A 109,892-nucleotide genomic window follows, 5' to 3' on the forward strand; every position below is an offset into this window, starting at 1 on the left:
TACCGGGCGGGGGGGGTTCGGCGGGGCGGGGGGGGGGGGGGCGGGGCCCCCCCCCCCCCCCGCGGGGGGGCGCCCCCCCCCCCCCCGCCCCGCGTGCCGCTAGGCCGACGCCGGCGGGTACAGCGACCTCGGCAGCTGCGCGGCCGCCGCGGAGTCCAGCAGCCACAGGGTGCGTGACCTGCCGTACGCGCCCGCCGCCGGAGCCTGGATCTCGCCGGCCCCGGACAGGGCGATGGCCACCGCCTGCGCCTTGTCCTCGCCCGCCGCCAGCAGCCACACCTCGCGCGCGGACCGGATCGCCGGGAGCGTGAGCGTGGTCCGGGTGGGCGGCGGCTTCGGCGCGCCGTGCACCCCGACCACCGTCCGCTCGGTCTCCCGCACCGCGGGCAGCTCCGGGAAGAGCGAGGCCACATGGGTGTCGGGGCCGACGCCCAGCATCAGGACGTCGAAGGCGGGCACCGAGCCGTGGTTCTCTGGCCCGGCGGCCCGGGCCAGCTCCGCCGCGTACGCCTCGGCCGCCGCCTCGGCGTCCGCCCCGTGCGGGCCGTCCGACGCGGGCATGGGGTGCACGCGCTTCGGGTCCAGCGGCACCGCGTCGAGCAGTGCCTCGCGGGCCTGGGTGTGGTTGCGCTCCGGGTCGCCCTCGGGCAGGAAGCGCTCGTCGCCCCACCACAGGTCGATACGGCCCCAGTCGACCGCGTCCCGGGCGGGCGCGGCGGCCAGCGCGGCCAGCAGGCCGTTGCCGTTGCGCCCGCCGGTCAGGACCACCGACGCGGAGCCGCGCGAGGCCTGGGCGTCCACGACCTTGGTGATCAGCCGGGCCGCCGCGGCCTGGGCCATGAGCTCCTTGTCGCGGTGCACGACGAGCTGCGGTGTGCTCACTTCGCGGCCGCCTTCTTCGCCGGGGCCTTCTTGGCCGCCTTGGCGCCCGGCGCGCCCGCCCTGGCCCCGGGCGCACCCGCCGTGCGTGCGGCGGCCCGCGACGTTCCGGCCGTGTCCTGCCCCGGGTCCTCGCCGTCCGCGGCCGCCGTGACGACGACCAGCCGCTCGACACCGAAGCGCAGGGCGGAGGCGTAGGTGTCGTCCGGGTCGAGCCGGCGCAGCTCCTCCGCGATCAGCTCGGAGGTCTCCCGGCGCTTGAGCGCCACCGCGCGGTCGGGCTGTCCCTCGATCGAGAGCGTGGCGAGCGAGCCGTCCGCCCGGTCCAGGCTGATCGGGCCGCCGCTGGTGTCCATCCGGACGGCGGTCAGACCGGGCCCCGGCGACGTGGTGCGCTTGACGGGGACGTCCAGCCGGTCCGCGAGCCACATCGCCAGCAGCTCACAGCTCGGGTTGAACTCCTCGCCCTCCACCTCGACGCCCTTGACCTCGCAGGTGACCTGGTCGAGGGCCGCGGCCAGCATGGAACGCCAGGGGGTGATGCGGGTCCAGGACAGGTCGGTGTCGCCGGGCGCGTAGGCGCGGGCGCGGGCACCGAGATCGCGCACCGGTTCCTCGGCCATGGAGGAGTCCGTGACCCGGCGCTGGGCGAGCGCGCCCAGGGGGTCGCTCGCCGGGTCGAGCGGCGCGTCCACCGGCCACCAGACGACGACGGGGGCGTCCGGCAGCAGCAGCGGCAGCACCACCGACTGGGCGTGGTCGACCACCTCGCCGTACAGCCGCAGCACCACCGTCTCGCCGGTGCCCGCCTCCGCGCCCACCCGTACCTCGGCGTCCAGCCGCGAGGTGGTGCGGTCGCGCGGGGAACGCGAGACGCGCTTGATGACGACGAGCGTGCGCGAGGGGTGCTCGCGCGAGGCCTCGCTCGCGGCCTTCAGGGCGTCGTAGGCGTTCTCCTCGTCGGTGACGATGACGAGGGTGAGGACCACGCCGACCGCGGGGGTGCCGATGGCGCGGCGGGCCTCCACCAACGCCTTGTTGATCTTGCTGGCCGTGGTGTCCGTGAGGTCCCTCTTCATGGCCTGCGCCAGCTCCGTCCGTCTCGTTCGAGCATCTCGTCCGCCTCGACGGGACCCCAGGTTCCGGCCGGGTACTGCGCGGGCTTGCCGTGCTTGTCCCAGTGCGCCTCGATCGGGTCGAGGATCTCCCAGGAGCGCTCGACCTCCTCGGTGCGCGGGAAGAGGTTGGAGTCGCCCAGCAGGACGTCCAGGATCAGCCGTTCGTAGGCCTCGGGGCTGGACTCGGTGAAGGACTCGCCGTAGGCGAAGTCCATGGACACGTCCCGGATCTCCATGGAGGTGCCCGGCACCTTGGAGCCGAAGCGGACCGTGACGCCCTCGTCGGGCTGGACGCGGATGACGACCGCGTTCTGGCCCAGTTCCTCGGTGGCGGTGGTGTCGAAGGGGGAGTGCGGGGCGCGTTGGAAGACCACCGCGATCTCGGTGACCCGGCGTCCCAGCCGCTTGCCGGTGCGCAGATAGAAGGGGACGCCCGCCCAGCGGCGGTTGTCGATCTCCACCTTGATCGCCGCGTAGGTGTCGGTCTTCGACTTGGGGTCGATGCCCTCCTCCTGGAGGTAGCCGACCGCCTTCTCGCCGCCCTGCCAGCCCGCCGAGTACTGGGCGAACACGGTGTCCCGGCCGAGGTCCCGGGGGATCCGCACGGCCCCGAGCACCTTGGTCTTCTCGGCGGCGAGCGCGTCCGCGTCGAAGGACGCCGGCTCCTCCATGGCGGTGAGGGCCAGCAGCTGCAGGAGGTGGTTCTGGATGACGTCGCGGGCGGCGCCGATGCCGTCGTAGTATCCGGCGCGGCCGCCGATGCCGATGTCCTCGGCCATGGTGATCTGGACGTGGTCCACGAAGGACCGGTTCCAGATCGGCTCGAACATCGTGTTGGCGAACCGCAGCGCCAGGATGTTCTGGACGGTCTCCTTGCCCAGGTAGTGGTCGATCCGGAAGACCTGGTCCGGGCCGAAGACCTCGTGCACGATCGAGTTGAGCTCCTCGGCCGACTTCAGGTCGTGGCCGAACGGCTTCTCGATGACCGCGCGCCGCCAGGAGCCGCGCGCCTGGTCGGCCAGGCCGTGCTTCCTCAGCTGCTGGATGACGACGGGGAACGACTTGGGCGGCACCGAGAGGTAGAAGGCGAAGTTGCCGCCCGTGCCCTGCGCCTTGTCCAGCTCCTCGATCGTGGAGCGCAGCCGCTCGAACGCGTCGTCGTCGTCGAAGGTGCCCTGGACGAAGCGCATCCCCTGGATGAGCTGCTGCCAGACCTCCTCGCGGAACGGCGTACGGGCGTGCTCCTTGACCGCGTCGTGGACCTCCTTGGCGAAGTCCTCGTCCTGCCACTCGCGACGGGCGAAGCCGACGAGCGAGAAGCCCGGTGGCAGCAGACCGCGGTTGGCCAGGTCGTAGACAGCAGGCATCAGCTTTTTACGTGACAAATCGCCCGTAACGCCAAAGATGACCAGGCCCGACGGCCCCGCGATACGCGGGAGCCGTCGGTCCGCGGCGTCACGAAGCGGGTTCGCTCCGTGTACGGATGTCAAGGTTTCAGCCCTCCGAGGGGGCGAGGCGCTTGAGCTCCGCCTCGGTCGACTTGAGCAGGTCGTTCCAGGACGCCTCGAACTTCTCGACGCCCTCGTCCTCCAGGAGCTGGACCACGTCGTCGTACGAGATGCCGAGCCGCTCGACCGCGTCGATGACCGACCGGGCCTGCTCGTAGGTGCCGGTGACGGTGTCGCCGGTGACCTCGCCGTGGTCCTCGGTGGCCGCCAGGGTGGCCTCCGGCATGGTGTTCACCGTGTTCGGCGCCACCAGGTCGACCACGTACATGGTGTCCTTGTAGTCCGGGTCCTTGACACCCGTGGACGCCCACAACGGGCGCTGCTTGTTGGCCTGCGCCCGGTCCAGGGCGGCCCAGCGGTCCCCGCTGAAGACCTCCTCGTACGCCTGGTAGGCCAGCCGCGCGTTGGCGACCGCCGCCTGGCCGCGCAGCGCGTGGGCCTCGTCGGTGCCGAGCTTCGTCAGCCGCTTGTCGATCTCGGTGTCCACCCGGGACACGAAGAAGGACGCCACCGAGTGGATCTTCGACAGGTCCAGGCCGCGCCCCCTGGCCTTCTCCAGGCCGGCCAGGTAGGCGTCCATGACCTCGCGGTAGCGCTCCAGCGAGAAGATCAGCGTGACGTTGACGCTGATCCCGTTGCCGATCGTCTCCGTGATGGCCGGGAGGCCCGCCCGGGTGGCCGGGATCTTGATGAGCGTGTTGGGGCGGTCGACCAGCCAGGCGAGCTGCTTGGCCTCGGCGACGGTGGCCCGGGTGTTGTGCGCGAGGCGCGGGTCGACCTCGATGGACACCCGGCCGTCCTGCCCCTGCGTGGCGTCGAACACCGGGCGCAGGATGTCGGCGGCGTCACGGACGTCCGCCGTCGTGATCATGCGGATGGCCTCTTCGACGGTGACCTTGCGGGCGGCGAGGTCGGCGAGCTGCTGCTCGTAGCCGTCGCCCGACGAGATCGCCTTCTGGAAGATCGTCGGGTTGGTGGTGACGCCCACGACGTGCTGCTGGTCGATCAGTTCGGCGAGGTTGCCGGACGTGATCCGCTTGCGCGACAGGTCGTCCAGCCAGATCGCGACGCCTTCCTCGGAGAGGCGCTTGAGTGCGTCTGTCATGGAAAATGCATCTCCTACGTGTCGTATGTCAGCGTCAGCGCTGGGCTGCGGCGATCGATTCCCGGGCGGCGGAGGCGACGTTCTCGGCGGTGAAGCCGAACTCACGGAAGAGGACCTTGCCGTCCGCGGACGCGCCGAAGTGCTCCAGGGAGACGACACGCCCCGCGTCGCCGACGAAGCGGTACCAGGTCAGACCGATACCGGCCTCGACCGCGACCCGTGCCTTCACCGACGGCGGCAGGACGCCGTCCCGGTACCCCTGGTCCTGCTGGTCGAACCACTCCACGCACGGCATCGACACGACACGCGTCGGCACACCCTCGGCCTGGAGCCGCTCGCGGGCCTCCACGGCGATGTGCACCTCGGAACCGGTGGCGATCAGGATCACCTCCGGCGCACCGCCCTCGGCCTCGAACAGGACGTAACCACCGCGGGCGGTGTTCTCGTCGGCCTCGTACGTCGGAACGCCCTGGCGGGTCAGCGCCAGACCGTGCGGGGCGCCCTTGCCGTACTCCTTCGTCCAGCGCCTGAGGATCTCGCGCCAGGCGATGACGGTCTCGTTGGCGTCCGCGGGACGGACCACGTTCAGCCCCGGGATCGCGCGCAGCGACGCCAGGTGCTCGACGGGCTGGTGGGTCGGGCCGTCCTCACCGAGGCCGATCGAGTCGTGCGTCCACACGTACGTCACCGGCAGGTGCATCAGCGCCGACAGCCGCACGGAGTTGCGCATGTAGTCGGAGAACACCAGGAAGGTGCCGCCGTAGACGCGCGTGTTGCCGTGCAGGGTGATGCCGTTCATCTCCGCGGCCATGGAGTGCTCGCGGATGCCGAAGTGGACCGTGCGCCCGTAGGGGTCCGCCTCGGGGAGCGGGTTGTCCGCCGGCAGGAACGAGCTGTTCTTGTCGATGGTCGTGTTGTTCGAGCCGGCCAGGTCGGCGGAGCCGCCCCACAGCTCGGGGATGACCGGTCCGAGCGCCTGGAGCACCTTGCCGGAGGCGGCACGCGTGGCGACGCCCTTGCCCGTCTCGAAGACCGGGAGCTTCTCCTCCCAGCCGGCGGGCAGCTCGCCCTTGCTGATGCGGTCGAACTCGGCGGCGCGCCCGGCGTTGTCGCCGCGCCACTCCTGGAAGGACTTCTCCCACTCGTCCCGCGCCGCACGGCCCCGCTCCAGGGCCCTGCGGGTGTGGTCCAGGACCTCGGCGGCGACGTCGAAGCTCTTGTCCGGGTCGAAGCCGAGGACGCGCTTGGTGGCCGCGACCTCGTCGTCGCCCAGCGCCGAGCCGTGCGCGGCCTCGGTGTTCTGCGCGTTCGGGGCGGGCCAGGCGATGATCGAGCGCATCGCGATGAAGGACGGCCGGTCGGTGACCTTCTTGGCGGCCTCGATCGCGTCGTAGATCGCGTGCGGGTCCAGGTCGCCGTCGGGCTTCGGCGCGACACGCTGCACGTGCCACCCGTAGGCCTCGTAGCGCTTGACCGTGTCCTCGGAGACCGCCGTCTCGGTGTCGCCCTCGATCGAGATGTGGTTGTCGTCCCACAGCAGGATCAGGTTGCCGAGCCTCTGGTGGCCCGCGAGCGAGGACGCCTCCGAGGAGATGCCCTCCTGCAGGCAGCCGTCACCGGCGATGCAGTAGATGAAGTGGTCGAACGGGGAGGCGCCCTGGGGCGCGTCCGGGTCGAACAGGCCGCGCTCGTACCGGGAGGCCATGGCCATGCCCACGGCGTTCGCGACACCCTGGCCCAGCGGGCCGGTGGTGGTCTCGACGCCCTTGGTGTGCCCGTACTCGGGGTGGCCCGGGGTCTTCGAGCCCCACGTCCTGAACGCTTCGAGGTCCGCCAGCTCCAGGCCGAAACCGGCCAGGTAGAGCTGGGTGTAGAGGGTCAGGGACGAGTGGCCCGCCGACAGCACGAAGCGGTCGCGGCCCACCCACTGGGGATCGGCCGGGTCGTGGCGCATCACCTTCTGGAAGAGGGTGTAGGCGGCCGGGGCCAGGCTCATCGCCGTACCGGGATGGCCGTTACCGACCTTCTGTACGGCATCGGCGGCCAGGACGCGGGCGGTGTCGACGGCCCGCTGGTCCAACTCGGTCCACTCGAGGTCTTGTGTGGTCGGCTTGGTGCTCACCCTGGGTCAGGGCTCCTCTCCACATTCCACAGTCGAATGCCGGTGCACTGGACGCCCACCGGCCGTTGCTGAGCCTACCCCCGTCAGTACGTGCGTCTTTTCGAGTCATTCCAGACTGCCGGGAGTCGCTGCGATCCGCCTGTCGACAGGTCGTTCACCCGGTCGGGAGCGAATACGCAACCGGGTGCCGACCTGCTCAATCGAGCGTCGTCAAGCGTCCGCGGACCCGCTCGTTCGAGCGCCCTCGGACGATGCCGGACCCGCTCGTCCGAGCGCCCCTCGCGCCGCCCCGCCGAGGCGTCGTCGACGCCTTCGTCGACGGCCTCGTCGGGCGTCGCGGCGGATGCTCCGTCAGACGTTCCGCCGGGCGTCCTACCGGGTGCCCGCCGGGCGCCCCGCCACACTCCCGCCCCCTCGCCCCGCGGCCCTCCCACCCGTGCGCGCGCCGCCGCCGCCCCCGGCGTGTCCAACACGACCCACCCCCGCGAGGGAGCGGACTGCGGGCAACGTCTAAAGTTGCGTGAGTACGCGCGAGCCTTTACCGGGAGTTCACGGCCGGGGCTCGCTGGGATGTCTCTGTCAGGGGTGTACGTGACGGCCGTCGATTCCCGTCCGCCGGCTGGGGGCACCACCCATGCCGTCAAGGCCATGGGGGAGCCCGGGACGAGCAGCAGCCGGGGCCAGCGACCGTTCGGGGCCCGTGTCAAGGCGTTCGTGGCGCTGACCAAGCCGCGGATCATCGAGCTGCTGCTGATCACCACGGTTCCGGTGATGTTCCTCGCCCAGCAGGGCGTGCCGAGCCTGAGGCTCGTGCTGCTCACCTGCCTGGGCGGTTACCTCTCCGCGGGCGGTGCCAACGCGCTCAACATGTACATCGACCGGGACATCGACGCGCTCATGGAGCGCACCGCGCAGCGTCCCCTGGTCACCGGGATGGTCAGCCCTCCCGAGTGCCTCGCCTTCGGCATCACGCTGGCGGTCGTCTCGACGCTGCTGTTCGGGTTCACGGTCAACTGGCTGTCCGCCTGGCTCTCGCTCGGCGCGCTCCTCTTCTACGTCGTCGTCTACACGATGATCCTCAAACGGCGTACGTCGCAGAACATCGTGTGGGGCGGCATCGCGGGCTGCCTCCCGGTGCTCATCGGCTGGTCGTCCGTCACGGACTCCCTGTCGTGGGCGCCGGTCATCCTCTTCCTCGTCATGTTCTTCTGGACGCCGCCGCACTACTGGCCGCTGTCCATGAAGGTCAAGGAGGACTACGCGCGCGTGGGTGTCCCGATGCTCCCGGTCATCGCCTCGAACAAGGTGGTCGCCCGGCAGATCGTCATCTACAGCTGGGTGATGGTCCTGGTGTCGCTGCTGCTCACCCCCCTCGGCTACACCGGCTGGTTCTACACCGCGGTCGCCCTGGCCGCGGGCGGCTGGTGGCTGTGGGAGGCGCACGCGCTCCAGAACCGCGCGAAGTCGGAGTCGACGGGCACCAAGCTCAAGGAGATGCGCCTGTTCCACTGGAGCATCACCTATGTCTCGCTGCTGTTCGTCGCCGTGGCGGTGGACCCGTTCCTGCGCTGAGCCTCCCCGGCGTCACGTGGTCCAGGCCACGTGACGCCGCCGTCGCTCTTTGATCTACTCGCCGGTAGCATCCTGGGCATGGCAGACAGCAAGCAGGTTGACGAGGCCGCGGACGCGGGGAACGCGGCGAAGGCCGAGCGCAGGGCCGCCCGGCTCGCCAAGGAGATCGGCGCCTTCGCCAAGGCGCACGGCGGTGCCGAGGGCCAGGTCGCGTACATCGGCGAGCGCGGCGCCCGCATCGTGCTCGTCGGTGAGGACGGCGGCTGGGGCGACCTGGTCGCACCCTCGTACGACATCGCCGAGAAGGCCGTCCAGAAGGCCGGGATCACCGTCCACGAGGCGTTCGACGGCGAGTTCGCGGCCAAGGTGAAGACCGGCTCGTACGAGTGGAAGCGCATGGCGGGCATCCAGATCGGCGGCCGCCAGGGCGCCTGAGCGCCCCCGGCCCGCCCGCCGCCCCGCCCCTCTTCCCGCCGCGGCCGTGACCTCCGGCCTTGCGCAGGGGGGTGGAAAAGCAACACCTCGCGCCCCGTTCACCCGTTAGGACCTGTGCAGGCTCGGTCCAGTCGCGGGGAGTCGGGGAGTCCGGATGATCGAAACGCCGTCCCTGGTGGACCAGTACTGCCATGGCGTGCTCCGCACCGAGCTGGGCCTCGGCACCTTCGAGGCACACCTCGCCCGCACCGAGGGCCCGCCGGCGGCCGGTACGACGCTGTTCGACACCCAGACGGGCTTCGCGGTACGGCGCTGGTGCCCGCCCCTGCTCGGTCTGGAGCCGCACTGCCCGCCCGCCCGCTATCTGGCCCGGCGCCGCGAACTGGGCGTCCTGGAGGCGGGGCGCAGACTGCTGCGGGGCAGCGGCATCACCACCTACCTCGTGGACACCGGGCTGCCCGGCGACCTGACCGGGCCCACCGAGATGGCCTCCTCCGGGGCGGCCGAGGCGCATGAGATCGTCCGGCTCGAACTGCTCGCGGAACAGGTCGCGGACACCTCCGGCACGGTGGAGTCGTTCCTCGCCAATCTCGCCGAGTCCATCCACGGCGCGGCGGCGCACGCGGTGGCGTTCACCTCCGTGGCGAGCGTGCGCCACGGTCTCGCGCTGGCCCCCGAGGCGCCGGGACCGGGGGAGGTGCGGGGAGCGGCGGGGCGCTGGCTGGCCGGCCGCCCGGTGGGCGGGGCGCTGTCGGACCCCGTGCTGCTGCGCCATCTGCTGTGGAGCGCGGTCGCCTCGGGGCGGCCGCTGCAACTGCACGCGGGCCTCGGCGAACCGGGCCTGCGCATCGACCGCACCGACCCGGTCCTGCTCACCGACTTCGTGCGCGCCACCGCCGGTCTCGGCACGGATCTGGTGCTGCTGCACGGCTACCCGTACCACCGGCACGCGGCGCACCTGGCGGGTGTGTTCCCGCATGTCTACGCGGACCTGGGTGCCGCCCTGGCCCGGACCGGCGCCCGGGCCGGCGCGGTGCTCGCCGAGATCCTGGAACTGGCCCCCTTCGGCAAGATCCTGTTCTCCAGCGGCGCCCACGGCCTTCCCGAACTGCATGTGGTGGGCGCCCGCCTGTTCCGTGAGGCGCTGTCACGGCTGCTGGGCGGCTGGGTCACGGAGGGCGCGTGGTCGCTGCGGGACGCCCAGCGGGTGGCCCAGATGGTCGCGGCGGGCAACGCGCGGCGGGTGTACGGGCTGGCCTGACCCGGTCCGATGGGCTGACGGTCCGGTGGGCTGACCCGGTCCGGTGGGGTCAGGCGGTGGTGAGGGCCGACTCGGCCGCCGTGCCCGCCGGCTCCGCCGTCTCCTCCTCGGGCCGCTCCCGCAGCGACAGCAGCACGCGCAGCGTCCAGATCCACATGACGGTGGAACCGAGCATGTGCAGGCCGACCAGGGCCTCGGGCAGGTGGGTGAAGTACTGGACGTAGCCGATGACGCCCTGGCCCAGGAGGATCAGGAACAGCTCCCGCGTGCGCCGCAGCGGCCCCGCGGGCGCGTCCACGGCCCTGAGCACGAACCACAGCGCGAACGTCAGCGTCACCACGATCCACGCCAGGACCGCGTGCAGCTTGGCGACGGTCTCCCAGTCGATCGGGATCCGCTCGACGTCCCGGGAGTCACCCGCGTGCGGGCCCGCCCCGGTGACCACCGTGCCGACGCCGATCAGCAGCACCGAGGCGACGACCAGGAACCACACCAGCTGCCCCACGGCCTTGCCGACCAGGGGACGCGGCGCGGCGTCGCCCTCCCGGGTGCGCTGCCACATGAGCGCGGCGACCGTGATCAGCGCGGTGGACAGCAGGAAGTGCGCGGCGACCGTGTACGGGTTGAGGCCGACGAGGACCACGACGCCGCCGAGGATCGCGTTGCTCATCACGATCCAGAACTGCGCCCAGCCGAGCCGGGTCAGGCCGCGCCGGAACGGCTTCTGCGAGCGCGCCGCGACGATCGCCCAGCCGACGGCCGCGCACAGCACGTAGGTCAGCATGCGGTTGCCGAACTCGATGGCCCCGTGCACGCCCATGGCGCTGGTGGTGGTCAGCGAGTGGTCGGTGCACTGCGGCCAGGTCGGGCAGCCGAGCCCGGAGCCGGTGAGGCGCACGGCACCGCCGGTGACGACGATCACCACGGACATGACGAGCGCGGCGAGCGCGGCGCGCTGGACCGTACGGGGCCCCGGGGTCCAGCGGGCGGCGATGAAGTCGAGCGGGTTGCGCGCGGCGGCTACGGCATCGGCACGGGTCACGTTTGGCACGCCCTCATCGTAGGGGGCCGCTTGTGCACCGTTTCACGAGGGGGTGGCCCCCGGGCGTCCGCGAGGGAGCCCCGGGCTCACTCCCAGCGGAAGAGCCGGCCCGCCGCCGTCAGCCCCACCACGGCCCACACCGCCAGGATCCCGAGGTCGCCCCAGGGCGTTCCGGCGCCGTGCGCCAGGACGTCCCTGAGGCCGTCGGAGAGGGCGGAGATCGGGAGCAGGGCGAGGACGTCCTGCACACCGGAGGGGAACTTGTCGAGCGGCACGATCACGCCGCCGCCGACGAGCAGCAGCAGGAAGACCAGGTTGGCGGCGGCCAGGGTCGCCTCCGCCTTCAGCGTCCCGGCCATGAGCAGGCCCAGCCCGGAGAACGCGGCGGTGCCGAGGACGAGCAGGAGCAGCACGGACAGCGGGTCGCCGTGCGGGGACCAGCCCAGGGCGTAGGCGATCGCCGTCAGCAGGACCACCTGGAGCACCTCGGTGACCAGGACGGCCGCCGTCTTGGCGGTCATCAGCCCCCAGCGGGGCAGGGGCGAGGAGGCGAGCCGCTTCAGGACGCCGTAGCGGCGTTCGAAGCCGGTCGCGATGGCCTGCCCGGTGAACGCGGTGGACATCACGGCGAGCGCCAGGACGCCGGGGGTGAGGAAGTCGACGGCCTTGCCCGCGCCGGTGTCCACGATGTCGACGGAGCTGAACAGCACCAGCAGCAGGGTCGGGATGACCACCGTCAGGAGCAGCTGTTCGCCGTTGCGCAGCAGCATCCGCGCCTCCAGCGCCGCCTGCGCCGCGATCATGCGCGGGAGCGGGGCGGCACCGGGGCGGGGCGTGTAGGTGCCCGTAGCGGTGTCGGTCGTGGTGGCCGTCATGAGCGCAGCTCCTTGCCGGTCAGCTCCAGAAAGACGTCTTCGAGGGTGTGCCGCTCCACCGAGATCCGCTCCGGCATCACCCCGTGCTGGGCGCACCAGGAGGTGACCGTGGCCAGCAGTTGCGGGTCGACCTTGCCGGTGACGCGGTACTGGCCGGGCGTCAGCTCGGCCGCGGTGGAGTCCGCCGGCAGCGCCTTGAGCAGGGAGCCCACGTCGAGACCGGGGCGGCCCGTGAAGCGCAGGGTGTTCTCGGCGCCGCCGCGGCACAGGTCCTCCGGGGAGCCCTGGGCGACGACCCGGCCCCCGTCGATGATCGCCACGTCGTCGGCGAGCTGCTCTGCCTCGTCCATGTGGTGCGTGGTGAGGATCACGGACACGCCGTCGCCGCGCAGGTCGCGCACCAGGTCCCAGGTCGCCCGGCGGGCCTGCGGGTCCAGGCCTGCGGTCGGCTCGTCCAGGAACACCAGCTCCGGGCGGCCCACGACCGCCATGGCCAGAGCGAGCCGCTGCTGCTGCCCGCCGGACAGGCGGCGGTAGGAGGTCCGGCCGCAGCTGCCCAGACCCAGCCGCTCGATCAGCGCGTCGACGTCGAGGGGGTGGGCGTGCAGTCTGGCCACATGGCGCAGCATCTCCTCGGCGCGGGCGCCGGAGTAGACGCCGCCGGACTGGAGCATGACACCTATGCGGGGGCGCAGGGCGGAGGCCTGGCGGACCGGGTCGAGGCCCAGGACGCGTACCGTGCCGGAGTCCGGCTTCCGGTAGCCCTCGCAGGTCTCGACCGTGGTCGTCTTGCCCGCCCCGTTGGGGCCGAGGACGGCGGTGATGCCCGCCGCGGCCACGAGGTCGAGGCCGTCCACCGCGGTCTTCGCGCCGTACCGCTTCACCAGGGACTGGACCTGGACGACCGGCTCACTGTGCATGGGTCCAGAGTCTAGGTAGCCGCGCCGGGTGCCCGGCGCGGGGGTCCGGAATTGGTGCCGGGGCCGGGTGCGCGGGCTACTCCGCGCCCGGCCGGTGCAGGGCCAGCCAGCGCTGCGCGTACGCCACGGCGTCCGCGACGGGGAACAGCCGTGCGTCGGCCGCGCCCACCCGCCCCCGCGCCACCGGGCGGTCCCGTTCGAAGTCGTGGCCCAGCTCCCCGAAGCGCTCCGAGGAGATCGCCACCTCGACCGCCTCCTCCCAGCCGTCCGGGCCGGGCCGCCCCAGGCGCACCCGTTGGCCGGGGATCCGGTACTCGGCCAGGTGGAAGCTGGTGCAGGTGTCGTAGCCGGTCCCGAGCAGCAGCGCGCGGGCGCCGAGGGCCTCGAGCCGCGCCAGCGGGCTCCGCTCGCCGAGCCGGCACCCTGGGTCGTGCCCCGCGGTGATCTCCGCGGCCCGGGGGCCGAGTGCCGCGAAGGACGTCTGGGGGTGGGCGCTGCGCAGGGCACCCGGCCAGGTGCGGACGGTCTCCGCTATCACTCCCATGCCTCGCGAGCGGGTGGTCCGCGGATCGTAGGCGGGCATGGTGGCCCGGATCGTCTCCCACCACTCCTCAGGCACGGGCGGGCTCGCCCACTGCGCCGGGTCCGAGAGGTCGCCCGTCTGGGTGGGGACCACCAGGGTGCCGTCGGGGCCGAGTGCGTCCAGGAGCCCCTGGACGACCGCGACGGCTCCGCCGCACACCCAGCCCAGCGCGCTGAGGGAGGAGTGCGCGAGGAGCGTCCCGCCCGGCCCGACGCCGAGCGCGCGCAGCCCGGCGGCGACGCTGTCGCGGGTGACGAGTGGGCCGGTGGGAAGGGGTGCGGGCATGGTCCGGAAGTCTGCCGCGCCCCCCTGCCGGGTGCCACCGGTTTTGTCGGCGGGTGATCGTTTGCGCAGGTCAGCTTAGGTTTACCTAAGTGATGCAGCGCACCGCACTGCCGAGGGGGCGGCGCTTGTCAGGGTTCGAGGAATTACGCAACAATGGCGTTGTGAAAAACGTCGGCGAGGCTCAGGAGGCTCCCTCGGGGGCTCCTCAGGACGAGCTCGCGACCGGTGAGCGCTCCACCCGCAACCGCGTCGCGCGGTCCATCCTGGACCACGGCCCGTCGACCGTCGCGGAGCTCGCCGGACGGCTGGGACTCACCCAGGCGGCCGTACGCAGGCATCTGGACGCGCTCGTCGCCGACGACGTCGTCGCGCCCCGCGAGCAGCGCGTGTACGGGGCGCGTACGCGCGGCCGGCCCGCCAAGGCCTTCGCGCTCACCGACTGCGGCCGGGACGCCTTCGACCAGTCGTACGACAAGCTCGCCGCGGACGCCCTGCGCTGGATCCAGCGCACGTACGGCGGTGACGCGGCCGTGATCGCCTTCGCCCGCGCCCGGCTCGCCGAGCAGGCCACCGCCTACCGCGAGGCCGTCGAATCCGTCGACCCCGACCGGCGCACCGAAGCCCTGGCCAAGGCCTTGAGCAAGGACGGGTACGCTGCTACGGCGCGCAGCGCACCGGTCGGCGAGCAGCTCTGCCAGCACCACTGTCCGGTCGCCCACGTCGCGGAGCAGTTCCCGCAGCTGTGCGAGGTCGAGACGGAGATCTTCTCGCAGCTGCTCGGCACGCACGTCCAGCGACTGGCCACGATCGCGCACGGCGACGGCGTCTGCACGACGTTCATCCCCAAGGCGCCCCAGCCGCCCCCCTCGCCGAAGGCCCCACGGGCGGCTTCGGCGAAGGGCGCCCCGGACGGGGCCCCGACGATTTCCCAGACCACCCACAACGCATCCGCCAGCACGGCCGGGAGGAACCCCGCATGACTCTCCCCACGGAGACTGCCCACCCCGAACTCGAGGGCCTGGGCACCTACGAATACGGCTGGGCCGACTCCGACGAGGCCGGTGCCGCGGCGAAGCGCGGTCTGAACGAGGATGTCGTCCTCGACATCTCCGGCAAGAAGTCCGAGCCGGAGTGGATGACCAAGCTGCGCTTGAAGGGCCTGAAGCTCTTCGAGAAGAAGCCCATGCCGAACTGGGGCTCGGACCTGTCGGGCATCGACTTCGACAACATCAAGTACTTCGTGCGCTCCACGGAGAAGCAGGCGGAGTCCTGGGAGGACCTGCCCGAGGACATCAAGAACACCTACGACAAGCTCGGCATCCCGGAGGCGGAGAAGCAGCGCCTCGTGGCCGGTGTCGCGGCGCAGTACGAGTCGGAGGTCGTCTACCACCAGATCCGCGAGGACCTGGAGGAGCAGGGTGTCGTCTTCCTGGACACCGACACCGCGCTCAAGGAGCACCCCGAGCTCTTCAAGGAGTACTTCGGCACCGTCATCCCCGCGGGTGACAACAAGTTCGCGGCGCTGAACACCGCCGTGTGGTCCGGAGGCTCCTTCATCTACGTGCCGCCGGGCGTGCACGTCGAGATCCCGCTCCAGGCCTACTTCCGCATCAACACGGAGAACATGGGCCAGTTCGAGCGGACCCTGATCATCGTGGACGAGGGTGCCTACGTGCACTACGTCGAGGGCTGCACGGCGCCGATCTACAAGAGCGACTCCCTGCACTCCGCGGTGGTCGAGATCATCGTCAAGAAGAACGCCCGCTGCCGCTACACGACCATCCAGAACTGGTCGAACAACGTCTACAACCTGGTCACCAAGCGCGCCGTCGCCTACGAGGGCGCGACCATGGAGTGGATCGACGGCAACATCGGCTCCAAGGTGACGATGAAGTACCCCGCCGTCTACCTGATGGGCGAGCACGCCAAGGGCGAGACCCTCTCCATCGCCTTCGCGGGCGAGGGCCAGCACCAGGACGCGGGCGCCAAGATGGTCCACATGGCCCCGAACACCTCCTCGAACATCGTCTCCAAGTCGGTGGCGCGAGGCGGCGGCCGCACCTCCTACCGCGGCCTCATCGAGATCGGCGAGGGCGCCCCGGGCGCCAAGTCGAACGTGCTGTGCGACGCGCTGCTGGTCGACACCATCTCCCGCTCGGACACCTACCCGTACGTCGACGTCCGCGAGGACGACGTCTCCATGGGCCACGAGGCCACCGTCTCCAAGGTCTCCGAGGACCAGCTCTTCTACCTGATGAGCCGCGGTATGACCGAGTTCGAGGCGATGGCGATGATCGTGCGCGGCTTCGTCGAGCCGATCGCCAAGGAACTGCCGATGGAGTACGCGCTGGAGCTCAACCGGCTGATCGAGCTGCAGATGGAAGGCTCGGTCGGCTGAGGCCGAGGCCCCCGGACCGAGCCCCCCGTCGCCCGCAGACGACTTACGCAGAAAGAGAGCAGTACGACAGCCATGGCTGAGGCCCAGACCCCCCCGGTGGGATCGACCACCGCCGGATCCATCGCGGTGGCCGCCGAGTCCACCGTCGCCACGCGCATGAGCGCGCCGCCGTCCTTCGACGTCGCGGACTTCCCCGTTCCGCACGGCCGCGAGGAGGAGTGGCGGTTCACGCCGCTGGAGCGGCTGCGCGGGCTGCACGACGGCACCGCCGTCGCGAACGGCTCGGGCGTGAAGGTCACCGTCGAGGCCCCCGAGGGCGTCGTCGTCGAGTCCGTCGGCCGCGACGACGCGCGCCTTCGCCGCGCGGGCACCCCCGTGGACCGTGTCGCCGCCCAGGCCTACTCGGCGTTCGAGCAGGCCGGTGTCGTCACCGTCCCCAAGGAGACCCGGCTCACCGAGCCGGTCCGCATCGCCGTGCACGGCGAGGGCGGCACCGCCTACGGCCACCAGGTGATCGAGCTCGGCGCCTTCGCCGAGGCCGTCGTCATCATCGACCACACCGGTGACGCGGTGCTCGCCGCGAACGTGGACTACATCCTCGGCGACGGCGCCAAGCTCACCGTCGTCTCGGTCCAGGACTGGGACGACAAGGCCGTCCACGTGGCCCAGCACAACGCGCTGATCGGCCGGGACGCCTCCTTCAAGTCGGTCGTCGTGACCTTCGGCGGCGACGTCGTCCGCCTGCACCCGCGCGTGAACTACGCGGGCACCGGCGGCGAGGCCGAGCTGTTCGGGCTCTACTTCACCGACAAGGGCCAGCACCAGGAGCACCGGCTCTTCGTGGACCACAACACCCCGCACTGCAAGTCGAACGTCGTCTACAAGGGCGCGCTCCAGGGCGACGAGGCGCACGCGGTGTGGATCGGTGACGTGCTGATCGAGGCCAAGGCCGAGGGCACGGACACCTACGAGATGAACCGCAACCTCGTCCTGACGGACGGCGCCCGCGTCGACTCGGTCCCCAACCTGGAGATCGAGACCGGCGAGATCGTCGGCGCCGGCCACGCCTCGGCCACCGGCCGCTTCGACGACGAGCAGCTCTTCTACCTGATGGCCCGCGGCATCCCGGAGCACGACGCCCGCCGCCTGGTGGTGCGCGGCTTCTTCGCCGAGCTGGTCCAGCAGATCGGTGTGAAGGACATCGAGGAGCGCCTGCTCGCCAAGATCGAAGAGGAGCTGGAGGCGTCGGTCGCATGACCACCTTCGTACGCGCCTGCGGCCTCGCCGAGCTGGAGGAGGACACCCCGAAGCGGGTGGAACTCGACGGCACGCCGGTCTCGGTCGTCAAGACCGAGGGGGAGGTGTTCGCGATCCACGACATCTGCTCCCACGCGAACGTCTCGCTCTCCGAGGGCGAGGTGGAGGGCTGCCAGATCGAGTGCTGGCTGCACGGCTCCAGCTTCGACCTGCGCACCGGCAAGCCGTCCGGCCTCCCCGCGACGCGCCCCGTCCCCGTATACCCCGTAAAGATCGAAGGGGACGACGTGCTCGTCTCCCTCACCCAGGAGTCCTGAGGCACCCATGGCAACGCTTGAAATCCGAGACCTGCACGTCACCGTCGAGGCCGACAACGCCACGAAGGAGATCCTCAAGGGCGTCGACCTCACCGTGAAGCAGGGCGAGACGCACGCCATCATGGGCCCCAACGGCTCCGGCAAGTCGACGCTCGCCTACTCCCTCGCGGGTCACCCGAAGTACACGATCACCAGCGGCACCGTCACCCTGGACGGCGAGGACGTCCTGGAGATGTCCGTGGACGAGCGGGCCCGCGCCGGCCTGTTCCTCGCGATGCAGTACCCGGTCGAGGTCCCCGGCGTCTCGGTCTCCAACTTCCTGCGCACCTCCGCCACCGCCGTGCGCGGCGAGGCGCCCAAGCTGCGCACCTGGGTCAAGGAGGTCAAGGAGGCCATGGAGCGTCTCCACATGGACTCCTCCTTCGCCGAGCGCAACGTGAACGAGGGCTTCTCCGGCGGCGAGAAGAAGCGCCACGAGATCCTCCAGCTGGAGCTGCTCAAGCCGAAGGTCGCGATCCTCGACGAGACGGACTCCGGCCTCGACGTCGACGCGCTGCGCATCGTGTCCGAGGGCGTCAACCGCGTCCGCGAGACCGGCGAGGTCGGCACCCTGCTGATCACGCACTACACGCGCATCCTGCGCTACATCAAGCCCGACCAGGTCCACGTGTTCTCCGGTGGCCGCATCGTCGAGTCCGGCGGCCCCGAGCTCGCGGACAAGCTGGAGAACGAGGGCTACGAGGCATACGTGAAGGGTGGCGCATCCGCGTGACACAGCTGCCGGGCCTCCTCGACACCGAGGCACTCCGCAAGGACTTCCCCATCCTGGACCGCACGGTCCACGACGGCAGGAAGCTCGTGTACCTGGACAACGCGGCCACCTCGCAGACGCCGCGCCAGGTGATCGACGTGCTCTCCGAGTACTACGAGCAGCACAACGCCAACGTCCACCGCGGTGTGCATGTCCTCGCCGAGGAGGCCACGGAGCTGTACGAAGGCGCGCGCGACAAGGTCGCCGAGTTCATCAACGCGCCCAGCCGTGACGAGGTGATCTTCACCAAGAACGCCTCCGAGTCGCTCAACCTCGTGGCGAACATGCTGGGCTGGGCCGACGAGCCCTACCGCGTGGACTCCGAGACCGAGATCGTCATCACGGAGATGGAGCACCACTCCAACATCGTGCCGTGGCAGCTGCTCGCGCAGCGCACCGGCGCGAAGCTGAAGTGGTTCGGGCTGACCGACGACGGCCGCCTCGACCTGTCCAACATCGAGGAGGTCATCACGGAGAAGACGAAGATCGTCTCCTTCGTGCTGGTGTCCAACATCCTGGGCACGCTCAACCCGGTCGAGGCCATCGTGCGCCGCGCCCAGGAGGTCGGCGCCCTGGTGTGCGTCGACGCCTCCCAGGCCGCGCCGCACATGCCGCTGGACGTCCAGGCCCTCCAGGCCGACTTCGTCGCCTTCACCGGTCACAAGATGTGCGGCCCGACGGGCATCGGTGTGCTGTGGGGCCGCCAGGAGCTGCTGGAGGACCTGCCTCCGTTCCTCGGCGGCGGCGAGATGATCGAGACGGTGACGATGAACTCGTCCACCTACGCTCCCGCCCCGCACAAGTTCGAGGCGGGTACGCCGCCGATCGCCCAGGCAGTCGGTCTCGGCGCGGCCATCGACTACCTGAACTCGATCGGCATGGACAAGATCCTCGCCCACGAGCACGCGCTCACCGAGTACGCGGTCGGCAAGCTGCGCGAGGTCCCCGACCTGCGGATCATCGGCCCGACGACGGCCGAGGACCGGGGTGCGGCGATCTCCTTCACGCTCGGCGACATCCACCCGCACGACGTGGGCCAGGTGCTGGACGAACAGGGCATCGCGGTGCGCGTCGGCCACCACTGCGCGCGGCCCGTCTGCCTGCGCTACGGAATTCCTGCGACCACGCGAGCGTCGTTCTATCTGTACTCCACACCAGCCGAGATCGACGCACTGGTCGAGGGGCTGGAGCACGTACGGAACTTCTTCGGCTGACGGGACGAGCGATCGCATGAAGCTGGATTCGATGTACCAGGAAGTCATCCTGGACCACTACAAGAACCCGCACGGGCGTGGTCTGAGGGATGGCGACGCCGAGGTGCACCACGTCAATCCGACCTGCGGCGACGAGATCACGCTGCGAGTGAAGTACGACGGCACGACGATCAAGGACGTCTCGTACGAGGGCCAGGGCTGCTCCATCAGCCAGGCGTCGGCCTCCGTGCTGAACGAGCTCCTGGTCGGCAAGGACCTGTCGGACGCGCAGAAGGTCCAGGAGACCTTTCTGGAGCTGATGCAGTCCAAGGGCCGGATCGAGCCCGACGACGCGATGGAGGACATCCTGGAGGACGCGGTCGCGTTCGCCGGTGTGTCCAAGTACCCGGCGCGGGTGAAGTGCGCCCTCCTGAGCTGGATGGCGTGGAAGGACGCGACGGCCCAGGCTCTTGAGGCCGGAGCCGAAAGGAAGACGGCATGAGCGAGACCGTGGAGATGAAGCCGGCCTCCGAGGAGGAACTCCGCGAGGCCCTGATGGACGTGGTCGACCCCGAACTGGGCATCGACGTGGTCAACCTCGGCCTCATCTACGGCATCCATGTCGACGACGCGAACATCGCCACCATCGACATGACCCTGACCTCCGCGGCCTGTCCGCTGACGGACGTCATCGAGGACCAGGCCAAGTCCGCCACGGACGGGCTGGTCAACGAGTTGCGGATCAACTGGGTCTGGATGCCGCCGTGGGGCCCCGACAAGATCACTGACGACGGGCGCGAGCAGCTTCGAGCGCTCGGCTTCAACGTCTGAGCGGCTGGGAGAAGGGCGGTACCCCTCGGGTGCCGCCCTTTTTCACGCCTTCACGCCGCTGATGTGTACGCACGTACACATCGATGCGTACACTCGTACACATGGGATACGCGTTCCTCTCCGGGGCCATCGCGGCCGAGGTCCTCGCCACGACCTCCCTGAAGTACAGCGAGGGTTTCAGCAGGTTCGGCCCCTCGCTGGTGACCGTCCTCGGATACGTGGTGTCCTTCGCGCTGCTCGCACAGGCCCTGAAGACGCTGTCGGTCGGCACGGCGTACGCGATCTGGTCCGGGGTGGGCACCGCGGCCGTCGCCGCCGTCGGACTCGCGCTGTTCGGGGAGGGACTGGGCCTGATGAAGATCGCCGGCATCGTGCTGATAGTCGGCGGAGTGGTGGTGCTCAGCCTGGGCGGCGCCCACTGATGCCCCGCAGACACGACCCCGAGCGGCGGCAGCGGATCATCGACGCGGCGATCCGGGTCGTCGGGGCCAAGGGCATCGCCGGACTGAGCCATCGCTCCGTGGCCGCCGAGGCGGACGTGCCGCTCGGCTCGACGACGTATCACTTCGCCACGCTCGACGACCTGATGGTCGCCGCCCTGCGCCGGACGAACGAGGGCTTCGGCAAGGTCCTCGCGGGCAGCGGTCTGCTGCTCCGCGCGGACGGCGACCTGGCCGCGGACCTGGCCCGCGCGCTCGGCGCCTGGCTGGGCGGCGACCGGACGGGCGTGGAGCTGGAGTACGAGCTGTACCTCGCGGCCCTGCGCCGCCCCGCCCTGCGGCCGGTGGCCGCCGAGTGGACGGAGGAGACCGCGCACCTCCTGTCCGGCCGCACCGACCCGGTGACCGCGCGCACCCTCCTCGCCCTGATGGACGGGATCTGCCTCCAGGTGCTCCTCGGCGGCGGCACCTACGACGAGGACTTCGCGCGCGAGGCGCTGGCCCGGGTGATCCCCGACCGGCACCCGTCCTGAACCGGGGACGGGCCGGTGCCGGTTCGCCCGGGCAGGGCCCGTCACGTTAGGTTTCCCCTATGACCGACACGACTGCTCCCCGTACCACCGGTGCCGTGGCCGCCGGGCTCGCCACGCTCGCCGCCGACGGCACCGTTCTCGACACCTGGTTCCCCGCGCCCGAGCTGTCGGGGGCGCCCGGCCCGTCCGGCACCGAGCGGCTGTCCGCCGAGCGCGCCGTGGAACTGCTCGGTGAGGGCGCCGCCCGGGCGATCGGCCCGGACGCCCGCCGGGGCGTCGAGGTGGTCGCGGTCCGCACGGTCATCGCCTCCCTGGACGACAAGCCGATCGACGCGCACGACACCTATCTGCGCCTGCACCTGCTCTCGCACCGCCTGGTGAAGCCGCACGGCCAGAGCCTGGACGGCATCTTCGGCTTCCTCGCCAACGTGGCCTGGACCTCGCTCGGCCCGGTCGCCGTCGAGGACATCGAGAAGGTGCGCCTGAACGCCCGCGCCGAGGGCCTGCACCTCCAGGTGACCTCCGTCGACAAGTTCCCGCGCATGACGGACTACGTCGCCCCCAAGGGCGTCCGCATCGCCGACGCCGACCGGGTGCGCCTGGGCGCGCACCTCGCCGAGGGCACCACGGTCATGCACGAGGGCTTCGTGAACTTCAACGCCGGCACCCTCGGCACCTCCATGGTCGAGGGCCGGATCTCCGCCGGCGTCGTCGTGGGCGACGGCTCGGACATCGGCGGCGGCGCCTCCACGATGGGCACGCTCTCCGGCGGCGGCAACGTCCGCATCACCATCGGCGAGCGCTGCCTGGTCGGTGCCGAGGCGGGCGTGGGCATCGCGCTCGGCGACGAGTGCGTGGTCGAGGCGGGCCTGTACGTCACCGCGGGCACCCGGGTCACCATGCCCGACGGGCAGATCGTCAAGGCCCGCGAACTCTCCGGCGCCTCCCACATCCTCTTCCGCCGCAACTCGGTCACCGGCGCGGTCGAGGCCCGCCCCAACAACGCGGTCTGGGGCGGCCTGAACGAGGTTCTGCACAGCCACAACTGACCCGCGGCCGAGCCGGTCCGGTCGTTCCGCGACTCCGAGCGCCCTTCCACCGCCTCCTCGGCGGACCGGGAGGGCGCTCGCGCGTCACCGGTCCGAGACCGACTCCGCGAACCTGGCCAGCACCGCGAAGTCGGTCCGGCGCAGGCCCACCCGCGGATCGACGTGGTACAGCAGGGCAGGCCCGGGGTGGCGGGCGGTGACGTACGACTCGTCCGCCGTGCTCTGCTCGTCGTCCACCCACGCGAAGGGGCGGTCGGCCGCGTACGCCAGGATCGCCTCGGTCTTCCAGTGCACCCCGTCGGGACGCTGCGCGAACAGGTCGCCGCCGAAGTCGACGTACGGGAGGTCGGGGAGCCCGATGACGGGGGCGATCCAGCGGTTCGCCTCCCGCATCCACGTCGTCGCCCAGCACAGCTCGTAGCCCAGGGCCAGCAGCGCCTCACCGTGGCCGGGGTGCAGCCAGACGCGCAGGACACGGCCGGGCTGCGGCACCCGGATCGTCGTGTACCCGTCGGGACGGCGCTCGGGCTGGGCGGCGTAGGGGTTGAGGGGGCCGTCGACGTCGAGGAAGAGCAGGGGTCGGCTCACCCCGTCAACGTACGGCAGTCCGGGTCCCGACGCCGGGCCGACGGCTGAACTCCGCGGCGGACACGAGGTGTTCGTAGATCCTCAGCAGCTCCTCCGCGTTCTCCCGGCCCGCCGCTCGCAGCGGTGGGCGCACCGGTCCGGCCGGCAGGCTCAGGGCGTTCAGCAGCGCCTTCGCCGTGACCGTGCCGGGCAGGTCCGCCGCCATCATCGCCTCGATCAGCGGCATCGCGGCCAGCTGGAGGCGGGCCGCCTGTGCCGTCGCGCCCGCGTCGAACGCGTCCAGGATCGACCGGATCCGCTCCGGCACCACGTTCGCGACGGTGCTGACACAGCCCGCGCCTCCGATCGCGTACCACGCGAGCACCTGCTCGTCGCAGCCCGTGTAGTACGCCAGGTCCGTGCGGGCCAGCACCTTCTGGGTGCCCAGCAGGTCGTACGCGCAGTCCTTGACCGCCACGATCCGGGGGTGCGCCGCGAGCCGGATCATGGTCTCCGGCTCGATCCGGGTCCCGGTGCGGCCCGGGATGTCGTACAGCATGAGCGGCAGGCCCGAGGCGTCGGCGATCTCGGTGAAGTGGGCACGGACCGCGTCCTGCGGGGGCCGGCTGTAGTAGGGCGTCACCACCAGCAGGCCGTCGGCGCCCGCCCTCTCGGCCTCCCGTGCCAGTTCCGCGCTGTGCGCGGTGTCCGAGGTGCCCACTCCGGCCACGATCGCCGCCCGGGTGCCGACCGCCTCCCGCACCGCCCGCACCAGGGCGGCCTTCTCGGTGTCGCTCGTGGTCGGCGACTCGCCCGTGGTGCCGGACAGCACCAGGCCGTCACAGCCGCGGTCCACCAGCCGCTCGGCCAGCCGCCGCGCCCCGTCGAGATCGAGGGCGCCCTCGGCGGTGAAGGGCGTGACCATCGCGCACAGGGCGCGACCGAAGGGGGCCGGAGCGTGTGAGAGGGGCATGGGAGGAGTCTCGGCCCGGCGATGGTGAAGGTCCACTTAGTTCTTCTGCTCGGTACTGTTCAGATGTGCTTACCTGGCGACGCGCGGGCCCCGCACGGCCCCGACTCTTGGACAACAAAAGTTTCCGGTGAGAGTCTGAAGCCATGTTGGACGTCACCGTGATCGAGGACCCCGAGGCCGCGGCCGTCTCGCTGGACCCCATACGCGCCCGGCTGCTCGCCGAGCTGGCGGCGGGCCCCGCGTCGGCGACCATGCTGGCCGGCAAGGTCGACCTGCCCCGGCAGAAGGTGAACTACCACCTGAAGGCCCTCGAACGGCACGGCCTGGTGGAGCTGGCGGGCGAACGCCGCAAGGGCAATGTCACCGAGCGCCTGATGCGGGCCACCGCGGCGTCGTACGTGATCAGCCCGCTCGCTCTGGCCGCCGTGCAGCCCGACCCGGACCGCTTCCGCGACCAGCTCTCCGCGCGCTGGCTGCTGGCGCTCGGCGCCCGGCTGGTCCGGGACATCGGCTCGCTGATCACCGGCGCGGCCAGGGCCCGCAAGCGACTCGCGACCTTCGCCCTCGACGGCGAGGTGCGCTTCGCCTCCGCCGCCGACCGCGCCGCGTTCGTCCAGGAACTGACGGCGGGGGTCGGCGCCCTCATCCGCAAGTACGACGCCCCGGACGCCGCGTCCGGCCGCGACCACCGGATCGTCCTGGCCGTCCACCCCGCGGTGCGGCCCGAGGCCGCCCCGGACATCACCGACTGACATCACGCGTCGACGCAGGAGCCGCCATGCCCGAGGGAAAGCCGTTCGAGATCGCCCGTGAGTTCGACGTCGAGGCCTCGCCCGAGGAGGTGTGGCAGGCCGTCACCACCGGCACGGGCGGCTGGCTGTGGCCGATGGAGGCGCCCGAGCCGCGCGAGGGCGGCCGGGGCCCCTTCGGGTCGACGGTCACCGCCTGGGATCCGCCCCACCGCTACACCAACCGCGTCGCCGACGTCGACGGCATCGCCGAGCAGACCCTCAACCAGCTCGACTACACCATCGAACCGCGCGAGGGCGGCCGTCACGCCCGGGTCCGCTACGTGCACAGCGGGATCTTCGTCGACGACTGGGACAACCAGTACGACGGCGCCGACAGGCACACCGGCTTCTATCTGCACACCCTGCGCGAGTACCTGACCCACTTCGCGCCCCGCCCCCTCGCCTTCGCGACCCTGAACGGCCCCGAGACGTCCACGGCACCGGACGCCCTGACCACGGTGGCCCACTCACTGCGCCTTGAGGACAAGGCCCGTCAGGGCGCGACCGTCGAGCTGCGCGGGCCCGGGAACCGCCTCTTCCAGGCCGTGGTCGACTACCGTGACCCCTACTTCGTCGGGCTGCGCACCGACGACGCCCTCATCCGCTTCTTCGGCCGCAACCACTGGGGCGCGCCCGTCGGGATCAGCATCCACGACTTCGCGCCGGGCGCGGACGCGGCGGCGAACGAAACCGCCTGGCGGGCCTGGCTGGACGAGACGTTCGCCTGACCCGGCGGACGGACGCGCGCACGGGACGAGCCCGGCCCCACCGGACGGAGGGGACCGGGCTCGTCGGCACCGCGGGGTCGACCGCTACCGGCGACTACGGGTGGAACCGCAGCACCTGCGGGTCGTGGTCGCTGATCTGGTCGTGGAACTCCGAGTTGATGTGCACGCTGTCGTAGTCGAGACCGCAGTCGCGACGGATCGACGGGCTGACCAGGATCTGGTCGAGCACCTGGCTGTTGCCCTGGTAGTCGTACGTGTACCGCTCGCTCTTCGGCAGCGACTTGATCGCCGACCACAGCTCGCCGTCACCCTCGAGGATCTTCGCGGTGTCGGAGAACTGGAAGTCGTTCATGTCGCCGAGCGCGATGACGTCCGCGTTCTTCTGGGTGTCGAGGATGCTCTTCACGAAGGTGTGCACCTCGGTCGCCTGAAGGTGGCGCTGGGTCTCCGAGCTGCGCACCGGCGGCTGGTACTGGGCCGTCAGACCCTGGTCGCCGCCCTTGGAGTTGAGGTGGTTGGCGATCACGAAGACCGTCTTGCCGCGGAAGACGAACTCGCCGGCGAGCGGCTTGCGGCTGGACTTCCAGGCGTCGCTGGCGGGGTCGATCCGGCCGGGGGAGGCCGTCAGCTGCGCCTTGCCGTGCACCTTGGTGACGCCCACGGCGGTGGTGGAGTCGCCGCCCGCGCGGTCGGTGAAGGAGACGCGCTCCGGGTTGAAGAGGAAGACCTGGCGGATGTTGCCGCCCGGCTCGCCGCCGTCCTGGTCGTTGACCGGGTCGATGGAGCGCCACTGGTACTTCGGGCCGCCCGCCGCGACGATCGCGTCGATCAGCTTGTTCACCGTCTGGCTCGCGTCGACCGTGCCGTCGTCCTTGGCACCGTTGTTGTCCTGGATCTCCTCCAGGGACACGATGTCGGGCGACTGCAGGTTGTGCACGATCGCGGCGGCGTGCGCGTCGAACGTCGCGTCGCCCGGGTCCAGGTTCTCCACGTTGTACGTCGCCACGGCCAGCTCGCCGCGCGACTGCTTGCGCGTGGTCTCCCGCTTCAGGCCGCCGCTCTTGAGCGTGCCCATCTGGCCCGCGACGAGCGTGTAGCCGCCGAACTGGTTGAAGTCCATCGGGCCGGTGGTGGTGCCGGTGAGCGTGTCGCCGACGTCGGCCGCCGGGAAGTCGGCGGTCGCGCCGAGCGACTGGATCTGGAGCCGGCCGGTGTTCTGCGACGCGTAGGACCCGTAGAGGCTGCCGCCGCGGCGGGTGTCGTGCTCGTGCGGCTTCACCGTGACCCACAGCTCGCTGTAGGGGTCGGTGGCGGTGATCACGCGGACGTCGGAGACCTGGACGTTCATGCCCTCCAGGGACTCGTAGTAGTCCAGGGCGTACTTCTTCGGGTCCAGTGCGAGGGCGTTGATCGAGCCGCTCGCCGCCGTGTCACCCGAGGGGGCGTAACGCGACGGCACCGAACGGGCGTTGACGACGACCGGCGCGGGCACGGCGTTGCCGCTGGAGACCACCGTCACCGTCGGCTTGCCGATCTCGGTCACCGACTGGTTGCCGGAGGTCGTGCCGCCCGGGACGTACTCCGAGACGGTGCCGGTGACGCTCACCGCGTCGCCGACGGCGACCTTCGGGGTGGAGCTGGTGAAGACGAACACGCCCTCACTGGTGGCCGGGTTGTCGTCCGGGGTGGGGTCCTGCATCCAGAAGCCCTTGGACGAGCCGTAGGTCCGTACGCCGGTGACGATTCCGGTCACGTCCGAGACCTTCTGGCCCGCGAGCGGGGATATGCGGGTGGTGCCCTGGATATCGTGGATGCGCACGGTGTCCGCGTGGGCGGGTGTGGTCAGCACCACCCCGGTCACCGTGGAGCAAACGGCGGCGACGGTCAGTGCCGCGAGACGCGTGGATGACTTGCTCGGCAAGAGGATTCCTCCAGGGACATACGGGGGCGCCGGGACGAGGGTTTTGCGTGGCGCCACTGCGCCGCGACCGGCGGTGCCGTCGCGGCCTGCGCAGAAGTGGACGGCGGGAACTCAACCGGACCCCGGCCAACCCCGACGTGACGCCGGTGACCCTGGGTGAACAAGTGTCCGCCGATTTCTACGCGCGTCAATGTCCTGTGTGAGTGGGGTAGTTGTCAAGGTTCTGGCCATGTACCGGGGACGGCGGGGACGTGAACCGGGCGGCATGGGTGGAAATCCGTCTAGGCTGATCCCGTGATCCGGGGCGCTCCCTGGATCGCTCCGTACGCCTCAAGGAGACCCGGTCGATGTCAGACAGCTCCCCCCTGCCGCCGGTCCGGCTGCGCCCCGAAGCGGAGCTCGCGCGGGACGCGCTCGCCACACCTCTGCTCTCGCGTGCCGCACGGCTCGCTCGCTGGGCGGGGCCGGACACGCGGGTGGATGCCGGGGGTGAGCTGGTCGAGGAGCAACTGCCCGCCGCCGCGGAGGTTCTCGGCCTGAGCGGTGAGGACGCCGGCGCCTACGCGAGCGAGGCCTGGGGCCTGGCCGTGGACGCCGGGCTCGTCGAGGTCACCGACGAGGAGGAGGGGACCGTCGCCCCGGGCGCCGACCTCGCGCTGCTCACCTCGGGGAGCCCCGCCGACGTCCTGGCGATCTGGCTCACGGCGCTGGGCACCGTGCTCGCCGACGCGAGCGTGCCCGACCTGGAGGACGTCGCCGGCGCCGTGGACGAGAACGGCGAGGTCGACCTCTCCTCGCTCGACTGGGACCTGGACGCGGAGGCCGAGTTCCTCGACGGGGCGCTCGCCGGCCTCTACCTGCTGACGGTGGGCGCGGTGGGCCCCAGCGACGAGGCGGTGCCGCTGCCCGTGCTGGCCGCGTCGATGATCGTGCCCGATGACGTGGTCGAACCCAGCGACGACCTGCTGGAGATGGTGTCGGACGCGATGATGCGGCTCGACGACCAGTTCCGGATCCTCGAACCGATCGGGCTGGTCGAGTTCCGGCCCGTCGACGAGGCGCTGATGGCCGACGCCGACGAGGAGCCCCTGCCGCCCGAGGACGACACGGACATCGGCCGCTACGGCATGGTGCGGCTGACCCCTCTGGGCCTGTACGGGGTGCGCTCGGTGCTGATGGACGCGGGGATGGTCGCACCGCTGATCGGTGAACTCGCCGACAAGGGAGCCGATGTGCTGCTCCACGGCACGTCAGCGTTCCCGCCCGCCGCGGCCCAGGCCGAGACGGAGCAGTGGCTCGCCCGGCGCGCGCCGCTCGCCGCGGCACGGGAGCTGCTCGGCGCGGCGCGCGGCTCGGACGCCGCCGCGCCGCTGCGCCGGCTGCACTGCCAGCAGGCGCTGTCCCTGATCGGGGCGGAGGCGGAACCGGCACTGCGCGAGGTGCTGGACGACGCCGAACTCGGCGGTCTCGCGCGGGTCTGGCTCACCGAGCACGGCGCGGCCGATGTGCCGGTGCCCACGGAGGCGATGGTCTTCTGGCTGACCATCGACACGGTCGCCGCCCAGCTGGCGGCCGAGGGCAACTCCACGGAGCTCCAGGCGCTGGTGGAGGGGCTGGCGGCGCAGCACAGCGGCTTCTTCGACGCGGCGTGGCGGGTGGACCACCCCGCCACCCCCGAGGTGCTGGAGGCGATGGGGCGTCTGCATCCGGACAAGAAGGTCGCCAAGGAGGCCCGGAAGGCGGCGTTCAAGGCGCGGTCGCAGCACGGCGGATGAGCGGACCGCCCGGGTCCTGACGGACCCGGACCTGGGCGGGAGACGAGCCGGGAGCCGCCGTGCCCGCCGTCTCGTCCACGTCACCGGCGGCACCTTCCCGCCCGACGGCAGGACCATGTCCGCCGACGACCACCGGCCGGGCGTCACGCCGGCCGCCACCTGCCCCCGGGAGCGGCAGGGGTGCCGCTGATCCGGGCCACCGCGTACCCGGGGGCCCGGGGCTCCCGCCGACGCCGGAGACCGCGGGCGCCCCGGCCGCCTACAGCGCCTCTGCCGCCGGTTTCACCATGTTGCGTACGGTGCGGGCGTTGACGAAGGTGCCCATGGCGGTCATGTCCCACTCCCCGGAGAACTGCCGGACGAGCTTGGCCATCAGCACGCCCGTCTGCGGGTCGGCCTGGGTGAGGTCGAAGCGGACCAGCTCCTCGTCGGTCGCCGCGTCCACGAGGCGGCAGTACGCCTTGGCGATGTCGGTGAACTTCTGCCCGGAGAAGGAGTTCACGGTGAAGACCAGGCCGGTCACCTCCTGGGGGAGGCGCCCGAGGTCGACCGTGATGACCTCGTCGTCGCCCCCGCCCTCGCCCGTGAGGTTGTCGCCGGAGTGCGTGACCGCGCCGTTCAGGATGGTCAGCTTGCCGAAGTAGCAGCTGTCGACGTGGTCGCGCTGCGGGCCGTAGGCGATCACGGACGCGTCCAGGTCGATGTCGCCGCCGCGGAAGGCGGGCTCCCAGCCGAGCCCCATCCGGACCTGGGAGAGCAGCGGACTGCCGCTCTTGACCAGGGACACCGTCTCGTTCTTCCGCAGGCTGACCCGTCCCTTGTCGAGGTTGACCTTGCCGGCGCCGGGGGCCGGGACGGCCGGCGCGGCCGGCGCGGCCGGGGGCGCGGGGGGCGGCGGGGGAACGGCGAGCGACGGCGCCGGTGCGGCGGGCGGCGCGGTGGGCCGCGGAGGTGCCGCCGGCGCCGCGGCGGCCGGTTCCTCGACCGTGACGCCGAAGTCGGTGGCGATGCCCGCCAGTCCGTTCGCGTACCCCTGGCCCACCGCGCGCGCCTTCCACGCGCCGCCCCGCAGATAGACCTCCACGACCACCAGCGCCGTCTCGGCGCCGAGGCGCGGAGGGGTGAACGTGCCCAGCACGCTGTTGTCGTCCGCGTCGCGGATCGTGGCCGTGGGTTCGATGCCCTGGAAGGTCTGGCCCGCGGCGTCGGGGCTCGCGGTGACCACGATCTTCTCGATGCCCGGGGGGACGGAGACGGTGTCCACCGTGATCGAGTCGGGGCTCGTGCCGCCGCCGGAGCGGTGGGTGACGCCCGGGCCCGAGGGCTGGTTGTAGAAGATGAAATCGTCGTCGGAGCGCACCTTGCCGTCGGCGGTGAGCAGCAGTGCCGACACGTCGAGCCGCACCGGGGCGGCGACGTCGACGGTCACACGGGAGGCTCCGAGCGGGATGTTCGAGCCAGGGGTCATAGCTGTCATGCCCGTCCAACGATCAGGACCACTTTGCCGTTCCCTTACCCGATCCGGAGCCTGTCCGACCCCGGTCCTCCCGGCGAACCCCCTACGGCCACAGGGGCGGGTCGGTGACGAAGTGGCCGCCGAGGCGGGCATGGGCGGGGTCGTCCGGCCGCAGCGGGCCCTGCTCGGCGAGGAGCTCGGCGGCGTACCGCTCGGAGTCGTCGCGCGGCTCGTAGCCCAGCGCCCTGGCGCTGGTCAGGTCCCACCACAGGCGGGTGTTCGCCGACGAGCCGTGGACCACGGTGTGCCCGACGCCGTCGGCGCTCAACGCGGCGTGGAAGAGGCGAGCCGCGTCCTCGGGGCTCAGCCACAGGGAGAGGCTGCGCACGCTCCTCGGTTCGGGGAAGCAGGAGCCGATCCGCACCGAGACCGTCTCCAGGCCGTGCTTGTCCCAGTAGAACTGGGCGAGGTCCTCGCCGAAGGACTTGGACAGCCCGTAGAAGGTGTCCGGGCGGCGCGGGGTGTCGACCGGGATCAGCGGGTCGTCGCCCTGGGGGCGCGGGGTGTAGCCGACCGCGTGGTTGGACGAGGCGAACACGATCCGGCGTACGCCCTCCTCGCGCGCAGCCTCGTACAGATGGTAGGTCCCCTCGATGTTCGCCCTGAGGATCTTCTCGAAGGTGGACTCCACGGAGATGCCCGCGAGATGGACGACGGCGTCGGCGCCCCGCACGGCCTCCCGCAGCGCCTCCCGGTCCGCGAGGTCCGCGACGACGGCGTCCGGCTCGCCCTCGATCGGACGCACGTCCAGAAGCCGCAGCTCGTAGCCGTAGCGCGGCAGCAACCCCCGCATCATGGAGCCGAGTTGGCCGGCGGCGCCGGTGAGCAGAACGGTACGGGGAGCGGGCATCCTCGGCCTCCTGGTCCTGAGATCGCGCGGCCACGCCCCTGACCGGCGTGACCGGACCAGTGTGCCGGGCGGCACGGGCGGCACGTGCGGGCCGGGCGGGACGTCCGCCGGAGCGCCCCGGGAGCCCCGACTCCCCACATCGCCGCCCAAAGCGCCCTGATCGCGGAAAGCGGTGAACAGTCCGGAACAGGGGGCGCAACCGGGCAGGGGTCCGTACGCTCCCCACCATGCCCCTGAGCCTCACCGTCCTCGGCACGGCCTCCCCGTCCCCGGGCCCCGACCGCCCCTGCTCCGGCTATCTGCTGCGCGGCGGGGGCGCCGAGATATGGGTCGACGCCGGGCCGGGTACTTTCGCGGAGTTGCAGCGGCACACGGACCCGACCCGGCTCACGGCCATCTGGATCTCCCATCTGCACGCCGACCACAGCGCCGACCTGCTCGCCGCCGCCTACTCCTACGCGTTCGGCGGGCGCACCCTGCCCGCCCCGGTGCCGGTGTACGCGCCCGAGGACTGCGCGCAGCGCCTCGCGGGCTTCTTCGGACGGCACGACCCGCGGTTCCTCGGCTCCGTCTTCGACTTCCGGCCCCTGTACGACGGCCACGCGGTCCGCCACTGGAACCTGCGCCTGGTCACGCGCGCCGTCGACCACGACACCGAGGCGTACGGCCTGCGGGCCGACTGCCAGGGGAGCATCGTGGCGTTCTCCGGGGACAGCGGCCCCTGCGACGTGCTCGCGGAACTCTCCCTCGGGGCCGATGTGTTCCTCTGCGAGGCCGATGCCGACCGGCATCGCGAGGGCGAACGGCGGGTGCATCTCACCCCCGAGGACGCCGGCGCCTATGCCAAGGGCGCGCGGGAGCTCCTCCTCACCCACATCGGGCCCGCGCTCACCCCGGAGGCGGCGGTGGGACGCGCCGCGGCGGTCTTCGGCGGGCCGACGGCAGCCGCCCGCACCGGGCAGACGAAGACCGTCTGACGCCCAGCCGACGACGCTCCGACGGGCGGGCGAACACCGTCAGAACGCCGCCGTCCGGAGGCACATGGGCCCTCGAACCGCCTAATCCCGAATTGTGTATCGATCGCGCAACGAACCTCGCGTTACCGACGATGACGCGCGTAGAAATCGTGTCATGCATAAGTCACTTCGCATCACGGCCGTCGCCGCCGCGTGCGCCATCGCCGGTGGCGCCCTCTACGGCGCCGGCGCGGCCACCGCCGGCCAGTCGACGGCGAACTCCACCCACGAGCCCTACAACATCGGGCTCCTGGTCAAGGACATCGACACCTACTACGGCGCCGCGCTCGACGCCAACGGCACCTACCAGGCGTCCCCGACCAGCCCGTACGCCAAGGACCTGGCGCGCATGGAGTCGGCCGCCAAGCTCTACATCGACCGGGCGGCCCGCAAGGCGCACCGTCACCACGAGAAGCCCGCGGTCGTCTTCGACATCGACGACACGCTGCTGCTCAGCCTCGACTACGAGAAGAAGACGAACTACACGTACAACTCGACCACGTGGGCCGACTACGTGGCCAAGGCCGACCGCCCGGCCGTCCCCGGCACCCCGGACCTGGTGCGCTACGCCAAGGCCCACGGTGTCGAGGTCTTCTACAACTCGGGCCTCAAGGAGTCGCAGCGCTCCGCCGCGGTCGAGAACCTGAAGAAGGTCGGCGCCGACATCAACCTCGACGCCGACCACATGTTCCTCAAGAACGCGGACACCCCGCCGCCCTACCTGAGCGACTGCGCCACCCCGGGCACCTGGACCTGCACCACCGTCCAGTACAAGTCCGGCACCCGTGAGCACATCGAGGACCTCGGCTACGAGATCATCGCCAACTTCGGCGACCAGTACTCGGACCTCGACGGCGGCTACGCCGACCGCACCTACAAGCTCCCGAACCCGACGTACTTCGTCAGCTGAGAGCCCGCTCGACCCGCCGTGCGCCGCGCCCCCGCCAGGGGCGCGGCGCACCGCGCGGCGGACGGGAGCCCCGGGCTCAGCCCCCGAGGGCGGCCCGCATCGTCGCCTTGGCCACCGGTGCCGCCAGGCCGTTGCCGCTGACCTCCGAGCGTGCCGCGTCCGACTGCTCGACCATCACCGCGACGGCCACCTCCTTGCCCGTCGTGTCGGACTTCGCGTACGACGTGAACCACGCGTAGGGCGTCTTGCTGTTGTTCTCGCCGTGCTGGGCCGTACCCGTCTTGCCGCCCACCGTCGCACCCGGTATCTGAGCGTTCGTGCCGGTGCCCTGCGACACCACCGTCTCCATCGCCGACTGCAGCTGCCGGGCCGTCGACGCGCTCACGATCCGCTTGGACCCGGCCTCGTCGAACTTCTCCAGCGCGTCGCCGCCGCCGTCGGTGACCTGCGCCACCATGTGCGGCGAGACCAGCTCACCGCCGTTGGCTATCGCCGCCGACACCATGGCCATCTGCAGCGGCGTCGCCGTGACGTCGAACTGGCCGATGCCCGACAGCGCCGTCTGCGCCTTGTCCATGCCCGACGGGTACACGCTCGGGTACGCGCGCACCGGCACGTCCTGCTTGGCGTCGTTGAAGCCGAACTTCTCGGCCATCGCCCTGACCTTGTCCTGCCCGAGGTCGACGGCCATCTTGCCGAACACGTTGTTGCACGAGTAGCGCAGGGCCACGCGTATCGGCGCGTTCTCGCAGGGGGCGCTCGCGTTCTCGTTCGTCAGCGGCCGGGTCGAGCCGGGCAGCATGTACGGGTTCGGGCTGCGCGTGTCCTGGTCGACCGAGGAGTACAGCCCGTCCTCCAGCGCGGCGGCGGCCACGACCAGCTTGAACGTCGATCCCGGTGGCAGCGGCTGCCGCAGCGCGCGGTTGGTCAGCGGCTTGTCCGGGTCGGTGGTCAGCCGCTGCCAGGCGGTCCCGGCGGTGTTGGCGTCGGTCAGCGACGACGGGTCGTACGACGGCGTGGACACGGCGGCGAGGATGCGGCCGGTCTTCGGGTCGATCGCGACGGCGGAGCCCTTCTTGTCGCCGAGCGCCTTGTACGCGGCCTTCTGCACGGCGGGGTCGATCGTCGTCACCACGTCGCCCGGGTCCGCGCGCTTGCCGGTGACCGTGTCCATGATGCTCTTCAGCCGGGTGTCCGTGCCGTTGAGCACGTCCTCGTAGATCCCCTCCAACTGCGTCGGCGCATAGCTCTGGGAGGCGTAGCCCGTCACGGCCGCGTACAGCTTGCCGTCCGTGTAGGTCCGCTTGTAGGCGAGGTCGCCGTGCGCCGTCCTGGCCGAGCCGGTGACCGCGTGTCCGCCCACGATGATGTTCCCGAGCGGCGCCGCGTAGGTCGCGATGGCGTTCCGCCGGTTGTTCTTGTCGTCCGCGAGCGCCTTGCCGTCGTAGAACTGCACCCAGGTCGCCCTGATCAGCAGAGCGAACACGAGGAGCAGAGCGAAGACGGCGGCGCGTCTGATCGTCTTGTTCATCCCGTGTGAGGACGAGCGGGATCAGGGGATAGTTCCCTTCCGTCCGGTATTCTTATCGGACTTTAAGGCGCTTCGGCATGAGGCTCAGGGTTCCAGGCCTTCGGTTCTTCGGGCCTTCAGGCCTTCAGAACGAGGACGACCTCCTCGATCTCCTGCCCGCGTGCCTGCGCGAAGCCCCTGGCCCGCGCCGTCTGGGCGAACCCGCACTTCTCCAGGACCCGCCGCGAGCCCGCGTTGTCGGCCGCGGCCCTGGCGTACAGGGGCCGCTCCGCGATCTCCGCCAGCAGCGCCCGCAGCGCCGCCGTCGCGACGCCCCGACCCCAGTGGGTGCGGTCGACCCAGTAGGTGACCTCCCGCTCACCCGGCTCGCCGTACACCGCCGCGGTGCCCACCACGTCGCCGTCCACCAGCACCGTGCGCGCGTCGGCCCCGGGCGCGGCGCGCAGCCGCTCCCAGTGCGCGTCGAAGGCGGTCCGGTCGGCCGGGTCCTCGGGGGTGAAGGCAGCCATCCACAGGGCCACGGGGTCGTTGAGCTGGCGGAAGAAGACCGGCAGATCACTGTCGCGCACCTCGCGCAGTGCGACCTCCATGGCTACGCCCCTTCCGCGCGACGGGCCGCACGGCCCGTCGCGGCACGTCTCTCGTCCGTCGTCATCCGTCCCGCGCCACCCGCCGTCCACCGGCGGAGGCAGTGATCAGGGTAGAGAACCGGGGCCGCGGCGGTCACCCGGGTCGCGCGCCAGGGGCGCCGGGAACCGGCGGGCTTGGGACACTCTCCCCATGGACGAAGAACTTCCCGAACTCCCCTTCCAGCTGAGGACCTACGGCCCCGACGGCCACTGGTCCCACGAGGACGGGGTGCTCACCGGCTGGGCCGGTGCCCGGCAGGACCGCTTCGTGCCGCCCACCGGTGAGGCACTGGACCCGGCCACCGACGCGCCCCGGCTCCTCGGCGCCCCCGAGGGCGACTTCCAGCTGATCGCCAGGGTCACGGTCGGCTTCGGCGCCTCCTTCGACGCGGGCGCTCTGTACGTCCAGACCGGTGAGCGGGAGTGGGCCAAGCTGTGCCTGGAGAACTCGCCCGACGTGCCCACCGTGTGCACGGTGGTCACCCGCGGCCACTCCGATGACGCGAACTCCTTCACCGTGGAGGGAAGTTCGGTCTGGCTTCGGGTCAGCCGCACGGCCCGGGCGTTCGCCTTCCACGCCTCCCGGGACGGCGAGCGGTGGACGTTCGTCCGGCTGTTCACGCTCGCCGACGAGGAGCGCAGCGCGGCGGCGCTGGTGGGCTTCATGGCGCAGTCCCCGGTGGGGGAGGGGTGCGTGGTCACCTTCGACCACGTGGAGTACCGGGACTCCTGGCCGCAGGGCCTGCGGGACGGATCGTAGGGACCGTGGTGGGCTGTGTTGAGCCGTGGGGAATGACACCATCCGTTTGAACGTTCACGTATCAGCGGAGGCAGGCTCCGTGCCCGTACGAACTGGAGAGAAGCCGAAGACATGCGCGTGGAGATCTGGAGCGACATCGCCTGCCCCTGGTGCTACGTGGGCAAGGCCCGCTTCGAGAAGGCGCTGCGTGCCTTCCCCCACCGGGACGAGGTCGAGGTGGTGCACCGCTCCTTCGAGCTTGACCCGGACCGCGCCAGGGGCGACGTCCAGCCGGTGCTCACGATGCTGACGCGGAAGTACGGGATGAGCACGGCCCAGGCGCAGGCCGGTGAGGACGACCTGGGGGCGCAGGCCGCCGCCGAGGGCCTGGAGTACCGGACCACGGGCCGTGACCACGGCAACACCTTCGACATGCACCGCCTGCTCCACCTCGCGGGGGAGCGGGGCCGGCAGGACGAGCTGATCCAGCTCCTGTACCGGGCGAACTTCGCCGAGGAGCGGTCCGTCTTCACCGAGGGCGAGGCCCGGCTGGTGGAGCTGGCCGAGGAGGCCGGGCTGGACGCCGAGGAGGCCCGCCGGGTGCTCGCGGACCCCGCCGCGTACGCCGACGCCGTGCGGGCCGACGAGCGGGAGGCCGCCGAGCTGGGCGCGAACGGCGTGCCCTTCTTCGTCCTGGACCGGACGTACGGTGTCTCCGGCGCCCAGCCCGCGGAGGTCTTCACCCAGGCGCTGACCCAGGCCTGGGGCGAGCGGCCGGCGCTGAAGCTGGTCGAGGAGGAGGAAGCGGGCGCCTGCGGCCCGGACGGGTGCGCGGTGCCGCCGCGGCCCTGAGGGGCGGCAGGGGCGGGCTTGTGATCTTCTTCGCGACACCCGTCGCGATCCCGTCGTGGACTATGACCGGTCCAGGCCGCACAGTGGTCCCATGGAGACCTTCGAGACCCTCGTCCGTGCCGAGTTCGCCCCGAAGAACACCTACCTGAACACCGCCAGCACCGGCCTGCTGCCTGCCCGCACCGTGCGGGCCCTGGGCAGGGCCGTGGAGACGGCCGCCGCCGGGCAGCTCACCGACCTGTTCGAGGACGTGGACGCGGCCCGCGCCTCGTTCGCCCGGCTGGCCGGGGTCCCCGCACACCGGGTGGCGGCCGGTACCTCGGTCGCCGTGTTCACCGGCATGATCGCCGCCTCACTGCCCGAGGGAGCCGAAGTCCTCACCGCACAGGGCGACTTCAGCTCCCTCGTCAACCCGTTCCACATGCGCCCCGGCCTGAAGGTGCGCGCGGTCCCGCTGGAGGGCATCGCCGAGGCCGTACGCCCCGGCACGGCGCTGGTCGTGGTCAGCGCCGCCCAGTCGGCCGACGGCCGGATCGCGGACCTGCCCGCACTCCGCGCGGCGGCCCGCGCGCACGGCGCCCGCACCTATGTGGACGTGTCGCAGGCCGCCGGCTGGCTGCCGGTCGACGCCGAGGCGTACGACTACGTCGCGGCCGTCGCCCACAAGTGGCTGCTGTGCCCGTGGGGAGTGGCGTTCCTGACGGTCCCGGAGGACCTCGGCGGGCTCACCCCCGTCTTCGCGGGCTGGGTCTCGGGCGAGGAGCCCTGGGACAGCTGCTACGGGCCGGTGCCGGAACTCGCCCGCTCCGCCCGCAGGTTCGACGCGAGCCCGACCCTGCTCTCCTACGCGGGCGCCCGCGGCTCCCTGCGACTGGTCGAGGAACTGGGCGTGGAGCGGGTACGGCAGCACGACCTCGCCCTCGCCGACCGCTTCCGCGCCGGACTGAGCTCCCTCGGCACGGAACCGCTGCCCTCGCCGGGCTCCGCGATCGTCTCCGTGCCGGGTCTCGGCGCGCGCCGCCCCGAGCTGAGCCGGGCCGGCGTCGAGGTCGCCGACCGCGCGGGAAACCTGCGGGTCGCCTTCCACCTCTACAACACGTCCGCGGACGTGGACCGCGCGCTGGACGTCCTTGCGGGCTGACGCCCCCCACACGCGAACGGGCCGCTCCCGTCCGGCCAGGACGGGAACGGCCCACGCGGCGACGCGGTTCAGCTCACCGCGGTGAAGTCCCGCGCCCCGATGAACTCGGGCCGCCGGACGGGAGCCGAGAACGGCTCCACCGCCGTGTTCTCCACGCTGTTGAACACGATGAACACGTTGCTGCGCGGGAACGGGGTGATGTTGTCCCCGCTGCCGTGCATGCAGTTGCAGTCGAACCAGGTCGCCGAGCCGGCCTTGCCGGTGAACAGCTTGATGCCGTACTCACCCGCCATCGCCGTCAGCGCCTCGTCGGACGGTGTGCCCGCGTCCTGCATCTGGAGGGACTTCTTGTAGTTGTCCTTCGGCGTGGCCCCGGCACAGCCCAGGAACGTGCGGTGCGACCCCGGCATGATCATGAGGCCGCCGTTGGTGTCGTGGTTCTCGGTCAGGGCGATCGAGACGGACACCGTCCGCATGTTCGGCAGGCCGTCCTCGGCGTGCCAGGTCTCGAAGTCGGAGTGCCAGTAGAAGCCGCTGGCCCCGAAGCCGGGCTTGACGTTGATCCGCGACTGGTGGACGTACACGTCCGAGCCGAGGATCTGCCGAGCCCGGCCCACGACGCGCTCGTCGCGGACCAGCTTCGCGAACACCTCGCTGATCCTGTGGACCTCGAAGACGGTCCGGATCTCCTTGGACTGCGGCTCCACGATCGAGCGTTCGTCGGCGCGGATCGCCGGGTCGGTGACCAGCCGCTCCAACTCCCGCTGGTACACGGCGACCTCGTCGGGGCCGATCAGCTCGTCGACGGCGAGGAAGCCGTCGCGCTCGAACCTCGCCAGGCCCTCCACGGAGAAGGGGCCCGGAGTGCCGGGCGCGCCCCAGACCACCGGGTCCTGGCGGGGCACGGACACCTCGGTGGTGCCGCGGCTCGGGTACAGATCGGTGACCGTGGCGGTCATCTGTCTCACACCTCCTCGGTGAGCAGGGGGTAGACGCCGTTCTCGTCGTGGTCCTCGCGGCCGGTCACGGGCGGGTTGAAGACGCACAGGCAGCGGAAGTCCGCTTTGACCTTCAGCGTGTGCCGCTCGTGCCCGTCGAGGAGGTACATGGTCCCCGGCGTGATCGTGTACGTCTTCCCGGTCTCGCGGTCGGTCAGCTCCGCCTCGCCCTCCACGCACACGACGGCCTCGATGTGGTTCGCGTACCACATCGACGTCTCCGTGCCCGCGTACAGGACGGTCTCGTGGAGGGAGAAGCCGACCTTCTCCTTGGCGAGGACGATGCGTTTGCTCTCCCAGGTACCGGACGCCGCCTTGACGTGCCGGTCGGTGCCTTCGATGTCCTTGAACGAACGGACGATCACGGGGGGTGCGCCTCCTTCTCGACGGTCTGTGCCGTGCTGCGGGTGTGCTGTGCTGTGCTGTGTTGGTCTTGCGCCTTCCGACCCAGGGGGTCAGACGGTCTCGCGGACCGCGCGGGCGAGGATGCTCATGCCCTCGTCCAGCTCGTCGGCGGTCATGGTGAGGGCGGGCAGCATCTTGACCACCTCGCTCTCGGGTCCCGACGTCTCCACGAGCAGCCCGAGGTCGAACGCGCGGCGCGCGATCCGCCCCGCGCGGCCCTTGTCGTGGAACTCCAGGCCCCACACCAGGCCGCGTCCGCGGTACTCCTTGACGTCGGCGAGGTTCTCCTCGGTGATCGAGATCAGCCCCTGTTCGAGCTGCTCCCCGCGTGTCCGGGTCTGCTTCTCCATCGCGGCGCCGTCGGTCCAGTACGTCTCCAGCGCGGCGGTGGCCGTGACGAACGCCGGGTTGTTGCCCCGGAACGTGCCGTTGTGCTCGCCGGGCTCCCAGACGTCCAGCTCGGGCTTGAACAGGCACAGCGACATGGGCAGGCCGTAGCCGCTGATGGACTTGGACACGGTGACGATGTCCGGCACGATCCCGGCCTCCTCGAAGGAGAAGAACGCGCCGGTACGGCCGCAGCCCATCTGGATGTCGTCCACGATCAGCAGCATGTCGCGGCGTGCGCACAGATCGGCGAGGGCGCGCAGCCACTCGGCCCGGGCGACGTTGATGCCGCCCTCGCCCTGCACGGTCTCCACGATGACGGCCGCGGGCTGGTTGAGGCCGGAACCCTGGTCCTCCAGGAGCCGCTCGAACCACAGGAAGTCCTCGACCTTGCCGTCCAGGTAGTGGTCGAAGGGCATCGGCGTCCCGTGCACCAGCGGAATGCCGGCGCCGGCCCGCTTGAAGGCGTTGCCGGTGACGGCGAGGGAGCCCAGCGACATGCCGTGGAAGGCGTTGGTGAAGGACACGATGGACTCGCGGCCCTTCACCTTGCGGGCCAGCTTCAGCGCGGACTCGACGGCGTTGGTGCCGGTGGGGCCGGGGAACATGACCTTGTAGGGCAGGTCGCGGGGCCGCAGGACGTGGTCCTGGAAGGCCTGGAGGAAGGACCGCTTGGCCGTGGTGGACATGTCCAGGCCGTGCGTGATCCCGTCCCGCTCCAGGTAGTCGATCAACGCCCGTTTGAGCACGGGGTTGTTGTGGCCGTAGTTCAGCGACCCGGCGCCGGCGAAGAAGTCGAGGTACTCGTGGCCGTCCTCGTCGTACAGGCGGCTGCCGTGTGCGCGGTCGAAGACGGTGGGCCAGCCGCGGCAGTAGCTGCGCACCTCCGACTCCAGGGTCTCGAAGACGCTGAGGTCGGGCTGGGTGATGGTCACGGCGAAATCGCTCCTCGGTGGTGGGGGAGGGAGGATGTGGGTGGAGGTCGGGAAGTTCAGGGAGATCAGGCGGCCAGGGGGCCGATGCGGTACAGGACCTCGGGGTCGTGCGGCCCGTCGGGGAACTGGCCCGTCTCGAAGAGGACCTCGCGGTCCACGGTCGCGCCATGACGTCGGGCGTACGACAGGAACAGGCGCTCGGAGGCGGTGTTGCCAGGAGTGATGGTCGTCTCGATCCCGTTCACCCCGTGCTGCCGCACGACCCGTTCCGTGAGCCCGTCGAGCAGCCGGGCCGCGAGCCCCTGCCCGCGGTAGGCGGAGTCCACGGCCACCTGCCACACCAGCAGGGTGCGGGGGCGGTCGGGCCGCAGGTACGCGGTGACGAACCCGACGGGGCGTCCGTCGGAGTCGTCGCGCACCACGACCGTGGTGTCCGCGAAGTCGCGGCACCACAGCAGGTAGCTGTAGGACGAGTTCAGGTCGAGGGTTCGGGAGTCCTTGGCAATGCGCCAGAGCGCGGCACCGTCCGCCACGTCCGGACGGTCGATCCGCAGCCCCTCCGGCATTTCCAGGAATTCCGGTTGCAGGTCTGCTTGTGCGGCGGTCATGCGAATTGAATTTACCCAGAGAAATCCGAAAACGCATCGCCCTGAGGGGTTACGCATGGGCGGTCGATGTGTTATCACGCGGGCGCGTGCGCCCCCATGAGAAGGCAGGGATTGGTGCCTGTATGACCGAAAAATCCACCACAAAAGGACGCCGCTGTGGAGTCGATCACAATCACGAAAGTCCCACGGACCTGTCCGAATCGCGCCGTTTGGCGTTCGCGGAATCCTCGCGTTTAGGTCCAGGGAAAGCGGGCAGAAGAATATGGGAAGCTACCCTTCGGGTGAATTCCATAATTGCATGGAAGGGGCTCGCCGGTAAATGCCGATTTCCGATGTCGTCGGCCGTTTCCCGGGGACTCTCCCGCGGGCCCGTGCCGGGGCACTAATGTGCGGGGCATGAGCGAGCGTGCGGTGTTGCATGTGAAGGGGCGGGTGCTTGTCGGGGCCGAGGAGGTGCGGGACGAGCTGTGGGTGGTCGACGGGCGGATCTCGTACGACCGCCCGGCCGGTGCCCGTGACGTCCGTACCGTCGAGGGCTGGGTGCTCCCCGGGCTCGTGGACGCGCACTGCCATGTCGGCCTCGACGCGCACGGGCCGGTGTCCGGCGACGTCTCCGAGAAGCAGGCACTGGCCGACCGCGACGCCGGCACCCTCCTGATCCGGGACGCGGGCTCCCCGTCGGACACCCGCTGGATCGACGACCGCGACGACCTGCCCAAGATCATCCGAGCCGGCCGGCACATCGCGCGCACCCGCCGCTACATCCGCAACTACGCCTGGGAGGTCGAGCCGGAGGACCTCGTCGCCCACGTCGCCCAGGAAGCCCGGCGCGGCGACGGCTGGGTCAAGCTGGTCGGCGACTGGATCGACCGGGAGGTGGGGGACCTGTCCGCCTGCTGGCCGCGTGACGCGGTGCGGGCGGCGATCGCCGAGGCGCACCGCCTGGGCACCCGCGTCACCGCGCACTGCTTCGCCGAGGACTCGCTGCGCGACCTGGTGGAGGCGGGCATCGACTGCGTCGAGCACGCCACGGGGCTGACCGAGGAGACGATCCCGCTGTTCGCGGAACGGGGCGTGGCGATCGTCCCGACCCTGGTCAACATCGCGACCTTCCCGAGGCTCGCCGACGGCGGCGAGACGAAGTTCCCGCGCTGGTCGGCCCATATGCGGCGGCTGCACGAGCGGCGCTACGACACGGTGGGAGCCGCGTACGACGCGGGGATCCCGGTGTTCGTGGGCACCGACGCGGGGGGCTCGCTGCCGCACGGCCTGGTGGCGGCCGAGGTGGCGGAACTGGTGACCGCGGGCCTGCCGCCGCTGACGGCGCTGTCGGCGGCCGCCTGGGACGCCCGCCGATGGCTCGGCAGGCCCGGACTCGAGGAGGGCGCCCCCGCCGACCTCGTCGTCTACGAGACCGATCCCCGTGCCGACGTGCGGGTGCTGGCGGCGCCGCTGCGGGTGGTCGTGAACGGCAGGCCGACCGCGTAGGCGACGGCTCCGCGCGCCCCCGTGCGCGCCCCCTCCGTGGGGGACACGGGTGCGGCGTTCGGGTGACTTCGGGGAACAGACGTGCCGCATGTTTCGAAGATCTTTGCGGAAACGCCACGATGGAGTGAAGTAACCGGGTGTCGCTGACGGTTCACTCCCGGTGCGCGATTCTTTCCGGGTCCCGAGCCTGTCTTCCCTGGGGGTCCCACCACCATGAACGGCATCACCTTCCGCATGCCCGCACGCCGGCTGACCACCGTCGCGCTGGCCACCGTCCTGGCCGCGGGCCCCGCCGCGCTGGCCGGCGCGGGTCCGGCCGCCGCGACCGGAGGCCACGGCAGCGCGAGCGCCTTCGTCCTGCGCACCGGGCTCGACGTGTCCCTGGCCGACAAGGCGCTGAACATCCCGCTCGCCGTCTCCCTCAACGAGGTCCAGGCGCCGAGGAGCGCTCAGCGGACCGCGCTGTCCGCCCGGCTGGACGGGGTCGCGGGCGGCCGCCCCTTCGACGTGGTGCGGGCGAGCGCCGCCGACGCGAAGGCGACGGTCTCCTCCGACGGCGCGGAGGCCTCCACGCGCCTGGCCGACGCGCGCGTCCACCTTCCCGGGATGCCCATGCTGCCCCTGATCGAGGTGGAGGGTGTCACCTCGAAGGCGGTGTGCGCGCCCGGGAAGACCCCCGTAGCCACGTCGGACGTGCTGGGCGCCGTGACCGTCCTCGGACACAGGGTCACCGCCACGGCGGGCGGGCCCATGGAGGTGAAGGTCCCCGGCGTCGGCGAGGTGCGCGCGGAGGTGTCGCCGACCCGGGTGGTCGCGCGTACGGCGGCGGCGTCCTCGCTGGTGCTCACGGTGTCCCTGAACCCGCTGAACCTGAACGTGGCGCGGATCAAGGGCACGGTGACGCTGGCGGGCGCCCGCTGCGAGGCGCCGGAGGGCTCCGGCGCGCCGGAGCCGGGCACGGCCACCGCGCCGGACGTGAAGCCGCAGGGCGCGCCGGCGAAGGAGGCGGACACCCCGGCCGAGCCGGCGGCGGCCCCGGCGCAGTCCGCCAACCTGGCGGAGACCGGCGGCGGCTCGGCCACGCCGTACATCGTGGCCGGGGCGATCGCCCTGCTCGCGGTGGGCGCGGGAGCGGTGGGGGTGGCGCGGCGACGCCGGGGGTGAGGGGGGCGCTCCGCGGGGTGGGGGGGTGCCTTTTGGGTGAGCGGTGCTCTGCGAGGTGAGCGGTGTTCCGTCATGTGAGCGGGGCTCTGCCAGGCGAGCAGTGCTCCGGCGCGTGGGCACTGCTCCGCTATGAGAGCGCCGCTCTGCCGGGCGAGCACCGCTGCCTTACGTGAGCACCGCTCCGCCATGCGGGAACCGCTCCGTTACGAGAGCACCGCCCCGTCGCGTGAGCATCTCTCCGCCATGCGAGCACCGCTCCAGTCGGCCGACAGCCGCCCCCGCCCCCCCCGGACGGCATCCGCCCCCGGCACGGAAACCCGGTCGGCCCCACCCCGCCGCCCGTTCACCGCCCCGCCAGCGCCACCGCCCGGTCGAGGGCCCGGAGGAAGCGGTTCGTCGTCGGGCGGTCTCGGACCGCGAGTCGTAGCCACTCCTCGCCCAGCCCCGGGAACGTGTCCCCCCGGCGTACCGCGAACCCCAGGTCCCGCAGATGATGGCGCACGACGGCCGCCCGTTCCAGCCGGACCAGGACGAACGGGCCCGCCGCGGGCTCGGCCACGTACAGCCTGTCGGGGCCGAACTCTCTCAGGCCCGCGACCAGACGCGCACGGTCCGCCGCCACCCGGTGGGCCGCGTGCGCGGCCTCCGCCAGCGCCCGGGGCGACACGCACGCCTCCGCCGCCACCAGCGCGGGCGTGGACACCGGCCACAGCGGCTGGGCCCCCGCCAGTTCCGCGATCGTCCCGGGGTCGGCCAGGACATAGCCGATCCGCAGGCCCGCCAGCCCCCAGGTCTTGGTGAGGCTGCGCAGGACCACGAGACCGGGCACGTCCGTCACGGACGCCAGCGCCTCACGCTCGCCCGGCACCGCGTCCATGAACGCCTCGTCCACGACCAGCGTCCGCCCGGGCCGGGCCAGCGCCGTGATCGCGGAGGCCGGGTGCAGGACCGACGTCGGGTTGGTCGGGTTGCCGATCACCACCAGGTCCGCGTCCTCGGGGACCCGCGCCGGGTCCAGCCGGAAGCCGTCCGACGGCCGCAGCAGCACCCGGTCCACCGCGTGCCCGGCATCCCGCAGTGCCGCCTCGGGTTCCGTGAACTGCGGGTGCACCACGACCGCCCGGCGCACCTTCACGGCGCGCGCGATCAGCACGAACGCCTCGGCCGCGCCCGCCGTCAGCAGCACGCGCTCCGCCGCCACGCCGTGCCGCGCCGCCACCGCCGCCCGCGCCGCCCGGCCGTCGGGGTAGGCGGCGAGGGAGCCCAGTGAGTCCGCGATCAGCTCGCGCAGCCACCCCGGTGGCGTGTCCGCGCGCACGTTCACGGCGAGGTCGGTCAGGGCGGCGCCGTCGTCGCGGACCTCGGCGTCCCCGTGGTGGCGCAGATCGTGCCGGTCAGTGTGCATGAGAGTGCCCGGGTCGCTCGTGGCTGTGGCTGTGGCCGTGGCCGTGGTCGTGGTCGTGGCCGCCGTCGTCCGGGCGACTCCCCACCGCGTCCTCGTACCGCTCCCCCTCGGCGCCGAGCCCGGGGCGGCGGACGACGGCGCAGGTCGCCCTCGCCGGGGACCCGGCGGACCTCCGCTTGGCGACGAGCAGCTCACCCCCGTGCGCGAGCGCCGCCGCCTCCGCCACCGAGGCGGTGCCGACCGCGGCCAGCGGCGCCCGGGACGGACCGGGCACGGCCACCCGGGCCAGTTCCTCGGCCGGGTACGTCACCAACGGCACCCCGAGGTGCCGAGCCGCCGCCACGATGCCCGGCTCCTCGGCCTTGGCGTCGACGGTGGCGAATGCGGCGAGGGAGAGCGCCGACAGCCCGGCGTCCCACAGGGCACCGGCCACCAGCTCCAGCACCTCCTGGACGGGAACGCCCTTGGAGGCACCGACGCCCACCACCAGGGACGGCGGACGCAGCAGCACCTCCCGGTGACCGGGCTCGCCGGCCCGGTCGCCGACCCGGATCGTGTACGGCCCCGGCGGGTCCGGCGGCGACGCCGCCGGCGGAGGCGGCGGAGGCGGCGGCCACGCCACCTCGGCCACCAGGGCCACCGGGTCCCAGTCCAGCAGCGCGCCCACCTCGCGGGCGAGCCCGATCGCCCCTCCGCCCCGCCCGCCGAGCAGGGCCACCGCGAACCGGCGCCCCTCGTCCACGCAGACCACGCCCGGGCCGGACGCCTCGTCCCGCGGCAGCGGGGCGAGCAGCCGCACGGCGGCGTCCGTCGCCAGGAAGCACACCACCTGCTCGCACTCCGCGAACGCGGCCCGTACGGCCTCCTCGACGGGGCCCTCGTACACCCGCGTACGGTCGGGCCACGCGGCGGCCAGTCGGTCGCGTGCCACGGCCCCCACCGTGGTGGCGGAAACGAGGCCGATCACTCGCAAACCCCTTCTTCTCGGGCACCGGCGAAGATCACCTTGCCGGTGGGGGCATCGGCCATGGGAATCTTTCCCTTCCTACGAAAGTTTGAGCAGTGCGGAACAGCGGTGCGCACGACGCCGCCGATGCTGGGCACACAGAGATCGATGGGATAGCAAGGTCATATGGCGGTGTTCGTCGCGCTCGGCGCGTTCCTGATGACGCTGGCCGGCGGCTGGACGGCACAGCGGGTGACCGACCGCCGCCATCTCGTCCTCGGGCTGGCCGGCGGGCTGATGCTCGGCGTGGTCGGCCTCGACCTGCTGCCGGAGGCGCTGCGCGCGGCGGGCGGCGAGGTGTTCGGCGTGCCCGCGGCACTGCTGCTGTTCGTGGCCGGGTTCCTGCTGGCGCATCTGGTGGAGCGCCTGCTCGCGGCCCGCCGCGCCGCGCACGGGGCGGACGAGCACGACCACCGGGCGCCCGAGGTGGGCCTGACGGCGGCCGGGGCGATGGTCGGGCACAGCGCGATGGACGGCGTCGCGATCGGGGCCGCGTTCCAGGTGGGCGGCGGGATGGGAACCGCGGTGGCGCTCGCGGTCATCGCGCACGACTTCGCGGACGGTTTCAACACCTACACGATCACCAGCCTGTACGGGAACGCCCGCCGCAAGGCCATCATGATGCTCGTCGCGGACGCGGCCGCACCCATGGTGGGCGCCGCGTCCACGCTGGCCTTCACCATCCCCGAGAAGGCCCTCGGCTGCTATCTCGGGCTCTTCGGCGGCGTGCTCCTCTACCTGGCCGCCGCCGAGATCCTCCCCGAGGCGCACCACGTCCACCCCGCCCGCTCGACCCTGCTGTGCACGATCGCGGGCGCCGCCTTCATCTGGCTGGTGGTGGGCCTGGCGGGCTGACCCGCCGGGGCGGACGACGGCCCCGGTCGGCGGGCCGCTCATGAGGTCCGGCACCCGTCCACGAACCGACGGGCCACACCGGGGTCGGCCGCCCAGTGCGTGTGCAGATAGCTCGCGTGCACACCGCGCTCCACGAATCCCTCGACGCGCCGGACCGGCGTCCGCATGCCCCAGGCGGGAGCCGCGCCGGCGCCGGGCTCCACCACGGTCCGGTGGAACTCGTGCCCGCGCATCCGGGTCCCCGCGGGCGCCAGCACGCTGTCCCCGACGGCCACCGCGTCCCGGTAGCCGAGCGTGAGCCGCTCACTCATCCGGGCCCGCGCGTCGAGCACCCCGCACATCGGCCGCCCGTCCAGCTCCCGGCACAGGTACAGCAGCCCCGCACACTCGGCGGCGACGGGAGCCCCGCTCAGCGCGAACGTGGCGACGGCCCGGCGCAGCGGCTCGTTGGCGGACAGCTCGCCGGCGTACATCTCCGGGAACCCGCCCCCGATGACGAGCCCCCGCGTCCCCTCGGGCAGCCGCTCGTCCCGCAGGGGGTCGAACGGCACGACGTCGGCCCCGGCGGCGGTGAGCAGTTCGATGTTCTCGGCGTAGGAGAAGGTGAAGGCGGCCCCACCGGCGACGGCGACCGTCACGGGCGAGGCCGGGTCGGCGACGGCTCCCGTCGCCTCGGCCGCGTCCCACGCCGCGTCCGGCAGGGGACCCGCACCGCGCGCCAGCGCGGCGAGCGCGTCGAGATCGCAGCCGCGCGCCACCTGTGCGGCCATGGCCTCGACGGCCCGCACCGCCTCGCTCTGCCGTTCGGCGACCGGCACCAGCCCGAGATGACGCGACGGCGTCCCCACCGACGGGGTGCGCCGCAGGGCGCCGAGCACCGGCACCCCGGCGGCGTCCAGCGCGTCGCGCAACAGCGCCTCGTGCCGGTCCGACGCGACCTTGTTGAGGATCACGCCCCCCATCCGCACCTGCGGATCCCAGGACGCGAACCCGTGCACCAGCGCGGCCACGGACCGGGACTGCGACGACGCGTCGACCACCAGCACCACCGGCGCCCGCAGCAGCTTCGCCACCTGCGCGGTGGAGGCCAGCTCACCCTGCCCGGCGGCACCGTCGTACAGCCCCATCACGCCCTCGACCACCGCGAGGTCGCAGCCCCGCGCCCCGTGCAGGAACAGCGGAGCGACCAGCTCCGGCCCGCACAGGTACGCGTCGAGATTGCGTCCCGCCCGCCCGGTGGCGAGCGCGTGGTACCCGGGGTCGATGTAGTCCGGCCCGACCTTGTGCGGGGACACGGCGAGCCCCCGCGCGGCGAACGCGGCCATCAGCCCCGTGGCCACGGTGGTCTTGCCGCTTCCGGACGAGGGCGCGGCGATGACCAGCCGGGGCACGGACGGGGAGGTCACCACTCGATGCCTCGCTGGCCCTTCTGGCCCGCGTCCATCGGGTGCTTGACCTTGGACATGTCGGTGACGAGGTCCGCGAAGTCCACGAGCCGGCCGGGCGCGTTCCGCCCGGTGATCACGACATGCTGGGTGCCGGGCCGGTCGCGCAGCACGTCCACGACCTCGTCCGTGTCGATCCACCCCCAGTGCAGGGGGTAGGCGAACTCGTCGAGCACGTACAGCCGGTACGTCTCGGCCGCCAGGTCGCGCTTGACCTGCTCCCAGCCCTCACGGGCCTTCTGCTCGTTGTCCATCTGGTCGTCGCGCTGCACCCACGACCAGCCCTCGCCCATCTTGTGCCAGTCGACGCTTCCGCCCTCGCCGGAGGCGCCCAGCACCCGCAGCGCGTTCTCCTCGCCGACCTTCCACTTCGCCGACTTGACGAACTGGAACACCCCGATCGGCCACCCCTGGTTCCAGGCGCGCAGCGCGAGCCCGAAGGCGGCGGTCGACTTGCCCTTGCCGCCGCCCGTATGGACGACGACCAGCGGACGATTGCGCCGTTGGCGGGTCGTCAGCCCGTCGTCCGGTACGACACTGGGCTGTCCCTGCGGCACTACGCGGCCCTCCTCGACGAGTCCTGCACATTCCTGACCAACCCGGCGATCGAGTCGGCCCGCAACTCCTCCAGCGTCACGGCCGTACCGCCCAGCCGGCCGGCGAGCTCACCCGCGAGCCCGAGCCGCACGGGCCCCGACTCGCAGTCCACGACGACGGACGCGACGTCCTCGGCGGCCAGCAGCCCCGCCGCGCGCCCGGCCAGCGCGACCGGCTCCACGCCCCCGGTGGCCCGCCCGTCCGTCACCACGACCACCAGCGGCCGCCGCGCGGGGTCCCGCAGCCGCTCGATCCGCAGCACCTCGTGCGCCTTGAGCAGCCCGGCGGCAAGCGGCGTGCGCCCGCCCGTGGGCAGTGACTCCAGCCGGGCGGCGGCCGCCTCCACGGACGAGGTGGGCGGCAGCGCGACCTGGGCCTCGCTGCCCCGGAAGGTCACCAGACCCACCTTGTCGCGCCGCTGGTAGGCGTCCAGGAGCAGCGACAGCACGGCACCCTTGACGGCACGCATGCGCTGCCGTGCGGCCATCGACCCGGAGGCGTCCACCACGAACAGCACGAGGTTGCCCTCGCGCCCCTCCCGCGTCGCCTGCCGCAGATCGTCCCGGCGCACCACGAGCCCGGGGCCCGACCGGCCCCGCGCCCGCTGGTGCGGCGCCGCCGCCCGGATGGTCGCCGCCAGGTGCAGCTTGGTGAGGGTGCCCGCGGGGCGCCGCGACCCGGTCGTCCGCCCCTGCTCGGTGCGGGCCCGGGAGCGCCGCCCGGCGGCACCCTCACCGATCCCGGGCACACTCAGGACCTTGGTGCGAAAGGGCTCGGAAGCACCCACGGCCTGCTGCTCACCGGCCCCGGACGGCTGCGGCTGCCCCTCTGGACCCTCACCGTCCTCGGGAAGGGCGGCGGTGTCACCGTCCTGCGGCCCCTGGTCGGGTGACGGCTGCCCGCCGCCCCCGCCGGGCCCGCCGTCGGGGTCCGTCTCGGGCTCGCCGTCGCCGGAGAACTCCTCCAGCGTCTGGTCCAGCTTGTCCTCGTCGAGTCCCGGCGCGTCGAAGGGGTTGCGGCGCCGCCGGTGCGGAAGGGCGAGCAGCGCGGCCTGCCGCACGTCCTCGGCGACCACGTCGGTGCGCCCGGCCCAGGCGGCCAGCGCGGTGGCGGTGCGCGCCATCACGATGTCGGCGCGCATGCCGTCCACCTCGAACGCCGCGCAGGTCGCCGCGATCTGGCGCAGCGCGTCGTCCCCGAGCCGCACGGAGGGCAGCAGGTCGCGCGCCGCCACGATCCGGGCCCGTACGGCGGCCTCCTCGTCGGCCCACCGGGTGGCGAAGCCCGCCGGGTCGTCGTCGTGGGCGAGCCGCCGCCGGACGACCTCCACCCGCTGGTCGGGTTCGCGGGAGGCGGCGACCTCGACGGTCAGCCCGAACCGGTCGAGCAACTGCGGGCGCAGTTCGCCCTCTTCCGGGTTCATGGTGCCGACGAGCAGGAACCGCGCGGCGTGCCGGACGGAGACCTGCTCGCGTTCCACGTAGGAGGCGCCCATGGCGGCGGCGTCGAGCAGGAGGTCGACGAGATGGTCGTGGAGCAGGTTGACCTCGTCGACGTACAGGATGCCCCGGTGGGCGTCGGCCAGCAGGCCCGGCTCGAAGGCCTTCACGCCCTCGGCCAGCGCCCGCTCGATGTCCAGCGCGCCCACGAGCCGGTCCTCCGAGGCGCCGACGGGCAGCTCCACCATGCGGGCCGGGCGGGACTCGTACGCTCCGGGCTCGTGCGGGCCGTCCGGGCAGGCCGGGTCGGGGGAGCCGGGGTCGCAGGAGAACCGGCACCCGGCCACGACGTCCACCTTCGGGAGCAACGCCGACAGGGCCCGCACGGCGGTGCTCTTCGCGGTGCCCTTCTCGCCGCGCACCAGCACACCGCCGACGGCGGGTGACACGGCGTTCAGCAGCAGCGCGAGCCGCAGATCGTCCTGGCCCACCACGGCCGTGAACGGAAACGGGGTACTCACTTCTTCTCGCCCTCCAGTTCGCCTTCGAGCTCCAGATAGGTGGAGCGCAACCGCTCCAGCGTGTTCGCGCCGGGTTCGGCCCGTACGCTCGGGGCACCGCAGGTACGGGCCGCCGGCAGGTCGGTGCGGGTGGCCCGCAGCGGCAGCACGGTGCTCATGCGGGCGCCCCCGGGGGGACGAACGGCAGTCCGCGCGGCGCCCCGGACTCGATGAGCCGCCACAGCGCGTCCGTGTCCGCGTGCTGTTCGATCAGGTCGCCGAGCCGGTCGAGCTGCTCCTCGCGCAGCCGGGCGAACGAGGTGTCGGGGGCCGCGACGAAGCGGCGGCCCGCGGCGGCGGCCACCTCGCGCAGGAAGGCGCGGCGGAAGCCGTCGGACTCCAGCGAGCCGTGCCAGTGCGTGCCCCAGGTCTGGCCGACCCGGCAGCCGTCCAGGAAGGGCTCACCGGCTGTGACGTCGGCGACCCCGTGGTGGATCTCGTACCCCTCGACGTGCTCGCCGAGGGCCTCGCCGACGGGCCGGGTGAGGGTCTTCTCGCTGGCGAACCGCACCCGCACGGGCAGCACCCCGAGCCCGTCCACCCGGCCCTGGCGGCTCTCCACCTCGTCCTCGATGCGCTCCCCGAGGATCTGGAACCCGCCGCAGATCCCGAGGATCGGCCGCCCCTCGGCGGCACGCCGGACGAGGGCTTCGGCCAGGCGCCGTTCGCGCAGCCAGTGCAGTGCCTTGACCGTGCCCCGGGTGCCCGGGACGACGACGAGGTCGGCGTCGGCCAGCTCCTCGGGGCGGTCCACGAACCGCACCACGACGCCGGGTTCGGCGGCGAGGGCGTCCACGTCGGTGAAGTTGGACATCAGGGGGATCGCGCACACCGCGACCCGCAGCACGTCCTCGCCGACGGGGTCGGCCACCCGCGACTCGCGGACGGCGCCGCGCAGGGACACCCGCAGCCCGTCCTCCTCGTCGATGCCCAGGCCGTGCTGGAAGGGCAGGACGCCGTAGGTGGGCCGCCCGGTGAGCCCGTGCAGCATGTCGAGCCCGGGCTCCAGCAGCGAGACGTCCCCGCGGAACTTGTTGACCAGGAACCCGGCGACGAGTTCCTGGTCCTCGGGGGAGAGCAGGGCGACCGTGCCGAAGAAGGAGGCGAAGACGCCGCCGCGGTCGATGTCGCCGACGACGACCACGGGGAGCCGCGCGTTGCGGGCGATCCCCATGTTCACGATGTCGGTCCGCCGCAGGTTGATCTCGGCGGGACTGCCCGCCCCTTCGCAGATCACCGCGTCATACGTGCCCCGCAACGAGGCGAGGCAGTCCAGGACGGTGCCGAGGAGCGCCTCCTGCCGTCCGCCGTGGTAGCCGCGCGCGGTCAGCTCGCCCACCGGCTTGCCCATGAGGACGACCTGGCTGCTGCGGTCGCCGCCCGGCTTGAGCAGCACCGGGTTCATCAGCGCGGTGGGCTCGACGCGGCAGGCCTGCGCCTGCATCGCCTGGGCCCGGCCGATCTCGGCGCCCTCGCGGGTGACGAAGGAGTTGAGGGACATGTTCTGCGCCTTGAAGGGCGCGACCTTGACCCCCTGCCGTACCAGCCAGCGGCAGATGCCCGCCGTCACGACGCTCTTGCCCGCGTCGGAGGTGGTGCCCGCGACCAGCAGCCCCCCGCCGTTCCCCCCGCTCATCCCGTACGCCCCTTCGACCGCGCTGTCCTCGTCACCGCTGTTCCCCTCCCTCTCGCCGTGATCGCACGGGCCGCGACGCCCGTGCCGAGCGCGAGCAGCCCGATCCGGCGGGACAGCCGTACGGCCCGGCCGATGTCGCCGGTGGTCACGGCCCGTCCACCCGGGTTGAGCACGGACCGATGCTCGACCCGGCCCTGGTAGGAGAGCGTTCCACCGAGCCGCAGGCCCAACGCTCCCGCGAAGGACGCCTCGACGGGCCCGGCGTTGGGGCTCGGGTGCCGGTGCGCGTCGGAGCGCCAGGCATGCAGCGCGCCGCGGGGGTCCGGGCCGGCGGCGGCGGCCAGTACGGCGGTGAGCCGGGCGCCCGGCCAGCCGGCGACGTCGTCCAGCCGGGCGGCGGCCCAGCCGAACCGCCGGTGGCGGAGCGACCGGTGGCCGACCATCGCGTCGAGGGTGTTCACGGCACGGAACCCGAGAAGGCCGGGCACCCCGGCCACCGCGCCCCACACCAGGGCGCCCACCACCGCGTCGGAGGTGTTCTCCGCGACGGACTCCACCACCGCCCGCGCCAGGGCGTCGGCGTCGAGGGCCTGCGGGTCGCGTCCGCACAGATGCGGCAGCCGCGTGCGGGCCGCCTCGATGTCGCCGCGTTCGAGGGCGTCGCCGACGGCGCGGGCCTCGCGGGCGAGCGAGGTCCCCCCGAGGACCGCCCAGGTGGCGGTGGCGGTGAGGGCGATCGACCCGGCGCGGGAGGAGCGCAGGGCGGACGAGGCGAGCGCGGCGAGGGACACGGTGCCGCCCACGCAGAGGGCGGTGTGCAGTGCGCCCCAGCCGCGGTGATCCCGCCACAGGGTCCGCTCCAGGGCCGAGGCGGCCCGCCCGAACGCGGCGACCGGATGCCCGCGGCGGGGATCGCCCAGCAGCCGGTCACCGAGGAGGCCGAGGCCCGCGCCGTACGCGAAGACGCGATCGGCACCCACCGGCTCAGCCGGCCACGGGGGAGGGCGGGACCCGGTCGCTGAACCTCAACAGGCAGCCGCGCATGGCGATATGTCCTCACTCAGGGTGTCCGCGCCCTGGTACGACGAGAGCGGCGGCGAGAGTTCCTGGCTCCCGGGGACCGCTCCCCGGTGACAGTGGCGGGACCGCGCCGGATTCGCACCGGCTTCCTCTTCTGCCGCCGTAATGGCTCCGGCAGTCCACCACGCGCCCGGAACACCCGTCAACCTGCTCCTGACCTGCGCTGCAGGGGTGTGCCGCGCCCCACATGGCTGACGTGCCGTCAGTCACCGGGATCGGACGGTTCCCGGCCCCGGCACGACGAAGTCCCCGCGGGGATCACGGGGATCGCCGCGGGGACCTCGTCCCACGTGTCCGGGGCCCGGGACGCCGGGTCCGCGGGTGTCAGGCCACGATCAGGAAGATGCCGTAGCCGACCGCCGCCGCGCAGGCCGCGAAGCAGGCGTAGGCGCCGGTGGCCGCGAGGGCGGCGGTGCCGCCGTCGGCCGATTCCTTCTTCGTCAGGCCCACGACGCCCAGGGTGAACAGGGCGACGAGGGCCACGGTGATCCCGAGGCTGGCGCCGAAGACGGAGCCGAGAGCCGACCAGTCGATCTTCATGAGGGGTGCTTCCTTAGCCGTCTCAGGCCGTCTTGGCTGCGGGTACGGGCTCGACCGGGGCCGTCTCGACCAGGCCCGCCGGCGGCGGGATCACCGCGGCGATGGCGGTGGTGACGACACCCGCGGGCTCCGTGTCGACGTCGTTGACGTTGTTCACGGTGACCGGCTTGCGGCGGGCCAGGGCCCAGATGACCCCGGCGCCGGCGATCAGCAGCACACCGGTGGCGACCGTGCCCCAGGTGCCCTGCTTGGTGAGGAGTTCGGCGCCCGCGCCGACCAGTCCGGCGGCCGGGAGCGTGAGGCACCAGGCGACGAGCATCCGGGTCGCGGTGGACCAGCGGACGACGCCGCCCTTGCGGCCGAGGCCGGCACCCATGACGGCGCCGGAGCAGACCTGGGTGGTGGACAGGGAGAAGCCGATGTGCGAGGAGGCGAGGATCGCGGTCGCCGCACTGGTCTGGGCGGCGAAGCCCTGCTGCGGGGCCAGGTCGGTCAGGCCCTTGCCGAGGGTGCGGATGATGCGCCAGCCGCCCAGGTAGGTGCCGAGCGCGATGGCGACACCGGCGGAGACGATGACCCAGGTGGGAGGGTTCGAACCGGGCGCGATGACACCGCCGGTGACGAGGGCCAGGGTGATGACGCCCATCGTCTTCTGCGCGTCGTTGGTGCCGTGGGCCAGGGAGACCAGACCGGCGGAGGCGATCGAGCCGAAGCGGTACCCCTTGGCGGTGGCCTTGTCGTCGGCGCGGCGGCCGATGGCGTAGGACAGGCGCGTGGCCAGCAGCGAGGCGAGTCCGGCCACGAGCGGCGCGGCCACCGCCGGGATCAGGACCTTCGTGACGATCGTCGAACCGTTGACAGCGGACCAGCCGGCCGAGGCGACCGCGGCGCCGATGAGGCCGCCGAACAGCGCGTGGGAGGAGCTGGAGGGCAGGCCCAGGAGCCAGGTCAGCAGGTTCCAGAGGATGGCGCCGACCAGAGCCGCGAAGATCACCTCGACCCGGATGCCCTGTTCGTTGATGATGCCGCCGGAGATCGTCTTGGCGACCTCCACGGAGAGGAAGGCGCCCACGAGGTTCAGCGTGGCGGACATCGCCACTGCCGTCTTGGGCCTCAGGGCGCCGGTCGAGATGGTGGTGGCCATCGCGTTGGCTGTGTCGTGGAAACCGTTCGTGAAGTCGAACACGAGAGCGGTGACGATCACGATTCCAAGGAGGAGCGTGATGTGTTCCATTTACCCAAGCTTCTCTGGGAGGTCAGTGGCTCGTGGAACGTAGGCAACCTGAGTGAACGGAAGATGAACTGAGACGGGCTTGGTGGTGTACTCGCCGAGAGGTTGTCCGGCCGGCGACCGAGGGCCGGAGGCGGCCGGATTGTCGAACTGAGGCGGAATTCCGGGCTCCGGAGCCCTTTGCCCGATCTACGACCGCCTTCCCGGGTGCCCCCTCGGTAGCCCCGAAGGGGCGCCGAAGAGACGTTGGTCACTTCCTCGCGACGCGGGGCAACCCCCGTGCGATCGCCTGGATGTGGCGTGCATTTATGCCTTTATGTCCGTTTGTGCACGCATCCCTCGATCCGCGCCGCGCCCCCTGTCTCCGATGGCGGCCCCCTGGAAGGATCGCGGCATGACGGAGCAGCGACACGACAAACAGGACGGAGCGGACATGGGGGGCGACGCGGAGCTGGACCGCGCGTGGGGCGATCTCGTCGCCACCGCTCGCCGGACCGTGGCCGAGCAGCTGGTCGTCGGCACCTCGGGCAACGTGTCCGTGCGCGTCGGCGACACCGTGCTGGTCACCCCCACGGGGGTGCCCTACGACCGGCTGACACCGCGGGACATGGTCGCGGTCGCCCTCGACGGCCGTCAGGTGCTCGGCTCGCTGCGCCCCACGAGCGAACTGCCGATGCACCTCGCGGTCTACCGCACGACCGGGGCGCGCGCCGTCGTCCACACCCACGCCGTCCACGCGACGGCCGTCTCCACCCTGGTGCGGGAACTGCCGCTGATCCACTACGTGGCCGCCGCCCTCGGCGGCCCGGTCCGCGTCGCCCCCTACGCGACCTACGGCACACCGGAGTTGGCGGACCACATGCTCCAGGCGCTGGACGGCCGCACCGCCTGCCTCCTCCAGAACCACGGCACCCTCGCCCACGGCTCCTCGCTCGCCCAGGCCTACGACCGCACGGCGCAGCTGGAGTGGATGTGCCGGGTCTGGCTCACCGCCTCGTCGGTGCCGGGACTGTCCCCGGCCCTGCTCACCCCCGACCAGCTGGCACAGGCGGGGGAGCGGCTGCGGGGGTACGGGCAGAGCGGCGGCCCGGGGGCGTGACACCGCCGGCCGTCGCCCACTGGCCGGGGCCGGGCTCCGCCGGGAGACTGGACGGGTGCGCACTGTCAAAGCGGCGGCCGCAGCCGTCACCGTAGCCCTCGCGGCGGGCGCGGCCGGTATCGCCGCGGGCCGCTTCGCCAGCGACGCCGCCCTCAGGACCGTCCCCGGGCGCCCGCTGCCCACGCAGCCCCGCCTGACCGTGCACTCCCTGGCCGCCGGCCGGATCACGCTCACCCGCGACCTGGCGTCCCTGCGCCCCGGTGTGTACGGCCTGACCGGGAACGGCTCGCACGCCGTCGTCGGGCCGGTCCTGGGCACCGCCCCGCACAGCGCCGACACCGTCGTACGCCGCCTGGAGCGGGTGACCCACGGCACGCTCGACCCCGGCGACCGGGCCTGGCTCACCCCCACCCTGCACATCGGCGACCCGTCCTCCGCCCTCGGGCTCGAACACGCCGACGTCGACGTGCCCGGCGAACTCGGCTCCCTGCCCGCCTGGTTCGTGCCGGGGGTCCGCGACACCTGGGTGATCACGGTGCACGGGCTCGGCACCACCCGGGAGCACCCCATGAACGTCATGGGGTTCCTGCACCGCCACCGCTTCCCCGTCCTCGACCTCGCCTACCGGGGCGACCTCGGGGCGCCCAGGCCCCCCGACGGCCTGAACCACCTCGGCGAGCGGGAGTGGCGCGACGTGGACGCCGCCATCCGCTACGCCGTGCGCTACGGCGCCAGGAACGTCGTCCTGCACGGCTGGTCCACCGGCGCCACCATGGCGCTGCGCGCGGCCACCCACTCGGCGCTGCGCGAGCGGATCCGCGGGCTCGTCCTGGACTCGCCGGTGCTCGACTGGGAGGCGACCCTGCGCGCCCTCGCCGCGGCCCATCACACCCCCGGCCCGCTGCTGCCGCTCGCCGTGCGCGCCGCCCAGGGCCGCACCGGGCTGCGTCCGCACGGCGACCACCCGCACACCGCCGTCGACCCGGCCCGCCTCCGGATTCCGGTCCTGGCCTTCCACGGCCCCGACGACACGATCGCCCCCTGGGGTCCCACACGCCGTCTCGCCGAGGCCCGCAAGGGCATGGTCACGCTGAGGACCGTGCCGCACGCCTCGCACGGTGCCATGTGGAACGTGGACCCCGGCGCCTACGAAGAAGCCATGCGGCGCTTCCTGACCCCGCTGATGTGACGGGCGCCCCGACCGTCGATCCGGCTCCCGCCCGGCCCTCCGACCGCCCCCCTGGCATTCCGTTTGGGATTTCGGACCGTCAACCGGAAGACTGCACCCGTGACGTCCCGTACCCCGCGCGACTCCAGGCTCCGACTCGTCCGCCCGCGGCCCCTGGCCGCCGCCCCCCAAGAGGTGGCCCAGCAGCGTACGCGCCGCCCCGCGCCCCGCCCGCCCGAGGGCACACCCCCGCCCGCGGAACTGGCGGCGATGGCCCGCGCCCGGCTGGCGGGCGCGGCCCGTGTCGGCCACTGGGCGGGCGCCTCGCTGCGGCCGGGCCGCGACGGCGCGACCGCGGACGGCACGGGCACCCTCTCCGACGCCACCGCCGAACGCGCCGCCGCCGACCTCGGCCTGAGGACCGCTCAGGTGCGCGCCGACTGGGACACCGCCCGCCTCGCCGGCCTGGTCGAGGTGCACGGGGACAGCGCGCGGCCCGGCTGGCGGCTGCGCGCCTGGCACCGCGACGACTCCGCCGTGCTGCGCGGCTGGGTCGCCCTGTTCGACGCCTGGTCGCTCGCCTGCCCCGAACCCGCCGACCGCGAGCACGCCGCCGTCGCCGAGGTCGTCTCGGGCATGCCCCAGGTGCTCTCCTTCCTTCAGCTGTCCGCCGGGCCCGTCCCCGTCGAGCAGCTTCTCGACCTCCTCACGCAGCGCGTCACCGAGCTGCGCACCGAACGCTGCGAGGTCCCCTACGGGCCCGGCCCCGCCCCCGTCCAGGCGCCGGCGCGCGTCGCCGCCGAGGGCGCCGACCTCGCCCCGCTGCTCGACTGGGCCCTGGAAGCGCTCGCCTACGTCGGCGCCCTGACCTGCGCCGACGGCCAGGCCACCCTCACCCCGCTGGGCAGCTGGGCGGTCTGGGTCAAACTGGAGCAGATCTGCGTCGCGGCCCAGAGCCCCGCCGGGAACATCGAGCAGAACGCGGAGGCGATGCTGCGCGGCTGCGCCCAGCTGCGCCCGAACGCGGCCCGCGCCGAGTACCGGGCGTGGCTGGCCGCCCGCACGGTCGGCGGGGCCGTCACCGAACTGCTCGCCGCCGCCCGTGGTGAGGACGCCCTGCTGCGCGGCCTGGCCTTCGAGGCGCTGCGCGTGGTGGGAGCCCCCGCCGAACCCGAGGTGCGCGCCGTCGCGGACGAGACCCCGCTGCGCCCCTACGCCCTGCTGTGGCTCGCCGAGTACGAGGGCACCGACCCCGAGGACGCCCCCGCGGTGCTGACCCGCGAGGAGGCGACCTGGCTGTGGGTGGACACGGCCGCCGCGGTCACCGACCACGGAGAGGCCCCGCTGCTCGTCCGCCACCTGGAGTCCGCCGTGCAGGCCACCGTGCCCGCGCTCCTGGACGAGGTGCGCGCGGTCGGCCACCCCCGCACCGTGCAGGTCCTGGTCGCGCTCGCCGCCGCCCACCCGGACCCGGCGCTCGCCAGGGCCGTGCGCCGCGCGGCGTTCCAGGTCCACACCGGGGGCAGCTGAGCCCGGCTCAGAGCGCCGTCTCGGGCGCGTACGTGCCGAAGCTCCAGATGTTGCCCTCGGCGTCCCGGGCCATGTAGTCCCGCGAGCCGTGCGGCTGGTCCGTCGGGGGCACCAGGATGTCCGCGCCGTGCTCCACGGCCCGCTGGTGGTGCGCGTCGACGTCGTCCACGACGATGTACACCCCGCAGGGCCCCGCCCCCCGCATGGCCTCGGCGAAGACGCCGGCCCGGCCCTTCGAGCCGAGCATCACCGCTCCGTTGCCCTGCGCCAGCTCCGCGTGCAGCACCGAGCCGTCCTCGCCCTCGTACACCGACAGCTCGGTGAAGCCGAAGGCCTCCGTCAGCTCTCTGATCGCCGCCTTCGCGTCCGTGTACAGCAGCGTCGGATAGATGCTCGGCCGCCCGCCGTCCATGCCCGCCACCTCGACCACTCCCTTCGGTGTCCCGTCCGCGACGATGAACCGCCGACCAGTCTGGCACCGGCCCGCCCGAGAGCAACGAGCATCACAGTGCCGGACCTCCGCAGGCACGAAATCCGCTTGCACACCCCCGTTAGACTGGTCCCCATGGCCATCCTCCTCGTGCATTAGACGGCGGGAACGCCCCCAGCCGCCCATCCCGCCCCAGCCCTGGAGCCTGTCCGTGATCTCCGCTTCCGGTATCGAGCTGCGCGCCGGTGCCCGCATCCTCATCGAGAACGCCACCTTCCGCGTCGCCAAGGGCGACCGCATCGGCCTCGTCGGCCGCAACGGCGCCGGCAAGACCACCCTGACCAAGGTCCTCGCCGGGCAGGGCATGCCCGCCGCGGGCACCGTCACCCGCTCCGGAGAGGTCGGCTACCTCCCGCAGGACCCGCGCACCGGCGACCTGGACGTCCTGGCCCGCGACCGCGTCCTGTCCGCCCGCGGGCTCGACGTCCTGATCCGCAAGATGCGCGAGAACGAGCAGCGCATCGCCAACGGCAAGGGCGCCACCCAGGAGAAGGCCCTCAAGCAGTACGAGCGCCAGGAGACGGAGTTCCTCACCAAGGGCGGGTACGCCGCCGAGGCCGAGGCCGCCACCATCGCCGCCGCGCTCAACCTGCCCGACCGCGTGCTCGGCCAGCCCCTGCACACCCTCTCGGGCGGTCAGCGCCGCCGTATCGAGCTGGCCCGCATCCTCTTCTCCGACGCGGACACCCTGCTGCTCGACGAGCCGACGAACCACCTGGACGCCGACTCGATCATCTGGCTGCGCGACTACCTCAAGAGCTACCGCGGCGGCTTCGTCGTGATCTCCCACGACGTCGACCTGGTCGACACGGTGGTCAACAAGGTGTTCTACCTGGACGCCAACCGGTCCGCGATCGACATCTACAACATGGGCTGGAAGCTCTACCAGCAGCAGCGCGAGGCCGACGAGAAGCGCCGCAAGCGGGAGCGCGCCAACGCCGAGAAGAAGGCCGCCGCGCTCAACTCCCAGGCGGACAAGATGCGCGCCAAGGCCACCAAGACGGTCGCCGCGCAGAACATGGCCCGCCGCGCAGAGAAGCTGCTGTCCGGGCTGGACGCGGTGCGCCAGTCGGACAAGGTGGCCAAGCTCCGGTTCCCGCAGCCCGCGCCCTGTGGCAAGACCCCGCTGATGGCCGAGGGCCTGTCGAAGTCGTACGGCTCCCTGGAGATCTTCACCGACGTCGACCTGGCCATCGACAAGGGGTCCAGGGTCGTCATCCTCGGCCTCAACGGCGCGGGCAAGACCACCCTGCTGCGGCTGCTCGCGGGCGCCGAGCAGCCGGACACCGGTGCCGTCGTGCCCGGTCACGGCCTCAAGCTCGGCTACTACGCCCAGGAGCACGAGACCCTGGACCCGGAGCGCACGGTCCTGGAGAACATGCGCTCCGCGGCACCGGACATGGACCTGGTCGAGGTCCGCAAGGTGCTCGGCTCGTTCCTGTTCTCCGGCGACGACGCGGACAAGCCGGCCGGCGTTCTGTCCGGCGGTGAGAAGACCCGTCTGGCCCTCGCCACCCTGGTGGTGTCCTCCGCGAACGTGCTGCTGCTGGACGAGCCGACCAACAACCTCGACCCGGCCAGCCGCGAGGAGATCCTCGGCGCGCTGCGCACCTACACCGGTGCGGTCGTCCTGGTCACCCACGACGAGGGCGCGGTGCAGGCGCTCCAGCCGGAGCGGATCATCCTGCTGCCCGACGGCGTCGAGGACCTGTGGGGCGCGGACTACGCGGACCTGGTCACCCTCGCTTGACCGAACGGCTGATCCACGGAGTATGGATCATTCGGCCGATCCGTGATCCGTCATCTGTGTGAGATCCCCTCGTACCGAGGTGTGTCCTACACGGAAATCGCGGCCGAGCCCTTCCCTCGCAAGGGCTCGGCGGCAGCACCGCGCTGACCTGGAGCTTCCCGGAACAACCCGTTCGGACGCAGGGGTGCGAGAGGTCGGAATGCCGGATTCCGTTCGTGGATGCGTGCTCCCGTCGTCACATCCTTGTCGCACCGACCTTGCCGAATGGGTGGCCATCGCGCCCTGGAGGGGTGATCATGAGGAGACCAGAGCGCACTTCCCATGAGGAGGCACGGGTGGCCGAGACTCTGAAGAAGGGCAGCCGGGTGACCGGCGCCGCGCGCGACAAGCTCGCGGCAGACCTGAAGAAGAAGTACGACTCCGGTGCGAGCATCCGGGCGCTGGCCGAGGAGACCGGCCGCTCGTATGGCTTCGTTCACCGGATGCTCAGCGAGTCGGGCGTCACGCTGCGTGGGCGTGGCGGAGCGACGCGGGGCAAGAAGGCACCGTCGGCCTGACGCCGGTCGGCCATCGGCTTCGATGGTGGCCACCCGGTCGGTCGGGGGACCGGCCGGGTGGTTACTGTGCAGTCACTTGTGGATGCCGTGCTGCGGCATTCCCCTTCTGACCGCACCCATCGGAGGCGCCCCATGGCTTCGCTCGACCCGGTACTCGACAAGGACGGCGTACGGCTCACCGTCGACGAGGCGATCGCCACGGTGACGCTGACCAACCCGGCCAAGCTCAACGTCCAGAGTCCCGCGATGTGGCGGACGCTGGCGGAGGCCGGCAGCAAGCTGCCCGGTTCCGTACGCGTGGTCGTGCTGCGCGCGGAGGGCAAGTCCTTCTCGGCCGGGCTCGACCGGAAGATGTTCACCCCCGAGGGCATCGAGGGGGAGCCGAACTTCATCGATCTCGCGCGCAGCAGCGACGAGGAGCTGGACGCGACCATCGCCGCCTACCAGGAGGGCTTCACCTGGTGGCGGCGCAACGACCTCGTGTCCATCGCCGTCGTCCAGGGGCACGCGATCGGCGCCGGCTTCCAGCTCGCCCTCGCCTGTGACCTGCGCGTCGTCGCCGACGACGTGCAGTTCGCCATGCGCGAGACCAGCCTCGGGCTCGTTCCCGACCTCACCGGCACCCATCCGCTGGTGAGCCTCGTCGGCTACGCCCGCGCACTGGAGATCTGCGCGACGGGCCGTTTCGTCGCGGCCCAGGAGGCCGTGGACACGGGGCTCGCGAACATCTCCGTGCCGCGTGAGCAGCTCGACGACACCGCGCGGGACCTGGCGTCCGCGCTGCTCGCCGCCCCCCGGGACGCGGTCGTCGAGACGAAGGCGCTGCTGCGCGGGGCCCAGGGCCGCTCCTACGAGGACCAGCGCGCCGCCGAGCGCGCCGCGCAGGCCCGCCGCCTGCGCGACCTGGCCGGCACCGGCGACTGACCGCCCCTCGGGCCCACCGCGCCGCGGACCCCCCGGTGGGTCCGGCGGCGCGGCTCGGCCCTGTCCGCTCCCCGCCCCCTTCCTGCGCGCCGCGGGCCCACCGACGGGTGACCGATCCGGCCCGCCCGTTGCTCCAGCCTGCCCCGTCCCGGCGCGCCGTCGTGTCGGGGCCCTTACCGTGGGTGAGGACGGACGACCGGGAAGGACGTGCGGCGCATGAGCGAGACGACGGGGCGGAACCGGCCGGAGGCCCCCTTCGAGGGCACGGAGGCCGCGGGGACACGCGGACCCGTCCGGCGCGGCGGCGGCGAGCCGGCCACACGGGGCCGGACGACCATCGCCGACGGCGTGGTGGAGAAGATCGCCGGCCTCGCGGCCCGCGACGTGCCGGGCGTGCACGACCTGGGCGGCGGCCTCAGCCGCACCTTCGGCGCCGTGCGCGACCGGGTGCCGGGCGGCTCGCGGGTCGCCCGTGGGGTGAAGGCCGAGGTCGGCGAGGTGCAGACCGCGCTCGACCTGGAACTCGTGGTCGAGTACGGCGTGGCCATCGCGGAACTGGCCCGCGCGGTCCGCGAGAACGTCATCGCGGCGGTGGAACGCATGACCGGACTCGAGGTCGTGGAGGTCAACATCGCGGTCACGGACGTCAAGCTGCCGGACGAGGAGGACGGGGAGCCCGAGATCCGGGTCCAGTAGCCCGGGGACCGGGCCGGCGGCCGTGGGACGTGGGACACAGAAGCCAAGCCAAGCCGAGCCGAGGAGCGCAGCATGGGTATGGCCGTGATCGGCATGATCGCCGGAATGGCGCTGGGCTTCGCCGGGTACTTCGGCGGCTTCGGCGCGTTCCTGCTCGTGGCGGCCCTGGGAGCCGTCGGGTTCGTCGTCGGCCGGTTCCTGGAGGGCGACCTCGACCTCGGCGACCTCTTCCGCCCGCGCGACGACCGGCGGCGTTGACCCGTGCCCGGCCGGACCGCGCACCCTGAACCGGACGGCGCGACGCGCCGACCCCCGGGCGAACCGGCGGCCCGGGAGCGCGGCGCCACCCGGATCGCCGACCTGGTCATCGCGAAGATCGCCGCCCAGGCCGCGCGCGAGGCGCTCGCGCCCCTGGCACCGGACGCCCAGCCCCCGCACGCCACGGTCGTCGTCCACGGCACCGACGCGCGGGTCCGCGTCAGCGTCGAGCTCGGCTACCCCTGCGACATCGGCGGCCGGTGCGCCGCCGTACGCCGCCGCGTCACCGAACGGGTGGGCGCACTGGCGGGGGTGGACGTGCACCAGGTGGCCGTCCTGGTGGAGCGGCTGCATCCGGCACCGGAGCACGAGAGGACGCGATGAGCGAGCCCCAGGCCCACGGCGACATCCAGAAGCCCCCCGCCGTCGAGCGGCCCACAGACGCCCCTGGGGGCCGGTCGGGGGCCGAGGCGGCCCACGGGCCGGTGGACGACGCGCACGACGGCGCACACGGCCGCGAAGGACGCCTCTGGTCGGCACGGCGCGCCCCCGCGGGCGCCCTCGCCCTGCTCCTGCTGATCGCCGCGGGACTCCTCCTGTACGACGTCGTGGCCGTACGGGCCCACCGGACCGCCATGTCCTGGCGCACGGACCTGGCCCGGCAGCTCGCCGAACGGCCCCTCGACAGCACCTGGGTGCTCGCCGGCGCCGCCGCGGTCGCCGCCCTCGGCGGCTGGCTGCTGGTGCTGGCCGTGACCCCCGGACTGCGGGCCGTGCTCACCATGCGCGCGCGGCACGCCGACGTCCGGGCCGGACTCCACCGCGACGCCGCCGCCCTGGTGCTGCGGGACCGGGCCCTGCAGGTCTCCGGGGTGCGGTCCGCGCAGGTCCGGCTGCGTCGGCGCACCGCGCGGGTGCGGGCGGTGTCGCACTTCCGGGCACTCGACGAGGTGCGGGACGACCTGGACACGACGCTCACCGAGGCCGTCGACGGCCTCGGGCTCGCCCGCCGCCCCGGCCTGTCGGTGCGGGTGCGGCGGCCCGGACGGAAGGGGTGAGGGCGGTGCGACGGATCGTCAACCGGGTGCTGATCGGGCTCGTGGGCCTGATCCTGATCGCCCTCGGCGGCGCGGTGCTCGCCGTCGGTCTCGGCGTGCGGCCGCCCTCCTGGTGGATCCACCAGGGCCCGCACGACGTGCTGCTCGACCAGGCCGAACGCACCCGGTGGCGGGACCGGTCCTGGTGGTGGCCCGCCGTCATCGCCTCGCTCGCCGTGCTCGTGCTGCTCGCCCTTTGGTGGCTCGCGGCGGTGCTGCGCCGAGGCCGCCTGAAGGAGGTCGTCGTGGACACCGGCGACGGCGAGGCGGCCCTGCTGCGTGGACGGGCCCTGGAGGACGCGCTGGCCGAGGAGGCCGGGCGGACGGACGGCGTCGCCTGGGCACAGGCCTGGCTCACCGGCCGGCGCGGCGCGCCCCGGGCCCGGATCCGGCTGGGCGTGGCGCCCCACCTGGACCCCGCCGACGCGCTGCACCACCTCACGACCCGGGCTCTGGCCCACGCCCGCGCATCCGCCGCCCTCCACCGACTGCCCACCGAGGTACGCCTGCGGGCCGTCCGCCACCGCCCCGAGAGAGTGAGCTGACCCCGCCCCGCGCGGGCCGGCACGGGGTCAGAAGCCGTGCAGGGCGCCCCCGTCCACCGGGAGCATGAGGCCGGTCAGATACGACGCCGCGGGGGAGAGCAGGAACGCGGCCGCGCGGCCGAACTCCTGCGCCGTGCCGTACCGGCGCAGGGGGATACCGGCCTCGTTGGCCGCGCGAGCCGCCTCGGGATCGGGGGACAGGCCGTCCAGCTCGCGCACCCGGTCGGTGTCGATACGCGCCGGGAGCAGGCCCACCACCCGGATGCCGCGCGGCCCGAGCTCGTCCGCGATCGACTTGGCGAAGCCCGCGAGACCGGGGCGCAGCCCGTTGGAGACGGTCAGGCCCGGGATCGGCTCGTAGACGGAACCGGACAGCACGAACCCGATGACCCCGCCCTCGCCGAGTTCCTCGGCCGCCGCGCGGGCCAGCCGCACCGCGCCGAGGAACACCGAGGCGAACGCCGCCGTCCACTGCTCGTCCGTGGTGCTCGCGAGGGAGCCGGCCGGCGGGCCGCCGACGCTGATGAGGATGCCGTCGAACCCGCCGAAGCGCTCGCGTGCCGCGGCGATCAGCCGGGTCGCGGCCTCGGGCTCGGAGTTGTCGACGGCCATGCCCACGGCGTTCGCGCCCAGGCCCGCGGCCGCCTCGGCGGCGCGGTCGCCGTCCCGCCCGGTGATGACCACCTTCGCCCCGTCGGCCACCAGTTCCCGGGCGGTCGCGTGGCCCAGCCCCCGGGTCGCGCCGGTGACGACGTACACACGGTCCTTCAGTCCAAGATCCATGGCCTCATCCTGCCGAATCCTCCCCGTACAGGGCCAGGGCGGTGCCCACCAGCCCCAGATGGCTGAAGGCCTGCGGGAAGTTCCCCAGCTGGCGGCGCGCGTCCGGGTCGTACTCCTCGGACAGCAGGCCGACGTCGTTGGTGAGCCCCACCAGCCGCTCGAACAGCCGCTCGGCCTCGTCCCCGCGGCCGATCAGGCGCAGGGCCTGCGCGAGCCAGAACGAGCAGACCAGGAAGGTTCCCTCGCCGCCGGGCAGCGGGTCCACCTCGGAGCCCTCCGTGCTGTAGCGGCGTACGAAGCCGTCGTGCTCCAGTTCCGCGCGCACCGCGTCGATCGTGCCCACCACCCGCGGATCGTCCGGAGGCAGAAAGCCGACGCGGGGGATCAGCAGCAGCGAGGCGTCCAGGGCACGCGATCCGTAGTACTGCGTGAAGGTGTTGCGCTCCGGGTCGAAGCCGCGCTCGCACACCTCCCCGTGCACCTCGTCGCGCATCGCGCGCCACCCCTCGAGGTCGCCCGAGAGCTCGGGATACGCCTCCAGCGCGCGCACCGCGCGGTCGGCGGCCACCCACGCCATCACCTTGGAGTAGACGAAGTGGCGGGGCTCGCCCCGCACCTCCCACAGCCCGGCGTCGGGCTGCCGCCACGCTGTGCGCAGGAAGTCCAGCAGCGCGCACTGCACCTGCCACATGTGCGGTCGGAAGGGCAGGCCCGAGCGCTGTGCCAGGGTGAGCGAGTCGATGACCTCGCCGTACACGTCCAGCTGGAGCTGCTTGACCGCCTCGTTCCCGATCCGCACCGGCGCCGAGCCGGCGTAGCCGGGCAGCCAGGCCAGTTCGAACTCGGGCAGCCGCCGTTCCCCCGAGATGCCGTACATGATCTGCAGGTCGGCGGGATCGCCGGCGACCGCCCGCAGCAGCCAGTCGCGCCAGGCCTCGGCCTCCTCGTGGTAGCCCGCCGACAGCAGCGCCTGGAGCGTCAGGGTCGAGTCGCGCAGCCAGCTGTAGCGGTAGTCCCAGTTGCGCACACCGCCCAGGGACTCCGGCAGGGAGGTGGTGGGCGCGGCCACGATGCCGCCGGTGGGCGCGTACGTGAGGGCCTTGAGGGTGATCAGCGAGCGGACCACCGCGTCCCGGTGGGGGCCCTGGTAGCGGCACTGGGCCGTCCAGTCCTGCCAGTCCCGGACGCTGGCGTCCAGGGCGTCGAACGGGTCGATGAAGGGCGGGTGGGGGCGGTGCGAGGGATGCCAGGTCAGGACGAAGGCCACCTTCTCGCCCTCGGCGACGGTGAACTCGGAGTGCGTCGTGAAGTTCGCGCCCCAGGTGTGCACCTCGGGCACGCTGCGCAGCCACACCGAGTCCGGGCCCGCGACCGCCACGCGATGGCCGTCCGCACGGCGCATCCAGGGCACGATCGAGCCGTAGTCGAACCGCAGCCGCAGTTCACCGCGCACCGTGACGCTGCCCGCCAGTCCCTCGACGACGCGTACGAGGTCGGGGGCGCGGTCGCGCTGCGGCATGAAGTCGGTGACGCGCACCGAGCCGTCCCGGGTCTCCCAGTCCGTGTCCAGGACCAGGGTGCCGGGCCGGTACGCGCGGCGGGTGCACAGATGGGCGCCCTTCGGCGCGATCCGCCAGTGGCCGTGCCGCTCGTCGCCCAGCAGCCTGGCGAAGCAGGCGGACGAGTCGAAGCGGGGCAGGCACAGCCAGTCGACCGAGCCGTTGCGGCCGACCAGGGCGGCGGTCTGCTCGTCGCCGATGAGCGCGTAGTCCTCGATCCGCGGGTACACGGAGTCCCGGTTCCCGGTGGGCTCGCGCGGCAATCAGCGGCGGGGCCACAGGGGTGACGGCGCGAAGCGGTCAGACCGCGGCGGCTTCCGGCTCCCTGCTCGCGTCCTCGTCCTCGTCCCGGGCGCGCCGCGCCCGCTCCCGGGCCTCACGGCGCACCAGGATCAGCCAGCCGAGGGGCACGCCCGCCGCGAACACCCACCACTGGACGGCGTACGGCAGATTGATGTCGCCGAGCCCGATCCAGCTGGTGTCCTCCTTGGGGGAGGGGATCAGCTCGGGGCCGCCGTCCCCGGGGGCGGGCGCGGTCAGCTCGATGTAGCCGCCGAGCACGTCCTTGGCCGAGGCGTCGCCGGCGTCGCGCAGCAGGGCGCCGACCTGCCTGCTGTTGATCAGCATGATCTGGCGGGGCGGCAGCCCCTTGAGGTCCTTGATGCCGCTGGCGGCCGTCGTCTCGTCCGGCATCAGCCGGCCGGTGACCGTGACGGTGCCGCTCGCGGGCGCCGGGATCTTCGGGAAGGCGGTCTGCGAGGCGGGGGAGTCGATCCAGCCGCGGTTGACCAGGAGCGTGCGGCCGTCGTCCAGCACGAAGGGGGTCAGGACGTGGTACCCGACCTCGTTGTCCACGTTCGTGCGCCGGCGCACGACCAGTTCGTGCGCCGGGTCGAAGTGGCCCTTCGCGGTGACCCGCCGGTACAGGTTCTCGTGTTCGACCACCCCCCCGACGGAGGTGAGCGACTCCGCGGGCACGGGCCGCGCCGCCAGCGAGTCGTCGATCACCTTGTTCAGGGCCTGCCGGTGGTCGTGGCGGTGCAGCTGCCAGAAACCCAGTCCGATCATCGACGGGATGAGCAGGAGGGCCACGAAGGTGAGGATCACCCACTGGCGGGTCAACAGGAAGCGGTACACCCCACGACGGTACATCTCGGTCGTGGGGTGCCCTCAGGCGGGTACCGGCTCCGAGGCCGCCGCCGGGCGGTCACGGCTCACACCCTGTCGACGATGCCCACCTTCCCCTCGGCCCGCGCACAGTGGGCGCCGCAGAACCAGTGCCCCTCGACCTCGACGCCCTGGCCGATGATCTGGACCCGGCAGTGCTCGCAGATGGGCGCCATACGGTGGATGGCGCACGAGAAGCAGTCGAAGACGTGCACCGCGCCCTGCGCATGGATCTCGAAGGTCATCCCATAGTCGTTTCCGCATACTTCGCAATTCGCCATGCGCCACAGGGTGGGCCGTCACCGCCGCGCGGGCGAGCGGCTGCCGGGCGAGTCGCCCGGCAATCACCCGTACGTCGCCGCCCGCGCCCCGGCGGGCGGCTCCCCGGGGGGCCTCAGCGGTTCCGCGTCGCCGACCTCGGCGCCGGCAGGGCGCCCGCGGGTTCGACGTCCCGCAGCAGCTGCCCGAAGGCCGCCTCGTCGATCACCGGCGTCCCGAACTGCCGCGCCTTGAGGGTCTTCGAGGTGCCCGAGCCGGGGTCGTTGGTGACCAGCAGGCTGGTCACCCGGGACAGGCTCGTGGCGACGTGCAGCCCCGCCTCGACGGCCCGGTCCTCCAGCAGCTCGCGGTCCACCGAGGTGTCGCCGGAGAACGCCACCCGCATGCCCTGCTTGAGGCGTCCGCCCTCCTCGTAGCGGCCCGGGTTGGGGTAGGGGCAGGCCGGGCGCTTGCGTGCGGGACGCCAGCTGCCGGACCCGTAGCCGCCGCGCCCGCCCGGGGACTGCCGGCCGATCGTCGGCGCGGCCGACCACTCGGTCAGCGCACGGCACTCCAGCAGCGGCAGCCGTACGCCGGCGCGCGCCGCGGCGTGCAGGCTGGGCCGGAACGCCTCGGCCAGCACGCGCGCGTCGTCCAGCGCGTGGTGCGCCCGCCGCTGCACGACGCCGAAGTGCGCGGCCAGCGTCTCCAGTTTGTGGTTGGCCAGCGGGAGGTCCAGCTCCTTGGCGAGCGCGATGGTGCACAGCCGCCGGCGCACCGGCGCCTCGCGCTGGGCGCGCGCGTACTCACGGGCGATCATCGACCAGTCGAACACCGCGTTGTGCGCGACGAGGACGCGCCCGGCGAGCCGGGCCGAGAACTCCTCGGCGATCTCCGCGAACAGCGGCGCCCCTTCGAGGGCCTCGCTCGTCAGGCCGTGGATCCACACGGGTCCTGGATCGCGCTCCGGGTTGACCTGCGTGTACCAGTGGTCCTCGACCTCGCCGCGCGCGTCGAGCCGGTAGACGGCGGCCGAGATGATCCGGTCGTCGCGGGCCAGTCCGGTGGTCTCCACGTCGACGACCGCGTACCTCTCGGGATACGCGGCCGGCCAGGGGGCCGGGGGCGCTGCGGTGGCGGGATCTTCACACATGGTCATCGAGGATACGGGTCGCGGCTGACGGCCTGTCCCCGGCCCGTGCCCGCACCCCGGTTCGACGCGCGCCCGCGACCTGGCCCGCGCCCCCGGCGCACCACCCGTGCGCCCCGGGCGCGGACGACCCCGCTACGGCGTGGGCGAGTTCGGCGCGGGCGTAAGGAGCGAGAGCACCAGGGCCCGTACGGACAGGACGAACAGCCGCTCCCTGTCCGGCGGTCCCGCCAGGGCCCGGGCCAGTGCCGGATCGTCGCCCGCCGACGCGGTCCGCCACAGCTCCTCGTGGCCGGGGCGCTGCTCCGGGGCCCGCTCCTGGTTGCGCTCCACCAGGACATGGCCGACGACCTGGACCTGGACGGCCTGGACCAGGTCGGCGGCCCGCTCCCCGCGCAGGCCCGCGGCGTGCGCCTCGCGCACCAGCGCCTGCTGGGCTGGCAGGAACATCCGCTCCGTCAGCCCCCGCTCGTGGACCATCGCGACGAGATGCGGGCGGGCGAGCAGCCGTCGCCGCAGGGCGTCCGCGACCGAGACGATCCGCTGCGCGGGCGTGTCCCCCTGGGGGCGTATCTCGCCGAGGTCGGCGACGGTCCGCTCGACGAGCGCGTCGAGCAGGGCCTCGCGGTTGCCGACGTGCCAGTAGATGGAGGTGACGGCGGTGCCCAGCTCCGCGGCCAGCCGACGCATGGACAGCGCGTCGGGGCCGTCCCGCCTCACCAGGCTCCCGGCGGCGGCCAGGACCTCGTCCCGGGTCAGTGCCGCTCGCGCCATGGTTCCCCCAGGGTTCGTCCGTGCAGACCTGTTTACCCCGGGCGAGGACTGCTGTAACTGTGTTACAGGTGACGGTACGTCAGATGACTCCGTCGCGACGGCCCATCGGTCGCGTCGGACACGACGGCGAAGGGGTACGACATGGCACGAGTGCGGTACGGCGCGCGGACCGAGGCGGAGATCGACGCCACACGCGCCGCTCGGACGAGGCTCCCCGACATCTGGTCCACGGGCGTGACGGCCGTCTGGGAGAGCGACCCGGACGCGGTCGCGGCGGTGCTGCCGCCCCCGCTCAAACCCACCGCCCGCCCCCTGGTGCGGGCCACCATCAGCACGGTGAGCCTGCCGGGGTACCCGCTCGGCGCGGGCTCGTTCGCCGTCGCCGCGGCGCACGGCGGCGTCGAGGGCTGGTATCCGCTCGTCATGCCGATGACCCAGGAGCGGGCCCTGATCGGCGGCCGCGAGGTGTTCGGGGAGCCGAAGAAGCTCGGCGAGGTGACGGTGGAGCGCGACGGCCTCGTGGTCCGCGCCGCGATGGCCCGGCACGGCATCGCGTTCGTGGAGGTGCGCGGCGCGGTGAGCGGGGACCTGCCCGTGCCCGAGCCCGGCAGGAAGACCGACTTCTACTTCAAGTTCCTGCCCGCCGTGGACGGTTCGGGCTTCGACGGCGACCCCGTCCTCGTGCACTGCGTGCGCGAGGAGCGCGTCCGCAGGCTGGAGCGGATCACCGGGGACGTGATCCTGCGCGAGTCGGTGTACGACCCCGTCACCGACCTGCCCGTCCGCCGCCTGCTCGACATCACCCTGGGCGAGAAGACCAGCGACCAGCGCGGCACGGTGGCGGAACGGGTGGACGCCGAGGCCCTGCTGCCCTACGTCCACCAGCGGTACGACGACCCGTCCCAGGCGCTCGACGGCCCGCCCGAGGCGGGTGCGCGATGAGGCTGGGCGCGGGACAGGTCGCCGTGGTCACCGGGGCGGCGAGCGGCATCGGGTTCGCGATGGCGGCACGGTTCGCCGCCGAGGGCCTGAAGGTCGTCCTCGCGGACGTGGAGGAGGGCGCCCTGGGCGAGGCGGCGGCCCGGCTGCGCGAGGGCGGGGCCGCCGTGCACGCGCGCGTGGTCGACGTGGCGGACAGGGCCGACGTCCTGGCCCTCGCCGACGAGGTGTACGACCGCTTCGGCGCCGTCCACGTGCTGTGCAACAACGCCGGTGTCGGCTCGGGCGCCGAGGGCCGGATGTGGGAGCACGACCCGAACGACTGGGCGTGGGCCTTCTCGGTCAACGTCTGGGGCGTCTTCCACGGTGTCCAGGCCTTCCTGCCGCGCATGATCGCCGCGTCGGAGCCGGGCCATGTCGTCAACACCTCCTCGGGCGACGGGGGGATCGCGCCGCTGCCCACCGCCTCCGTCTACGCCGTCACCAAGGCGGCCGTGGTGACGATGACCGAGTCCCTGTACGCGCATCTGAGGGCGGAGCACGCGCGCGTGGGCGCCTCCGTGCTCTTCCCGGGCCCGCACATGCTGCGCACGGGGCTGTGGGAGTCGCACCGCAACCGCCCCGCCCGGTACGCGAAGCAGAAGCCCCGCAGGACCCCCTACCGCAGCATCGACCAGTGGGAGGCCGCGATGAAGGCCGCCGGCAAGGAGGTGGCCTTCACCCCGGTCGAAGAGGTCGCCGACCTCGTCGTGGAGGGCATCCGCGCCGACCGCTTCTGGCTGCTGCCCCGCAGCGAGCGCAGCGACACCCAGATCAGGGCGCGGGCCCGGTCGATGCTCGACCGCGCGAACCCGTCCTACCTCGAGAACTTCATCCTGGACTGACCGGCCCGAGAGGGGACCACGGTGACCGACCAGACCCCGTACCTGATCATTTCCTCCGACTGCCATGCCGGACTGCCCACCGAGGAGTACCGGCCCTACCTGGAGAGCGGCTTCCACCGCGAGTTCGACGACTTCCTCGCCGGCCGGGACCGCCGCCGCGAGGAGATGACGCGGCTCGGCATCCGCAACGAGGAGTTCGCGGACAAGTGGTTCAGGGACAACGAGGAGGGGCTGCGCGGCGGCTGGGACCCGGCCCAACGCGTGAAGGAACTCGACGGCGACGGAGTGGCCGCCGAGGTGGTCTTCCCGGACGCGGACGCCGTGGACAGCCGGACCGCCGCGCCCTTCGGGGTCGGCCTCGGCCTCTCCGGCGACCAGGACCCGCGCCTCGGCATGGCGGGCGCGCGGGCCCACAACCGCTGGCTCGCCGACTTCGTGTCCGAGCACCCCGAACGGCACTGCGGGGTCGCCCTGCTGCCCGTCACCGCCCCCACCGAGGAGGTGGTGGCCGAGGTGCACCGCGCCAGGGAGTCCGGCCTCGGCGCGCTGATGATCCCGTGCATGTGGGCCGGCAGGGAGCCGTACCACGACCGCCGCTACGACCCGGTGTGGGCGGCGGCGGCCGAGTGCGGCATGCCGGTCCTCACCCACTCGGGGACCTCGCCCCGCGAGGAGTACGGCGACCACCTCGGCATCTACGTCAGCGAGGTGACCTGGTGGCCCGCCCGCCCCCTGTGGTTCCTGCTGTGGTCCGGTGTCTTCGAACGCCACCCGGGACTGAGGTTCGGGGTGGCGGAGTCCGGCTGCTGGTGGCTGCCGAACCTGCTCTGGTTCATGGACCGCCTCTACCTCGGCGCGCACGGCGGCAAGAAGCTCTCCCCGTTCCAGGAGCTGAGGCGCCCGCCGCACGAGTACCTGGACCGCCAGGTGTTCGTCTGCGCCACCAACACCAAACGGCGCGAACTCGCCCAGCGCTACGAGATCGGCGTGGACAACATCCTGTGGGGCAGCGACTTCCCGCACCCCGAGGGCACCTGGCCCGACACCCGGGCCTGGCTGCGCCGCACCTTCCACGACATCCCGGTCACCGAGACCCGCCGGATGCTGGGCCTGGCCGCGGCGGACGCCTTCGGCTTCGACACCGGCAGGCTGACCCCGCTCGCCCACCGCATCGGACCCACCCCCGCGGACCTCGGCCAGCCCGACGACCAGGCCGCCGTCGAGGCGTCCTGGTCCCGCTCCCGGGAGGTCGGCCGGCACTGGCTCACGGACGGGGACTTCCCCGTGCTGGGAGCCGACCGGTGAGCGGGCGGCGGTCCGCGGACCGGTACACCGTGATCTCGGCGGACTGCCACGCCGGGGCCGACCTGCTGGACTACAAGCCGTACCTGGACAAGCGGTACCACGACGACTTCGACGCGTGGGCGGCGTCGTACGTCAACCCGTACGAGGACCTGCTCGCCGACACCGCCGACCGCAACTGGAACTCCGATCGGCGCCTGGCGGAGCTGGAGGCGGACGGCATCGTCGCGGAGGTCGTCTTCCCCAACACCATCCCGCCGTTCTTCCCGTCCGGCTCCCTCATGGCGCCGACTCCCACCCGGGAGGAGTTCGAGCTGCGCTGGGCCGGCCTGCGGGCGCACAACCGCTGGCTGGCCGACTTCTGCTCGCTGGCCCCGGGCCGCCGGGCCGGGGTCTTCCAGATCCTGCTGGGCGACGTCGAGGAAGCGGTCAAGGAGATCGGGCGGGCCACCGAGGCCGGCCTGCACGGCGGCCTGCTGCTCCCCGGCACACCGCCGGGCTCGGGCCTTCCGGAGCTCCACTCGGCCTCCTACGACCCGATCTGGGCCGCCTGCGCGGAACGGGGCGTCCCCGTCAACCACCACGCGGGCTCGGCTTCGCCGCCGCTCGGCGACGAACCGGCGGCGCGGGCGGTGTACATGGTGGAGACGACCTGGTTCTCGCACCGCGCCCTGTGGCATCTCGTCTTCGGCGGGGCCTTCCGGCGCCACCCCGCGCTCCGACTGGTGCTGACCGAGCAGGGTTCGGGCTGGATCCCCGGGGTGCTGCGGATGCTGGACTACTACCACGGCAGGCTGGTGGCCGCGGCGGACGCCGCCACCGCACGGACGGCCGAGTCGAAGTTCGGCGCCGGGCTCGCGGACTCCGTGGGCCGCGCCCCCTCGGAGGTGTGGCGGTCCAACTGCTTCGTCGGGGCGAGCTTCATGCGCCCGCACGAGGTGCCGCTGCGGGACCGCATCGGCCTCGACAAGATCATGTGGGGCAGCGACTACCCCCACGACGAGGGCACCTACCCCTACACCCGGGAGGGCCTCAGATACGCGTTCGCGGGCGTGCCGCGCGAGGAGGTCGCGGCGATGGCCGGCGGCAACGCGGCACGCGTCTACGGCTTCGACCTGTCCGTCCTCGACCCGATCGCGGCCGAGGTCGGCCCCACCGTCGCCGAGATCGCCGAACCCCTGCCGCAGCCCCCACCGGACGCGACGAGTCCGGTGTTCGCGCGGGGAGCGTCGGTCCGGGTGTGGTGACGCACGGGGTGCCATCCTCTCTCCCGTGACCGAACCACCCCACGACGAGGCGCACGGCGGCGCGCTGGGCTCGCGGCTCAACTGGCTGCGGGCCGCGGTGCTGGGCGCCAACGACGGCATCGTGTCCACGGCGGGGCTGGTCGTCGGTGTGGCGGGGGCCACGGACGACCGCGCGGCCCTGCTGACCGCCGGCCTCGCGGGACTGCTCGCCGGGTCCATGTCGATGGCGGCGGGGGAGTACGTGTCCGTCTCCACCCAGCGCGACTCCGAACTGGCCGCGCTGGCCATGGAGAAACGCGAACTGCGCGAACAGCCGGAAGCCGAACTGGAGGAACTCACCGCCCTGCTGGAGCGCAGCGGCCTGTCCCGGCAGGTGGCACGGGAGGCGGCGGTCCAGCTGACGGAACGGGACGCGCTGCGCGCGCACGCGCGCGTGGAGCTCGGCATCGACCCCGACGAGCTGACCAACCCGTGGCACGCGGCGTGGGCCAGCTTCCTGGCCTTCACCGTCGGCGCCCTGCTGCCCCTGCTCGCGATCGTCCTGCCACCGGCCTCCGTACGTCTCGGCGTCACCGTGGTGTCCGTGCTCGCCGCGCTCGTCCTCACGGGATGGAGCAGCGCCCGGCTCGGCGCCGCCGGCCCCCGGCGGGCGGTGCTGCGGAACGCGGTGGGCGGCGCCCTCGCCATGGGCGTCACCTACGCCGCGGGCAGCCTGCTCGGAGCCGCGGGCGCCTGAGGGCCCCGCGGTCCGCGGCGGACCAGCGCACGGTGCCGCGGCCGGCGTCACGCGCGCCGCCCCGCCCCGGCCGCCGGGAAGAGCGCCGTCCGGCGGGCGCCCACCGGCCCCGGCCACCCTCGATGAGCGGCGCGCCGAGCCCGCGACGTACGGTGAACTGTGCCCGACCACCCCCCCGGGCGCACCCGTACCGCACGTTCGCACGAGAGGGACCCTCGCCATGCGCGCCACCACCATCCACGCCCCGTTCGACATGCGCGTGGAGGACGTGCCCGACCCCGTGGTGCAGCTGCCCACCGACGCGGTCGTGCGCGTGCTGCGCGCCTGCATCTGCGGCAGCGACCTGTGGGCCTACCGCGGTGAGGCGGCCCGGCAGCCGGGGCAGCGCATCGGGCACGAGTTCCTCGGCACCGTCGAGGAGACCGGCTCCGAGGTGAGCGGCCTCAAGCGCGGAGACCTCGTCGTGGCCCCCTTCATGTGGTCCGACGGCCGGTGCGACTACTGCCGCGAGGGGCTGACCACGTCCTGCGAGCACGGCGGCTTCTGGGGCACGGTCGGCTACGACGGCGGCCAGGGCGACGCGGTGCGCGTGCCCTTCGCCGACGGCACCCTGGTCAAGCTGCCCAGGGAGGCGGCCGGCGACGAACGGCTCCTGTCGGCGCTGCTGACCCTGTCCGACGTCATGGGCACCGGGCACCACGCCGCCCTCGGCGCCGGAGCCCGCCCCGGTGCCACGGTCGCCGTGGTCGGGGACGGGGCCGTCGGCCTGTGCGCCGTGCTGGCCGCCAAGCGGCTCGGCGCGGAGCGGATCATCGCGCTGGGCCGCCACGAGGTCCGCACCGACATCGCCCGCCGCTTCGGCGCCACGGACGTCGTCGCCGAGCGCGGGGACGCCGCCGTCGAGGCCGTGCGGGAACTCACCCGCGGCCAGGGCGCGCACGCGGTCGTCGAGGCCGTCGGCACCGAGCAGTCGATGCGGACCGCGGTGAACGTCACCCGCGACGGCGGCGCCATCGGCTTCGTGGGCGTCCCGCACGGCAGCGGCACCGGACTCGACCTGAGCGTCATGTTCGACCGCAACATCGCCCTGCGCGGCGGTGTGGCTCCCGTGCACACCTACATCCCGGAGCTGATGGCCGACATCCTGGAAGGCACCATCGACCCCTCGCCGGTCTTCGACCGGACCGTGGACCTCGAGGGCGTGCCCGAGGGCTACAAGGCGATGGACGAGCGCACCGCGCTCAAGGTGCTCGTCACCAACGGCTGACGCGCGCCGGCCGATCGACCCGAGGGGGCCCGGCCCGAGCCGGACCCCCTCGCGCGCTGTCACACCCGCGTGGTCACCTCACGGTCACCAGGTCACGGCCTTCAGCGCGTTCACGGTGCCCCACCCGTAGAACCCGTTGCGGTTCCTGGAGCCCTCGCACACGGCGTCGACCTTGCCGTCCGCGTCGATGTCGTACGGATCGGCGCACGCCGTGGCGTCCGCCTCCGCGTACAGCAGGGCCTTGACCATGGCGGCGGAGGCGTGCGGATGCGTCGACTTGATCAGGGCCGCGACGCCCGCGACATGCGGGGTCGCCATGGACGTGCCCGCCATGTAGCCCCACTTGCCGCCGGGCAGCGGGCCGAGGATCAGGCCGCTGGTGGCGGGCGGCGCGGGAGCCTGGTAGGCGGTGGAGTCGCCGCCGGGCGCGGCCACGTCGATGACTCCCAGGCCGTAGTTGGAGAACGACGACTTGAGGCCCTTCGCCCCGGTCGCGGCGACGGTCACCACGCCCGGCAACTGGGTCGGTATGTCGAAGCACCGGTGCGGATCGATCACCCGGTCACCGGGCGTGCCGTCGTTCGGGGAGACCGGGTCGGTGAGGGAGTCCGCGTCGAGGTCGTAGCTCTCGTTGCCGGCCGCCGCGACGTTGACCGTGCCCTTGCCCTCCGCGTACCGCGTCGCGCGGGTGATGGCCTCGACCAGAGCCTTCTGGTCCGGGTCGTCGACGCAGTTGAAGTTCCAGGGGTCGGTGTAATAGCTGTTGTTGGTGACGTCCACGTGGTGGTCGGCCGCCCACATGAGGCCGCAGACCACGGCCTCGGTGTAGAAGTAGCCCGCCGTCGTGGACACCTTGATGCCCGCGACCCGCACCCCGGGCGCCACACCGGTGATGCCGACGCCGTTCCTGGCCCCCGCGATCTCGCCCGCGACATGGGTGCCGTGCGGGCTCTCCGCGGCGGTCGGCCGCCAGGCGCCGTCGGTGGTGTCCGGGGTGCCCGCCACGCAGTTGACGGACGCGTCGCGGTCGAAGTTCGGTGCGATGTCCGGGTGGGTGTCGTCCACGCCGGTGTCGATGACGCCCACGGTGACCCGACGGCTGCCGAGCGTCCGCTCGTGCGCCTTGTCCGCCTTGATGGCGGGCAGGTCCCACTGGAGGGACTCCAACGGGTCCTGCCCGTCGGTGGCCTTGGCCCGCGCGACCTCCTCGGCGGTGAGCGCCTTCGGCGTCCCCACGTCGGTGGTGGACTGCGCCGGGAGCGGCGCGTTGCGGGTGGCGCCCGCCGACCGCACCCCGGGCACCGCGCGCATGGCCTGGGCGAAGCCGGGGTCCGCGGAGTGGGCGACGACCACACCGATCCGGTCGTACGTCGTCACGATCGTGCCGCCCGCCGCGGCCACCGCCCGCCGCACCGCCGTGAGGGTGCGGCGGTCCGTTCCGGTGTTGACCACATAGGAGAGTCGGCTCCCGTCGGCGGCCTGGGCCACCGGGGCGGTGCGCGGGGCGGCCGAGGCCGCGCCGGGCAGGAAGCCCAGGGAGGTGAGCGACAGCACGAGCGGTACGGCGAGGGCGAGGCGGCGCTGGGAACGCAGATGTGCCACGGGGTCTCCACATCATCCGGAAAACGTGGACGAGCCGGGACGCGGTGGCGTCCGGCAGGTACATGACGTGTGGTGCAGGGCCGAAGCTATCCGCCGCCCCCGCCGGGCGGCAATGACTTCCCCGCGACGAGCTACAGAGAGAGTAAAAACCGCCGTAGACGACGTCGTATCCCCGCCGTAGAGCCGCTGCGGGGATCTGTCGTAGGGATCTACGACGCGGCCCCGACCGGCCTCGTGGGATCGGGCCGCTGTCGTTGTCGGTGAGGTCACGTAGGCTCGCAGATGACGGCAGAAGAACAGATCAGCTCCGTGCGAGCCGCTACGAGGGAGGGGGCCCACGTGCTCATCGACACCTTTGGCCGGGTGGCCACCGACCTGCGGGTCTCGCTGACCGACCGGTGCAACCTGAGGTGCGCCTACTGCATGCCCGAGGAGGGCCTGAGCTGGCTGGCCAAGCCCGACCTGCTGACCGACGACGAGATCGTCCGCCTGATCCGCACCGCGGTCACCTCACTCGGCATCGAGGAGGTCCGCTTCACGGGGGGTGAGCCGCTGCTGCGCCCCGGCCTCGTCGGCATCGTGGAGCGGGTCGCCGCGCTCGCCCCCCGCCCCCGCATCTCCCTCACCACCAACGGCATCGGCCTCGCCCGCACCGCGGCGGCCCTGAAGGCGGCCGGCCTGGACCGGGTCAACGTCTCGCTGGACACCCTGCGCCCGGACGTCTTCAAGACCCTCGCCCGCCGCGACCGCCACCGGGACGTGCTGGAAGGGCTGCGGGCCGCCCATGAGGCCGGCCTGACCCCCGTCAAGGTCAACTCCGTGCTGATGCCGGGCCTGAACGACGACGAGGCCCCCGACCTGCTCGCCTGGGCGATCGAGCACGACTACGAGCTGCGCTTCATCGAGCAGATGCCGCTGGACGCCCAGCACGGCTGGAAGCGCGAGGGCATGGTCACCGCACAGGACATCCTGGACTCGCTGCGCACCCGCTTCGAGCTCACCCCCGAGGACGCGGGGGAACGCGGATCCGCGCCCGCCGAGCGCTGGATCGTGGACGGCGGACCGTATCGGGTCGGGGTGATCGCCTCGGTCACCCGCCCGTTCTGCGCCGCCTGCGACCGCACCCGGCTGACGGCCGACGGCCAGATCCGCACCTGCCTGTTCGCCGGCGAGGAGACCGACCTGCGCGCCGCGCTGCGCGACGGGGCGTCCGACGAGGAGATCGGCCGAATATGGCGGCTCGCCATGTGGGGCAAGAAGGCGGGATCGGGGCTGGACGACCCGGCGTTCCTCCAGCCGGAGCGGCCCATGTCGGCGATCGGCGGCTGACCGCCGATCGGCGGCTGACCGCTCAGCCGGCCGCCGGGTCGGTGCCCAGCGACTCCCAGCGCTCCAGCTCCACCACGTCCTTCAGGAACCCGCGCACGCTCAGGAACTGCGACAGGTGCTCGCGATGCTCCTCGCAGGCCAGCCAGGTCTTGCGGCGGTCGGGGGTGTGCAGCTTCGGGTTGTTCCAGGCGAGCACCCACACGGCGTCCGCGCGGCAGCCCTTGGCCGAGCACTGGGGGGATTCGGGATCGGAGCCCATCACATCGATGACTCTAGCGCGCCCGGAAGGACCTCACGGAGGCGCGTCCCCCCGGCAAAGGCGACGCCGAGCAGCCACGGGGGGAGCTGCCCGGCGTCGGTCTGTCGCTCCGACGGGGGATGCGGAGCGCGTACGAAGTATGTCATGGGTAACCCCCCCACCGGCACTGGAACAGCATGATTGATCTGAGCTTTTCCTGAGCTTGGCCGAGGGGGTGCGCCGTTGCCCCGACGGGCACCGCGGTCAGGCCCTTTCGTGCAGGTCACGCCGGGTGTCGGCGGTCGATCCGGGCGGGGTGTCGCCCCCGGGTGAGGCGGTTGGGGCGGACGGGGCGGAACCCTGCTCGGCACGGCCCTCACCGGGCTGCGCGCCCCCCGCGTCCCGCGACTGCCGCGACGCGTCAGACGGCCGCGACGACGGCGACGACGCATCGATCATCGGACGGGTCGGACCGCTGACGAACGTCGACGGCAGCGACGGCGCGTTCTCCCGCCCGGCGTTGGCGATGACGACGGCGACATAGGGCAGGACCGCGCCGAGGACGAGTGCCACCACGGCGACCGGCCGCGAGACGTTCCAGAGACTGGCCGCGAGGATCACCGCGACCGTGCGCACGCCCATCGAGATCACGTAGCGGCGCTGCCGGCCCCGCACGTCGTCCGCGAGGCCCTGCCGGGCACCCGTGATCCGGAACACCTGGGCCTGAGCGCCACCGTGCGACTTCCGCATCACATTCCACCACCCGTCTGCCGCGGGCTCTCCCGGGCCCGTCACCGGTCCGACCCCGGTCAGGGCCCGGATCCGGACACCGTCCACCGTACGCCGCGCCCGCGGCCCGGACGAGAGCGGGTCCCCTCCCTCCCCGGTGGTGCACCCGGCCCGACACGTACGGGTGCACCCGACATGCGCCGTATGGCGCACAGCCCGAGACTGGGCGTACTGCTCACGTCGCGCCGTAGGAGGAGGACCCATGGGCTGGTTGTGGGCGATCATCGTCGGATTCGTGCTGGGCCTGCTGGCCAAGCTCATCCTGCCGGGCAAGCAGCACAGCCCGCTCTGGCTGACCACCCTCATGGGCATCATCGGCGCCATCGTCGGCAACGCCATCGCCCGTGCCATCGGCATCGCCGAGACCCGGGGCATCGACTGGGGCCGCCACGGGCTCCAGCTGGCCGCCGCCGTCGTCCTGGTCTTCCTGGGCGAGATGGCGTACACCTCGATGAAGGGCGGCAGACACGGCGAGAGGGTGTGACGGCACCCGCCGACACCGCGCATGCGTGAGGGGCGGCACCCACCGGAAACCCGCCGGGTGCCGCCCCTCACGCATGCGTGCGAACCGCTCGGTTCAGCCGCCGGTCACCTCGACCGCGGCCAGGTTCTTCTTGCCCCGCCGCAGCACCAGCCAGCGCCCGTGCAGCAGCTCCTCCTTGGCCGGGACCGCGTCCTCGGAGGCCACCTTCACGTTGTTCACGTAGGCGCCGCCCTCCTTCACCGTGCGTCGCGCGGCGGACTTGCTCGCCACCAGCCCGACCTCCGCGAGGAGGTCGACGACCGGTCCCGGCTCGGCGACCGTGATGTGCGGGACCTCCGACAGGGCCGCGGCCAGCGTCCGCTCGTCCAGCTCCGCCAGCTCGCCCTGGCCGAACAGGGCCTTGGAGGCGGCGATCACGGCGGCCGTCTGGTCGGCGCCGTGCACCAGCGTCGTCAGCTCCTCGGCGAGCGCGCGCTGGGCGGCACGCGCCTGGGGGCGCTGCTCCGTCTGCTCCTCCAGCTCCTCCAGCTCCTCACGGGACCTGAAGGACAGGATCCGCGCGTAGGTGGAGACGTCCCGGTCGTCCACGTTCAGCCAGAACTGGTAGAAGGCGTACGGCGTCGTCATCTCCGGGTCGAGCCAGATGGCACCGCCCTCGGTCTTGCCGAACTTCGTGCCGTCCGCCTTCGTCATCAGCGGGGTGGCGAGCGCGTGGACCTCGGCGTGCGGCTCCAGCCGGTGGATCAGGTCCAGGCCGGCCGTGAGGTTGCCCCACTGGTCGCTGCCGCCCTGCTGGAGGGTGCAGCCGTGCCTGCGGTAGAGCTGGAGGAAGTCCATGCCCTGGAGGATCTGGTAGCTGAACTCCGTGTAGCTGATGCCCTCGGAGGACTCCAGGCGCCGGGACACGGAGTCCTTCGTCAGCATCTTGTTGACGCGGAAGTGCTTGCCGATGTCCCGGAGGAACTCGATCGCCGAGAGCCCCTCGGTCCAGTCGAGGTTGTTGACCATCACGGCCGCGTTCTCACCCTCGAAGGACAGGAACGGCTCGATCTGGCGGCGCAGCTTCTCGACCCAGCCGGCCACGGTCTCCGGGCTGTTCAGCGTGCGCTCGGCGGTCGGGCGCGGGTCGCCGATCAGGCCCGTCGCGCCGCCCACCAGCGCCAGCGGGCGGTGGCCCGCCTGCTGGAGCCGGCGCACGGTCAGCATCTGCACCAGGTGCCCCACGTGCAGGGACGGCGCGGTCGGGTCGAAGCCGCAATAGAACGTGACGGGACCGTCCGCGAGCGCCTTGCGCAAAGCGTCCTCATCCGTGGACAGGGCGAACAGCCCGCGCCACTTCAGCTCGTCGACGATGTCCGTCACGTCTCTCGTGTCTCCTTGGCTGGTCCTGGGCGGCCCGGTGGCCGCCGGGTACGAGGTTATACGCCCTGACTGACAGAACTCATGTTGAAGTCGGGCACCCGCACGGGGGGCATCGCGGCGCGGGTGAAGTAGTCGCTCCACTCGCGCGGCAGGGTCTTCTCGGTGCGGCCCGCCTCGGTGGCCCGGCCCAGCAGATCCACCGGGGACTCGTTGAACCGGAAGTTGTTCACCGCGCCCGTCACCTCGCCGTTCTCCACGAGGTACACGCCGTCCCGGGTCAGACCGGTCAGCAGCAGCGTCGCCGGGTCGACCTCGCGGATGTACCACAGGCAGGTCAGCAGCAGTCCGCGCGTCGTGTTCGCGACCATCTCCTCCAGGGACAGGCCGGCGTCACCCCCGTCCAGGATCAGGTTCCCGCCCGACGGCGCGAGGGGGAGCCCGGTCAGGTCCGCGCTGTGCCGGGTCGACGTCAGCCGCGTCAGCTCGCCCCCGCTGATCCACTCGGTGGGCCCCAGCGGCAGCCCGTTGTCGAACACGGAGGCGTCGTCGCCGGAGGAGTGCGCGATGACGAACGGCGCGGCCTCCAGGCCGGGCTCCCGCGGGTCGCTGCGCAGGGTCAGGGGCAGCTGCGAGAGCCGGTCACCGACCCGCGTGCCGCCGCCGGGCCTGCTGAAGACCGTGCGCCCCTCGGTCGCGTCCCGGGCCGCTGCCGACCACATCTGGTAGATGAGCAGGTCGGCGACCGCCGTCGGCGGCAGCAGCGTCTCGTACCGGCCCGCGGGCAGCTCCACGCGCCGCTGCGACCAGGCGAGCCGCTGGGCCAGCTCCGCGTCCAGCGCCGCGGGGTCGACGTCGGTGAAGTCGCGGGTCGACCGCCCCGCCCACGCCGAGAGCGCGCGGTCGGGCGACTTGGCGTTGACCTCCAGCGTGCCGTTCGGCTGGTCGTGGCGCAGCCGCAGCCCGGTCGAGGTGCCGAGGTAGGTCGAGACCATTTCGTGGTGGGCGAAGCCGTACAGCTCACGGCCGCCCGTGCGGGCGCGCGCGAACGCCTCCCCGAGCGCCGGCGCGAAACGCGCGAACACGGCGGACGACGTCTGCGCGGGCGCCTCGGTGAAGTCCGGCGACTCGGGCACCCCCGTCACCAGCGGCTGCGCGTCCTCGGCGGGCCCCGCGCCCTGCGCCGCGGCCTCGGCCGCCCGCACGAGGGACTCCAGCTCGTCGGAGGTCACGGCCGCGCGGGAGACCACCCCGGACGCCGTGCCCTCCTTGCCGTCGACCGTCGCGACGACGGTGAGCGTGCGCCCGCGCGTGACCCCGTTCGTCGTCAGCGCGTTGCCCGCCCAGCGCAGGTTCGCGCTGGACTGCTCGTCGGCGATGACGACGCACCCGTCCGCGCGGGACAGCTCCAGGGCCCGCTCGACGATCTCGTGCGGCTTGTCGGTACGGGCGGCGGTCATCGTCCGGCCTCCTGGGTCGTGTTGAGGATGTTGACACCCTTGAAGAGGGCGGAGGGGCAGCCGTGCGAGACGGCGGCGATCTGGCCCGGCTGGGCCTTGCCGCAGTTGAAGGCGCCGCCGAGGACATAGGTGCTCGGACCGCCCACGGCGGCCATCGAGCCCCAGAAGTCGGTGGTCGTCGCCTGGTAGGCGACATCCCGCAGCTGGCCCGTGATCCGCCCGTTCTCGATCCGGAAGAACCGCTGGCCCGTGAACTGGAAGTTGTACCGCTGCATGTCGATGGACCACGAGCGGTCACCGACGACGTAGATGCCGCGGTCCACACCGCCGATCAGATCCTCCGTCGACAGCCCGGCCGGGTCGGGCCGGAGCGACACGTTGGCCATGCGCTGCACCGGCACATGCGCCGGCGAGTCGGCGTAGGCGCACCCGTTGGACCGCTCGAACCCGGTGAGGCGCGCGATGCGCCGGTCCAGCTGGTAGCCGACCAGCCTCCCGTCCCTGACCAGGTCCCAGGACTGCCCCTCGACGCCCTCGTCGTCGTAGCCGATCGTCGCGAGCCCGTGCTCGGCGGTGCGGTCACCGGTGACGTTCATCAGTTCGGAGCCGTACTTGAGCTTGCCGAGCTGGTCGAAGGTCGCGAACGAGGTACCCGCGTACGCGGCCTCGTAGCCGAGCGCCCGGTCCAGCTCGGTGGCGTGCCCGATGGACTCGTGGATGGTCAGCCACAGGTTGGAGGGGTCCACGACCAGGTCGTACACGCCCGCCTCGACGCTCGGCGCGCGCATCTTCTCGGCCAGCAGCCCGGGGATCCGCTCCAGCTCGCCGGCCCAGTCCCAGCCGGTGCCCGTCAGGTACTCCCAGCCGCGTCCCGCGGGCGGCGCGAGGGTGCGCATCGAGTCGAACTCGCCCGTCGACTCGTCCACCGAGACGGCGGTGAGCTGCGGGTGCAGCCGCACCCGCTGCTGGGTGGTCACGGTGCCGGCGGTGTCGGCGTAGAACTTGTTCTCATGGACGGTCAGCAGGGAGGCGTCCACGTGGTTCACGCCCTCGGCCGCCAGCAGCCGCCCGCTCCAGTCCGCGAGGAGGCCGGTCTTCTCCTCGTCGGGCACGGTGAAGGGGTCGATCTCGTACGAGGAGACCCAGGTCTTCTCGGAGTGCACCGGCTCGTCCGCGAGCTCCACACGCTCGTCCGACCCGGCCGCCTCGATCACCTGCGCCGACAGCTTCGCCATCGCCACCGCCTGCGAGGCGACCTTGGCGGCGGCGTCCATGGTCAGGTCGACCCCGGAGGCGAACCCCCAGGTCCCGCCGTGCACCACGCGTACCGCGTACCCGAGGTCCGTGGTGTCCGAGGAGCCCGCCGGCTTCTGGTCCCGCAGCCGCCACGCGGCGCTGCGCACCCGCTCGAACCGGAAGTCCGCGTGCTCGGCCCCCAGCGCACGCGCGCGTGCGAGTGCCGCGTCGGCCAGGGCGCGCAGGGGGAGCGCCAGAAACGTCTGATCGATGTCATGGGGCACGGGTGTGAGTTTCCCTTCGCTGTCACGACGGGGTCCGTCGGGAGCCGTTCGTCCGATCACCGCCAGGGAAGTCAAGCACGGCCGCACCACCCGGACGTACGGCTTTTCCCACGGGGAGGGGAAACCCCGCCAGGAGTGCACCCGGGGACGGGACTGTAGGAACCCCACAGGAGGCGGCGCGGCCCGCTGTCGGTGCCCGATTGCCTTCCCGCCTGCCCCGACCGATAGGTTTTCCGGCGAGGGTGCCTGTTCCGCGAAGGTCCCGCACTGCTATCGAAAGGGTGATCCGTTGAGCCGCTCGGTTCTCGTCACAGGAGGCAACCGGGGCATCGGCCTCGCCATCGCCCGCGCGTTCGCCGACGCCGGCGACAAGGTCGCGATCACGTACCGCTCGGGTGAGCCGCCGGCCGGCTTCCTCGCGGTCAAGTGCGACATCACCGACACGGAGCAGGTGGAGCAGGCCTACAAGGAGATCGAGGCCGAGCACGGCCCGGTGGAGATCCTCGTCGCCAACGCCGGGGTCACCAAGGACCAGTTGCTGATGCGCATGTCCGAGGAGGACTTCAGCTCGGTCATCGAGACGAACCTGACCGGCACCTTCCGCGTGGTCAAGCGCGCCAACCGCGGCATGCTGCGCGCCAAGAAGGGCCGCGTCGTGCTGATCTCCTCGGTCGTGGGCCTTCTCGGCTCCGCCGGACAGGCCAACTACGCCGCCTCCAAGGCCGCCCTGGTGGGCTTCGCCCGCTCCCTCGCCCGTGAGCTGGGCTCGCGCAACATCACCTTCAACGTCGTCGCGCCCGGCTTCGTCGACACCGACATGACCAAGGCGCTCACCGACGAGCAGCGGACGAACATCGTGTCGCAGGTGCCGCTCGGCCGGTACGCGCAGCCGGAGGAGATCGCCGCGGCCGTGCGGTTCCTCGCCTCCGACGACGCCTCGTACATCACTGGAGCCGTCATCCCCGTTGACGGCGGACTGGGAATGGGTCACTGATCACCATGAGCGGAATCCTTGAGGGCAAGCGCATCCTGATCACGGGTGTGCTGATGGAGTCCTCCATCGCCTTCCACGCGGCCAAGCTGGCCCAGGAGCAGGGCGCCGAGATCATCCTGACCGCGTTCCCGCGGCCCACGCTGACCGAGCGCATCGCCAAGAAGCTGCCCAAGCCCACCAAGGTCATCGAGCTGGACGTCACCAACGACGAGCACCTGGGCCGTCTCGCCGACCTGGTCGCCGAGGAACTGGGCGGGCTCGACGGTGTCGTGCACTCCATCGGCTTCGCTCCGCAGGACGCCCTCGGCGGCAACTTCCTCAACACGCCGTTCGAGTCGGTGGCCACCGCCATGCACGTCTCGGCGTACTCCCTGAAGTCGCTCACCATGGCCTGCCTGCCGCTGATGCAGAACGGCGGCTCGGTCGTCGGCCTCACCTTCGACGCGCAGTTCGCCTGGCCGCAGTACGACTGGATGGGCCCCGCCAAGGCGGCCCTGGAGGCCACCAGCCGCTACATGGCGCGTGACCTGGGCAAGCAGAACATCCGCTGCAACCTGGTCTCGGCGGGCCCCCTCGCCTCCATGGCCGCCAAGTCCATCCCGGGCTTCGCCGAGCTGGCCGCCGTGTGGGACGGCCGCGCCCCGCTGGAGTGGGACCTGAAGGACCCGGAGCCGGCCGGGCGCGCCATCGTCGCCCTGCTCAGCGACTGGTTCCCGAAGACCACGGGCGAGATCGTCCACGTGGACGGCGGTCTGCACGCCATCGGCGCCTGACCTTCCGGGCCCCTGTCCTCCCGGTCCCCGAGACCGGGACCCCGTCACCGGCCGACGCCCCGTTCTCCCGCGCACGCGGGGGCGGGGCGTCGCCCGTTCGGAGCAACTGACAGGGCCGCCCGGGGCGCGCACCGCGCACGCTGGGACCAGGGCCGCGCGCACCGTCGGGCGGTCGTACGGTTCAGGAGGTCCCCTTGTGCGCCTGTCCCGCCGCTTCGCGCCCGCCTTCCTCGCCGTCGCCCTGGTGGCCGCTCTTCCCTACGACGCCCTCTCGGAGGCGTCGTCCGGCAGGTCGGGCGCGGCGCCCGCGGAGGCCGACCAGACCCCCGACCCGCGGCCGTCCGGAGCCGACTGCCGGGTCACCGTCACCGGCTCGGAGGTCGTCGCCTACTGCCACAACCCCGATCCCGGCGTCGACCACGTGAGCCTGCACGTCGAGTGCGCCCGCTGGTGGGACCTGGACACCGACACCGCTCCGGTCGACGACGGGCCCGCCATGACCGTACGGCTGACCGGCCGCTGCTGGCAGGAGGTGCGATCGGCCTGGGTCACGCACACCTGAGAGGCGACCGGCCGCCGCCGCGCCCCGGTCCGGTCAGGCGCCGGCGGACGCGGGGCGCCACGGGCGGCACCCGGACGGATAGCTCGCGGCGGCCGCGGCCGCCGCGCCGCCGTCACCCGCGCGGATCGCGTCCACCAGCGCGGTGTGGCCCATGTACGTCTCCGGCGTGAGCTCCTCGCCGACGTCGTCGCGCAGCCAGTCCCGGAGCACCTCGCTCAGGTCCGCGTACATCTCCGTCATCACCTCGTTGTGCGACGCGGCGACCACGGCCATGTGGAACGTGAAGTCGGCGGTCACGAACGCCTCCGCGTCCCCCGACTCCCAGGCCGCCTCACGGCGCCGCAGGAGCGCGTCGAGCTGCCTGAGGTCGCGCTCGGTGCGCCGCGCCGCGGCCAGCTGGGCGGCGCCGGACTCCAGGGTGGCGCGCAGCTCGGCGACATGGGACGGGTCGGCGTCGGCGAACCGGCGGTGCATCACCCCCGCCAGCTCACTGGTCGCCACCACGTAGGTGCCGGACCCCTGCCGGATGTCTAGCAGGCCGTTGTGCGCGAGCGCGCGCACCGCCTCGCGGACCGTGTTGCGCGCGACCCCGAGCTGCTCGACCAGCTCGGGCTCGGTGGGGATGCGGGAGCCCACCGGCCACTCGCCCGAGGTGATCTGGTTCCGCAGCTCGGCGATCACCTGCTCGGACAGAGCGGAGCGGCGGGGATGGGTCAGTGGCATGACGGTCCTTCGTACGGGCCTGGGAGCAGGGCCTGAGGCTCCGGAGCGTAACGCAGGGGGCTCGGGGCGGAGGGGAGCCGGTGCGGGAGTGGACAACCAATCATCCCATGATTCTATGATGGGCTTCATGGAGTGTGAGGAGACCGGTACATGACGACCACAGGCACCACGGGCACGGGAGACACGAGGAGGGCGACGATCCCGCAGGACGCGAGCCCGACCGCGGCGGGGCACCCGCAGGACGCGGCCGGGGCCACGACGGGCGCCACGCGCGCGTGGACGGCGCGCGTGCTGGTGCTGGGCATCGTGCTCACCGCGCTCAACCTGAGGCCCGCCATCACCAGCCTGGGCGCCCTCCTGGAGGAGGTCCGCGACGGCCTCGGTATGAGCGGCAGCGTCGCGGGGCTGCTCACCTCCGTACCGCCGCTGTGCTTCGCCGTCTTCGGTGTCATGGCGCCGAAGCTCGCCCGGCGCTTCGGGCCGGGCGCCGTGATCTGCGCCGGAATGGCCGCGATCACCGCGGGCCTGCTGATCCGCCCCTACGCCGGGAACACGGTCGGCTTCCTGGTGGCGAGCGCGCTGGCCCTCATGGGCATCGCCGTCAGCAACGTCCTGATGCCCGTGATCGTCAAGCGCTGGTTCCCCGAGCGCGTGGGCTCGATGACCGGCCTGTACTCGATGGCGCTCGCCCTCGGCACCTCCGCCGCGGCGGCGGTCACGGTGCCCCTGACCGACGCGATGGGCGGGGGATGGCGGCCCGGGCTGGCTGTCTGGGGGGCGCTGTCGGCGGTGGCCGTCCTGCCGTGGATCCCCTTCGTGCGCGCGTCCCGCACCGCCCAGGGATCCGACGCCTCCGCCGCCAGGGCCCCGCACTCCGGTGCGGGCGCGCCCGGCGGGCTGCGGATCAGTCGGAGCCGCACGGCGTGGGCGCTGGCCGTCTTCTTCGGGCTCCAGGCCACGGCCGCCTACATCACGATGGGCTGGATGCCGCAGATCTTCCGCGACGCGGGAGTGCCCCCGGGCACGGCGGGCGTGCTGCTGGCCGTCACGATGGTGATGGGCGTGCCCCTCGCCTTCGTCATCCCCCGACTGGCCGCGCGGCTGCCGCACCAGGGCCCGATCGTGATCGCCCTCGGCGCCTGCGGGCTGGCCGGCTACGCGGGCCTGTACCTGGCCCCGGCCGCCGGCGCGTGGGCCTGGGCCCTGCTGCTCGGGGTGTCCAACTGCGCCTTCCCGCTCGCGCTCACCATGGTCGGGATGCGCGCCCGCACGGGCGCGGGGGTGGCACAGCTGTCGGCCTTCGCGCAGAGCACCGGCTATCTGCTGTCGATCCCCGGGCCACTGCTGGTGGGCATCCTCTACCAGCACAGCGGGGGCTGGGGGCTGCCGCTCGCCCTCATGGCGGTGCTGATGGTGCCGCAGATGGCGGTGGGCGTGCTGGCGGGCCGCGACCGGATCGTGGAGGACGAGGCGCGGTAGCCCGCCGCCGCGCACCCGTGGGATGCGGGGCGGGCGGGGCGCCGGGTGCGGCGACCCCACCCGCGTCCGGACGGGGCGGGGGTGGGAGACTGGCGCCATGCCCGTGCTCGACCCGAATCCCCAGAACGGCCAGAAGAAGATGCTGCTGGTCTTCGGCGCGTTCTTCGCCATCTTCGTGATCATCGCCGTCATCGCGACGATCGCCTCGCCCTGACCTGCGGCGCCGGCGGTTCCCCGAGCCCGGCGGTTCCCCGGGCCCCGGCGACTTCCCGTGTCCCGACGGCGCCCCGGGCTCCGTGGCAGGGGTGCGGGGGAGCGCCGACGGTGGGGCTTGCCCCCGTAACCCCTAGGGGGTCGGTGTCAGGGTCACATGGGTGGATCGCCGGATGGGTTCGCCGCCGCCGGGTCCGTACCTTCGAGATGTGGCCGCGCAGGGCGTGCCGCAGACCCCGCTCGAAGCCCCCGGAGGCGCCATGTCCGCCCGCCCGCACTCCCGCCCGCACCCGGCGACCACGGGTGGTGTCGGCATACGGCTGCCCTGGTGGGCCCTGGCCCTGCCGACCCTCGCCTTCCTGGCCCTGCTGGCGCTGATGGTCGACCCGTCCCGCGCGAGCGCCGGCACCGATCCCGTCCTCGGTCACCTGGTCGAGCGTGTTCAGCAGGCGGTGAGTCATCACGCCCCGTGACCGTGCGCGCGGCCGCGTGGCGCACGTCCTGCCTGGTGGGGCGGCTGATCACCCGAAGGAGCCCCTCTCGCACACGTGTGCACTCCGTGGCGTCAACTCCCTGCGCTCCCTGGCCTGTTTCATGCGAAGCTGGGACGCATGAGCTCCGCTGAACCCCGCAGGATTGTCCTCTTCCGGCATGCCAAGGCCGACTGGCCGCAGGTGCCCGACCATGAGCGTCCCCTCGCCGACCGGGGACGCATGGACGCGGCCGTCGCCGGACGAAAGCTCGCCGACGCCGGCATCCCCTTCGACCTGGCCCTGTGCTCGACGGCCACGCGTACGCGCGAGACCTGGAAGCTTGCGGTCCAGGAGCTTGAGCACCGGCCGAAAACCGTCTACGAGGAGCGGATCTACGAGGCATCGCCCGGCGAACTGATCGCCTTGCTCAACGAGACCCCCGACGACGCGCGGGACGCGGTGCTGATCGGGCACAACCCCGGGATCCAGGGTCTGGTCGAGGTCCTCACCGGCGCGGCCGAGGACGAGGCGCGTGAGCGGATCACCCGCAGGGGCTTCCCCGCCGCCGCGTTCGCCGTGCTGTCCTTCGACGGCACATGGAAGTCGCTGGAGCCGGGCACGGCGACGCTGCTCGACTACTGGGCGCCCAGCGAGTAGACGCGGCGCCCGCCCAGGGACGGCCGCGGGGTCCGGCATCCTCCTGCCGGGTGCCCGGCCCCGCCCGCGCCGCGCGGACGCGGGGACTCAGGGCGTGTCGTGTGGGTCGTCCCCGATGTCCGCGGCCTCCACCTCTTCCCGGGTGACGCCCAGCAGATACAGGACGGTGTCCAGGAAGGGGAAGTTCACCGCGGTGTGCGCGGCCTCGCGCACGACGGGCTTGGCGTTGAAGGCGACGCCGAGACCGGCGGCGTTCAGCATGTCGAGGTCGTTGGCCCCGTCGCCGATCGCCACCGTCTGGGCCAGCGGCACCCCCGCCTCGGCGGCGAACCGGCGCAGCAGCCGCGCCTTGCCCGCCCGGTCCACGACCTCCCCGACGACCCTGCCCGTCAGCTTCCCGTCGACGATCTCCAGGGTGTTGGCCTGGGCGAAGTCGAGGCCGAGCCGCTCCTGCAGATCGTCGGTGACCTGGGTGAACCCGCCCGAGACGACACCCACTTGGAAGCCCAGCCGCTTCAGCGTACGAATCAGGGTGCGCGCTCCCGGGGTGAGCCGCACCTCGGAGCGGACCTTGTCCACCACCGACGCGTCCAGCCCGCCCAGCAGTGCCACCCGGGCGTGCAGCGACTGCTCGAAGTCCAGCTCGCCCCGCATGGCGGCCGCCGTCACCTCGGCGACCTCCGCCTCGCAGCCGGCGTGCGCCGCGAACAGTTCGATGACCTCGTCCTGGATGAGCGTCGAGTCCACGTCCATGACGACCAGGCGCTGGGCCCGGCGATGCAGACCGGCCGCGACGACGGCGACATCGACACCCAGTGCCGCGGCGCCGGTCGCCAGGGCGGTGCGCAGCGGCTCGGTCTCCACCCCGGACACGGCGAACTCGACTGCGGTGACGGGGTACTTGGCGAGCCGGAAGATACGGTCGATGTTGCCTCCCGTCGAGGCGATGCGCGCCGCGATGGCGGCCGTCGACTCGGCGGTGAGCGGGTGGCCGAGGACGGTCACCAGCGAGCGGCCGAGGCCGCGAGGGCGGTTGTCGCCCGTGCCGGAGATGATCTCCGCCTGCATCCTCATGGACTCCGCCCAGCTGTGGACGGTGGCCCGCAGATCGCCCTCCAGTCCCGCCGGAGGCATCGTCACCAGGGCGCACAGCACCATCCGGCCCCGGGTGACGACCTGCTCGATGTCGACGACGTCGACCCCGTAGGCGGCCAGGGTGTCGAACAGTCCGGCGGTCATGCCGGGCCGGTCCTTGCCGAAGATCTTGACGAGGAGGGTCGGGGCGTCGGAGGTGTGCGCAGCGCTCATGGTGCCTCCACCGTATCCGGCACCCAGTGCCTCGCGCGTGCGCGGTCCGCCCAGCGGACAGGGAACAGTGGGTGGCGGGCAGATGACGGGGACCTTGAGGAGCGGGGAAGCGAGGCAGGCGAAGCGGCGCGGAAGACACGCGGGAGGTCCGGGGACGACCCGCGGACGTGGCGGACGCCAGGGCCTGCCCGACCGTTCCTGCCTGCCGCACGGCGTCGGACAGGCTCTAGTCCCGGCCCCACCCGGGTGGCCAGGACGGCGGCGGGGGCGGCTCCCGCTCCCGGTCGCGGGGCTGTGGCGCGTCCCGTGGTGCGGGCGGCGTGTCCGGCAACCGCAGATAGGGCTTGGTGTCGATGTTCGGCGGGCGGTACGGGCCGCGGCGGTGGTAGGGGCCCGCCGGGCGGGGCGCGGCCGCATCGGGTGAGGCGGCCGCCCTCGGCGAGGGCACCGGCCCCGGCGTCCGCGCGGCACCGCGTGCCGGTGGCGCGACGGCCCGGCTGCCGGCCGCCCCGGCGCCGTACGCGAGCAGCGCCCCCGCGGCCCCGGCCCCCGCACCCCACACCGCGCCCAGCGGCAGCGCCAGGGCCGCCCGACCGTGCAACTCGACGCCGGCGCCGAACGCGTCGAACCCGAACACGGACAGCGAGGCGTTCACGGACACGTCCGTCAGCAGGACCAGCAGCGGCAGCCCACACGCCGTCGCGGTCCCCAGCCGCAGCGCGCAGCGCACCGCGAACACGACGGGCCCCGGATCCCGTGCCGCGGCTGAGGCCCGGTCCGCCGCGGGGGCGCTCCCGCGAGACCGCGGGCACGGTGTGCGCACCGCCGTCAGCACCCCGGCGCAGAGCATCAGGAGGGCCGCCGCGAGGGCCAGCAGCCCTACCCTGCCGTCCAGTTCGGCCAGCCGGCCGAGCGTCACGGGCCGGCCGGCCCGGGAGCCCACCAGCCGGTCCAGCGGCGCGGGCAGCAGCCCGGCCAGGACTCCCGTCGCCGCCCCGTCCCACGGCACGAGCAGGCCCAGCGAGAGGGCCGGCCACACCCCGTTCGGCGCACCGAGCAGGGCCGCCCCGACGATCCGCGCCGGACGGTCGTCGCCGATCGCCGCACAGACCGCCGCCGCCCACCCCGCGCCCACCGCCACCAGCAGTGCCGTCACCAGCGCGGACACGGCCGGACGCGCCACCCGGTGCACGACGTCCCAGTGTCGCGGCAGGGGAGTGCGCCGGGACGCCAGCAGTGCGACGAGCAGCACTCCGGCACACCACCCGGCGCCCCCGAGCAGGGTGGCAGCCCCGTCGACGCTGAAGCCGACCGCCGCCCTGGCCTGGACGAGGTCGCCGATCCCGCTCGGCAGCAGCCCGCCGACGTCCCCCGGCCCGAGGCCGGGAACGCCGATGCCGCCCGCGCCTTCCGGGCCGCCCGGCGGCCGGTCGAGCCCGATCGCCGCTCCGTCGAGGGTGACGACGTCGTGGCCCGCCCACGCCAGCCCGCCCAGCAGCGCGGTGAACAGCAGCAGCACCGAGCCCGCACGCGCGAGGAGTTCGGCGGGCGCGACCTCGACTCCCGCCGTGCGCAAGGACCGCAGGAACACCCAGGACAGCACGAGCGCGCCGACGAGCCCCACACCCAGCGGGGTGAGCGTGATGTCGGTCCTCGCCTGCGGGCCCGTCAGACCGAACACCGACACGTTCCCCGACGGCGTGACCGACCCGTTCACCCCGAGCGCCACCACGGCCGCGGTCATCGGCCCGAGCGAGGCCTCGGCGTCCGCCCCGAGCAGATGCAGGCCCAGCGCCGCCGTCGCGGCCATCGCGGCCAGCGCCCAGCCCACGGAGGCGACCGCGCACAGCAGCACACGGGCCCACGGCAGCCTCCCGCCGTGCTCGGCGGTCTCGATGTTCATACCGGCCCCCGATCCCCCTCGGGTGGGAATACCACTGTCCGGGCCGGTTTCGTCCCCGTCAACGGCTCACGGTGGCACCACGGGGGTGCGCACTCTTCACAAGGCCCGACTTTCGGTCGGAGGGCCAGGCCTGAAATAGTTCCTCACGATGTTTCGACATCCCTGGACTCCCCACGACGGGGGCAACTCGGGGGACAACTCAGTGGGGCATGGAGTGCCTGAACTCGTACTCGAATTGAACGGACGCACCTGGACGCTCGACGCGTCCAGGACATACACCCTCGGACGCGATCCGCAGGGGGACATCGTGTTCGAGGACGCCAGGGTTTCCTGGCGTCACGCCACGATCACCTGGAACGGCCGCAGTTGGGCCGTCGAGGACCACGGGAGCACCAACGGCACCTTCCTCCAGGGCCGGCGGATCCAGCAGGAGGAGGTGGGACCGGGTACCGCCCTGCACCTGGGCAACCCGACCGACGGGCCGCGCCTGAACCTCTCCGCCGTCGCGGCCGCCGTCCCCACCGCCCAGGGCGCGAACGCCGGCTGGGCGCAGCAGGCCGCCCCGCAGCAGGTCCCGGCGCAGGCCGCGCCGCCCCAGATCCCGCCGCAGCAGCAGGCCGCCGGGCAGGCTCCCCCGGCGCATGGTCCCGGTGCCGACGCGGGGGCTTCACCGGTGCACGGCGACCGCAGCCCGACCACGTTCCACCAGTTCTCGCTGGGCCGTGTGATGCGCATCGGCCGTGCGCTGGAGAACGAGCTGGTCGTCTCCGACCTCCAGGTCTCCCGCCATCACGCGGAGTTCCGCGCGACGCCCGACGGCCGCTTCGAGATCCATGACCTGGGCTCGCACAACGGCACGTACGTCAACGGCGTGCCGATCGCCAAGGGCGGCTCGGCCCTGCTCGGACCGAACGACATCGTCGGTGTCGGTCACTCGACGTTCCGCCTGATCAACGACCGCCTCGAGGAGTTCGTCGACACCGGCGAGGTGTCCTTCTCCGCCCGCCATCTCACCGTCACGGTCGACGGCGGCAAGCAGATCCTGAAGGACGTCTCCTTCGGTGTGCCGGAGAAGTCGCTGATCGCGGTCATCGGCCCGTCCGGATCCGGCAAGTCGACGCTCCTGAAGGCGCTCACGGGATACCGCCCGGCGAACCAGGGCGACGTCCTCTACGACAACCGGAACCTGTACAAGCAGTTCGCCGAACTGCGCCAGCGCATCGGCCTGGTCCCGCAGGACGACATCCTGCACAAGGAACTGAGCGTCAAGAGGGCCCTCAAGTACGCGGCCAAGCTGCGCTTCCCCGCCGACACCACGCGCGCCGAGCGGCAGGCCCGGATCGACGAGGTGCTGCACGAGCTGAAGCTCGACCCGCACAAGGACAAGAAGGTCACCTCCCTGTCCGGCGGCCAGCGCAAGCGGGTCTCGGTGGCTCTGGAACTGCTGACCAAGCCGTCCCTGATCTTCCTGGACGAGCCGACGTCCGGCCTCGACCCGGGCATGGACCGCGACGTCATGCAGCTGCTGCGCGGCCTCGCCGACGACGGCCGCACCGTCCTCGTCGTCACCCACTCGGTGGCCGAGCTGGCGCTGTGCGACAAGCTCCTCGTGATGGCGCCCGGCGGTGCCGTCGCCTACTTCGGGCCGCCGGAGGAGGCGCTGAACTTCTTCGGCTACGAGTCCTGGGCCGATGTGTTCTCCGCTTTCGAGAGCTACCGCGACCACGACTGGGCGGGCCGCTGGAAGGGCTCGCAGCACTACCAGATGTACGCCGCGGACGTCGACGCCGCCGCCCCGGCGCCGGTCCAGGTGGCGCCGCCGCAGGCGATCAAGCCGCCCAAGCCGCAGGGCTGGTTCTCACAGCTGGGCACCCTGGTGAGGCGCTATGCCTCGGTCATCGCCTCCGACAGGGGCTTCCTCCTGCTGTCGGTGCTGCTTCCCGCGGTGCTCGGCTCGGTCAGCCTGCTCATCCACCGGACGACGGGTCTGCTGGTCAACCCGGTCAACCCCCGGACGGGCCTGCACACCCCCAACACGACGGCGACCACGGTCCTGCTGATTCTCGCGGTCGGCGCGTGCTTCGCGGGCGCGGCCAACTCCGTACGAGAACTGATCAAGGAACGCGTCATCTACGAGCGGGAACGCGCCACGGGCCTGTCCCGGTCCGCGTACCTGATGTCGAAGGTGATCGTCCTCGGCGCGGTCACCATGCTCCAGGGCCTGCTGGTCGGTGTGATCGGCTTCTCCAGCCGCGACATCCCCCAGGAGGGCCTGGTCCTGCGTCACTCGACGCTGTTCGAACTGTGCCTGCCGATCATGGCGCTGGGCTTCACGTCGATGATGTTCGGCCTGGTCATCTCGGCTCTGGTGAAGACCTCCGAGAAGACCATGCCGCTGCTGGTCATGTTCGCGATCGTCCAGGTCGTCTTCACCGGCTCCCTGTTCACGCTGCACGGCACGCTCGGTGTCAACGAGTTCTCGTACCTGATGCCGTCCCGCTGGGCGGTCGCCGCCACCGGTACGACGCTGGACCTGAACGACATCGCACCCAACCCGGACGACCCGACCAACACGGACCCGCTGTGGAACCACACGGCGGGAGCCTGGACCATGGACATGGTCTTCCTGATCGTCCTGGGCGTGATCTGCGGCTTCCTGGTGGCCCGCTTCCTGCGCCGCCACGAGCCCGAGGTCATGCGCAAGTAGGCACCCCTCGTCACGACGCGGAAGGGCGGCACCCGGAAGGGTGCCGCCCTTGGTCGTCACGAGCGTGGAAGAGGCCCGCGCCTGCCTCAGTACGCGCTGTTGACGTTGTCCATCGAGCCGTAGCGGTGCGCGGCGTAGTTGCACGCGGCGGTGATGTTGGCGACCGGGTCGTAGATGTTCCACGAGGTGCCGGCCACGTGGTACGCGCGGAAGGTCGGGTCGATCACCTGCAGCAGACCCTTGGAGGGAATGCCGTTCTGGGCGTTGACGTCCCAGTTGTTGATGGCCATCGGGTTGCCCGAGGACTCACGCATCACGTTGCGGTAGATGCCGCTGTAGGAGCCCGGGATGCCGCGCTGCTGCAGGATGGCGAGCGACTGGCGGATCCAGCCGTCGAGGTTGTTGCCGGTGGCCTTCACCGGGGCCTGCGGGCGCGCGGCGGAGCGGCTCGCGGCCTGCGGCGCCTGGCGCTGCACGGCCTGCTGCACCGCGGCCTGCTGCGGAGCGGCCGGCTTCTCGGCGGGCTTGGCGACGGCGGCCTTCGCGGCGGCGGCCTTGGTCTTGAGCGCGGCGCCCGCCACCTGGTCGGTGACGTCGACCTTGAGCTCCTTGGCCGGCTTGTCGCTCAGCGTGACCGGGGCGGCGGCCGGGGCCTCGTGAGCCGTGGTCTGCGCCTGGCTGGGCACGGCGCTCAGGGCCATCGCGCAGCAGCCGAGGGCGGCCACACCGGCGGTCGAGAGCTTCTGGGTCTTGGTCAGAGCACGAGCACGAGCACGAATGTTGGTGTTCTTGAGCATTGACTAAGGGACCTCTTCGTATAGCGCGGATGTCGCTCAATGCCTTCGGCAGACTGGTGTTTCCAGCAACGAACGCCGTGGTCCGAAGACCGCGGCGCCGAGCGACGAGAGCAATTCTTAGCGACCGCAAAATGCCCTGGCAAAGGTGTGACGTACTATCCGCGATAGTCCAAACAGCCGGGCAAAACGGGATAGACCTCGCCATCCGCGCCGTTCATGGGGTCCGCGTATATCTCCTATGTCCGTTCGTACGTGACCTGCGCCCTATGTGCGCCCTCACATCGGAGACCCTCGTTCCTTACCGATAGTTGCGAGAGCAATGCTCAATGTGGAGCGAATTCAGGCCTTGCCGGGAAGCCCTGGCCCCCGGACCTAGGACCATCGGCCCGGCCACGACCGCCACGGGTCGGATACGCACTGTCACAACCCCCCGGTACCTTGAGGGCATGAGTCAAGGACCCCGGTCGGGCCTGTACGCGGTCAGTTCCGCGCTGCTGGCCATGAGCAGACACCTGGAGGTGCGCGACGTCCTCAAGACGATCGTGGCCTCGGCCCGTGAGCTGCTCGGCGCGGAGTACGCGGCGCTGGGCGTCCCGGACGACCACGGCGGCTTCGCCCAGTTCGTCGTGGACGGCGTGAGCGACGAGCAGTGGAAGGCCATCGGCCCGCTCCCGCGCCAGCACGGCGTGCTCGCCGCCATGCTGCGCGAGGCCCGCACCGAACGCCTCGCCGACGTCCGCGAGGACCCCCGCTTCGAGGGCTGGCCGGACGCCCACCCCGACATGTCCGACTTCCTGGGCCTGCCCATCCGCGACGGCGACGAGATCATCGGCGCGCTCTTCCTCGCCAACAAGGGACACGGGACGCCGCAGGACGGCTGCGGCTTCACCGAGGGCGACGTGGAGCTGCTCACGATCCTCGCCCAGCACGCCGCGATCGCCCTCACCAACGCCCGGCTCTACGAGCGCAGCAGGGAGCTGACCATCGCCGAGGAGCGCTCCCGGCTGGCTCACGAGCTGCATGACGCGGTCAGCCAGAAGCTCTTCTCCCTGCGGCTCACCGCCCAGGCGGCCGCCGCCCTGGTCGACCGCGACCCCGGTCGGGCCAAGGGAGAGCTGCACCAGGTGGCCGTGCTCGCCGCCGAAGCCGCCGACGAGCTGCGCGCCGCCGTGGTCGAGCTGCGCCCGGCCGCCCTGGACGAGGACGGCCTGGTCGCCACCCTGCGCACCCAGATCCAGGTGCTCGACCGCGCCCACGCCGCGCGCGTGACCTTCACCAGCCGGGGGGTCCGCGCCCTGCCCGCCGCCCAGGAGGAGGCGCTGCTGCGGGTCTCCCAGGAGGCCCTGCACAACGCGTTGCGGCACTCCGGGGCCGGCCGGGTCGACGTGACCCTGCTCAGAAGGGGCCAGGGCGCCGTCCTGACGGTCACGGACGACGGCGGCGGGTTCGAGCCCGAGGCGATACGGAGCGCGGGCCGCCACCTCGGCCTGGTCTCCATGCGGGACCGGGCGAGCGGTGCCGGCGGCACGCTGACCGTCGAATCGGCGCCCGGCAAGGGCACCACGATCGAGATGGAGGTCCCTGGTGGCTGACACCATCAAGGTGCTGCTCGTCGACGACCACCAGGTGGTCCGCCGCGGCCTGCGCACCTTTCTGGAGGTACAGGACGACATCGAGGTCGTCGCGGAGGCGTCCGACGGCGCCGAGGGAGTGGACCGCGCCGAGGAGCTGCGGCCCGACGTCGTCCTCATGGACGTCAAGATGCCGGGCATGGACGGCGTCGACGCGCTGCGCAGACTCCGCGAGCTGGACAACCCCGCGCGCGTGCTGATCGTCACCAGCTTCACCGAGCAGCGCACCGTCGTGCCCGCCCTGCGCGCCGGCGCCGCGGGCTACGTGTACAAGGACGTGGACCCCGAGGCGCTCGCCGCGGCCATCCGCTCGGTCCACGCGGGCCACGTCCTCCTCCAGTCGGAGGTCGCGGACGTCCTGCTCTCCCCGGAGGAGACGAGCCCGAGCCAGGGCAGAGCCGGATCACTCACCGAGCGGGAGAGGGAGGTACTGGCCCTGATCGCGGACGGCCGCTCGAACCGGGAGATCGCCCGCGCCCTGGTCCTGTCGGAGAAGACGGTGAAGACCCACGTCTCGAACATCCTGATGAAACTGGACCTCGCGGACCGCACCCAGGCCGCGCTGTGGGCCGTACGCAACGGCATCGACGGCTGACCGCGAGAGGTCCGGGGGCAGCGGCCCCCGGACCTCGTGCGCGGCCCGCACCGGTGCGCACCCTCACCGCGGATCCCGCTCCACCACGGAGTTGTACGCCGCGACCTGCGCCCGCCGAGCCGCCCGGAACACCGGCCGCAACGCATCGGTGCGCGCCCCCATCTCGGAGGCGCTCACCGCACCCCCGTGCCCGTTCTCGTGCGCCACCGAGATCAGCAGCCCCACCCGCTGGGCCAGCTCCAGCACCCGCACCGCCCGAGGCGGATAGCCCGGCGCCAGCAGCTCCCGCCCCCGCTCGGCCCGGGCCCGGTACGCGTCGACGGCGGCCTCCGCCACCGGCCCCGACCCGGCCACGTCCAGACGCGACAGCAGCCGCGTCGCGTCGTGCAGCGCCTGAGCCAGCTCCCGCTCGGCCTCGCCGAGCGAGGGCACGTCGGCCGGCGGCGCCTCCCGCACCGGCAGGCAGTGCCAGACGACCTCCACATGCACATCGCCGTCCGGCCCGGCCTCGTCCACCTCCGGTACCAGCCCGTAGGCGACCCCGTGGCAGATCACGGCCTCCTCGGCGTCCAGCGCCCGCGCGTTGAAATCGGGCGGACCACTCAGCCCGAGCGGATGACCCGGCGCGGGCAGCGCGACACGCAGCCCGCTCGCCCCCAGCGCCCGCAGCCGCCCCAGCGCGAGCGTGAGACCCACGGGCGCGGACTCACCGGGAAGCCCCTCCACCCGGTGCACGGCGTCGTCACCGACGATGGCCGCCGCGGCGTCGTCCGGGGATACAAGTCCGGCCAAAAGGGCGTTTCCCCATGCGGTCAGCCGTCCTGAGCGTGGTTCCGAGAGCATGCCCCCAGCCTAAGGACATGACCTAGGCAATGGACGGGGTTGCCGGTGGCGTAGATTTCTTGGAGGGCTGCGCCCACCGGCGTGGCGGACCCGCCGACAGGCGTACGCGAGAGCCGACACCGGCCACACTGCAAGGGGAGACAACACGCTCATGAGCGATGTTCTGGAGCTGGAGGACGTTTCCGTGGTCCGTGAGGGCCGCGCTCTGGTGGACCAGGTCTCCTGGTCGGTCAAGGAGGGCGAGCGCTGGGTCATCCTCGGACCGAACGGCGCCGGCAAGACCACCCTGCTGAACATCGCCTCCAGCTACCTCTTCCCCAGCAAGGGCGACGCCACCATCCTCGGCGAGACCCTCGGCAGGCCCGGCACCGACGTCTTCGAGCTCCGCCCGCGCATCGGCGTGGCCGGTATCGCCCTGGCCGACAAGCTCCCCAAGCGGCAGACCGTCCTCGAGACCGTGCTGACCGCCGCCTACGGCATGACCGCGCACTGGCAGGAGGACTACGAGGAGGTCGACAAGCAGCGCGCCCGCGCCTTCCTCGACCGCCTCGGCATGAGCGAGTACCTCGACCGGAAGTTCGGCACGCTCTCCGAGGGCGAGCGCAAGCGCACGCTCATCGCCCGCGCGCTGATGACCGACCCCGAGCTGCTGCTCCTGGACGAACCCGCCGCCGGACTCGACCTCGGCGGCCGCGAGGATCTCGTCCGCCGCCTCGGCCGCCTCGCCCGCGACCCGATCGCCCCCTCCATGATCATGGTCACGCACCACGTCGAGGAGATCGCCCCCGGCTTCACCCACGTCCTCATGATCCGCCAGGGCAAGGTGCTCGCCGCCGGTCCCCTGGAACTGGAACTGACCTCGCGCAACCTCTCCCTCTGCTTCGGCCTCCCGCTGGTCGTGCAACAGGTCGGCGAGCGCTGGACGGCCCAGGGCCTGCCGCTGTCCTGACCCCTTGTGCCGGTCGCGCGCCCTGTCCGTGATCGGACCCCGGCCCTAACATGACGATGTGAACATCGACGCGTGGGTGTGGTGGCTGATCGCCGCGGCGGGCCTCGGCATCTTCCTCGTGGTCACCGCCATGCCGGAACTCGGCATGCTCGCGGTGGGCGCCGTGGCCGGCGCGGCGAGCGCCGCTCTCGGCGGGGGAGTGGTCCTCCAGGTCGCCGTCTTCGCCGTGGTCTCGGTGGCACTTGTCGCCGTGGTGCGGCCGGTCGCCGCGAGACACCGCGCCCAGACACCCCAACACGCCACAGGCATCGAGGCGTTGAAGGGAAGGCAGGCCGTCGTCCTGGAACGCGTTGACCGCGCCGGCGGACGGATCAAACTCGCCGGGGAGGTGTGGTCGGCGCGCGCCCTGGACACCCAACTCACGTACGAGGTGGGCCAGGAGGTCGATGTCGTGGACATCGACGGAGCCACGGCGATCGTCATGTGACCTCGAAGGACTCAACTGAACCGAACGGCCCACGGGGCACGCGACGGTCTGTCAGACTCGACCAGCAAGATCTTCAACAACCATAAGATCTTCCACAGGGCGCCAAGTCGGAGAAGGGGTACGGGGACTCACGATGGAACCGATCATCATCGTCCTGATCATTCTGGTGGTGTTGGTCTTCATCGCCCTGATCAAGACGATCCAGGTCATCCCACAGGCGAGCGCCGCCATCGTGGAACGCTTCGGCCGCTACACACGCACACTCAACGCGGGCCTGAACATCGTGGTCCCGTTCATCGACTCCATCCGCAACCGCATCGACCTGCGTGAACAGGTCGTCCCGTTCCCGCCGCAGCCGGTGATCACCCAGGACAACCTGGTCGTCAACATCGACACCGTCATCTACTACCAGGTGACCGACGCGCGGGCCGCCACCTACGAGGTCGCCAGCTACATCCAGGCCATCGAACAGCTCACCGTCACCACGCTGCGCAACATCATCGGCGGCATGGACCTCGAACGCACCCTCACCTCCCGCGAGGAGATCAACGCGGCGCTGCGCGGAGTGCTCGACGAGGCCACCGGCAAGTGGGGCATCCGCGTCAACCGCGTCGAGTTGAAGGCGATCGAGCCCCCGACCTCCATCCAGGACTCGATGGAGAAGCAGATGCGCGCCGACCGGGACAAGCGCGCCGCGATCCTGACGGCCGAGGGCACACGGCAGGCGGCGATCCTCACCGCCGAGGGTGAGAAGCAGTCCCAGATCCTGCGCGCGGAAGGCGAGGCGAAGGCCGCCGCCCTGCGCGCCGAGGGCGAGGCACAGGCGATCCGCACCGTCTTCGAGTCGATCCACGCCGGCGACCCGGACCAGAAGCTGCTGTCCTACCAGTACCTCCAGATGCTCCCCAAGATCGCCGAGGGCGACGCCAACAAGCTCTGGATCGTCCCCAGCGAGATCGGCGACGCCCTCAAGGGCCTCTCCGGCGCCTTCGGAAACTTCGGTTCCCTGGCCGGCGGCTCCGGCGGCGGCTCCACCTCCGGCACGGGCGGCGGCTCCGGCGCGGACCGCCGCGAGAAGCCGGCCATCGACTGACGGCCGCCCACGGACGGTGGCCGTCGACCGACGGCGGCCACCCCGTCCCTCAGGCCGCGGCTTCCTGAGCCAGCCACCCCGGGAGCGCCTCGAAGTCCTCCTGCCCCAGTGCGAGCAGCATCGCGTCCGCCGGCGTCGGCTCGAACGGCTGCCGCAGCAGCGGCATCCCCGCCTGCTCCGGAGTACGGTCCGCCTTGCGGTGGTTGTCCTCGGCACACGAGGCCACCGTGTTCAGCCAGGTGTCCCCGCCACCCCGGGACCGCGGCACGACATGGTCCACGGTCGTCGCCCGCCTCCCGCAGTACGCGCACCGATGCCGGTCGCGCACCAGGACACCCCGCCTCGACCACGGAGCCCGTCTTCGGAACGGCACCCGCACATACCTGCAGAGCCTGATCACACGCGGCGCCGGTATGTCCACATCAGCGCCCCGCATACGGATCTCCGGGTGGGCCTGTTCGACGACGGCCTTGTCCTGGAGCACCAGAACGACGGCGCGATGCAGTGTCACCGTCGACAGCGGCTCGAAGCTCGCGTTCAGCACCAGCGTGTCACGCATCCGGCCCACCTCCCGTGTGCACCCGCCCACCCCCCGGCGGGCTTGGCACAACTGTGGACGGGCACGCCGAGATGGACAACGCAATAAAAAATGCCCGCCTCCGATCACTTCCAGACCGGAGACGGGCGAACGCTCGGTGAACGTCAGCCGGCGGCGGGGTTCTCGTACTCCCCGATGAGCTGAGCGCGCGCCAGCGCGTGGAACCGCAGGTTGAAACCGACCACGGCACCGGACGCGTCCGAGTCACATCCGAGCTTCTCCTGGTCCACGGCGTACACCGTGAACACATATCGGTGCGGCCCGTCACCGGGCGGCGGCGCGGCACCACCGAAGTCCTTCGACCCGAAGTCGGTGCGCGCGTGCACGGCGCCCTCCGGCAGCCCCTCGAACTTCCCGCTGCCCGCACCGGCGGGCAGCTCGGTGACGGAGGCGGGGATGTCGAACACGATCCAGTGCCAGAACCCGCTCCCCGTGGGGGCGTCCGGGTCGAAGCAGGTCACGGCGAAGCTCTTCGTGTCAGCCGGGAAGCCCTCCCAGCTCAGCTGCGGCGAGATGTTCCCACCCGCATGGACCTGAGCGTCCTGGAGCTTCGCCCCCGGCTCGACGTCCTCACTCGTCACCGTGAACGACGGCACGGGCGGATGGAAGTCGTGCGGAAGGGGACGCCTCTTGAGCTCGGTCACCTCGGTACCTCCAGAACAGTGGACCAAACGACTACGGTGCTTCGTCTCAGAGCCTAGAACCAGCTCCGCTTGCTGCCCACCTCCGACAGCCACTGGTGGAGATATCCGGCCCAGTCCGTGCCGTGGAAGTCGTGCAGTCCCACCTGGAAGGAACGGTAGGAGTCGCTGCCCTCGCTGAACAGACCCGGCTTCTTGTCCATCTCCAGGATGACGTCCATCGCGTTGTCGTCGGCGACGAAGCTCAACTCGACCTGGTTCAGACCGCGGTACTGCGACGGCGGGTAGAACTCGATCTCCTGGTAGAACGGCAGCCGCTGCCGGGTGCCGCGGATGTGGCCCCGCTCCATGTCCGCGCTCTTGAAGCGGAAGCCCAGCTGGATGAACGCGTCCAGGATCGCCTTCTGAGCCGGCAGCGGGTGCACGTTGACCGGGTCGAGGTCACCGGAGTCCACGGCACGCGCGATCTCCAGCTCCGTGGTCACCCCGATGTGCATGCCCCGCAGCGCCTGCCCGTCGATCATGGTGATCGGCGTCTCCCAGGGGATCTCCAGCCCGAACGGCACCGCGTGCACGGCACCGGCCTGGAGCTCGAAGGCACCACCGAGCCGCACCTTGGTGAACTCGATGTCCTGCTTGTACTCCGTGTCGTCGTGCCCCTCGACCTCGACCTTGGCCTGCAGACCGACGTTCAGCCCCTCGATCGACTGGTTCACGGACCCGCCCTGGATCCGCACCTCACCCTGGACCACGCCACCGGGCACGACATTCGCCTCGGTGAGCACCGTCTCCACCGAAGCACCGCCGGCTCCCATGCTGGCGAGCAGCCGCTTGAACCCCATGAATCATCCCTCCCAGGCGACGCCTGTTCCGTTGTGCCCTCACCCTTCCAAGAGGGAGGACTCTTGACCACCCTTTGACGCGAGCCCGTCTGGACTACGCTCGTACGACATGATCGCGAGCCCCGACCGTACGCCACTGCCCAGGGAGTCCCTCCACCCCCGCATGTCAAGGCGGTCAGCGTGAACGTCATCGACCTTGCTCACCCGGCTGAGGAGGTCGCCCCCAAGCTGCTCGGTGCCATCCTCAGCCACGAGACCTCCGAGGGAACCGTGAGCATCACCATCACGGAAACCGAGGCGTACTCCGGTTCGACCGACCCTGCCTCTCACGCCTACCGAGGCAGGACACCCCGAAACGCCGTCATGTTCGGACCCGCGGGACACCTGTACGTCTACCGGTCCCACGGACTCCACTGGTGCGCGAACGTCGTCACTGGGGTAGACGGCATCGCTACAGCTGTTCTCATCCGGGCAGGCCGGGTCATCGAAGGCGAAGACCTGGCCCGCGAGCGGCGAGGGGGCAAGGTCGAGAGTCCACGTCTCGCGCGGGGGCCGGGGAACTTCTGCCAAGCGCTCGGCATCACGGCAGAGCACAACGGCGCAGACCTGCTGGCAGGGGCCTCGGTCGCGCTGTCCGAGGGCGAGCCCGTACCCGCCGCACTCATCCGGGCCGGCCCTCGGGTAGGCGTGAGCAGGGCCCACGACTGGCAGCACCGCTTCTACCTCGCCGGTGACCCGACGGTCTCGGCGTACCGACGGAGCCCGAGAGCCAAGCCGTCCGCATGACCCTGCGCGCTGTACGTCGCTTGCACGCGAGAGCCTGAGACAGGTGCAGAGGCACGCCCCTGGCAGGCAGGTTGTTGCCGGCGTGTCAGCACTAGGCTGTCGGGTCGGGCGGAGCCGTAGCGCAGAGGTCGTCGCGCGCGGTCTCCAAAATCGCGAGGACGCCGGTTCGAGTCCGGTCGGCTCCGCCCCCTGCCCCAGGGCCCGTTGCACCGTAAGCGCCTTGTGCGATTGTCACGCACTGCTCACGGGTTCCGGAAAGTGATCCGGCAGTGATCCGACGTGAACCCCCCGTACCCCTCGCCCCCTGGGCAGGAGCTCCACCCGCTCGCATACCTGTGTGAGGACCGTTCGCACGTAGTGGATTCGCTCGGGGTCCTCGTAGAGCCTGCGCGGCGGCCAGATGAACGCCGGTCTCCTCGGCCAGGTCCACCAGCTCGACCAGGTCTCGTGTCGTCCGGTAGAGGCGGTCGTAGTGCCTTGCTACGACGACATCAGCCGTACCCGTCCGTACCAGCTCGATCACGCGGCTCCAGCCGTCACCGCGAGCCGACACCTTGCGGCCCGCAACGACGCGGAACGTCGACGCCGACGACTCCCTCTCGGTGATGACCTCTACAACCGTCCAGCCGTTCCGGTCGCACAGTGACCGGCTCAGTTCGACCTGTTGCGCAAGGTTCCCGCCCTTGGACTCCTCGCCTCTCGGGGTTGGGCTGAGCCTGGCGTAGATGACCGCTCGCACTGCCTGTCCCTCCCGCTTGTCGTCGTCCTGCCGATGGTGCAACGACGTACATGCGCAGTGCGTAACGTCCGTCATGTGGCACTGCATGAACCTGGTGTGCGGGCCCGAGGGCGAGGCGAGCGCGGTCCTGCTGCGCGCCGGTGAGATCACCGAAGGCGCCGAGATTGCCCGCACCCGTCGCGTTTCGGCCCGAAACGACAAGGAACTAGCCAAAGGTCCCGCCCGTCTCGCCACGGCCCTGGACGTGGACCGGACACTCGACGGTGCGGACGCCTGCGCCGAGGGGGAGACGCCCCTGCGCATGCTGACGGGCCTGTCCGTCCCCTCCGACCAGGTGTGCAGCGGCCCGCGCACGGGGGTCTCGGGCGACGGCGCCGTCCACCCCTGGCGCTTCTGGCTCGCCAACGACCCGACGGTGAGCCCCTATCGGGCCCACACGCCACGCCGCCGTCGAAGTTGACGCGCCCTTGCGGGATGCGTAATGTAGCCCGAGCCGTTGAAGCCGGTACGACCTCGCGTCGACGCCGGAAGCGGCCACTCCACTACCTACGTCAACCCTCCTAGAGGGCGGATTCGGCGTGCTCGCACGCATGAATTCAAGCCCGCAGAACTCGATTATGAGTTGCGACGGGAACCGGCTAACGTAGTGAATGCCGAAAGGCCGGGAGCAGAAAAGCCCCCAGCCGGAGGCGAATCCCGCCGACAGGGAATCGGACCGGAAAAGGGTCTGATAGAGTCGGAAACGCCTGAAGGTCGAAAGGCCGGAAAGCACCGAGGAAATCGGATCGGAAAAAGATCTGATAGAGTCGGAAACGCAAGACCGAAGGGAAGAGGCCCGGAGGAAAGCCTGAGAGAGTCTCTCGGGTGAGTACAAAGGAAGCGTCCG

The 109,892-nt window shown here is 72.2% G+C and carries 108 protein-coding genes, 1 tRNA gene, 3 pseudogenes and 1 riboswitch; of the genes and pseudogenes, 60 read left to right on the forward strand and 52 right to left on the reverse strand.

The genetic code is table 11. The annotated features are described in order from the left end of the window. Positions 1 to 99 precede the first annotated feature (99 nt). From pgl to tkt, 5 genes are read right to left on the reverse strand one after another with little or no spacing between them, the layout of a single operon-like run. Positions 100 to 882 carry a 6-phosphogluconolactonase gene (pgl, locus tag AB0C59_RS26770; protein WP_363008895.1) on the reverse strand — a complete coding sequence of 261 codons (783 nt, stop codon included), beginning with the start codon at positions 880 to 882 and terminating at the stop codon, positions 100 to 102. Next, complete coding sequence (opcA, locus tag AB0C59_RS26775) at positions 879 to 1,958, reverse strand: glucose-6-phosphate dehydrogenase assembly protein OpcA (protein WP_363008897.1); 1,080 nt, start codon at positions 1,956 to 1,958, stop codon at positions 879 to 881. Before opcA ends, pgl begins: the two co-directional genes overlap by 4 nt. Beyond that, entirely contained in the window at positions 1,955 to 3,487 is a 1,533-nt protein-coding gene (zwf, locus tag AB0C59_RS26780; protein WP_363008899.1) for a glucose-6-phosphate dehydrogenase, read from the reverse strand. The genes opcA and zwf overlap by 4 nt, the downstream gene beginning before the upstream one ends. A gap of 4 nt (positions 3,488 to 3,491) precedes the next feature. Beyond that, a complete protein-coding gene (gene tal / locus AB0C59_RS26785) occupies positions 3,492 to 4,610 on the reverse strand; it encodes a transaldolase (RefSeq protein ID WP_363008901.1) in 1,119 nt (372 codons plus the stop codon). Between the two features lie 34 nt (positions 4,611 to 4,644). Then, on the reverse strand, positions 4,645 to 6,732 hold the full coding sequence (gene tkt, locus AB0C59_RS26790; protein ID WP_363008903.1) for a transketolase: 2,088 nt from the start codon (positions 6,730 to 6,732) through the stop codon (positions 4,645 to 4,647). 648 nt (positions 6,733 to 7,380) lie between these two features. Here tkt and AB0C59_RS26795 point away from each other — a divergent pair. From AB0C59_RS26795 to AB0C59_RS26805, 3 genes are all read left to right on the forward strand, one after another. Then, positions 7,381 to 8,304 (forward strand): heme o synthase, encoded by a 924-nt coding sequence (locus AB0C59_RS26795; RefSeq protein WP_363009100.1) that lies wholly within the window; start codon positions 7,381 to 7,383, stop codon positions 8,302 to 8,304. A gap of 78 nt (positions 8,305 to 8,382) precedes the next feature. Next, entirely contained in the window at positions 8,383 to 8,739 is a 357-nt protein-coding gene (locus AB0C59_RS26800) for a hypothetical protein (RefSeq protein WP_363008905.1), read from the forward strand. 154 nt (positions 8,740 to 8,893) lie between these two features. After that, a complete protein-coding gene (locus AB0C59_RS26805) occupies positions 8,894 to 10,000 on the forward strand; it encodes an amidohydrolase family protein (protein ID WP_363008907.1) in 1,107 nt (368 codons plus the stop codon). A 49-nt stretch (positions 10,001 to 10,049) separates the two neighbouring features. On the opposite strand, the gene AB0C59_RS26810 is transcribed toward AB0C59_RS26805, so the two are convergent. From AB0C59_RS26810 to AB0C59_RS26825, 4 genes are all read right to left on the reverse strand, one after another. Next, positions 10,050 to 11,042, reverse strand: coding sequence for a COX15/CtaA family protein (locus AB0C59_RS26810; RefSeq protein WP_363009102.1), 993 nt, complete (start codon positions 11,040 to 11,042; stop codon positions 10,050 to 10,052). Positions 11,043 to 11,128: 86 nt separating this feature from the next. Continuing rightward, positions 11,129 to 11,917: an ABC transporter permease gene (locus tag AB0C59_RS26815; RefSeq protein WP_363008909.1), complete on the reverse strand. Its 789-nt coding sequence runs from the start codon at positions 11,915 to 11,917 to the stop codon at positions 11,129 to 11,131. After that, the gene (locus tag AB0C59_RS26820; RefSeq protein WP_363008911.1) at positions 11,914 to 12,837 is read right to left on the reverse strand and encodes an ABC transporter ATP-binding protein; all 924 of its coding nucleotides are present in this window, start codon (positions 12,835 to 12,837) and stop codon (positions 11,914 to 11,916) included. Before AB0C59_RS26820 ends, AB0C59_RS26815 begins: the two co-directional genes overlap by 4 nt. 76 nt (positions 12,838 to 12,913) lie before the next feature. Further along, a complete protein-coding gene (locus AB0C59_RS26825; protein WP_363008913.1) occupies positions 12,914 to 13,705 on the reverse strand; it encodes an AAC(3) family N-acetyltransferase in 792 nt (263 codons plus the stop codon). 161 nt (positions 13,706 to 13,866) lie between these two features. On the opposite strand from AB0C59_RS26825, the gene AB0C59_RS26830 reads away from it, so the two are divergent. From AB0C59_RS26830 to dapD, 11 genes are all read left to right on the forward strand, one after another. Beyond that, entirely contained in the window at positions 13,867 to 14,685 is an 819-nt protein-coding gene (locus AB0C59_RS26830; RefSeq protein WP_363008915.1) for a metalloregulator ArsR/SmtB family transcription factor, read from the forward strand. Continuing rightward, positions 14,682 to 16,103, forward strand: coding sequence for a Fe-S cluster assembly protein SufB (gene sufB / locus AB0C59_RS26835; RefSeq protein WP_363008917.1), 1,422 nt, complete (start codon positions 14,682 to 14,684; stop codon positions 16,101 to 16,103). Before AB0C59_RS26830 ends, sufB begins: the two co-directional genes overlap by 4 nt. Positions 16,104 to 16,175: 72 nt before the next feature. After that, positions 16,176 to 17,360, forward strand: a complete 1,185-nt coding sequence (gene sufD / locus AB0C59_RS26840; protein WP_363008919.1) for a Fe-S cluster assembly protein SufD — start codon at positions 16,176 to 16,178, stop codon at positions 17,358 to 17,360. Continuing rightward, complete coding sequence (locus tag AB0C59_RS26845; protein WP_363008921.1) at positions 17,357 to 17,677, forward strand: non-heme iron oxygenase ferredoxin subunit; 321 nt, start codon at positions 17,357 to 17,359, stop codon at positions 17,675 to 17,677. The genes sufD and AB0C59_RS26845 overlap by 4 nt, the downstream gene beginning before the upstream one ends. 7 nt (positions 17,678 to 17,684) lie before the next feature. Beyond that, positions 17,685 to 18,449: a Fe-S cluster assembly ATPase SufC gene (gene sufC, locus AB0C59_RS26850; RefSeq protein WP_363008923.1), complete on the forward strand. Its 765-nt coding sequence runs from the start codon at positions 17,685 to 17,687 to the stop codon at positions 18,447 to 18,449. After that, positions 18,446 to 19,702, forward strand: coding sequence for a cysteine desulfurase (locus AB0C59_RS26855; RefSeq protein WP_363008925.1), 1,257 nt, complete (start codon positions 18,446 to 18,448; stop codon positions 19,700 to 19,702). Before sufC ends, AB0C59_RS26855 begins: the two co-directional genes overlap by 4 nt. A 16-nt stretch (positions 19,703 to 19,718) precedes the next feature. Then, positions 19,719 to 20,183: a Fe-S cluster assembly sulfur transfer protein SufU gene (gene sufU / locus AB0C59_RS26860; RefSeq protein ID WP_363008927.1), complete on the forward strand. Its 465-nt coding sequence runs from the start codon at positions 19,719 to 19,721 to the stop codon at positions 20,181 to 20,183. Further along, on the forward strand, positions 20,180 to 20,512 hold the full coding sequence (locus tag AB0C59_RS26865) for a metal-sulfur cluster assembly factor (RefSeq protein ID WP_161168733.1): 333 nt from the start codon (positions 20,180 to 20,182) through the stop codon (positions 20,510 to 20,512). Before sufU ends, AB0C59_RS26865 begins: the two co-directional genes overlap by 4 nt. Positions 20,513 to 20,613: 101 nt before the next feature. Continuing rightward, a complete protein-coding gene (locus AB0C59_RS26870; RefSeq protein ID WP_363008930.1) occupies positions 20,614 to 20,934 on the forward strand; it encodes a multidrug efflux SMR transporter in 321 nt (106 codons plus the stop codon). After that, positions 20,934 to 21,485 carry a TetR family transcriptional regulator gene (locus tag AB0C59_RS26875; RefSeq protein WP_363008932.1) on the forward strand — a complete coding sequence of 184 codons (552 nt, stop codon included), beginning with the start codon at positions 20,934 to 20,936 and terminating at the stop codon, positions 21,483 to 21,485. Before AB0C59_RS26870 ends, AB0C59_RS26875 begins: the two co-directional genes overlap by 1 nt. 59 nt (positions 21,486 to 21,544) lie before the next feature. Then, a complete protein-coding gene (gene dapD / locus AB0C59_RS26880; protein WP_363008934.1) occupies positions 21,545 to 22,534 on the forward strand; it encodes a 2,3,4,5-tetrahydropyridine-2,6-dicarboxylate N-succinyltransferase in 990 nt (329 codons plus the stop codon). A gap of 84 nt (positions 22,535 to 22,618) precedes the next feature. Here dapD and AB0C59_RS26885 read toward each other — a convergent pair whose 3' ends face one another. After that, positions 22,619 to 23,122 (reverse strand): HAD domain-containing protein, encoded by a 504-nt coding sequence (locus tag AB0C59_RS26885; protein ID WP_363008936.1) that lies wholly within the window; start codon positions 23,120 to 23,122, stop codon positions 22,619 to 22,621. 4 nt (positions 23,123 to 23,126) lie between these two features. Further along, the gene (dapA, locus tag AB0C59_RS26890) at positions 23,127 to 24,074 is read right to left on the reverse strand and encodes a 4-hydroxy-tetrahydrodipicolinate synthase (protein ID WP_363008938.1); all 948 of its coding nucleotides are present in this window, start codon (positions 24,072 to 24,074) and stop codon (positions 23,127 to 23,129) included. Positions 24,075 to 24,217: 143 nt separating this feature from the next. Here dapA and AB0C59_RS26895 point away from each other — a divergent pair, with 143 nt between their 5' ends. Then, positions 24,218 to 24,826, forward strand: a complete 609-nt coding sequence (locus tag AB0C59_RS26895) for a helix-turn-helix domain-containing protein (RefSeq protein ID WP_363008940.1) — start codon at positions 24,218 to 24,220, stop codon at positions 24,824 to 24,826. A 26-nt stretch (positions 24,827 to 24,852) separates the two neighbouring features. After that, a complete protein-coding gene (locus tag AB0C59_RS26900; RefSeq protein ID WP_363008942.1) occupies positions 24,853 to 25,593 on the forward strand; it encodes an SRPBCC domain-containing protein in 741 nt (246 codons plus the stop codon). Positions 25,594 to 25,687: 94 nt separating this feature from the next. On the opposite strand, the gene AB0C59_RS26905 is transcribed toward AB0C59_RS26900, so the two are convergent. Then, positions 25,688 to 27,514: an endonuclease/exonuclease/phosphatase family protein gene (locus AB0C59_RS26905; RefSeq protein WP_363008944.1), complete on the reverse strand. Its 1,827-nt coding sequence runs from the start codon at positions 27,512 to 27,514 to the stop codon at positions 25,688 to 25,690. Between the two features lie 347 nt (positions 27,515 to 27,861). Here AB0C59_RS26905 and AB0C59_RS26910 point away from each other — a divergent pair, with 347 nt between their 5' ends. Further along, entirely contained in the window at positions 27,862 to 29,289 is a 1,428-nt protein-coding gene (locus AB0C59_RS26910; protein ID WP_363008946.1) for a hypothetical protein, read from the forward strand. 259 nt (positions 29,290 to 29,548) lie between these two features. Here the strand turns inward: AB0C59_RS26910 and AB0C59_RS26915 are convergent, their stop codons facing one another. Then, positions 29,549 to 30,757: a TerD family protein gene (locus AB0C59_RS26915; RefSeq protein ID WP_363009104.1), complete on the reverse strand. Its 1,209-nt coding sequence runs from the start codon at positions 30,755 to 30,757 to the stop codon at positions 29,549 to 29,551. Between the two features lie 91 nt (positions 30,758 to 30,848). Next, positions 30,849 to 31,655, reverse strand: a complete 807-nt coding sequence (locus tag AB0C59_RS26920) for an NAD(P)-dependent oxidoreductase (protein ID WP_363008948.1) — start codon at positions 31,653 to 31,655, stop codon at positions 30,849 to 30,851. A gap of 227 nt (positions 31,656 to 31,882) precedes the next feature. Here AB0C59_RS26920 and AB0C59_RS26925 point away from each other — a divergent pair, with 227 nt between their 5' ends. Beyond that, entirely contained in the window at positions 31,883 to 32,632 is a 750-nt protein-coding gene (locus AB0C59_RS26925; RefSeq protein ID WP_363008950.1) for an MBL fold metallo-hydrolase, read from the forward strand. A gap of 154 nt (positions 32,633 to 32,786) precedes the next feature. After that, positions 32,787 to 33,581 carry an HAD family acid phosphatase gene (locus AB0C59_RS26930; protein ID WP_363008952.1) on the forward strand — a complete coding sequence of 265 codons (795 nt, stop codon included), beginning with the start codon at positions 32,787 to 32,789 and terminating at the stop codon, positions 33,579 to 33,581. A gap of 76 nt (positions 33,582 to 33,657) precedes the next feature. Here the strand turns inward: AB0C59_RS26930 and AB0C59_RS26935 are convergent, their stop codons facing one another. Further along, complete coding sequence (locus tag AB0C59_RS26935) at positions 33,658 to 35,112, reverse strand: penicillin-binding transpeptidase domain-containing protein (protein WP_363008954.1); 1,455 nt, start codon at positions 35,110 to 35,112, stop codon at positions 33,658 to 33,660. A 116-nt stretch (positions 35,113 to 35,228) separates the two neighbouring features. Continuing rightward, positions 35,229 to 35,702, reverse strand: coding sequence for a GNAT family N-acetyltransferase (locus AB0C59_RS26940; protein ID WP_363008956.1), 474 nt, complete (start codon positions 35,700 to 35,702; stop codon positions 35,229 to 35,231). A gap of 190 nt (positions 35,703 to 35,892) precedes the next feature. On the opposite strand from AB0C59_RS26940, the gene AB0C59_RS26945 reads away from it, so the two are divergent. The 3 genes from AB0C59_RS26945 to AB0C59_RS26955 all read left to right on the forward strand — a co-directional run bounded on the left by AB0C59_RS26945 (position 35,893) and on the right by AB0C59_RS26955 (position 38,473). Next, positions 35,893 to 36,501 (forward strand): DUF1349 domain-containing protein, encoded by a 609-nt coding sequence (locus AB0C59_RS26945; protein WP_363008958.1) that lies wholly within the window; start codon positions 35,893 to 35,895, stop codon positions 36,499 to 36,501. A 111-nt stretch (positions 36,502 to 36,612) separates the two neighbouring features. Further along, entirely contained in the window at positions 36,613 to 37,332 is a 720-nt protein-coding gene (locus AB0C59_RS26950; protein WP_363008960.1) for a DsbA family oxidoreductase, read from the forward strand. 91 nt (positions 37,333 to 37,423) lie between these two features. Further along, positions 37,424 to 38,473 carry an aminotransferase class V-fold PLP-dependent enzyme gene (locus AB0C59_RS26955; RefSeq protein WP_363008962.1) on the forward strand — a complete coding sequence of 350 codons (1,050 nt, stop codon included), beginning with the start codon at positions 37,424 to 37,426 and terminating at the stop codon, positions 38,471 to 38,473. A 68-nt stretch (positions 38,474 to 38,541) separates the two neighbouring features. Here AB0C59_RS26955 and thpD read toward each other — a convergent pair whose 3' ends face one another. From thpD to ectA, 4 genes are all read right to left on the reverse strand, one after another. Next, complete coding sequence (gene thpD / locus AB0C59_RS26960) at positions 38,542 to 39,432, reverse strand: ectoine hydroxylase (protein WP_363008964.1); 891 nt, start codon at positions 39,430 to 39,432, stop codon at positions 38,542 to 38,544. 5 nt (positions 39,433 to 39,437) lie between these two features. Continuing rightward, the gene (locus AB0C59_RS26965) at positions 39,438 to 39,836 is read right to left on the reverse strand and encodes an ectoine synthase (protein WP_363008966.1); all 399 of its coding nucleotides are present in this window, start codon (positions 39,834 to 39,836) and stop codon (positions 39,438 to 39,440) included. 90 nt (positions 39,837 to 39,926) lie between these two features. Then, positions 39,927 to 41,198 (reverse strand): diaminobutyrate--2-oxoglutarate transaminase, encoded by a 1,272-nt coding sequence (gene ectB / locus AB0C59_RS26970; protein WP_363008968.1) that lies wholly within the window; start codon positions 41,196 to 41,198, stop codon positions 39,927 to 39,929. A gap of 65 nt (positions 41,199 to 41,263) precedes the next feature. Next, positions 41,264 to 41,806, reverse strand: a complete 543-nt coding sequence (gene ectA, locus AB0C59_RS26975) for a diaminobutyrate acetyltransferase (RefSeq protein WP_363008970.1) — start codon at positions 41,804 to 41,806, stop codon at positions 41,264 to 41,266. Between the two features lie 396 nt (positions 41,807 to 42,202). Between ectA and AB0C59_RS26980 the strand changes: the two genes are divergently transcribed. Both AB0C59_RS26980 and AB0C59_RS26985 read left to right on the forward strand, forming a co-directional pair. Further along, positions 42,203 to 43,294, forward strand: coding sequence for an amidohydrolase family protein (locus AB0C59_RS26980; RefSeq protein WP_363008972.1), 1,092 nt, complete (start codon positions 42,203 to 42,205; stop codon positions 43,292 to 43,294). 213 nt (positions 43,295 to 43,507) lie between these two features. Then, positions 43,508 to 44,458 carry an SCO1860 family LAETG-anchored protein gene (locus tag AB0C59_RS26985; RefSeq protein WP_363008974.1) on the forward strand — a complete coding sequence of 317 codons (951 nt, stop codon included), beginning with the start codon at positions 43,508 to 43,510 and terminating at the stop codon, positions 44,456 to 44,458. A gap of 343 nt (positions 44,459 to 44,801) precedes the next feature. On the opposite strand, the gene cobC is transcribed toward AB0C59_RS26985, so the two are convergent. Beyond that, the gene (cobC, locus tag AB0C59_RS26990) at positions 44,802 to 45,863 is read right to left on the reverse strand and encodes an Rv2231c family pyridoxal phosphate-dependent protein CobC (RefSeq protein ID WP_363008976.1); all 1,062 of its coding nucleotides are present in this window, start codon (positions 45,861 to 45,863) and stop codon (positions 44,802 to 44,804) included. 112 nt (positions 45,864 to 45,975) lie between these two features. Next, positions 45,976 to 46,830 (reverse strand): annotated as a pseudogene (locus tag AB0C59_RS26995) (cobalamin biosynthesis protein); the annotation flags it as partial. A 165-nt stretch (positions 46,831 to 46,995) separates the two neighbouring features. Here AB0C59_RS26995 and AB0C59_RS27000 point away from each other — a divergent pair. After that, a complete protein-coding gene (locus AB0C59_RS27000; RefSeq protein WP_363008978.1) occupies positions 46,996 to 47,724 on the forward strand; it encodes a ZIP family metal transporter in 729 nt (242 codons plus the stop codon). Between the two features lie 38 nt (positions 47,725 to 47,762). Here AB0C59_RS27000 and AB0C59_RS27005 read toward each other — a convergent pair whose 3' ends face one another. From AB0C59_RS27005 to AB0C59_RS27040, 8 genes are all read right to left on the reverse strand, one after another. Next, entirely contained in the window at positions 47,763 to 49,133 is a 1,371-nt protein-coding gene (locus AB0C59_RS27005) for a cobyrinate a,c-diamide synthase (RefSeq protein WP_363008980.1), read from the reverse strand. Further along, complete coding sequence (gene cobO / locus AB0C59_RS27010; RefSeq protein ID WP_363008982.1) at positions 49,127 to 49,726, reverse strand: cob(I)yrinic acid a,c-diamide adenosyltransferase; 600 nt, start codon at positions 49,724 to 49,726, stop codon at positions 49,127 to 49,129. Before cobO ends, AB0C59_RS27005 begins: the two co-directional genes overlap by 7 nt. Next, positions 49,726 to 51,726 (reverse strand): putative cobaltochelatase, encoded by a 2,001-nt coding sequence (locus AB0C59_RS27015; RefSeq protein WP_363008984.1) that lies wholly within the window; start codon positions 51,724 to 51,726, stop codon positions 49,726 to 49,728. Before AB0C59_RS27015 ends, cobO begins: the two co-directional genes overlap by 1 nt. Then, a complete protein-coding gene (locus AB0C59_RS27020) occupies positions 51,723 to 51,884 on the reverse strand; it encodes a hypothetical protein (RefSeq protein WP_363008986.1) in 162 nt (53 codons plus the stop codon). The genes AB0C59_RS27015 and AB0C59_RS27020 overlap by 4 nt, the downstream gene beginning before the upstream one ends. Beyond that, a complete protein-coding gene (locus AB0C59_RS27025; RefSeq protein ID WP_363008988.1) occupies positions 51,881 to 53,401 on the reverse strand; it encodes a cobyric acid synthase in 1,521 nt (506 codons plus the stop codon). The genes AB0C59_RS27020 and AB0C59_RS27025 overlap by 4 nt, the downstream gene beginning before the upstream one ends. Beyond that, positions 53,398 to 54,381 carry a cobalamin biosynthesis protein gene (locus AB0C59_RS27030; RefSeq protein WP_363008990.1) on the reverse strand — a complete coding sequence of 328 codons (984 nt, stop codon included), beginning with the start codon at positions 54,379 to 54,381 and terminating at the stop codon, positions 53,398 to 53,400. The genes AB0C59_RS27025 and AB0C59_RS27030 overlap by 4 nt, the downstream gene beginning before the upstream one ends. Before the next feature lie 97 nt (positions 54,382 to 54,478). Beyond that, positions 54,479 to 54,620: riboswitch (cobalamin riboswitch) on the reverse strand. Between the two features lie 185 nt (positions 54,621 to 54,805). Beyond that, on the reverse strand, positions 54,806 to 55,021 hold the full coding sequence (locus tag AB0C59_RS27035) for a hypothetical protein (RefSeq protein ID WP_363008992.1): 216 nt from the start codon (positions 55,019 to 55,021) through the stop codon (positions 54,806 to 54,808). A gap of 22 nt (positions 55,022 to 55,043) precedes the next feature. Beyond that, entirely contained in the window at positions 55,044 to 56,255 is a 1,212-nt protein-coding gene (locus AB0C59_RS27040; RefSeq protein WP_363008994.1) for an inorganic phosphate transporter, read from the reverse strand. Positions 56,256 to 56,646: 391 nt separating this feature from the next. Here AB0C59_RS27040 and AB0C59_RS27045 point away from each other — a divergent pair, with 391 nt between their 5' ends. The 3 genes from AB0C59_RS27045 to AB0C59_RS27055 all read left to right on the forward strand — a co-directional run bounded on the left by AB0C59_RS27045 (position 56,647) and on the right by AB0C59_RS27055 (position 60,049). After that, a complete protein-coding gene (locus tag AB0C59_RS27045; RefSeq protein WP_363008996.1) occupies positions 56,647 to 57,351 on the forward strand; it encodes a class II aldolase/adducin family protein in 705 nt (234 codons plus the stop codon). A 55-nt stretch (positions 57,352 to 57,406) separates the two neighbouring features. After that, the gene (locus AB0C59_RS27050) at positions 57,407 to 58,540 is read left to right on the forward strand and encodes a hypothetical protein (protein ID WP_363008998.1); all 1,134 of its coding nucleotides are present in this window, start codon (positions 57,407 to 57,409) and stop codon (positions 58,538 to 58,540) included. A 99-nt stretch (positions 58,541 to 58,639) separates the two neighbouring features. Next, entirely contained in the window at positions 58,640 to 60,049 is a 1,410-nt protein-coding gene (locus AB0C59_RS27055; RefSeq protein ID WP_363009000.1) for a hypothetical protein, read from the forward strand. A 7-nt stretch (positions 60,050 to 60,056) separates the two neighbouring features. On the opposite strand, the gene AB0C59_RS27060 is transcribed toward AB0C59_RS27055, so the two are convergent. Then, positions 60,057 to 60,461 carry a VOC family protein gene (locus tag AB0C59_RS27060; protein WP_363009002.1) on the reverse strand — a complete coding sequence of 135 codons (405 nt, stop codon included), beginning with the start codon at positions 60,459 to 60,461 and terminating at the stop codon, positions 60,057 to 60,059. A gap of 229 nt (positions 60,462 to 60,690) precedes the next feature. Here AB0C59_RS27060 and AB0C59_RS27065 point away from each other — a divergent pair, with 229 nt between their 5' ends. The 8 genes from AB0C59_RS27065 to amaP all read left to right on the forward strand — a co-directional run bounded on the left by AB0C59_RS27065 (position 60,691) and on the right by amaP (position 66,366). After that, the gene (locus AB0C59_RS27065) at positions 60,691 to 62,289 is read left to right on the forward strand and encodes an ABC-F family ATP-binding cassette domain-containing protein (RefSeq protein WP_363009004.1); all 1,599 of its coding nucleotides are present in this window, start codon (positions 60,691 to 60,693) and stop codon (positions 62,287 to 62,289) included. Between the two features lie 335 nt (positions 62,290 to 62,624). Then, positions 62,625 to 62,846, forward strand: a complete 222-nt coding sequence (locus tag AB0C59_RS27070) for a helix-turn-helix domain-containing protein (RefSeq protein WP_043439149.1) — start codon at positions 62,625 to 62,627, stop codon at positions 62,844 to 62,846. 132 nt (positions 62,847 to 62,978) lie between these two features. Beyond that, on the forward strand, positions 62,979 to 63,770 hold the full coding sequence (locus AB0C59_RS27075; protein WP_363009006.1) for an enoyl-CoA hydratase/isomerase family protein: 792 nt from the start codon (positions 62,979 to 62,981) through the stop codon (positions 63,768 to 63,770). Between the two features lie 216 nt (positions 63,771 to 63,986). Then, positions 63,987 to 64,466 (forward strand): Asp23/Gls24 family envelope stress response protein, encoded by a 480-nt coding sequence (locus tag AB0C59_RS27080; RefSeq protein ID WP_363009008.1) that lies wholly within the window; start codon positions 63,987 to 63,989, stop codon positions 64,464 to 64,466. Between the two features lie 72 nt (positions 64,467 to 64,538). Beyond that, positions 64,539 to 64,724: a hypothetical protein gene (locus AB0C59_RS27085; RefSeq protein ID WP_363009010.1), complete on the forward strand. Its 186-nt coding sequence runs from the start codon at positions 64,539 to 64,541 to the stop codon at positions 64,722 to 64,724. Positions 64,725 to 64,727: 3 nt separating this feature from the next. Beyond that, positions 64,728 to 65,108 (forward strand): hypothetical protein, encoded by a 381-nt coding sequence (locus tag AB0C59_RS27090; RefSeq protein WP_363009012.1) that lies wholly within the window; start codon positions 64,728 to 64,730, stop codon positions 65,106 to 65,108. Further along, positions 65,105 to 65,782, forward strand: coding sequence for a DUF6286 domain-containing protein (locus AB0C59_RS27095; protein WP_363009014.1), 678 nt, complete (start codon positions 65,105 to 65,107; stop codon positions 65,780 to 65,782). Before AB0C59_RS27090 ends, AB0C59_RS27095 begins: the two co-directional genes overlap by 4 nt. Further along, the gene (amaP, locus tag AB0C59_RS27100; RefSeq protein WP_363009016.1) at positions 65,779 to 66,366 is read left to right on the forward strand and encodes an alkaline shock response membrane anchor protein AmaP; all 588 of its coding nucleotides are present in this window, start codon (positions 65,779 to 65,781) and stop codon (positions 66,364 to 66,366) included. Before AB0C59_RS27095 ends, amaP begins: the two co-directional genes overlap by 4 nt. A 27-nt stretch (positions 66,367 to 66,393) precedes the next feature. Here the strand turns inward: amaP and AB0C59_RS27105 are convergent, their stop codons facing one another. The 6 genes from AB0C59_RS27105 to AB0C59_RS27130 form a co-directional block, all read right to left on the reverse strand. Further along, a complete protein-coding gene (locus AB0C59_RS27105; protein ID WP_363009018.1) occupies positions 66,394 to 67,149 on the reverse strand; it encodes an SDR family oxidoreductase in 756 nt (251 codons plus the stop codon). Positions 67,150 to 67,153: 4 nt separating this feature from the next. Beyond that, positions 67,154 to 68,938 (reverse strand): glycoside hydrolase family 15 protein, encoded by a 1,785-nt coding sequence (locus AB0C59_RS27110; RefSeq protein ID WP_363009020.1) that lies wholly within the window; start codon positions 68,936 to 68,938, stop codon positions 67,154 to 67,156. Positions 68,939 to 69,008: 70 nt separating this feature from the next. After that, on the reverse strand, positions 69,009 to 69,845 hold the full coding sequence (locus tag AB0C59_RS27115; protein ID WP_363009022.1) for an SURF1 family protein: 837 nt from the start codon (positions 69,843 to 69,845) through the stop codon (positions 69,009 to 69,011). Between the two features lie 77 nt (positions 69,846 to 69,922). Further along, entirely contained in the window at positions 69,923 to 70,156 is a 234-nt protein-coding gene (locus AB0C59_RS27120) for a hypothetical protein (RefSeq protein ID WP_363009024.1), read from the reverse strand. 113 nt (positions 70,157 to 70,269) lie between these two features. Further along, a complete protein-coding gene (locus AB0C59_RS27125) occupies positions 70,270 to 71,286 on the reverse strand; it encodes a DEDDh family exonuclease (protein WP_363009026.1) in 1,017 nt (338 codons plus the stop codon). Positions 71,287 to 71,418: 132 nt separating this feature from the next. Next, complete coding sequence (locus AB0C59_RS27130; protein ID WP_363009028.1) at positions 71,419 to 72,057, reverse strand: TetR family transcriptional regulator; 639 nt, start codon at positions 72,055 to 72,057, stop codon at positions 71,419 to 71,421. 141 nt (positions 72,058 to 72,198) lie between these two features. Here AB0C59_RS27130 and AB0C59_RS27135 point away from each other — a divergent pair, with 141 nt between their 5' ends. The 6 genes from AB0C59_RS27135 (at position 72,199) to AB0C59_RS27160 (ending at position 78,432) form a co-directional block, all read left to right on the forward strand. Further along, positions 72,199 to 72,999 (forward strand): acetoacetate decarboxylase family protein, encoded by an 801-nt coding sequence (locus AB0C59_RS27135; RefSeq protein WP_363009030.1) that lies wholly within the window; start codon positions 72,199 to 72,201, stop codon positions 72,997 to 72,999. Continuing rightward, positions 72,996 to 73,880, forward strand: coding sequence for an SDR family NAD(P)-dependent oxidoreductase (locus AB0C59_RS27140; RefSeq protein ID WP_363009032.1), 885 nt, complete (start codon positions 72,996 to 72,998; stop codon positions 73,878 to 73,880). The genes AB0C59_RS27135 and AB0C59_RS27140 overlap by 4 nt, the downstream gene beginning before the upstream one ends. A 21-nt stretch (positions 73,881 to 73,901) precedes the next feature. Then, positions 73,902 to 75,185 (forward strand): amidohydrolase family protein, encoded by a 1,284-nt coding sequence (locus AB0C59_RS27145; protein WP_363009034.1) that lies wholly within the window; start codon positions 73,902 to 73,904, stop codon positions 75,183 to 75,185. After that, on the forward strand, positions 75,182 to 76,429 hold the full coding sequence (locus tag AB0C59_RS27150) for an amidohydrolase family protein (RefSeq protein WP_363009036.1): 1,248 nt from the start codon (positions 75,182 to 75,184) through the stop codon (positions 76,427 to 76,429). The genes AB0C59_RS27145 and AB0C59_RS27150 overlap by 4 nt, the downstream gene beginning before the upstream one ends. A gap of 25 nt (positions 76,430 to 76,454) precedes the next feature. Then, entirely contained in the window at positions 76,455 to 77,165 is a 711-nt protein-coding gene (locus AB0C59_RS27155; protein ID WP_363009038.1) for a VIT family protein, read from the forward strand. Positions 77,166 to 77,385: 220 nt separating this feature from the next. Then, on the forward strand, positions 77,386 to 78,432 hold the full coding sequence (locus AB0C59_RS27160) for a zinc-dependent alcohol dehydrogenase family protein (RefSeq protein ID WP_363009040.1): 1,047 nt from the start codon (positions 77,386 to 77,388) through the stop codon (positions 78,430 to 78,432). 84 nt (positions 78,433 to 78,516) lie between these two features. On the opposite strand, the gene AB0C59_RS27165 is transcribed toward AB0C59_RS27160, so the two are convergent. Next, positions 78,517 to 80,034 (reverse strand): S8 family serine peptidase, encoded by a 1,518-nt coding sequence (locus AB0C59_RS27165; protein WP_363009042.1) that lies wholly within the window; start codon positions 80,032 to 80,034, stop codon positions 78,517 to 78,519. 339 nt (positions 80,035 to 80,373) lie between these two features. Between AB0C59_RS27165 and moaA the strand changes: the two genes are divergently transcribed. Continuing rightward, positions 80,374 to 81,363, forward strand: a complete 990-nt coding sequence (gene moaA / locus AB0C59_RS27170) for a GTP 3',8-cyclase MoaA (RefSeq protein ID WP_363009044.1) — start codon at positions 80,374 to 80,376, stop codon at positions 81,361 to 81,363. A 22-nt stretch (positions 81,364 to 81,385) separates the two neighbouring features. Here the strand turns inward: moaA and AB0C59_RS27175 are convergent, their stop codons facing one another. Beyond that, the gene (locus AB0C59_RS27175) at positions 81,386 to 81,622 is read right to left on the reverse strand and encodes a hypothetical protein (RefSeq protein ID WP_363009046.1); all 237 of its coding nucleotides are present in this window, start codon (positions 81,620 to 81,622) and stop codon (positions 81,386 to 81,388) included. Between the two features lie 243 nt (positions 81,623 to 81,865). Continuing rightward, on the reverse strand, positions 81,866 to 82,351 hold the full coding sequence (locus AB0C59_RS27180; RefSeq protein WP_363009048.1) for a DUF3099 domain-containing protein: 486 nt from the start codon (positions 82,349 to 82,351) through the stop codon (positions 81,866 to 81,868). A gap of 241 nt (positions 82,352 to 82,592) precedes the next feature. Between AB0C59_RS27180 and AB0C59_RS27185 the strand changes: the two genes are divergently transcribed. Then, positions 82,593 to 82,874: a GlsB/YeaQ/YmgE family stress response membrane protein gene (locus AB0C59_RS27185; protein WP_363009050.1), complete on the forward strand. Its 282-nt coding sequence runs from the start codon at positions 82,593 to 82,595 to the stop codon at positions 82,872 to 82,874. Between the two features lie 93 nt (positions 82,875 to 82,967). Here AB0C59_RS27185 and tyrS read toward each other — a convergent pair whose 3' ends face one another. The 3 genes from tyrS to AB0C59_RS27200 are packed head-to-tail and all read right to left on the reverse strand — an operon-like array spanning position 82,968 to position 87,213. Next, the gene (tyrS, locus tag AB0C59_RS27190) at positions 82,968 to 84,236 is read right to left on the reverse strand and encodes a tyrosine--tRNA ligase (protein WP_363009052.1); all 1,269 of its coding nucleotides are present in this window, start codon (positions 84,234 to 84,236) and stop codon (positions 82,968 to 82,970) included. A 56-nt stretch (positions 84,237 to 84,292) separates the two neighbouring features. After that, a complete protein-coding gene (locus AB0C59_RS27195) occupies positions 84,293 to 85,693 on the reverse strand; it encodes a metallopeptidase TldD-related protein (RefSeq protein ID WP_363009054.1) in 1,401 nt (466 codons plus the stop codon). Then, positions 85,690 to 87,213, reverse strand: coding sequence for a TldD/PmbA family protein (locus AB0C59_RS27200; protein WP_363009056.1), 1,524 nt, complete (start codon positions 87,211 to 87,213; stop codon positions 85,690 to 85,692). The genes AB0C59_RS27195 and AB0C59_RS27200 overlap by 4 nt, the downstream gene beginning before the upstream one ends. Positions 87,214 to 87,502: 289 nt before the next feature. Between AB0C59_RS27200 and fabG the strand changes: the two genes are divergently transcribed. The 3 genes from fabG to AB0C59_RS27215 all read left to right on the forward strand — a co-directional run bounded on the left by fabG (position 87,503) and on the right by AB0C59_RS27215 (position 89,542). After that, a complete protein-coding gene (fabG, locus tag AB0C59_RS27205; protein ID WP_363009058.1) occupies positions 87,503 to 88,207 on the forward strand; it encodes a 3-oxoacyl-[acyl-carrier-protein] reductase in 705 nt (234 codons plus the stop codon). A 5-nt stretch (positions 88,208 to 88,212) separates the two neighbouring features. Continuing rightward, positions 88,213 to 88,980: an enoyl-ACP reductase FabI gene (gene fabI / locus AB0C59_RS27210; protein WP_363009060.1), complete on the forward strand. Its 768-nt coding sequence runs from the start codon at positions 88,213 to 88,215 to the stop codon at positions 88,978 to 88,980. Positions 88,981 to 89,176: 196 nt separating this feature from the next. Continuing rightward, positions 89,177 to 89,542 (forward strand): hypothetical protein, encoded by a 366-nt coding sequence (locus AB0C59_RS27215; RefSeq protein WP_363009062.1) that lies wholly within the window; start codon positions 89,177 to 89,179, stop codon positions 89,540 to 89,542. Between the two features lie 33 nt (positions 89,543 to 89,575). Here AB0C59_RS27215 and AB0C59_RS27220 read toward each other — a convergent pair whose 3' ends face one another. Further along, positions 89,576 to 90,265, reverse strand: coding sequence for a FadR/GntR family transcriptional regulator (locus AB0C59_RS27220; RefSeq protein WP_363009064.1), 690 nt, complete (start codon positions 90,263 to 90,265; stop codon positions 89,576 to 89,578). Between the two features lie 150 nt (positions 90,266 to 90,415). Here AB0C59_RS27220 and AB0C59_RS27225 point away from each other — a divergent pair, with 150 nt between their 5' ends. From AB0C59_RS27225 to AB0C59_RS27240, 4 genes are all read left to right on the forward strand, one after another. Beyond that, positions 90,416 to 91,744: a CynX/NimT family MFS transporter gene (locus AB0C59_RS27225; protein WP_363009066.1), complete on the forward strand. Its 1,329-nt coding sequence runs from the start codon at positions 90,416 to 90,418 to the stop codon at positions 91,742 to 91,744. Positions 91,745 to 91,841: 97 nt separating this feature from the next. Then, a complete protein-coding gene (locus tag AB0C59_RS27230; protein ID WP_269658448.1) occupies positions 91,842 to 91,958 on the forward strand; it encodes an SGM_5486 family transporter-associated protein in 117 nt (38 codons plus the stop codon). Positions 91,959 to 92,166: 208 nt separating this feature from the next. After that, positions 92,167 to 92,430: a hypothetical protein gene (locus AB0C59_RS27235; protein ID WP_363009068.1), complete on the forward strand. Its 264-nt coding sequence runs from the start codon at positions 92,167 to 92,169 to the stop codon at positions 92,428 to 92,430. Positions 92,431 to 92,568: 138 nt separating this feature from the next. After that, on the forward strand, positions 92,569 to 93,087 hold the full coding sequence (locus AB0C59_RS27240) for a histidine phosphatase family protein (protein ID WP_363009070.1): 519 nt from the start codon (positions 92,569 to 92,571) through the stop codon (positions 93,085 to 93,087). Between the two features lie 87 nt (positions 93,088 to 93,174). Here the strand turns inward: AB0C59_RS27240 and serB are convergent, their stop codons facing one another. Beyond that, the gene (serB, locus tag AB0C59_RS27245) at positions 93,175 to 94,395 is read right to left on the reverse strand and encodes a phosphoserine phosphatase SerB (RefSeq protein WP_363009072.1); all 1,221 of its coding nucleotides are present in this window, start codon (positions 94,393 to 94,395) and stop codon (positions 93,175 to 93,177) included. Positions 94,396 to 94,621: 226 nt separating this feature from the next. Then, entirely contained in the window at positions 94,622 to 96,298 is a 1,677-nt protein-coding gene (locus AB0C59_RS27250) for a streptophobe family protein (protein ID WP_363009074.1), read from the reverse strand. 214 nt (positions 96,299 to 96,512) lie between these two features. Here AB0C59_RS27250 and AB0C59_RS27255 point away from each other — a divergent pair, with 214 nt between their 5' ends. Further along, the gene (locus AB0C59_RS27255) at positions 96,513 to 99,005 is read left to right on the forward strand and encodes an FHA domain-containing protein (protein ID WP_363009076.1); all 2,493 of its coding nucleotides are present in this window, start codon (positions 96,513 to 96,515) and stop codon (positions 99,003 to 99,005) included. 86 nt (positions 99,006 to 99,091) lie between these two features. Here the strand turns inward: AB0C59_RS27255 and AB0C59_RS27260 are convergent, their stop codons facing one another. Next, a complete protein-coding gene (locus tag AB0C59_RS27260) occupies positions 99,092 to 99,802 on the reverse strand; it encodes a transglycosylase SLT domain-containing protein (RefSeq protein ID WP_363009078.1) in 711 nt (236 codons plus the stop codon). A gap of 446 nt (positions 99,803 to 100,248) precedes the next feature. Here AB0C59_RS27260 and AB0C59_RS27265 point away from each other — a divergent pair, with 446 nt between their 5' ends. Then, on the forward strand, positions 100,249 to 101,394 hold the full coding sequence (locus tag AB0C59_RS27265) for a GAF domain-containing sensor histidine kinase (protein ID WP_363009080.1): 1,146 nt from the start codon (positions 100,249 to 100,251) through the stop codon (positions 101,392 to 101,394). Then, the gene (locus AB0C59_RS27270; RefSeq protein ID WP_363009082.1) at positions 101,387 to 102,028 is read left to right on the forward strand and encodes a response regulator transcription factor; all 642 of its coding nucleotides are present in this window, start codon (positions 101,387 to 101,389) and stop codon (positions 102,026 to 102,028) included. Before AB0C59_RS27265 ends, AB0C59_RS27270 begins: the two co-directional genes overlap by 8 nt. Positions 102,029 to 102,091: 63 nt before the next feature. Here AB0C59_RS27270 and AB0C59_RS27275 read toward each other — a convergent pair whose 3' ends face one another. Further along, the gene (locus AB0C59_RS27275) at positions 102,092 to 102,871 is read right to left on the reverse strand and encodes a hypothetical protein (RefSeq protein WP_363009084.1); all 780 of its coding nucleotides are present in this window, start codon (positions 102,869 to 102,871) and stop codon (positions 102,092 to 102,094) included. 151 nt (positions 102,872 to 103,022) lie between these two features. Between AB0C59_RS27275 and AB0C59_RS27280 the strand changes: the two genes are divergently transcribed. The 3 genes from AB0C59_RS27280 to AB0C59_RS27290 all read left to right on the forward strand — a co-directional run bounded on the left by AB0C59_RS27280 (position 103,023) and on the right by AB0C59_RS27290 (position 105,400). Continuing rightward, positions 103,023 to 103,820, forward strand: coding sequence for an ABC transporter ATP-binding protein (locus tag AB0C59_RS27280; RefSeq protein WP_363009086.1), 798 nt, complete (start codon positions 103,023 to 103,025; stop codon positions 103,818 to 103,820). Positions 103,821 to 103,878: 58 nt separating this feature from the next. Next, complete coding sequence (locus AB0C59_RS27285; protein ID WP_363009088.1) at positions 103,879 to 104,307, forward strand: NfeD family protein; 429 nt, start codon at positions 103,879 to 103,881, stop codon at positions 104,305 to 104,307. Positions 104,308 to 104,440: 133 nt separating this feature from the next. Then, positions 104,441 to 105,400 carry an SPFH domain-containing protein gene (locus AB0C59_RS27290; protein WP_363009090.1) on the forward strand — a complete coding sequence of 320 codons (960 nt, stop codon included), beginning with the start codon at positions 104,441 to 104,443 and terminating at the stop codon, positions 105,398 to 105,400. Positions 105,401 to 105,449: 49 nt separating this feature from the next. On the opposite strand, the gene AB0C59_RS27295 is transcribed toward AB0C59_RS27290, so the two are convergent. The 3 genes from AB0C59_RS27295 to AB0C59_RS27305 form a co-directional block, all read right to left on the reverse strand. Then, positions 105,450 to 105,959, reverse strand: coding sequence for an HNH endonuclease (locus AB0C59_RS27295; RefSeq protein WP_363009092.1), 510 nt, complete (start codon positions 105,957 to 105,959; stop codon positions 105,450 to 105,452). Positions 105,960 to 106,102: 143 nt separating this feature from the next. Continuing rightward, the gene (locus tag AB0C59_RS27300; RefSeq protein ID WP_363009094.1) at positions 106,103 to 106,642 is read right to left on the reverse strand and encodes a YbhB/YbcL family Raf kinase inhibitor-like protein; all 540 of its coding nucleotides are present in this window, start codon (positions 106,640 to 106,642) and stop codon (positions 106,103 to 106,105) included. 53 nt (positions 106,643 to 106,695) lie between these two features. Continuing rightward, the gene (locus AB0C59_RS27305) at positions 106,696 to 107,481 is read right to left on the reverse strand and encodes a sporulation protein (RefSeq protein WP_363009096.1); all 786 of its coding nucleotides are present in this window, start codon (positions 107,479 to 107,481) and stop codon (positions 106,696 to 106,698) included. A 180-nt stretch (positions 107,482 to 107,661) separates the two neighbouring features. On the opposite strand from AB0C59_RS27305, the gene AB0C59_RS27310 reads away from it, so the two are divergent. Both AB0C59_RS27310 and AB0C59_RS27315 read left to right on the forward strand, forming a co-directional pair. Next, the gene (locus tag AB0C59_RS27310) at positions 107,662 to 108,267 is read left to right on the forward strand and encodes a DNA-3-methyladenine glycosylase (RefSeq protein ID WP_363009098.1); all 606 of its coding nucleotides are present in this window, start codon (positions 107,662 to 107,664) and stop codon (positions 108,265 to 108,267) included. A 110-nt stretch (positions 108,268 to 108,377) separates the two neighbouring features. Then, positions 108,378 to 108,452, forward strand: a tRNA-Trp gene (locus AB0C59_RS27315). Positions 108,453 to 108,712: 260 nt separating this feature from the next. On the opposite strand, the pseudogene AB0C59_RS27320 reads toward AB0C59_RS27315, so the two are convergent. Continuing rightward, a pseudogene (locus tag AB0C59_RS27320) lies at positions 108,713 to 109,093 on the reverse strand (recombinase family protein); the annotation flags it as partial. Between AB0C59_RS27320 and AB0C59_RS27325 the strand changes: the two are divergent. Then, positions 109,080 to 109,466: pseudogene (locus AB0C59_RS27325) on the forward strand (DNA-3-methyladenine glycosylase); the annotation flags it as partial. The pseudogenes AB0C59_RS27320 and AB0C59_RS27325 sit on opposite strands and share 14 nt — an antisense overlap. Positions 109,467 to 109,892 lie beyond the last annotated feature (426 nt).

The organism is Streptomyces sp. NPDC048664, assembly GCF_040650555.1.
Lineage (GTDB): Bacteria > Actinomycetota > Actinomycetes > Streptomycetales > Streptomycetaceae > Streptomyces.

Bases quoted from the DNA above. Each gene is read 5' to 3' on its own strand.
- AB0C59_RS27085 (WP_363009010.1), top strand. From the start codon at position 64,539: ATGGGTATGGCCGTGATCGGCATGATCGCCGGAATGGCGCTGGGCTTC.
- AB0C59_RS26845 (WP_363008921.1), top strand. From the start codon at position 17,357: ATGACCACCTTCGTACGCGCCTGCGGCCTCGCCGAGCTGGAGGAGGAC.
- AB0C59_RS27135 (WP_363009030.1), top strand. From the start codon at position 72,199: ATGGCACGAGTGCGGTACGGCGCGCGGACCGAGGCGGAGATCGACGCC.
- AB0C59_RS26825 (WP_363008913.1), bottom strand. From the start codon at position 13,705: ATGCCCGCACCCCTTCCCACCGGCCCACTCGTCACCCGCGACAGCGTC.
- AB0C59_RS26800 (WP_363008905.1), top strand. From the start codon at position 8,383: ATGGCAGACAGCAAGCAGGTTGACGAGGCCGCGGACGCGGGGAACGCG.
- sufU (WP_363008927.1), top strand. From the start codon at position 19,719: ATGAAGCTGGATTCGATGTACCAGGAAGTCATCCTGGACCACTACAAG.
- AB0C59_RS27250 (WP_363009074.1), bottom strand. From the start codon at position 96,298: ATGAACATCGAGACCGCCGAGCACGGCGGGAGGCTGCCGTGGGCCCGT.
- AB0C59_RS27060 (WP_363009002.1), bottom strand. From the start codon at position 60,461: ATGGACGGCGGGCGGCCGAGCATCTATCCGACGCTGCTGTACACGGAC.
- thpD (WP_363008964.1), bottom strand. From the start codon at position 39,432: ATGACCGCCACGGTCACCGATCTGTACCCGAGCCGCGGCACCACCGAG.
- AB0C59_RS27195 (WP_363009054.1), bottom strand. From the start codon at position 85,693: ATGACCGCCGCCCGTACCGACAAGCCGCACGAGATCGTCGAGCGGGCC.
- AB0C59_RS26915 (WP_363009104.1), bottom strand. From the start codon at position 30,757: ATGACCCCTGGCTCGAACATCCCGCTCGGAGCCTCCCGTGTGACCGTC.
- AB0C59_RS27295 (WP_363009092.1), bottom strand. From the start codon at position 105,959: ATGCGTGACACGCTGGTGCTGAACGCGAGCTTCGAGCCGCTGTCGACG.
- AB0C59_RS26935 (WP_363008954.1), bottom strand. From the start codon at position 35,112: ATGAACAAGACGATCAGACGCGCCGCCGTCTTCGCTCTGCTCCTCGTG.
- sufB (WP_363008917.1), top strand. From the start codon at position 14,682: ATGACTCTCCCCACGGAGACTGCCCACCCCGAACTCGAGGGCCTGGGC.
- dapA (WP_363008938.1), bottom strand. From the start codon at position 24,074: ATGCCCCTCTCACACGCTCCGGCCCCCTTCGGTCGCGCCCTGTGCGCG.
- AB0C59_RS26875 (WP_363008932.1), top strand. From the start codon at position 20,934: ATGCCCCGCAGACACGACCCCGAGCGGCGGCAGCGGATCATCGACGCG.
- AB0C59_RS27220 (WP_363009064.1), bottom strand. From the start codon at position 90,265: ATGCCACTGACCCATCCCCGCCGCTCCGCTCTGTCCGAGCAGGTGATC.
- AB0C59_RS26815 (WP_363008909.1), bottom strand. From the start codon at position 11,917: ATGACGGCCACCACGACCGACACCGCTACGGGCACCTACACGCCCCGC.
- AB0C59_RS26865 (WP_161168733.1), top strand. From the start codon at position 20,180: ATGAGCGAGACCGTGGAGATGAAGCCGGCCTCCGAGGAGGAACTCCGC.
- AB0C59_RS27230 (WP_269658448.1), top strand. From the start codon at position 91,842: ATGCCCGTGCTCGACCCGAATCCCCAGAACGGCCAGAAGAAGATGCTG.
- AB0C59_RS27035 (WP_363008992.1), bottom strand. From the start codon at position 55,021: ATGAAGATCGACTGGTCGGCTCTCGGCTCCGTCTTCGGCGCCAGCCTC.
- AB0C59_RS27080 (WP_363009008.1), top strand. From the start codon at position 63,987: ATGAGCGAGACGACGGGGCGGAACCGGCCGGAGGCCCCCTTCGAGGGC.
- tal (WP_363008901.1), bottom strand. From the start codon at position 4,610: ATGACAGACGCACTCAAGCGCCTCTCCGAGGAAGGCGTCGCGATCTGG.
- AB0C59_RS26910 (WP_363008946.1), top strand. From the start codon at position 27,862: ATGTCAGACAGCTCCCCCCTGCCGCCGGTCCGGCTGCGCCCCGAAGCG.
- AB0C59_RS26820 (WP_363008911.1), bottom strand. From the start codon at position 12,837: ATGCACAGTGAGCCGGTCGTCCAGGTCCAGTCCCTGGTGAAGCGGTAC.
- AB0C59_RS26920 (WP_363008948.1), bottom strand. From the start codon at position 31,655: ATGCCCGCTCCCCGTACCGTTCTGCTCACCGGCGCCGCCGGCCAACTC.
- AB0C59_RS26805 (WP_363008907.1), top strand. From the start codon at position 8,894: ATGATCGAAACGCCGTCCCTGGTGGACCAGTACTGCCATGGCGTGCTC.
- AB0C59_RS26900 (WP_363008942.1), top strand. From the start codon at position 24,853: ATGCCCGAGGGAAAGCCGTTCGAGATCGCCCGTGAGTTCGACGTCGAG.
- AB0C59_RS27180 (WP_363009048.1), bottom strand. From the start codon at position 82,351: ATGCGGAAGTCGCACGGTGGCGCTCAGGCCCAGGTGTTCCGGATCACG.
- AB0C59_RS26895 (WP_363008940.1), top strand. From the start codon at position 24,218: ATGTTGGACGTCACCGTGATCGAGGACCCCGAGGCCGCGGCCGTCTCG.
- AB0C59_RS27020 (WP_363008986.1), bottom strand. From the start codon at position 51,884: ATGAGCACCGTGCTGCCGCTGCGGGCCACCCGCACCGACCTGCCGGCG.
- AB0C59_RS26980 (WP_363008972.1), top strand. From the start codon at position 42,203: ATGAGCGAGCGTGCGGTGTTGCATGTGAAGGGGCGGGTGCTTGTCGGG.
- AB0C59_RS27260 (WP_363009078.1), bottom strand. From the start codon at position 99,802: ATGCTCAAGAACACCAACATTCGTGCTCGTGCTCGTGCTCTGACCAAG.
- AB0C59_RS26945 (WP_363008958.1), top strand. From the start codon at position 35,893: ATGGACGAAGAACTTCCCGAACTCCCCTTCCAGCTGAGGACCTACGGC.
- AB0C59_RS27225 (WP_363009066.1), top strand. From the start codon at position 90,416: ATGACGACCACAGGCACCACGGGCACGGGAGACACGAGGAGGGCGACG.
- AB0C59_RS27305 (WP_363009096.1), bottom strand. From the start codon at position 107,481: ATGGGGTTCAAGCGGCTGCTCGCCAGCATGGGAGCCGGCGGTGCTTCG.
- serB (WP_363009072.1), bottom strand. From the start codon at position 94,395: ATGAGCGCTGCGCACACCTCCGACGCCCCGACCCTCCTCGTCAAGATC.
- AB0C59_RS27000 (WP_363008978.1), top strand. From the start codon at position 46,996: ATGGCGGTGTTCGTCGCGCTCGGCGCGTTCCTGATGACGCTGGCCGGC.
- AB0C59_RS27140 (WP_363009032.1), top strand. From the start codon at position 72,996: ATGAGGCTGGGCGCGGGACAGGTCGCCGTGGTCACCGGGGCGGCGAGC.
- AB0C59_RS27105 (WP_363009018.1), bottom strand. From the start codon at position 67,149: ATGGATCTTGGACTGAAGGACCGTGTGTACGTCGTCACCGGCGCGACC.
- AB0C59_RS26955 (WP_363008962.1), top strand. From the start codon at position 37,424: ATGGAGACCTTCGAGACCCTCGTCCGTGCCGAGTTCGCCCCGAAGAAC.
- sufC (WP_363008923.1), top strand. From the start codon at position 17,685: ATGGCAACGCTTGAAATCCGAGACCTGCACGTCACCGTCGAGGCCGAC.
- ectA (WP_363008970.1), bottom strand. From the start codon at position 41,806: ATGACCGCCGCACAAGCAGACCTGCAACCGGAATTCCTGGAAATGCCG.
- AB0C59_RS26795 (WP_363009100.1), top strand. From the start codon at position 7,381: ATGGGGGAGCCCGGGACGAGCAGCAGCCGGGGCCAGCGACCGTTCGGG.
- AB0C59_RS27075 (WP_363009006.1), top strand. From the start codon at position 62,979: ATGGCTTCGCTCGACCCGGTACTCGACAAGGACGGCGTACGGCTCACC.
- AB0C59_RS27120 (WP_363009024.1), bottom strand. From the start codon at position 70,156: ATGGCGAATTGCGAAGTATGCGGAAACGACTATGGGATGACCTTCGAG.
- AB0C59_RS26930 (WP_363008952.1), top strand. From the start codon at position 32,787: ATGCATAAGTCACTTCGCATCACGGCCGTCGCCGCCGCGTGCGCCATC.
- fabI (WP_363009060.1), top strand. From the start codon at position 88,213: ATGAGCGGAATCCTTGAGGGCAAGCGCATCCTGATCACGGGTGTGCTG.
- dapD (WP_363008934.1), top strand. From the start codon at position 21,545: ATGACCGACACGACTGCTCCCCGTACCACCGGTGCCGTGGCCGCCGGG.
- opcA (WP_363008897.1), bottom strand. From the start codon at position 1,958: ATGAAGAGGGACCTCACGGACACCACGGCCAGCAAGATCAACAAGGCG.
- AB0C59_RS27095 (WP_363009014.1), top strand. From the start codon at position 65,105: ATGAGCGAGCCCCAGGCCCACGGCGACATCCAGAAGCCCCCCGCCGTC.
- AB0C59_RS26950 (WP_363008960.1), top strand. From the start codon at position 36,613: ATGCGCGTGGAGATCTGGAGCGACATCGCCTGCCCCTGGTGCTACGTG.
- AB0C59_RS27125 (WP_363009026.1), bottom strand. From the start codon at position 71,286: ATGTGTGAAGATCCCGCCACCGCAGCGCCCCCGGCCCCCTGGCCGGCC.
- AB0C59_RS26985 (WP_363008974.1), top strand. From the start codon at position 43,508: ATGAACGGCATCACCTTCCGCATGCCCGCACGCCGGCTGACCACCGTC.
- AB0C59_RS27025 (WP_363008988.1), bottom strand. From the start codon at position 53,401: ATGAGCGGGGGGAACGGCGGGGGGCTGCTGGTCGCGGGCACCACCTCC.
- AB0C59_RS27130 (WP_363009028.1), bottom strand. From the start codon at position 72,057: ATGGCGCGAGCGGCACTGACCCGGGACGAGGTCCTGGCCGCCGCCGGG.
- AB0C59_RS27040 (WP_363008994.1), bottom strand. From the start codon at position 56,255: ATGGAACACATCACGCTCCTCCTTGGAATCGTGATCGTCACCGCTCTC.
- AB0C59_RS26925 (WP_363008950.1), top strand. From the start codon at position 31,883: ATGCCCCTGAGCCTCACCGTCCTCGGCACGGCCTCCCCGTCCCCGGGC.
- sufD (WP_363008919.1), top strand. From the start codon at position 16,176: ATGGCTGAGGCCCAGACCCCCCCGGTGGGATCGACCACCGCCGGATCC.
- AB0C59_RS26870 (WP_363008930.1), top strand. From the start codon at position 20,614: ATGGGATACGCGTTCCTCTCCGGGGCCATCGCGGCCGAGGTCCTCGCC.
- AB0C59_RS27280 (WP_363009086.1), top strand. From the start codon at position 103,023: ATGAGCGATGTTCTGGAGCTGGAGGACGTTTCCGTGGTCCGTGAGGGC.
- AB0C59_RS27175 (WP_363009046.1), bottom strand. From the start codon at position 81,622: ATGGGCTCCGATCCCGAATCCCCCCAGTGCTCGGCCAAGGGCTGCCGC.
- AB0C59_RS27185 (WP_363009050.1), top strand. From the start codon at position 82,593: ATGGGCTGGTTGTGGGCGATCATCGTCGGATTCGTGCTGGGCCTGCTG.
- cobC (WP_363008976.1), bottom strand. From the start codon at position 45,863: ATGCACACTGACCGGCACGATCTGCGCCACCACGGGGACGCCGAGGTC.
- AB0C59_RS27275 (WP_363009084.1), bottom strand. From the start codon at position 102,871: ATGCTCTCGGAACCACGCTCAGGACGGCTGACCGCATGGGGAAACGCC.
- AB0C59_RS27265 (WP_363009080.1), top strand. From the start codon at position 100,249: ATGAGTCAAGGACCCCGGTCGGGCCTGTACGCGGTCAGTTCCGCGCTG.
- AB0C59_RS26940 (WP_363008956.1), bottom strand. From the start codon at position 35,702: ATGGAGGTCGCACTGCGCGAGGTGCGCGACAGTGATCTGCCGGTCTTC.
- AB0C59_RS27240 (WP_363009070.1), top strand. From the start codon at position 92,569: ATGAGCTCCGCTGAACCCCGCAGGATTGTCCTCTTCCGGCATGCCAAG.
- AB0C59_RS27290 (WP_363009090.1), top strand. From the start codon at position 104,441: ATGGAACCGATCATCATCGTCCTGATCATTCTGGTGGTGTTGGTCTTC.
- AB0C59_RS27045 (WP_363008996.1), top strand. From the start codon at position 56,647: ATGACGGAGCAGCGACACGACAAACAGGACGGAGCGGACATGGGGGGC.
- AB0C59_RS27160 (WP_363009040.1), top strand. From the start codon at position 77,386: ATGCGCGCCACCACCATCCACGCCCCGTTCGACATGCGCGTGGAGGAC.